This is a genomic window from uncultured Lentibacter sp., from assembly GCF_937123735.1.
Taxonomy (GTDB): Bacteria; Pseudomonadota; Alphaproteobacteria; order Rhodobacterales; family Rhodobacteraceae; genus Lentibacter.
Window position 1 is genome coordinate 54861 of sequence record NZ_CAKZKL010000007.1, and the last position, 103734, is coordinate 158594.

At 61.3% G+C, this 103734-nt stretch carries 97 protein-coding genes, 1 tRNA gene, 2 rRNA genes and 2 pseudogenes (1 of these 102 cut by a window edge); 55 read left to right on the top strand and 47 right to left on the bottom strand.

From position 1 onward, the window contains the following. The 9 genes from Q0478_RS01355 to Q0478_RS01395 all read left to right on the top strand — a co-directional run. On the top strand, nucleotides 1–463 hold the 3' portion of the coding sequence (locus Q0478_RS01355) for an OmpA family protein (protein ID WP_298675589.1). 176 nt of this gene lie to the left of the window's left edge; the window shows 463 of its 639 coding nt (coding positions 177–639); its start codon lies beyond the left edge, outside the window; it ends in the stop codon at nucleotides 461–463. 266 nt (nucleotides 464–729) lie between these two features. Continuing rightward, the gene (locus Q0478_RS01360; protein WP_298675362.1) at nucleotides 730–1965 is read left to right on the top strand and encodes an AAA family ATPase; all 1236 of its coding nucleotides are present in this window, start codon (nucleotides 730–732) and stop codon (nucleotides 1963–1965) included. 14 nt (nucleotides 1966–1979) lie between these two features. Then, a complete protein-coding gene (locus Q0478_RS01365) occupies nucleotides 1980–3452 on the top strand; it encodes a CpaF family protein (RefSeq protein WP_298675364.1) in 1473 nt (490 codons plus the stop codon). Between the two features lie 4 nt (nucleotides 3453–3456). Beyond that, entirely contained in the window at nucleotides 3457–4425 is a 969-nt protein-coding gene (locus tag Q0478_RS01370; RefSeq protein WP_298675366.1) for a type II secretion system F family protein, read from the top strand. Nucleotides 4426–4436: 11 nt separating this feature from the next. After that, nucleotides 4437–5402 carry a type II secretion system F family protein gene (locus Q0478_RS01375; RefSeq protein ID WP_298675369.1) on the top strand — a complete coding sequence of 322 codons (966 nt, stop codon included), beginning with the start codon at nucleotides 4437–4439 and terminating at the stop codon, nucleotides 5400–5402. Nucleotides 5403–5409: 7 nt separating this feature from the next. Beyond that, the gene (locus Q0478_RS01380; protein ID WP_298675372.1) at nucleotides 5410–5982 is read left to right on the top strand and encodes a tetratricopeptide repeat protein; all 573 of its coding nucleotides are present in this window, start codon (nucleotides 5410–5412) and stop codon (nucleotides 5980–5982) included. A 30-nt stretch (nucleotides 5983–6012) separates the two neighbouring features. Continuing rightward, a complete protein-coding gene (locus Q0478_RS01385; protein WP_298675374.1) occupies nucleotides 6013–6870 on the top strand; it encodes a tetratricopeptide repeat protein in 858 nt (285 codons plus the stop codon). Between the two features lie 8 nt (nucleotides 6871–6878). Further along, the gene (locus tag Q0478_RS01390; protein WP_298675377.1) at nucleotides 6879–7373 is read left to right on the top strand and encodes a prepilin peptidase; all 495 of its coding nucleotides are present in this window, start codon (nucleotides 6879–6881) and stop codon (nucleotides 7371–7373) included. 129 nt (nucleotides 7374–7502) lie between these two features. Further along, entirely contained in the window at nucleotides 7503–8810 is a 1308-nt protein-coding gene (locus Q0478_RS01395; protein WP_298675380.1) for an ATPase, read from the top strand. A 27-nt stretch (nucleotides 8811–8837) separates the two neighbouring features. Here the strand turns inward: Q0478_RS01395 and folD are convergent, their stop codons facing one another. The 6 genes from folD to Q0478_RS01425 all read right to left on the bottom strand — a co-directional run bounded on the left by folD (nucleotide 8838) and on the right by Q0478_RS01425 (nucleotide 16089). After that, nucleotides 8838–9728: a bifunctional methylenetetrahydrofolate dehydrogenase/methenyltetrahydrofolate cyclohydrolase FolD gene (gene folD, locus Q0478_RS01400; RefSeq protein WP_298675383.1), complete on the bottom strand. Its 891-nt coding sequence runs from the start codon at nucleotides 9726–9728 to the stop codon at nucleotides 8838–8840. A gap of 140 nt (nucleotides 9729–9868) precedes the next feature. Next, complete coding sequence (locus tag Q0478_RS01405; protein ID WP_298675386.1) at nucleotides 9869–11545, bottom strand: formate--tetrahydrofolate ligase; 1677 nt, start codon at nucleotides 11543–11545, stop codon at nucleotides 9869–9871. A gap of 133 nt (nucleotides 11546–11678) precedes the next feature. Then, the gene (locus Q0478_RS01410; protein WP_298675388.1) at nucleotides 11679–12278 is read right to left on the bottom strand and encodes an MOSC domain-containing protein; all 600 of its coding nucleotides are present in this window, start codon (nucleotides 12276–12278) and stop codon (nucleotides 11679–11681) included. A gap of 187 nt (nucleotides 12279–12465) precedes the next feature. Further along, nucleotides 12466–14184, bottom strand: a complete 1719-nt coding sequence (locus Q0478_RS01415) for a peptidoglycan -binding protein (RefSeq protein ID WP_298675391.1) — start codon at nucleotides 14182–14184, stop codon at nucleotides 12466–12468. Between the two features lie 3 nt (nucleotides 14185–14187). Continuing rightward, nucleotides 14188–15483: a biopolymer transporter ExbB gene (locus Q0478_RS01420; protein WP_298675394.1), complete on the bottom strand. Its 1296-nt coding sequence runs from the start codon at nucleotides 15481–15483 to the stop codon at nucleotides 14188–14190. Nucleotides 15484–15561: 78 nt separating this feature from the next. After that, nucleotides 15562–16089, bottom strand: a complete 528-nt coding sequence (locus Q0478_RS01425; RefSeq protein WP_298675396.1) for a gamma-glutamylcyclotransferase — start codon at nucleotides 16087–16089, stop codon at nucleotides 15562–15564. A gap of 67 nt (nucleotides 16090–16156) precedes the next feature. On the opposite strand from Q0478_RS01425, the gene Q0478_RS01430 reads away from it, so the two are divergent. Next, nucleotides 16157–17140, top strand: a complete 984-nt coding sequence (locus Q0478_RS01430; RefSeq protein WP_298675399.1) for a DUF2125 domain-containing protein — start codon at nucleotides 16157–16159, stop codon at nucleotides 17138–17140. Then, entirely contained in the window at nucleotides 17137–17808 is a 672-nt protein-coding gene (locus Q0478_RS01435; RefSeq protein ID WP_298675402.1) for an HD domain-containing protein, read from the top strand. The genes Q0478_RS01430 and Q0478_RS01435 overlap by 4 nt, the downstream gene beginning before the upstream one ends. Nucleotides 17809–18226: 418 nt before the next feature. On the opposite strand, the gene Q0478_RS01440 is transcribed toward Q0478_RS01435, so the two are convergent. The 4 genes from Q0478_RS01440 to Q0478_RS01455 form a co-directional block, all read right to left on the bottom strand. Then, nucleotides 18227–19144: a prephenate/arogenate dehydrogenase family protein gene (locus Q0478_RS01440; RefSeq protein WP_298675405.1), complete on the bottom strand. Its 918-nt coding sequence runs from the start codon at nucleotides 19142–19144 to the stop codon at nucleotides 18227–18229. Then, on the bottom strand, nucleotides 19141–20223 hold the full coding sequence (gene hisC / locus Q0478_RS01445) for a histidinol-phosphate transaminase (RefSeq protein ID WP_298675408.1): 1083 nt from the start codon (nucleotides 20221–20223) through the stop codon (nucleotides 19141–19143). The genes Q0478_RS01440 and hisC overlap by 4 nt, the downstream gene beginning before the upstream one ends. 120 nt (nucleotides 20224–20343) lie before the next feature. Continuing rightward, nucleotides 20344–20964: a 30S ribosomal protein S4 gene (gene rpsD, locus Q0478_RS01450; protein ID WP_298675412.1), complete on the bottom strand. Its 621-nt coding sequence runs from the start codon at nucleotides 20962–20964 to the stop codon at nucleotides 20344–20346. Between the two features lie 342 nt (nucleotides 20965–21306). Next, a complete protein-coding gene (locus Q0478_RS01455) occupies nucleotides 21307–22476 on the bottom strand; it encodes a Hint domain-containing protein (protein WP_298675415.1) in 1170 nt (389 codons plus the stop codon). Between the two features lie 224 nt (nucleotides 22477–22700). Here Q0478_RS01455 and Q0478_RS01460 point away from each other — a divergent pair, with 224 nt between their 5' ends. From Q0478_RS01460 to Q0478_RS01485, 6 genes are all read left to right on the top strand, one after another. Next, nucleotides 22701–23576, top strand: coding sequence for a LysR family transcriptional regulator (locus Q0478_RS01460; protein ID WP_298675418.1), 876 nt, complete (start codon nucleotides 22701–22703; stop codon nucleotides 23574–23576). A gap of 78 nt (nucleotides 23577–23654) precedes the next feature. Continuing rightward, nucleotides 23655–25106: an aldehyde dehydrogenase family protein gene (locus Q0478_RS01465; protein WP_298675420.1), complete on the top strand. Its 1452-nt coding sequence runs from the start codon at nucleotides 23655–23657 to the stop codon at nucleotides 25104–25106. A gap of 7 nt (nucleotides 25107–25113) precedes the next feature. Then, entirely contained in the window at nucleotides 25114–26091 is a 978-nt protein-coding gene (locus Q0478_RS01470; protein ID WP_298675423.1) for a membrane dipeptidase, read from the top strand. Next, nucleotides 26088–27755 (top strand): hypothetical protein, encoded by a 1668-nt coding sequence (locus Q0478_RS01475; protein WP_298675425.1) that lies wholly within the window; start codon nucleotides 26088–26090, stop codon nucleotides 27753–27755. Before Q0478_RS01470 ends, Q0478_RS01475 begins: the two co-directional genes overlap by 4 nt. Further along, a complete protein-coding gene (locus Q0478_RS01480) occupies nucleotides 27752–28315 on the top strand; it encodes a DUF3726 domain-containing protein (protein ID WP_298675428.1) in 564 nt (187 codons plus the stop codon). Before Q0478_RS01475 ends, Q0478_RS01480 begins: the two co-directional genes overlap by 4 nt. Before the next feature lie 42 nt (nucleotides 28316–28357). Continuing rightward, nucleotides 28358–28888 (top strand): TetR/AcrR family transcriptional regulator, encoded by a 531-nt coding sequence (locus Q0478_RS01485; protein WP_298675431.1) that lies wholly within the window; start codon nucleotides 28358–28360, stop codon nucleotides 28886–28888. 33 nt (nucleotides 28889–28921) lie between these two features. Here Q0478_RS01485 and recO read toward each other — a convergent pair whose 3' ends face one another. Genes recO through Q0478_RS01520 form a run of 7 tightly spaced genes read right to left on the bottom strand, consistent with a single transcriptional unit; the run spans nucleotide 28922 to nucleotide 36378 of the window. After that, on the bottom strand, nucleotides 28922–29656 hold the full coding sequence (gene recO / locus Q0478_RS01490; protein WP_298675433.1) for a DNA repair protein RecO: 735 nt from the start codon (nucleotides 29654–29656) through the stop codon (nucleotides 28922–28924). Nucleotides 29657–29691: 35 nt separating this feature from the next. Further along, nucleotides 29692–30927, bottom strand: a complete 1236-nt coding sequence (locus tag Q0478_RS01495; protein ID WP_298675436.1) for a Tm-1-like ATP-binding domain-containing protein — start codon at nucleotides 30925–30927, stop codon at nucleotides 29692–29694. Nucleotide 30928: 1 nt separating this feature from the next. Further along, nucleotides 30929–31876: a phosphotransferase gene (locus Q0478_RS01500; protein ID WP_298675439.1), complete on the bottom strand. Its 948-nt coding sequence runs from the start codon at nucleotides 31874–31876 to the stop codon at nucleotides 30929–30931. Continuing rightward, nucleotides 31861–33240 (bottom strand): aldehyde dehydrogenase family protein, encoded by a 1380-nt coding sequence (locus tag Q0478_RS01505; protein WP_298675592.1) that lies wholly within the window; start codon nucleotides 33238–33240, stop codon nucleotides 31861–31863. The genes Q0478_RS01500 and Q0478_RS01505 overlap by 16 nt, the downstream gene beginning before the upstream one ends. Next, on the bottom strand, nucleotides 33201–34829 hold the full coding sequence (locus Q0478_RS01510; RefSeq protein ID WP_298675442.1) for a tripartite tricarboxylate transporter permease: 1629 nt from the start codon (nucleotides 34827–34829) through the stop codon (nucleotides 33201–33203). Before Q0478_RS01510 ends, Q0478_RS01505 begins: the two co-directional genes overlap by 40 nt. 7 nt (nucleotides 34830–34836) lie before the next feature. Next, nucleotides 34837–35376 carry a tripartite tricarboxylate transporter TctB family protein gene (locus Q0478_RS01515; protein WP_298675444.1) on the bottom strand — a complete coding sequence of 180 codons (540 nt, stop codon included), beginning with the start codon at nucleotides 35374–35376 and terminating at the stop codon, nucleotides 34837–34839. Between the two features lie 60 nt (nucleotides 35377–35436). Then, entirely contained in the window at nucleotides 35437–36378 is a 942-nt protein-coding gene (locus tag Q0478_RS01520; protein WP_298675447.1) for a tripartite tricarboxylate transporter substrate-binding protein, read from the bottom strand. 157 nt (nucleotides 36379–36535) lie between these two features. Here Q0478_RS01520 and Q0478_RS01525 point away from each other — a divergent pair, with 157 nt between their 5' ends. Genes Q0478_RS01525 through Q0478_RS01535 form a run of 3 tightly spaced genes read left to right on the top strand, consistent with a single transcriptional unit; the run spans nucleotide 36536 to nucleotide 39329 of the window. Next, the gene (locus Q0478_RS01525) at nucleotides 36536–37318 is read left to right on the top strand and encodes an IclR family transcriptional regulator (protein ID WP_298675449.1); all 783 of its coding nucleotides are present in this window, start codon (nucleotides 36536–36538) and stop codon (nucleotides 37316–37318) included. Then, nucleotides 37315–37977: an HAD-IA family hydrolase gene (locus Q0478_RS01530; RefSeq protein ID WP_298675452.1), complete on the top strand. Its 663-nt coding sequence runs from the start codon at nucleotides 37315–37317 to the stop codon at nucleotides 37975–37977. Before Q0478_RS01525 ends, Q0478_RS01530 begins: the two co-directional genes overlap by 4 nt. After that, nucleotides 37974–39329 (top strand): aspartate aminotransferase family protein, encoded by a 1356-nt coding sequence (locus Q0478_RS01535; protein ID WP_298675455.1) that lies wholly within the window; start codon nucleotides 37974–37976, stop codon nucleotides 39327–39329. Before Q0478_RS01530 ends, Q0478_RS01535 begins: the two co-directional genes overlap by 4 nt. Here the strand turns inward: Q0478_RS01535 and Q0478_RS01540 are convergent. Genes Q0478_RS01540 through Q0478_RS01550 form a run of 3 tightly spaced genes read right to left on the bottom strand, consistent with a single transcriptional unit; the run spans nucleotide 39326 to nucleotide 41938 of the window. Then, on the bottom strand, nucleotides 39326–40516 hold the full coding sequence (locus tag Q0478_RS01540) for a lytic murein transglycosylase (RefSeq protein ID WP_298675457.1): 1191 nt from the start codon (nucleotides 40514–40516) through the stop codon (nucleotides 39326–39328). The genes Q0478_RS01535 and Q0478_RS01540 overlap by 4 nt on opposite strands. A gap of 48 nt (nucleotides 40517–40564) precedes the next feature. Continuing rightward, on the bottom strand, nucleotides 40565–41161 hold the full coding sequence (locus Q0478_RS01545) for a phospholipid-binding protein MlaC (protein ID WP_298675595.1): 597 nt from the start codon (nucleotides 41159–41161) through the stop codon (nucleotides 40565–40567). 12 nt (nucleotides 41162–41173) lie between these two features. Beyond that, on the bottom strand, nucleotides 41174–41938 hold the full coding sequence (locus Q0478_RS01550; RefSeq protein WP_298675460.1) for a VacJ family lipoprotein: 765 nt from the start codon (nucleotides 41936–41938) through the stop codon (nucleotides 41174–41176). A 171-nt stretch (nucleotides 41939–42109) separates the two neighbouring features. Here Q0478_RS01550 and Q0478_RS01555 point away from each other — a divergent pair, with 171 nt between their 5' ends. From Q0478_RS01555 to Q0478_RS01580, 6 genes are all read left to right on the top strand, one after another. Next, nucleotides 42110–43852, top strand: a complete 1743-nt coding sequence (locus Q0478_RS01555; RefSeq protein ID WP_298675463.1) for a type I secretion system permease/ATPase — start codon at nucleotides 42110–42112, stop codon at nucleotides 43850–43852. A 77-nt stretch (nucleotides 43853–43929) separates the two neighbouring features. After that, nucleotides 43930–45201, top strand: a complete 1272-nt coding sequence (locus tag Q0478_RS01560; RefSeq protein ID WP_298675597.1) for an HlyD family type I secretion periplasmic adaptor subunit — start codon at nucleotides 43930–43932, stop codon at nucleotides 45199–45201. Nucleotides 45202–45275: 74 nt separating this feature from the next. Next, nucleotides 45276–45740 (top strand): RidA family protein, encoded by a 465-nt coding sequence (locus Q0478_RS01565; protein ID WP_298675466.1) that lies wholly within the window; start codon nucleotides 45276–45278, stop codon nucleotides 45738–45740. After that, entirely contained in the window at nucleotides 45740–46504 is a 765-nt protein-coding gene (locus Q0478_RS01570) for a glycerophosphodiester phosphodiesterase family protein (protein ID WP_298675468.1), read from the top strand. Before Q0478_RS01565 ends, Q0478_RS01570 begins: the two co-directional genes overlap by 1 nt. Nucleotides 46505–46538: 34 nt before the next feature. Further along, nucleotides 46539–47720, top strand: coding sequence for a GNAT family N-acetyltransferase (locus Q0478_RS01575; protein ID WP_298675598.1), 1182 nt, complete (start codon nucleotides 46539–46541; stop codon nucleotides 47718–47720). Next, on the top strand, nucleotides 47717–48007 hold the full coding sequence (locus Q0478_RS01580) for a 4a-hydroxytetrahydrobiopterin dehydratase (protein WP_298675471.1): 291 nt from the start codon (nucleotides 47717–47719) through the stop codon (nucleotides 48005–48007). Before Q0478_RS01575 ends, Q0478_RS01580 begins: the two co-directional genes overlap by 4 nt. A gap of 4 nt (nucleotides 48008–48011) precedes the next feature. On the opposite strand, the gene Q0478_RS01585 is transcribed toward Q0478_RS01580, so the two are convergent. Beyond that, a complete protein-coding gene (locus Q0478_RS01585; RefSeq protein WP_298675474.1) occupies nucleotides 48012–48500 on the bottom strand; it encodes a peroxiredoxin in 489 nt (162 codons plus the stop codon). 83 nt (nucleotides 48501–48583) lie between these two features. On the opposite strand from Q0478_RS01585, the gene Q0478_RS01590 reads away from it, so the two are divergent. Both Q0478_RS01590 and rsmD read left to right on the top strand, forming a co-directional pair. Then, the gene (locus Q0478_RS01590) at nucleotides 48584–49795 is read left to right on the top strand and encodes an FAD-dependent oxidoreductase (RefSeq protein WP_298675476.1); all 1212 of its coding nucleotides are present in this window, start codon (nucleotides 48584–48586) and stop codon (nucleotides 49793–49795) included. Further along, nucleotides 49792–50343, top strand: a complete 552-nt coding sequence (gene rsmD, locus Q0478_RS01595; RefSeq protein ID WP_298675478.1) for a 16S rRNA (guanine(966)-N(2))-methyltransferase RsmD — start codon at nucleotides 49792–49794, stop codon at nucleotides 50341–50343. The genes Q0478_RS01590 and rsmD overlap by 4 nt, the downstream gene beginning before the upstream one ends. On the opposite strand, the gene map is transcribed toward rsmD, so the two are convergent. After that, nucleotides 50340–51149, bottom strand: a complete 810-nt coding sequence (gene map / locus Q0478_RS01600; RefSeq protein WP_298675480.1) for a type I methionyl aminopeptidase — start codon at nucleotides 51147–51149, stop codon at nucleotides 50340–50342. The two genes, rsmD and map, sit on opposite strands and share 4 nt — an antisense overlap. Nucleotides 51150–51356: 207 nt before the next feature. Further along, complete coding sequence (gene sfsA, locus Q0478_RS01605; RefSeq protein WP_298675482.1) at nucleotides 51357–52055, bottom strand: DNA/RNA nuclease SfsA; 699 nt, start codon at nucleotides 52053–52055, stop codon at nucleotides 51357–51359. Between the two features lie 45 nt (nucleotides 52056–52100). Between sfsA and Q0478_RS01610 the strand changes: the two genes are divergently transcribed. From Q0478_RS01610 to arsC, 7 genes are all read left to right on the top strand, one after another. Continuing rightward, nucleotides 52101–52832, top strand: coding sequence for a molybdopterin-binding protein (locus Q0478_RS01610; RefSeq protein WP_298675484.1), 732 nt, complete (start codon nucleotides 52101–52103; stop codon nucleotides 52830–52832). After that, a complete protein-coding gene (locus tag Q0478_RS01615; protein WP_298675486.1) occupies nucleotides 52819–53550 on the top strand; it encodes a GNAT family N-acetyltransferase in 732 nt (243 codons plus the stop codon). The genes Q0478_RS01610 and Q0478_RS01615 overlap by 14 nt, the downstream gene beginning before the upstream one ends. Before the next feature lies 1 nt (nucleotide 53551). Beyond that, entirely contained in the window at nucleotides 53552–54121 is a 570-nt protein-coding gene (locus Q0478_RS01620; protein ID WP_298675488.1) for a peroxidase-related enzyme, read from the top strand. Then, nucleotides 54093–55139, top strand: coding sequence for an OmpA family protein (locus Q0478_RS01625; protein ID WP_298675490.1), 1047 nt, complete (start codon nucleotides 54093–54095; stop codon nucleotides 55137–55139). The genes Q0478_RS01620 and Q0478_RS01625 overlap by 29 nt, the downstream gene beginning before the upstream one ends. A 120-nt stretch (nucleotides 55140–55259) precedes the next feature. Next, on the top strand, nucleotides 55260–55604 hold the full coding sequence (locus tag Q0478_RS01630) for a DUF952 domain-containing protein (RefSeq protein ID WP_298675492.1): 345 nt from the start codon (nucleotides 55260–55262) through the stop codon (nucleotides 55602–55604). After that, on the top strand, nucleotides 55601–56659 hold the full coding sequence (locus tag Q0478_RS01635) for a quinone-dependent dihydroorotate dehydrogenase (RefSeq protein WP_298675494.1): 1059 nt from the start codon (nucleotides 55601–55603) through the stop codon (nucleotides 56657–56659). Before Q0478_RS01630 ends, Q0478_RS01635 begins: the two co-directional genes overlap by 4 nt. After that, entirely contained in the window at nucleotides 56650–56988 is a 339-nt protein-coding gene (gene arsC / locus Q0478_RS01640; RefSeq protein ID WP_298675496.1) for an arsenate reductase (glutaredoxin), read from the top strand. The genes Q0478_RS01635 and arsC overlap by 10 nt, the downstream gene beginning before the upstream one ends. Here the strand turns inward: arsC and Q0478_RS01645 are convergent. The 4 genes from Q0478_RS01645 to Q0478_RS01660 form a co-directional block, all read right to left on the bottom strand. Then, nucleotides 56975–58294 carry an MATE family efflux transporter gene (locus tag Q0478_RS01645; RefSeq protein WP_298675498.1) on the bottom strand — a complete coding sequence of 440 codons (1320 nt, stop codon included), beginning with the start codon at nucleotides 58292–58294 and terminating at the stop codon, nucleotides 56975–56977. The genes arsC and Q0478_RS01645 overlap by 14 nt on opposite strands. Then, on the bottom strand, nucleotides 58287–58796 hold the full coding sequence (locus Q0478_RS01650; RefSeq protein WP_298675500.1) for a PaaI family thioesterase: 510 nt from the start codon (nucleotides 58794–58796) through the stop codon (nucleotides 58287–58289). The genes Q0478_RS01645 and Q0478_RS01650 overlap by 8 nt, the downstream gene beginning before the upstream one ends. Nucleotides 58797–58798: 2 nt before the next feature. Continuing rightward, the gene (locus Q0478_RS01655) at nucleotides 58799–59212 is read right to left on the bottom strand and encodes a PaaI family thioesterase (protein WP_298675502.1); all 414 of its coding nucleotides are present in this window, start codon (nucleotides 59210–59212) and stop codon (nucleotides 58799–58801) included. Nucleotides 59213–59445: 233 nt separating this feature from the next. Continuing rightward, nucleotides 59446–60594, bottom strand: a complete 1149-nt coding sequence (locus Q0478_RS01660) for an SRPBCC family protein (protein ID WP_298675504.1) — start codon at nucleotides 60592–60594, stop codon at nucleotides 59446–59448. Between the two features lie 104 nt (nucleotides 60595–60698). On the opposite strand from Q0478_RS01660, the gene Q0478_RS01665 reads away from it, so the two are divergent. After that, the gene (locus tag Q0478_RS01665; RefSeq protein ID WP_298675506.1) at nucleotides 60699–61289 is read left to right on the top strand and encodes a TetR/AcrR family transcriptional regulator; all 591 of its coding nucleotides are present in this window, start codon (nucleotides 60699–60701) and stop codon (nucleotides 61287–61289) included. Nucleotides 61290–61327: 38 nt separating this feature from the next. Then, nucleotides 61328–61623: pseudogene (locus Q0478_RS01670) on the top strand (integrase); the annotation flags it as partial. A 128-nt stretch (nucleotides 61624–61751) separates the two neighbouring features. Here the strand turns inward: Q0478_RS01670 and Q0478_RS01675 are convergent. From Q0478_RS01675 to Q0478_RS01695, 5 genes are read right to left on the bottom strand one after another with little or no spacing between them, the layout of a single operon-like run. Further along, nucleotides 61752–63050, bottom strand: a complete 1299-nt coding sequence (locus tag Q0478_RS01675) for an amidohydrolase family protein (protein ID WP_298675508.1) — start codon at nucleotides 63048–63050, stop codon at nucleotides 61752–61754. A 22-nt stretch (nucleotides 63051–63072) separates the two neighbouring features. Continuing rightward, entirely contained in the window at nucleotides 63073–64014 is a 942-nt protein-coding gene (locus Q0478_RS01680) for an ABC transporter permease (RefSeq protein WP_298675600.1), read from the bottom strand. After that, nucleotides 64014–65078 carry an ABC transporter permease gene (locus Q0478_RS01685; protein WP_298675602.1) on the bottom strand — a complete coding sequence of 355 codons (1065 nt, stop codon included), beginning with the start codon at nucleotides 65076–65078 and terminating at the stop codon, nucleotides 64014–64016. Before Q0478_RS01685 ends, Q0478_RS01680 begins: the two co-directional genes overlap by 1 nt. Beyond that, complete coding sequence (locus tag Q0478_RS01690) at nucleotides 65078–66628, bottom strand: ABC transporter ATP-binding protein (protein ID WP_298675510.1); 1551 nt, start codon at nucleotides 66626–66628, stop codon at nucleotides 65078–65080. Before Q0478_RS01690 ends, Q0478_RS01685 begins: the two co-directional genes overlap by 1 nt. A gap of 6 nt (nucleotides 66629–66634) precedes the next feature. Beyond that, entirely contained in the window at nucleotides 66635–67624 is a 990-nt protein-coding gene (locus tag Q0478_RS01695; RefSeq protein ID WP_298675512.1) for a BMP family protein, read from the bottom strand. 317 nt (nucleotides 67625–67941) lie between these two features. On the opposite strand from Q0478_RS01695, the gene Q0478_RS01700 reads away from it, so the two are divergent. The 10 genes from Q0478_RS01700 to Q0478_RS01745 all read left to right on the top strand — a co-directional run bounded on the left by Q0478_RS01700 (nucleotide 67942) and on the right by Q0478_RS01745 (nucleotide 78113). Next, nucleotides 67942–68568 (top strand): TetR family transcriptional regulator C-terminal domain-containing protein, encoded by a 627-nt coding sequence (locus Q0478_RS01700; protein ID WP_298675514.1) that lies wholly within the window; start codon nucleotides 67942–67944, stop codon nucleotides 68566–68568. Nucleotides 68569–69182: 614 nt separating this feature from the next. Then, complete coding sequence (locus tag Q0478_RS01705) at nucleotides 69183–69560, top strand: MerR family DNA-binding transcriptional regulator (RefSeq protein WP_298675516.1); 378 nt, start codon at nucleotides 69183–69185, stop codon at nucleotides 69558–69560. A 104-nt stretch (nucleotides 69561–69664) separates the two neighbouring features. Further along, nucleotides 69665–70072 (top strand): MerR family DNA-binding transcriptional regulator, encoded by a 408-nt coding sequence (locus Q0478_RS01710; RefSeq protein WP_298675518.1) that lies wholly within the window; start codon nucleotides 69665–69667, stop codon nucleotides 70070–70072. Nucleotides 70073–70098: 26 nt separating this feature from the next. After that, the gene (locus tag Q0478_RS01715; protein ID WP_298675520.1) at nucleotides 70099–71874 is read left to right on the top strand and encodes an acyl-CoA dehydrogenase C-terminal domain-containing protein; all 1776 of its coding nucleotides are present in this window, start codon (nucleotides 70099–70101) and stop codon (nucleotides 71872–71874) included. 20 nt (nucleotides 71875–71894) lie between these two features. Beyond that, nucleotides 71895–72107 (top strand): hypothetical protein, encoded by a 213-nt coding sequence (locus tag Q0478_RS01720; protein ID WP_298675523.1) that lies wholly within the window; start codon nucleotides 71895–71897, stop codon nucleotides 72105–72107. Nucleotides 72108–72131: 24 nt separating this feature from the next. Further along, on the top strand, nucleotides 72132–73271 hold the full coding sequence (locus tag Q0478_RS01725; protein WP_298675526.1) for an acyl-CoA dehydrogenase family protein: 1140 nt from the start codon (nucleotides 72132–72134) through the stop codon (nucleotides 73269–73271). Nucleotides 73272–73560: 289 nt separating this feature from the next. Beyond that, on the top strand, nucleotides 73561–74193 hold the full coding sequence (locus tag Q0478_RS01730; protein WP_298675529.1) for a glutathione S-transferase family protein: 633 nt from the start codon (nucleotides 73561–73563) through the stop codon (nucleotides 74191–74193). A gap of 30 nt (nucleotides 74194–74223) precedes the next feature. Then, a complete protein-coding gene (locus Q0478_RS01735) occupies nucleotides 74224–75435 on the top strand; it encodes an acetyl-CoA C-acetyltransferase (protein ID WP_298675532.1) in 1212 nt (403 codons plus the stop codon). Nucleotides 75436–75444: 9 nt separating this feature from the next. Next, nucleotides 75445–75918: a hypothetical protein gene (locus tag Q0478_RS01740; RefSeq protein WP_298675535.1), complete on the top strand. Its 474-nt coding sequence runs from the start codon at nucleotides 75445–75447 to the stop codon at nucleotides 75916–75918. Next, on the top strand, nucleotides 75915–78113 hold the full coding sequence (locus Q0478_RS01745; protein WP_298675537.1) for a 3-hydroxyacyl-CoA dehydrogenase NAD-binding domain-containing protein: 2199 nt from the start codon (nucleotides 75915–75917) through the stop codon (nucleotides 78111–78113). Before Q0478_RS01740 ends, Q0478_RS01745 begins: the two co-directional genes overlap by 4 nt. A 235-nt stretch (nucleotides 78114–78348) precedes the next feature. Here the strand turns inward: Q0478_RS01745 and Q0478_RS01750 are convergent. After that, nucleotides 78349–79005 (bottom strand): annotated as a pseudogene (locus Q0478_RS01750) (sulfotransferase family 2 domain-containing protein). A gap of 9 nt (nucleotides 79006–79014) precedes the next feature. Next, nucleotides 79015–79920: a DMT family transporter gene (locus Q0478_RS01755; protein WP_298675539.1), complete on the bottom strand. Its 906-nt coding sequence runs from the start codon at nucleotides 79918–79920 to the stop codon at nucleotides 79015–79017. Between the two features lie 105 nt (nucleotides 79921–80025). Here Q0478_RS01755 and Q0478_RS01760 point away from each other — a divergent pair, with 105 nt between their 5' ends. From Q0478_RS01760 to Q0478_RS01785, 6 genes are all read left to right on the top strand, one after another. Then, entirely contained in the window at nucleotides 80026–81657 is a 1632-nt protein-coding gene (locus Q0478_RS01760; protein ID WP_298675542.1) for an AMP-binding protein, read from the top strand. Nucleotides 81658–81832: 175 nt separating this feature from the next. Then, on the top strand, nucleotides 81833–82858 hold the full coding sequence (locus tag Q0478_RS01765; protein ID WP_298675545.1) for a hypothetical protein: 1026 nt from the start codon (nucleotides 81833–81835) through the stop codon (nucleotides 82856–82858). Between the two features lie 162 nt (nucleotides 82859–83020). Next, entirely contained in the window at nucleotides 83021–83881 is an 861-nt protein-coding gene (locus Q0478_RS01770) for a xanthine dehydrogenase family protein subunit M (protein ID WP_298675547.1), read from the top strand. 3 nt (nucleotides 83882–83884) lie between these two features. Continuing rightward, on the top strand, nucleotides 83885–84364 hold the full coding sequence (locus Q0478_RS01775; RefSeq protein ID WP_298675549.1) for a (2Fe-2S)-binding protein: 480 nt from the start codon (nucleotides 83885–83887) through the stop codon (nucleotides 84362–84364). After that, nucleotides 84364–86610 carry a xanthine dehydrogenase family protein molybdopterin-binding subunit gene (locus Q0478_RS01780; protein ID WP_298675552.1) on the top strand — a complete coding sequence of 749 codons (2247 nt, stop codon included), beginning with the start codon at nucleotides 84364–84366 and terminating at the stop codon, nucleotides 86608–86610. The genes Q0478_RS01775 and Q0478_RS01780 overlap by 1 nt, the downstream gene beginning before the upstream one ends. 1 nt (nucleotide 86611) lies before the next feature. Beyond that, nucleotides 86612–86857, top strand: coding sequence for a MoaD/ThiS family protein (locus Q0478_RS01785; RefSeq protein WP_298675554.1), 246 nt, complete (start codon nucleotides 86612–86614; stop codon nucleotides 86855–86857). 123 nt (nucleotides 86858–86980) lie between these two features. On the opposite strand, the gene Q0478_RS01790 is transcribed toward Q0478_RS01785, so the two are convergent. From Q0478_RS01790 to dapE, 4 genes are all read right to left on the bottom strand, one after another. Further along, complete coding sequence (locus Q0478_RS01790; RefSeq protein WP_298675557.1) at nucleotides 86981–88351, bottom strand: lytic murein transglycosylase; 1371 nt, start codon at nucleotides 88349–88351, stop codon at nucleotides 86981–86983. A gap of 186 nt (nucleotides 88352–88537) precedes the next feature. Beyond that, nucleotides 88538–90793 (bottom strand): ribonuclease R, encoded by a 2256-nt coding sequence (gene rnr / locus Q0478_RS01795; protein ID WP_298675560.1) that lies wholly within the window; start codon nucleotides 90791–90793, stop codon nucleotides 88538–88540. Nucleotides 90794–90984: 191 nt separating this feature from the next. Continuing rightward, a complete protein-coding gene (locus Q0478_RS01800; RefSeq protein WP_298675604.1) occupies nucleotides 90985–91548 on the bottom strand; it encodes a DUF2064 domain-containing protein in 564 nt (187 codons plus the stop codon). A gap of 16 nt (nucleotides 91549–91564) precedes the next feature. Further along, entirely contained in the window at nucleotides 91565–92716 is a 1152-nt protein-coding gene (gene dapE / locus Q0478_RS01805) for a succinyl-diaminopimelate desuccinylase (RefSeq protein ID WP_298675563.1), read from the bottom strand. A gap of 337 nt (nucleotides 92717–93053) precedes the next feature. Between dapE and Q0478_RS01810 the strand changes: the two genes are divergently transcribed. Together Q0478_RS01810 and Q0478_RS01815 are read left to right on the top strand one after the other, a co-directional pair. Then, a complete protein-coding gene (locus tag Q0478_RS01810; RefSeq protein WP_298675566.1) occupies nucleotides 93054–94583 on the top strand; it encodes a Hint domain-containing protein in 1530 nt (509 codons plus the stop codon). A 6-nt stretch (nucleotides 94584–94589) separates the two neighbouring features. After that, nucleotides 94590–95642, top strand: coding sequence for a Hint domain-containing protein (locus tag Q0478_RS01815; protein WP_298675568.1), 1053 nt, complete (start codon nucleotides 94590–94592; stop codon nucleotides 95640–95642). A 9-nt stretch (nucleotides 95643–95651) separates the two neighbouring features. On the opposite strand, the gene Q0478_RS01820 is transcribed toward Q0478_RS01815, so the two are convergent. From Q0478_RS01820 to Q0478_RS01860, 9 genes are all read right to left on the bottom strand, one after another. Next, on the bottom strand, nucleotides 95652–96338 hold the full coding sequence (locus Q0478_RS01820) for an ABC transporter ATP-binding protein (protein ID WP_298675570.1): 687 nt from the start codon (nucleotides 96336–96338) through the stop codon (nucleotides 95652–95654). Further along, nucleotides 96335–97084, bottom strand: coding sequence for an ABC transporter ATP-binding protein (locus Q0478_RS01825; RefSeq protein ID WP_298675573.1), 750 nt, complete (start codon nucleotides 97082–97084; stop codon nucleotides 96335–96337). The genes Q0478_RS01820 and Q0478_RS01825 overlap by 4 nt, the downstream gene beginning before the upstream one ends. Next, entirely contained in the window at nucleotides 97077–98060 is a 984-nt protein-coding gene (locus tag Q0478_RS01830) for a branched-chain amino acid ABC transporter permease (RefSeq protein ID WP_298675576.1), read from the bottom strand. Before Q0478_RS01830 ends, Q0478_RS01825 begins: the two co-directional genes overlap by 8 nt. Then, entirely contained in the window at nucleotides 98057–98977 is a 921-nt protein-coding gene (locus Q0478_RS01835) for a branched-chain amino acid ABC transporter permease (RefSeq protein ID WP_298675579.1), read from the bottom strand. The genes Q0478_RS01830 and Q0478_RS01835 overlap by 4 nt, the downstream gene beginning before the upstream one ends. Before the next feature lie 46 nt (nucleotides 98978–99023). After that, nucleotides 99024–100166, bottom strand: coding sequence for an ABC transporter substrate-binding protein (locus tag Q0478_RS01840; RefSeq protein WP_298675582.1), 1143 nt, complete (start codon nucleotides 100164–100166; stop codon nucleotides 99024–99026). A gap of 319 nt (nucleotides 100167–100485) precedes the next feature. After that, nucleotides 100486–100562, bottom strand: a tRNA-Met gene (locus Q0478_RS01845). Between the two features lie 69 nt (nucleotides 100563–100631). Next, nucleotides 100632–103097 (bottom strand): AMP-binding protein, encoded by a 2466-nt coding sequence (locus Q0478_RS01850; RefSeq protein WP_298675584.1) that lies wholly within the window; start codon nucleotides 103095–103097, stop codon nucleotides 100632–100634. Between the two features lie 156 nt (nucleotides 103098–103253). Then, nucleotides 103254–103368, bottom strand: a 5S ribosomal RNA gene (gene rrf, locus Q0478_RS01855). 80 nt (nucleotides 103369–103448) lie between these two features. Then, nucleotides 103449–103734: ribosomal RNA gene (locus tag Q0478_RS01860) — 23S ribosomal RNA — on the bottom strand; the annotation flags it as partial.

Here is a 103734-nt window from a genome sequence, read left to right on the forward strand (position 1 = left end):
CGCCGAAGTGATCACGACAGTGCATTTCAGCTTCAACTCCGCAGCGCTGGATGCCGGCGCGCGCGATGCCCTGCGTGAGCAGGCCAATTGGATCCGCCAGTTCCCGGAAATCACCTTCCGGGTCTTTGGTCATGCCGATGCCCCCGGCACCAACGCCTACAACAAGGCTCTGGGCCTGCGCCGCGCCCATGCGGTGGTGGCCTTCCTGAGCAGCCAGGGGATCAGCCGCAACCGGCTGGAGGCCGTGTCCTCGCTGGGCGAAACCCAGCCGCTGGTGGCCACAGAGGCCCGCGAGCGGCGCAACCGGCGCGCTGTCACCGAGGTCTCAGGCTTCCTGCGCAGCCATCCTTCGGTTCTGGATGGGAAATACGCCCAGATCATCTTCCGCGATTATGCCAGCTCCGCAGAGGCCGCAATTGGCACCTCCGGCATTGCCGGCTCAGAGCTCGCAACCGACAATTAACCCCTCGCCAAACCCGCCGGGACAGCCTGCAAAGGGCTTTTCCAGCGGGTTTCACGCCGGCTCTGACACGCCATGGGCGCACAGATTTTTCCTGAAAAACCAGTGAAATTCGCAGAAAAGCGGATTTTTGGCCCCAATTCTGCCCCAGTCTCACGCGACAGTCTCTGAAAAGCAGTTGTGAGTCTTGTTGCAAGCAGGGCCACAGGGCTATGGGGGCCAAAACGGCAAAATGCCAGCCCTCTTTGCTCAAAAATGAGGAAAAGGCCATGACACGTTCAAATTCCCCCGCACAGGAGCTCGCCCCGCTCAGGGCCTGCACGGTGAGCCGTGATGTGCAAGAATTTGATCTGCTGATCGAAGATATGGAGCATATTCTCGGCGAGGCCTGGGGCGATATCGGCTTTGGCGAGGCCCGCCATTTCTTTGAGCAGCCCGAGGCGCGCACGCTGGAGTTTGTTGCGCTGGCGCTTGACAGCCAAGACGAGGAGAAGGTCGTCTTTCTCAGCGAGATCGTCAAAGCCGCCAAGCAAAAAAATATCAAGGTCATCGTGATCGCCGAAGATGTGACCCCGGTGGCGCTGCACCAGCTTTTGCGCGACGGAGCCGATGAATTTCTGCCCTATCCGCTGCCCGAAGGCGAGCTGGAGGCCGCAATCGCCCGCCTCAACACCCCCGCGCCGGGCCAGGAGCCCAGCGCAGCCCCCGCCCCTGTGCCCGTGGGGCGCAAAGATGGTGTCGTGCTCGCGGTGCATGGCCTCGCCGGCGGCACAGGCGCCACCACATTGGCCGTGAACCTGGCTTTCGAGCTGGCCACACTCGACAAGAAAGCGCCGCCCAAGGTCTGCCTCATTGACCTTGATTTGCAGTTTGGCTCGGTCGCCACAGCGCTTGATCTGCCGCGCCTTGAGCCGGTTTTTGAGCTTTGGTCCGATACGGAGAGCATGGACGCCGAAATGTTTCATGCGGCCCTTGTGAGTTATGAGGAAAAACTCAGCGTTTTCACCGCGCCCGCCGATATGGTGCCGCTTGATCTGATTTCGCCCACCGATGTCGAACGGCTGCTTGAGATGGCCAGCACCCAGTTTGACTATGTGATCGTGGATATGCCCAAAACCCTGGTGCAATGGAGCGAAACAGTCCTGCGCAAGGCGGCCGTCTATTTCGCGCCGCTCGAACTTGATATGCGCTCGGCGCAAAATACGCTGCGCTTCTTGCGCGCGCTGCAAGCCGAGGAGCTGCCCAGCGCCCAGCTGCGGTATGTGCTCAACCGCGGTCCGCGCTTCACCGATCTCAACGGCAAGGCGCGTATCAAGCGCATGGCCGAGAGCCTTGACATCAAAATCGAGGTGATCCTGTCAGATGGCGGCAAGGCCGTCACCCAGGGCGCTGATCACGGGCTGCCGCTGGCCAGCGCCGCCGCCAAGAACCCGCTGCGCAAGGAAATCTCCAAACTGGCTGCCGAGCTGCACGCTCTGGGCCAGACCCGCGCCGAAGCCGCTTAGGAAAGAGACAGCAGATGTTTTCCCGCTACAAGAAAAACACCACCGCCACCCCCAAGGTGACCACGCTGCCCCCAAAAGGCGCAGCCCCCGCCGCTGCGCCCGCGCACCCGCCTGCACAGGCCGCGCCCGCAGAGCCGCCCAAACCGGTGAGCCTGCGTCGCCCCACCAAGGCCCAGCCCGCAACCGCCGCGCCGATGGACAAGGAAGCCAAACGCCGCGAGCGGATCGGAGAACTCAAACTTGAGCTGCACCGCGAGCTGTTGGACAGCCTCAATCTGGCCGCGCTGGAGAACGCCACGGAAAGCGATCTGCGCGCCGAAATCAACGCCATCACCGATGAGGTTTTGAGCCAGAAAAACGTGGTGCTCAACCGCGATGACCGCAGCACGCTCAACAAGGAGCTGTTTGATGAGGTCAAAGGGCTTGGCCCGCTCGAAACCCTGCTGCAAGACGAAACGGTCAACGATATTCTCGTCAACGGTCCCAAGCAGATTTTTGTGGAACGCGCCGGCAAGCTCCAGCTCACCAATGTGACCTTCAAAGACGAAAAACACCTGATGCGGATCATCGACAAGATCGTCTCCGCCGTGGGCCGCCGTGTGGATGAAAGCAACCCCTATGTTGACGCCCGTTTGCAAGACGGCTCGCGCTTCAACGCCATGGTGCCGCCGATTGCGGTTGATGGCAGCCTTGTCTCCATCCGGAAATTCAAGAAAGACAAGCTCGGCATTGACGATCTGGTGGCCTTTGGCGCCTTCTCCGAGGAGATGGCCGCCTACCTTCAGGCCGCCGTCTCCACCCGTCTCAACGTGATCGTTTCGGGCGGGACAGGCTCGGGCAAAACCACCACTCTCAACGCGCTGTCCAGCTTCATCGCCGATGACGAGCGCATCCTCACCATCGAAGACACCGCCGAACTCCAACTCCAGCAGACCCATGTGGGCCGCATGGAAAGCCGCCCCCCCAATGTGGAAGGCAAGGGCGAGGTTTCCCCCCGCGACTGTCTGAAAAACGCCCTGCGGATGCGCCCGGACCGGATCATCGTCGGCGAAACCCGTGGCGAGGAGGTGATCGACATGCTCCAGGCCATGAACACCGGCCACGACGGCTCCATGACCACCATCCACGCCAACAACCCGCGTGATGGGATCTCACGCCTTGAAAACATGGTCGCCATGGCCGGAATCGAAATGCCGCTCAAAGCGGTGCGCAGCCAGATTTCTTCGGCCGTCAACCTGCTGGTGCAGGCCTCGCGCCTGCAAGACGGCTCGCGCCGCATGACCTCGATCACCGAGATCACCGGCATGGAAGGCGATGTCATCTCGATGCAGGAAATCTTCCGCTTCCAGCGCGTCGGGCTGACCCCGGACAACAAGATCATCGGTCACTTCACAGCCACCGGCGTGCGCAGCCATTTCTCCGAGCGCTTCCGCCTCTGGGGCTATGATCTGCCCACGTCCCTCTTTGAACCTGTCGCAGCGGAGTAGCCCCATGGCCATCAGTGCAGAACCGATCATCTACGGCCTGATCTTTGTCGGCGTGCTTGTGCTCGTGGAAGGGCTCTATCTGACCCTGTTTGGCCGCTCCATCTCGCTCAACAGCCGCGTCAACCGTCGCCTCGAGCTGCTCCAGAAAGGCAGCAAACGCTCTGATGTGATGGACAAGCTGCGCAAGGAGATGAACCAGCATGGCCGCTCCATGGGCATCCCGCTTTATTCCATCCTGGCCACCAAGGCCCAGAAGGCGGCGCTGGCCTTCTCCCCCGGCCAGCTCATCCTGATCATCGCCGGCGTCAGTGTTCTGGCGTTTTTGGGCCTGACCTTCGCAACCGAGTCCGCTTTGGCGGTGCGCGCCGCCCTGGCCCCGATGATGGGCATTGGCGGGGTGTATTTCTGGGTCAATTCAAAAGCCAAGAAGCGCATCTCCATGATCGAGGAGCAGCTTCCAGACGCGGTCGAGCTGATGGTGCGCTCCCTGCGGGTGGGGCATCCCTTTGCCTCTGCCGTGCAAATTGTCTCCAAAGAAATCAAAGATCCGCTGGCCTCGGAATTTGGCATTATCGCCGACGAATGCGCCTATGGGCGCGATGTGGGCGATGCGCTCAAGGATATGGCCGAGCGGATCGGCCTGCAAGACCTGCGCTTTCTTGCCGTCGCCGTCACCATCCAGCAGCAGTCCGGCGGCAACCTCGCCGAAATTCTCGCAGGGCTTGCACAGGTGATCCGGGCGCGCTTCCGGCTGTTTCGCCGCGTCAAAGCCATCACCGCCGAGGCGCAATGGTCGGGCAAGTTCCTGTCCTCCTTTCCCGTCGTGGCGCTGATCGTGATCAATGTGGGCAAACCTGACTATTACGACGAAGTTCTCGACCACCCCTATTTCATTCCCGCCTGTATCTTTGTGGCCGTCTTCCTCACCCTCAATCTCGTGGTGATGCGGATCCTCACAGATATCAAGGTCTAAGGAGCCAGCCGATGGACCCACTTCTCACCGCTCTCACAGAGGCCCTCGGGCCCTTCGGCCCGCTGATCGCTCTGGGTGTGCTCGGGCTGATCCTTGTGTTGGTGGCCCTCTCCTTGATGATTTCCCAAAAGCGCGATCCGCTGGAACGGCTCAAGCAGGACACGCGCCTGCCGTCCAACGCGCGTGAGGTCAAACAGGCCCTGCGTGCATCGCAACACAACGAAAAGCTCGAGCGCTACGCCACCTTTCTGGAGCCGCAAGACGAGGCCGAGCTGGCCGGCATGAAGCTCAAACTGATGCAGGCCGGCTATCGCGGCCGCGATGCTGTGCGCTATTTCCACTTCGCCCAGTTTGCGCTTGGTATTGGCTGCCTTGTGCTCGGAGTCTCCTATTTTGTGCTGTTTGTCCAAAACGACCAGACAACCACCCAGCAGACGGTTCTCTATATTCTGGGGCCGGGGGCGTTTGGCTATATGTTCCCCAAATATTGGGTCACCAAACGCATGGGCAAACGCCAGGAAAACCTCACCAACGGCTTTCCCGATGCGCTCGACATGCTGCTGGTCTGTGTGGAAGCGGGGCAATCCATGGAGCAATCTATCGTGCGCGTGTCCAAGGAAGTGCGCCCCTCCTGCCCGGATCTGGCCGATGAGCTTGAAATCGTCTCTCATGAAATGAAAGCCGGCAAGGACAAGTCCACAGTGCTCAACGATATGTCCGAGCGCTGCGGATCGCAGGATATTTCCAGCTTCGTGACAGTGATGAACCAGAGCCAGTCTTTTGGCACACCTATTTCCGATGCGCTGCGGGTCTATTCCGCCGAAATGCGCGACAAACGGGTGATGCGCGCCGAAGAGGCCGCGAATAAGTTGCCAACCAAGATGACACTTGCCACAATGATGCTGACGGTGCCGCCGTTGCTGATCATCCTGATCGGGCCTTCGGTGCATGGCATCACGCAATTGGGCAATTTGTAGGGTCTTTATGATTAATCGCCGCTTCGGGCTGTTGCTGGCATCCCCCCTTGTTCTGTCGCTTGCGGCCTGTGCGCCCAGCGGGCTGGGCGCCGCCAAGGACAGCCCCTATGCCCCCGGTCGCAAGGCCGGGGCGGCGGCGGTCGATGGCTTGCTGGTGGGCCACCGTCTGATGGCCGCGGGCGAATATGAGCTGGCCTTGCAAGCCTTCACGAGGGCCGCCGGTCAGCAGGGGCTGAGCGTTGATGTGCTGTCGGCTCTGGGCTCGGCCAATATCGGGCTGGGGCGGCTTGGCCAGGCCGAAAAGCTCCTGCGCCGCGCGATCGAGACCGACGAAGCCGTGCCCGAAGCCTGGAACAACCTCGGGGTGGTTCTGATGGAGCGCGGCCAATATGCCGAGGCGGCCCAGATTTTTCAGCGCGCTTTCGCGCTGGATGATGGCAAAAGTGACTCAATTCGCGATAATTTGCGCTTAGCGCTCGCCAAAACCGACAATTCAGACTATGCTGGCCAGCAAGAAGAGCAGATATATAAGTTGGTTCGGCGCGGAAGCAGCGACTTCCTCATAAGATCGATACCATAACGAGTTGTGGCAGTAAGAGGACGCAGGCATATGCGCCATCACAAGTTTATTCCCCTATGCTTTCTGGGCATGGTTGCTCTGGCCGGCTGCCAGACCCCCTCAAACCAAGATGTCGACCGCGCCTTTCAGGATGTGAATGTCGTCGACGAGAGCAATCTCAACGACATCATGCTCACTGTGGCCGACCCCAATGAAGCGGTCAATTATTTCAAGCGGGCCGTGGCCGATGCCCCTGAGCGCCCTGATCTCTTGCGCGGCCTTGGCCAGTCCCTGATCCGCGCCAAACGCGCCAGCGAGGCGGTGCCCGTCTATGCCCGCCTGCTCCAGACGCCAGAGGCCAGCAACGAAGACCGCGTCGACTATGCCGATGCCCTCATCCGCGCCGGCGATTGGGCAGAAGCCGAGAAAACCCTCAACAGCGTGCCGCCCACCTTTGAAACCTTCAAGCGCTACCGCCTGGAGGCCATGGTGGCCGACAGCAACAAGCAATGGCAGAAGTCTGACAGCTTTTACGAAACCGCCGTCGGCCTCACCACCCGCCCCGCCGGGGTGCTCAACAACTGGGGTTACTCCAAGCTGACCCGCGGCGACTACAAGGATGCAGAGCGCCTCTTCGCCGATGCCATCCGCCAGGACAACTCGCTTTTCACCGCCAAGAACAACATGGTGCTCGCGCGGGGCGCCCAGCGCGATTACAATCTCCCGGTGCTGCCCATGACACAGGTGGAGCGCGCGCAGCTTTTGCACACCCTCGGGCTCTCGGCCATCAAGCAAGGCGATGTCGAGACAGGCAAGGGGCTCTTGCGCGAGGCCATCAGCACCCATCCACAGCATTTTGAAGCCGCCGTGCGGGCCCTGCGCGCCCTTGACAGCTCCGTCAGCAACTGAGCCCCGTGATGGCCCTCTCTGCACAGGCGGCCTGGCTCTTCCTGCCCTTTGTGCTGCCCATCTGCCTCTGGGTGGCCTGGAGCGATCTGCGGGCGATGAAAATTCCCAACAAGGCCGTGCTTGCGCTCGTGGCGGTGTTCTTGCTGCTCGGTCTCTGGGTGTTGCCGCTTGAGGCCTATCTTTGGCGGCTGCTCCAGCTGCTCGTGGTGCTGCTCGCCGGGGTGCTGCTCAACGCACTCGGCGCGATCGGCGCAGGGGATGCCAAATTCGCCGCCGCCGCTGCGCCCTTTATCGCCCTGGGCGACATCCGCCTGCTTCTGGCGCTCTATGCCGCCAATCTGGCCGCCGCGTTGCTCACCCACCGCCTCGCCAAACACAGCCCCCTGCGCCACCTCGCGCCCGAGTGGAAAAGCTGGGCCGCCAGTCCCGAATTTCCCATGGGTTTCAGCCTCGGCGGCACGCTCGCACTCTATCTGGCTCTGGGCACGGTCCTGGGCCAATAGGCGCAAAAACCGCGCCCCAAGGCCCGATCACCACAATCTTTCCATATTTTCTGCACTTTGTTCTGCCAATCTGCACACAACGGCCCCCACCCAAGGGCTCCCCTACCCCTATGCAGATTTGAGGCCCGCATGACACTCCAACCCACCGCCATCATGGCGCCACCGCCGCCCAAAACCCTGACGGAAATGCAACTTCCGGTGGTGATGATGCGCGATATTGCCCTCAAAACCATGTTTCGCAAGAACATCACCGAGGTGAGCGCCCTGGCCAGCGCCCTCTGCCTGCCCCGCCAGGTGACCCAGGAGCTGGTCGACCTTGCGCGCGAAAACAAACTGTTGGAGGCCACCGGAACACTCAACGCCGGGTCGGGCAACGAAATGGGCTACCAGCTCACCGAGGCCGGCAAATCGCGCACGCTGGATGCGCTGTCGCAGTCTGAATACTTCGGGGCCATGCCGGTTCCGCTCGATGTCTATCGCGCCCAGATCAAGCGCCAGTCGATCCGCAACATCCAGGTCACGCGCGCGCAGCTTACCGGGGCCATGGGCCATCTCATCCTCCCCGAGGATCTGCTCAACCACCTTGGCCCGGCCGTTTCTGCGGGGCGCTCCATCCTGATGTATGGCCCCCCCGGCAACGGCAAATCCTCCATCTCCAACGGCATCCGCGATGCCATGGGCGATAAGGTCTTTGTGCCGCGCGCCATAGAATATGCCGGCCAGGTGATCACCGTCTATGATCCGATCGTGCACACCGCCGCCCCTGAAGAGGCCGAAGACCCAAACGCCCTGCGCCGGCGGGTGAGCTTTGACACCCGCTATGTCAAATGCGACCGCCCCACAGTGATCACCGGCGGCGAGCTCTCGCTTGATATGCTCGATCTGGTCTACAACCCCACAGCGCGCACCTATCAGGCACCACTCCAGCTCAAATCCACCGGCGGTATCTTCATCGTCGACGATTTGGGCCGCCAGAAGGAATCGCCTCAAGCGCTGATCAACCGCTGGATCGTTCCGCTCGAAGAGGGCAAGGACATCCTCGCGCTGCAATCGGGCGAGAAATTCGAGGTGCCCTTTGACACGCTGGTGATTTTTTCCACCAACTTTCACCCCAACGAGATTTTCGATCAGGCCGCCCTGCGCCGGATCTTCTTCAAAATCAAGATCGACGGCCCCGATCAGGAAAATTTCCTCAAGATCTTCGCCATGGTTGCACGCGCCAAGAAAATGGAACTCAACGAAGCCGCCTTGCTGCACCTGCTCAAGGTCAAATACCCGACGATTGGCAACGTCTACGCCAATTACCAGCCGGGCTTTCTGATTGATCAGATGCGCGCCATCTGTGATTTCGAGGGCATCCCCTACAAGATGTCCCCCGAGCTGATCGACCGCGCCTGGGCCAATATGTTTGTCAAAGACGAAAAGATCGTCTGCTAAACCGCCTGCGCCCGCCGGGCCGCTGTCTCACGCGGTCAGACCCTCCGGCTCGGCCAACCCGTTGGCACGGCACGCCGCTGTCACCGTATTGGCCAGCAAGCAGGCAATGGTCATCGGCCCCACACCGCCCGGCACAGGGGTGATCGCCCCGGCCACGGCGGCGCAGCTTGCAAAGTCCACATCGCCAACAAGCTTGGTCTTGCCGTCGCGCTCGATGCGGTTGATGCCCACATCAATCACCGTCGCCCCCGGCTTGATCCAATCGCCCGGCACCATCTCGGGCCGCCCGACAGCGGCCACAACAATATCCGCACGGCGCACCACATCGGCCAAGTCTTTCGTGCGGCTATGTGCAATCGTCACCGTGCAGCTGTCGCCGAGCAAAAGCTGCGCCATGGGCTTGCCGACGATGTTTGACCGTCCGATGACAACCGCATCCATCCCGCTCAAAGAGCCGTGATGGTCGCGCAGCATCATCAGGCAGCCCAGCGGTGTGCAAGGCACCATGCTCTTCTGCCCCGTGCCAAGCAGGCCGACGTTGGAGATATGAAACCCGTCCACATCCTTGGCCGGGTCAATCGAGTTGATCACAAGGTCTTCGTTCAAATGCTTGGGCAAAGGCAGCTGCACGAGAATACCGTGAATGTCTGGGTCCGCGTTGAGCCGCGCAATCAGCGCCAGCAAATCCGCCTCGGAGGTCTCCACATCCAGCTTGTGCTCGACAGATTTCATCCCGACTTCAACGGTCATCTTGCCTTTGGAGCGCACATAGACCTGGCTCGCAGGGTCTTCGCCCACCAGCACAACAGCCAAACCCGGCGTGATGCCGTGCCCGTCTTTCAGGCGGCTCACATGCCCCGCCACCTTCTCGCGCACTTTGCCCGCAAAGGCCTTCCCGTCAATAATCGTCGCGCTCATGCCGCCCTCTTTTCTTTACAGTTTCGGTGCGCGCAAAGCGCACACCCTACAGCCCTAACCCCTCGGATACACATTCACAGCGCACCCCTTACAACCGCATCCCGTAGGGTGCGCATTCACTGCGCACCCCTTTTTTGGCCTCAGAACAAACCTTCAATCTCGCCCGCGTCATTCAGGCGGATTGTCTCCGCTGCAGGCACCCGTGGCAAGCCCGGCATGGTCATAATCTCACCACAGACCACCACAATGAAACCCGCCCCCGCGCTCAGGCGCACTTCGCGCACCGGCACAGAGTGCCCCGTCGGCGCGCCGCGCAGGTTCGGATCGGTCGAGAAGCTATACTGCGTCTTGGCCATACAGACAGGCAGGTCGCCATAGCCCTGCTCTTCCCAGAGCTTGAGCTGGTCCCGGATCTTCTTATCCGCAATCACCTCGTCCGCACGATAAATCCCCTTGGCAATCCGCTCGATCTTCTCAAAGAGCGGCATGGCGTCCGGATACAGCGGGGCAAACTGGCTCGCGCCACTGTCGGCCACTTCCGCCACTTTCTTGGCCAGCTCCGCACTGCCCTTGGAGCCGAACTCCCAGTGCTGGCTGACAATCGCTTCCGAGCCCTGGCTCTTCACATAGTCTTTCACAGCCTGCACCTCGGCCTCGGTGTCGGTGACAAAATGGTTGATCGCCACGACAACCGGCACACCAAAGCTCTTGAGGTTGCCAATATGGCGGCCAAGGTTGGCGCAGCCCTTCTCCACAGCGGCCACATTCTCGCCGCCCAGATCGGCTTTCGCCACGCCGCCGTTCATCTTCATCGCGCGCACAGTGGCCACAAGCACCACACAGTCAGGCGCAAGCCCGGCTTTGCGGCACTTGATGTTCATGAATTTTTCCGCGCCCAAGTCAGCGCCAAAGCCCGCCTCGGTCACAACATAATCCGCCAGCTTCAACGCCGTCTTGGTTGCAATCACCGAGTTACAGCCATGCGCAATATTGGCAAATGGCCCGCCATGCACAAAGGCCGGGTTGTTTTCCAGCGTCTGCACAAGGTTTGGCTGCATGGCATCCTTGAGCAAGACAGTCATCGCGCCTTCGGCCTTGATATCGCGGGCAAACACAGGGCTGCGGTCGCGGCGATAAGCCACGATCATATTGCCCAAACGCGCCTCAAGGTCCTTCAAGTCATTGGCCAGACAGAGGATCGCCATCACCTCGGAAGCCACGGTGATGTCAAACCCGTCTTCGCGCGCAAAGCCGTTGGAGACGCCACCCAGCGACGAGGTGATCTGGCGCAAGGAGCGGTCGTTCATATCCACCACCCGGCGCCATGTGACACGGCGCGTGTCAATACCCGCCTCATTGCCCCAATAAATGTGGTTGTCCAGCATCGCGCTCAACAGCGAATGCGCTGACGTAATCGCATGAAAATCGCCGGTGAAATGCAGGTTCATATCCTCCATCGGCACAACCTGCGCATAACCGCCGCCCGCGGCCCCGCCCTTCATGCCAAAGTTCGGCCCAAGGCTCGCCTCGCGGATACAAACCATGGCCTTCTTGCCAATCGCATTGAGCCCGTCGCCAAGCCCCACAGTCGTCGTGGTCTTGCCCTCGCCCGCAGGCGTCGGGTTGATCGCCGTCACAAGAATAAGCTTGCCGGTCTTCTTCTCCTGCACCGAGTTGATAAACGCCTGGCTCACCTTGGCCTTGTCGTGGCCGTAAGGCAGCAGATGCTCCGCCGCAATCCCGAGCGTCTCGCCGATCTCCATAATCGGGCGCTTCTTGGCCGCGCGGGCAATTTCAATGTCTGACTTGTAGCTCATAGCGGAGTCCCTTTTCCATCCGGCTTCTCTTAACGCCCTTCTATCGGCCCCGCCCGCGCCGCGGCGCGCGGAATCCGACATTTCCCAAGCTCAGAGCGGCGGGATGTCGCAGCCCGCGTCGCCTATCGGAAACTCATGTGGCCCTTGCGCGGTCCAGATGCGGCCAAACCGGCTGGTCCGGCACATGCAGCACAAGCTCATCGCCCAGCGCAATCTCCCCGCCATGCTCCACCCAGGCGGTCACACCCCGCCGCCCCCTTGCCGCCGGCTTGAAGGCGCGGCCATAACCTTCATGCTCGGCCTCAACCTCCTTGGCAGGGTAAATGCAGGGGCGGTTCTCCATATCAATCACAAGCACAGCCCCCGAGGGCGCCTGCAACCGTGAAGACGGCGGCACATGGGTAAAATCGGGAATCCCTTCAATCACCAGCGAAGCCCCCAAATGCTCCGGCTGAAGCGTCTCAAGCCGCATCTCGGCGGCAATCGCCGCCATCTCCTCAACAGACAGCACCGAAAGCTGGCGCACATTGGCAATCTCGGTGCCGCGCTCATATTGCGTGCTCACACGGCTGCACGCGGGCCGCGTCAGCCCGCCATGGGCCTCGCCCTCAAGCCCCGCAAATGTCAGCATGGCCCGCTCAAGCGCAGCCGAGCGCAGCCCCGCCGCGCGGTCTTCCACACGGCCAATCCATTTGATCACAGCGCTAAACTCTGTCGGTTTCAAAGCAGGCATACCACCCTCCCAAAATATCTGCCGCCAAGCTGCCCCGCCCCAAACACAAAAACAACCCGCTCTTTCTTATTGCTAGAAATATCCCGGGGGCGTGGGGGCTGGCCCCCACATAGTCAGGGTTTGGGGCAGCACCGGCCTGCGTGGCCTGAACGCAATCAAACCTGAGCAGCGCAGCTGCACCACTGGCTCACTTCTCGGTCAGCTTCAGCTCGATGCGCCGGTTCTGCGCGCGCGCCTCAGCCGAGTTGCCGGTCGCTATGGGCTGATACTGCCCAAAACCGTTGGCGCTCAGCCGCTCCGGCGGGATGCCCAGCGCGCTCACCATATGGCGCACCACAGAGAGCGCCCGCGCCTGGCTCAACTCCCAGTTGTCGGCAAATTCGCCGGTGCCTGAAAGCGGCACATTGTCGGTGTGCCCGTCCACACGGATCACCCAGTCCAGCTCGCTCGGAATTTCCCCGGCCACATTGCGCAGGATCTCGGCAATCTTGGCCAGCTCGCCCTGCCCTGCGCGGCTCAGGCTGGCCTGCCCCTGCGCAAACAGCACCTCGGAGGAGAACACAAACCTGTCCCCGACAATCCGCACACCCTCCTGCGCGCCGATCACATCGCGCAAACGCCCGAAAAATTCGCTGCGGTAGCGCTCAAGGTTCTGCTTCTCCGCCTCCAGCCGCGCGCGCTCGGCCTCTTCCAGCTCGCGCCGCTTGCGCTCTTCGGCGGCGGCGCGCGCCAAGGCGGCGTTCAGGTCCTGCCCCAGATTGGTGAGCTGGATCTCGCTCGCCGCGTCGCGCTCCTTGTAGTCGTCAATAATCGCCTGAAGGCTGCCCAGCTGCGCGCGCAGCGCCGCCACCTGCTGGTTGAGCAGGGCCTGCGCACGCAGCGCCTCGGCCGAACGCGCCTCTTCCTGCGCAAGCGCGGCATTGGCCTGCGCCAAAAGCACAGCCCGCGCCTCTGTCTCGCTCAGCGTCTCCCCGAGCGCCCCCTCAAGCGCAAGCTTTTCGGCCAGAGCCTGCGCCAGCCGCGCCCGCAAATCCGCGCTCATCTCGGCCTGCGCCGCAGCATCGGCTTCAGCCTCCAGCACCATCGCTGCAATTCGCTCGCCAAGCGCCTGCTGTGACGCCTCCGCGGCCGCCAAAAGCGTGAGTGTCTCTTCTGCATCCCGGCGCGCCGCCTCCAGCGCCAGGGTCATCGCGGTCAGCTCGGTGTCAGCCGTCGCAAGCTTTGCACGCAAAGCCTCTGCGGCGGCCACCTCCAGCGCGCGGGCCGCCTCTTCTGCGCTCAGTTGGGTCTTGACGCGGTCAAGCGCCGCATCCTGCGCGGCCACCTCGGCTTCGGCAGCGGCAATCACCGCCTCCAAAGCCGCTTTCTGCGTGCTCAAATCCGCCGTTTGCGCCCGCAAGGCCGCAGCCTCGCTTTCTGCGCGGTCGCGCTCGGCCAGAAGGCTCGCCACCTGCGCCTCAAAGCCGGTGATCTCAGCCCGCGCCGCACTCAGGGCCTCCTCTTGCGTGAGCGCCTCGCTGCGCAGCACGGCAATCCGCGCCTCTGCCGCGCTCAAGGCCGCATCCTGCGCAGCCACATCGGCCCGCAGGCTGGCAATCAGCGCCGCTTGCGCGCCCGCGCGGCTGCGCGCGGCGTCGAGCGTTGTGCCCAGCTCGGCCACCCGCGCCTCAAGCCCTGTGCTCTTGCGCTGCTCAAGCCCCAGCGCCTGCGCCAGCTTGGCAATTTCGGAGTTGAGCTGGTTGAGTTCGTTTTCCTGCCCGGTGATGGTTTCACGCAAGACAAATTGCACCACCATGAAAATGGTCAGCACAAACATCAGAACAAGCAAAAGCCCCGTCATCGCATCGACAAACCCGGGCCAGATCGCGGCCTGAAAGCGCTGCCCTGTGCGGCGGGAAAGCGCCATGGCCTAGCTCCCGTCCTCGGGCCGCCGCGCGCGCAGCACCTCAGGCGACTGTGCTGGCTGTGCTGGCTGTGGCTGGTCTGGATGTTCAGGCTGCTGCGGCGCTTGTGGCGCTTGGGGTTGCGGGGCGGCCCGCTCGGGCGCAGGCAGGCGCAAGACCTGCGCCAGCGCGGAAATATCCTGGCGCAGCTCGGCCATCATCTCCTGGCGCCCGGCGCTGATCTCCTCCAGAACCCGCAGCATCTGCACATCAATCGAGCGCAACCGCATCCGGCTTTCCGCGTCAATCCCCGCCTCGGTGCTGCTGCCCTCGCGCTGTTGCAGCGTCTCGATCAGCGCTTCTTGCCCCTCGGCCACACGCATCAGCGCGCTCACGGTCGGGTTCTGATCCCCCAGCCGGAATGTCAGCCGCTCAACCGAGTCCACGAGGCTGCCGAGCTTCTGATCGACAATCGCCCGGCTCACATCGCTGTCAGTAAACATCTGCTGCAAATCTTCCATCTGCCGCGCCATATGCTCCAGAACACCGTCCAGAACGGCCACCTGACCGCCTTCTTCGCCCTCGCCGCTCGAAAAGCCCAGCCGGGTGATCGAGCTGAGCCACTCTTCCAGCTCGCGGTAAAAGCGGTTTTGCGCATGGCCCGCAAACAGCTCAAGCAAGCCCACAACAAGCGAGCCCGCAAGGCCCAGCAGCGAAGAGGCAAAGGCCACGCCCATCCCCGAAAGCTGGCTGTCCAGCCCGCTCATCAGCCGCGAAAACACCTCAACGCCGCTCTCCCCCTCGGCGGGCGCGAGCCCACGAATGGTGTCCACAAGCGCCGGCACGGTGGTGGCAAGCCCATAGAATGTGCCCAAAAGCCCGAGAAAAATCAGCAAGCTCACAATATAACGGGTGATCTCGCGCTCTTCGTCAATCCGCTGGGACACCGAGTCCAGAATAGAGCGCGCCGAGCCAGCGCTGATCTGGCGGCCCTGCGCGCGGGTGCTGAGCAGATTGGCCAAAGGCGTGAGCAAGGAGGGCGGGCGCACCCCCTGCCGCTCGGCCACATCGGCGGCAAAAGCCTCGATCCAGCGCACCGAACGCACCATCTGGAAAATCTGCCAGAAGGTCGCCAAAACCCCCAACCCGAAGACAAACACAATAAACCCGTTGAGATAGGGGTTGGCCTCAAAGACAGGCAAAACCCGTGGCAAGGCCAGCAAGGTCACAAACCCCGCCAAGCCCAACGCCAGCAGCATCAATACAATCGGCCTTATGGGTTGTGAAAAATACAGCTCGCCCTCACGGTCCCTATGCGCCATCTTGCCCGCTCCTGACGCGTCTTTCGATTGTCCAATCATAGGTCCATCTGCCTCTCAAGCCAAGGAAAATGCCACCGCTCACAGCAGCAGCTTCACACGGCCCACCAGCGCATCCAGCTCCGGGTCCGAAATGCCCAACTGGTGCAAATGCGCCGCCGTGTTGAACAGATACTCGCTGTTTGGCCCGCGCCCACCCTCGGCCCGGGCGATGATCTGCGCCTGCTCTTGCAGGTCCAGACCGCCGCAATATTGCACATGCGCCGCGTCAATCACATAGGTCACAGCCTCCACAACCCGCCCGTCGGCCAAAGCAATCGGCAACACCCGCTCAAGATAGGCCGAGGACACAAGCTCGCGCGCGCGCAAATAGGCCAGCACAGCAGCCTCCTGCCCCTCGGGCACAGCAAAGCCAACACCATCGCAGCGCGCCCCGGCCACCTCATCCAAGGCCAACACGAGCCCGGGGGCCGCCTCACTGCCCCGATGATGGATAGAGCGCATACAAAAACTGCGCGCATAGCCCTCCAAAGTGGCCACCCGCATCTGCGAAACCTCAAACCCCGGGTTCCAGATCAGCGACCCATACCCGAATACCCACATCGTCATTGCTCTTGTCCCCCATGACAGCATTGCCCATAAACACCATCACCAACCTCTGGAAAAGGGTGCGCGCGTGAAAAAACTGCTCTTTGTCATCCTCGTGGCGGCAACGCTCTGGTCAGGCTACTGGGTGGTCGGGGCCGCCGGTGTGAAAGCCGGCTTTGAAAACTGGTTTGAAGCCCGCCAGAACGAGGGCTGGCAAGCCGACTATCGCGCCCTGAGCGTGTCAGGCTTTCCCAACCGCTTTGACACCGAGCTTACCGAGCCCGCGCTGGCCGATCCGGCCACCGGACTGGCCTGGTCGGCCCCTTTCCTGCAAATCTTCACCCTAAGCTATCAGCCCAACCATATCATTGCCGCCTTCCCCGCTTGGCAAACCCTTGCCAGCCCCCACAGCCGGCTCTCGCTCAACAGCGAGGCCATGCGCGCCTCGCTTGTGATGGAGCCCGGCCCGGCACTGGCGCTTGCGCGCGCCAATCTCGCCGCAGGCGCGCTCACCCTCACACCGCAGAACGGCCAGCGCACCCGCCTCTCCGGGCTGCAACTGGCCCTGACCCGCGAAGGCGACACAGAATATCGCGCCGCCTTCAACGCCAACGACCTCGCGCCGCCGCTGCCGCGCGCGCTGTCAGGTGAGCTGCCCGAAACCCTCTCGGCCTTTCGCGCCGATGCAACGCTGCGCTTCACCAAAGCCTGGGATCTGAGCGCCCTGCAAGACAACCGCCCCCAGCCCACCGAAATCACCCTGCATCTGGCCGAAGCCGAATGGGGCCCGCTCAAGCTCGCGGCCGCCGGCAAGCTCACGGTTGACAGCACAGGCACCCCCACCGGCACGCTCACCCTCAAAGCGCGCAACTGGCGTGACATCCTCAGCCTGGCCCAAGCGGCCGGGGTGCTGCCAGAAAGCCTTGCGACACAGGCCGAAAGCGCGCTCTCCCTGCTCGCGGGCCTGTCTGGCAACAGCGCAACGCTCGATGTTCCGCTGGGGTTTTCCGGCGGTTACATCAAGCTCGGCCCGCTGCCGCTTGCCAAAGCGCCAAGCCTGCGGTTGCGATGAGCTGCCCCTATGAAACCCAGCTTCTGAGCGCTTGGCAGGCCGCGCCCAACCAAGGCTCACACAGCGCCCCGGATTGCGCCCCAGACAGCGCGCACGACCTCGCCCATATCCGGCGGGTCTGGGCCAATTGCGAGGCCCTCGCACGCGAAAGCACCCCCGCGCCCGACATGGAGCTTCTGCGCGCTGCGGCCGTCCTGCACGATCTGGTGAGCCTGCCCAAAGATGCGCCCGATCGGGCCAGCGCCTCGCGGCTCTCTGCCGAGGCCGCGGCCCCCTTGGCGCTCAAGGCCGGCCTGCCGGCGCAAAAGATCCCCGCGCTCAAACATGCGATCCTGGCCCACAGCTTTTCGGCCAATGTGGCGCCCCAAACCGTGGAAGCCAAAATCCTTCAAGACGCCGACCGCCTCGATGCGCTTGGGGCCATCGGGTTGGCGCGCCTGTTCTTGGTCTCCGGCGCGCTCAACCGTCCGCTTTACGATCCGGATGACCCCGCTGCGCAAACCCGTGCGCCCGATGACAGCCGTTTTGCGCTGGATCATCTTTATACCAAGTTGTTCAAACTGGCGCAGACCATGCAAACCCCAGAGGGGCGCGCGCTGGCCGAGGCGCGCAGCGCCTATATGCGCAGCTTTCTGGCCCAGCTGCTCGCCGAGGCCCGCAGCGTGTGAGGGGGCAGGAGCCGCTCAGAGCGGCTGCAAAGGGCTGTTTAACCTTTTGGTAAGCAAATCAGGGGCGCACGCTGCGTTAACGGCGGGAAACCGGGTTTGGCCGGTGCACGCGTGGTGCACGCCTTGTGCACGCATGTCACCCCCCCCGAATCAGGCCAGTTAACGCCTTTGCCCGCGCGCGGCCCGGAACCTTTGGAGCGCTACAGAGCCCTCGCAAGGGTGACGAGGTGGTGGCTTGGAGTCTGGATTTGTCTATTTATTTCAGAAACTTAAGAAACATCAGCGCGCGCGATGCGCCCCCTGTTAGCCCTTCCTTAACCGATAAGGCGCTAAGCTTGGGGCGTCCAAAACCCGCCGCGCAAACACACAGCCACCCCCCACCCCCAATGCCCCGGCACCGGTTTGGAAGGGGCCGTGTTTACGTTTTGTTAACCCGGCCAAAATCGGGCGCATCGGTGTCCTGGCCGGCTTCGATGATCCCGCGGCGAATGGCCCGCGTCCTTGTAAAATAGGCGTGGAGCATGTCCCCATCGCCTGTGCGGATGGCCCGTTGCAGGGCAAAAAGCTCTTCCGTGAAACGCCCCAGAATTTCCAGTGTCGCCTCTTTGTTGTTCAGAAAAACATCGCGCCACATGGTCGGATCGGAGGCCGCAATGCGGGTAAAATCGCGAAAGCCCGCCGCCGAATATTTGATCACCTCACTGTCCGTCACACGGCGCAAATCATCGGCCACACCCACCATCGTATAGGCGATGAGATGGGGCGCATGGGAGGTCACACCCAGCACGAGATCATGGTGCTCTGCGTCCATTTCCTCGACCTTTGCACCGATTCCCTCCCACAGATCTCGCAGCTTTTGCACCGCCTCCGGCGCCGTTCCCTCCGCCGGAACAAGCAGCGTATAGCGGTTGTCAAACAGCGTCGCAAAGCCTGAGCGCGGGCCGGAATGCTCGGTGCCCGCCAAGGGGTGCGCTGGAATAAAATGCACGTTTTCAGGCAAGTAAGGCCCCACCGCGTCGATAACGGCTTTCTTCACAGAGCCCACATCGCTCACGGTCGCGCCCGCTTTCAAATGCGGCGCGATCTCTTGCGCAACAGCGCCCATCGCGCCCACAGGCACGCAGAGCACCACAAGGTCGGCGTCTTTCACAGCCTCGGCGGCGCTGTCACAGATCACATCACACAGGCCGATCTCGCGCGCCACATCGCGGGTCTCGCCCGAGCGTGCATAACCGCGCACCTCGCCCGCCAGCGCGCCGCGTTTCATCGCCCAAAACATCGAGGAGGCAATCAGCCCCAGCCCGATCAGAGCCACTTTCTCGTAAGCCCGGCTCATGCCTGCCCCTCCCGCCATTTCGTCAGCGCCGCAATCAACCGCCCTGTCTGCGCTTCGTCTCCCACGGTCATCCGCAACCCCTCAGGGAAGCCATATCCCTTCACGCGGCGCACCAATATGCCCTCAGCCTGCAAGGCCAGATCCACCGCCACGGCCTCGGCCTCATCGCCAAAGCGCGCCAGCACAAAATTGGCATGGCTGGCGTCACAGGCCACGCCGAGCTGGCGCAAGGCCCCCGTCAGCCGCGCCCGCTGCGCTGCGTTCAATCTGGTGCAGTTAGGAACCCAATTCGCATCTTCCACAGCCGCCTGCGCCGCCGCAAGCTGCACCGTGGATAGGTTGAAAGGCTGCCTGATCCGCGTCATCACATCTATCATCTCACGGGCGGCGTAGCCCCAGCCAATGCGCAGCCCGCCAAGCCCGTAGACTTTTGAAAAAGTGCGCGTCATCAACACGTTGGGCAGATCACGGGCCAGCTCTGCGCCGCCTGTGTAGCCCTCGGCATATTCCGTGTAGGCCCCGTCAATCACCAAAATAACATGCGCCGGCAAGCCCCGCGCCAGCCGCGCAAGCTCTTCCTCAGGTAGCATCGTGCCCGTCGGATTGGCCGGGTTGGCCAGCATGACAATCCGCGTCGCCTCCGTCACCGCAGCAAGGATGTTGTCAACACTCACAACCCGCTCCGCTTCAGCCACCTGCACCGGGGTCGCCCCGGCCATATGCGCCAAAATCGGATACATCGAAAAGCCATGCTCGGTGTAAACAATCTCGTCCCCCGCGCCCGCAAACGCCTGGCAGACAAATTGCAAAACCTCGTCCGAGCCAACCCCACAAATGATCCGCTCAGCCTCAAGCCCATAGGCCTTTGCAATCGCGGCGCGCAGCTCGGCATGGTCGGTCGAAGGGTAGCGATGCACATCAACCGCCGCCTCAGAGATCGCCTTGATCGCCGCAGGCGGCGGCCCCAAAGGATTCTCGTTTGAGGACAGTTTCAAAACATCCGACCGCCCCGCAATAGAGGACTTTCCGCCCTCATAAAGCGCAATGTTCATAATGCCTGCTTGCGGCGTTAGGCTCATAGTCGTCTCCCTGCTCTCTTCAGGTGATACAAGCTGGCGCAACAGCTCGCCAGCAAAGAAAAAGGGCCGCAGCGGTATCCCGCCACAGCCCTTCCATAAGCTTATGCGAAATACGCGCGCTTAGTTCTGTGCGTAATATTCGATAACGAGATTCGGTTCCATCACAACAGGATATGGCACATCGCCAAGGCCCGGTGCGCGCACAAATGTCGCTGTCATCTTTGAGTGATCCGCATCAATGTAATCAGGCACATCACGCTCTGCGAGCTGTGTGGCTTCCAGAAGGGCAACCATCTGCTTGGAGCGGTCACGCACTTCAATCACGTCGCCTTCTTTTACGCGGTAGGACGGAATGTTCACCTTCTTGCCGTTCACCCGCACATGGCCGTGGTTCACGAACTGGCGCGCCGCAAAGACTGTCGCAACAAATTTCGCACGGTAAACAACCGCATCCAAACGGCGCTCGAGCAGAGCAATCAGGTTCTCGCCTGTATCGCCTTTTACGCGCTCGGCCTCTTTAAAGATGCGGCGGAATTGCTTCTCTGTCAGGTCGCCGTAGTAACCCTTGAGCTTCTGCTTGGCGCGCAGCTGCAAACCGAAGTCAGACAGCTTGCCCTTGCGGCGCTGGCCGTGCTGGCCGGGGCCATATTCGCGGCGGTTGACAGGTGATTTGGGGCGGCCCCAAATGTTTTCGCCCATGCGGCGGTCAATTTTATACTTGGCAGACGTGCGTTTTGTCACGGCTGATCTCCTTCGGTTTTATGAGCCCATCACCTTATCCGAAAACATGTTGCCACGTCTCGGGATGATAAACATATGAAGGGCGTTGTCCTCTGGATTGCTCCCGACAGGCTGCCTCTTGCGAGGGCCACCAACACCAATGAAGCCGCGCTTATAACTGCCCGCCACAGCGAGTCAAGCGCAAACCCCTGCTTCTTCTGGTCAAAAATACCTAAACACCACACCCGCAAACTCCGCAGCACCGGATTTCACGGGGTCGGCCCGTCAAGATGTTCCCTCCCCTTGTGGGGAGGGTCAGGGAGGGGGTCACTTTCGTCTTGCGGCGACAGCCGCGCAATTGGCTCAGGCCGCCTCATGCGCAAGGATAGCAGCATCAGAGGCCGAAAGGTTGCGCCGCGCAAAAGCACCATAGCGTTCAGGTTGCAGCTCAAAATCAGGGCGCATCTGCAAAAGCCGCGCACGATCCTCTGCGCTCAGGCTCGCAAGCGCCGTATTGGCCGGATGAAAACTCTCGGTTTCAACTCCGTTCGCCCAGACAATCTCGTGTTTTGGCAACAAGAGATGCACATAGCTCACCGTTCGCATCTGGCTATCAATCACAATGGTGCGGCCGTTGAGCAGGTCCTTTGCGCGCACCAGCACCTCGCTGGTGTTGAACAGCGCCCGGGCGGCCGCCCCGCGCACAAGCATCCTATGTTCGGGCGAGACAACCAATTCCTGGTCTGGCCGCTCTACTCCAAGCGCGCCAGCCCGAAAGCGGATCGGACGCAAATGGGGCATCGCAAAAAGCCGCGCACCCGACATCTGCCGCTGCCCCACCCATTGGATTTGCTGCGCACCGCTGTCCTTGGTCAGCACATAATCACCCGGCCGCAGCGCTTGCACAGCGCGTGGCCCCTCTGGTGTCTCTATCCGCGTGTCACTGGTGAAACAGATCACCCCGCCCGCCTCATCACCTTGCGGCACAAGGCGGGAAGGCCGCAAACTGTGGTGCACCACCCAAAGGTCGCAGGCTTTGGGCGGAAGCTGGTTGACAAACATCACCAGAGGCTGTGCGCCACCGCCAATCTCGATCAACGTCACCGTGTAGCTCTTGGTCCCATCGGTCACCACAAAACTGTTGTCTCCCGCAAACGCCTCCAGCGCCTCATGTTCATCCCGCTCAGAAGCGCCTTGCGCCAGCGCAGTGTGTTCCAATGCGCCGCGTTGAAAGGCGCTCTCTGTGTTCACACTGTTTTCAGGCCGGTTGACCCTGTGTAAATTGGGGTCATGCCCCGTGTGAGCCATGCCGACCAGGCGCTGCACCATCCGCGCTGCGCGCCGTCTGAGGTTCCCTTCGTCATCCGCTCGCCCAAGCCGCAAAACATGAGAGGGGCCATCCACGCGCACAGCCTCTCCTTCCCAGGACCAGGTGGTTCCAACACCCAGCTCTGTCACCGGCGCATTGGCCAGCCCACCCAGTTTTGTTTGCGGCCAAGAAATAACGAACGTGCCCTGAAAGCCCGTATCCATCCTAGTTGCCTGCCTCATCTTATAATTATTTTTATAATAAAAGTTAACACGCCCCTAGGCGCCTGCATACCCTTGTCTGGGCAGGAAAAATCAGGATTGTGGCAAAAAAGCTGACGCGAAGAGGCGTCAGACCCCTTCAGACATGCCCCCGCAGAGCACCGGTTTGCCAGCACCGTTTCTCCGACACGCTGGACAGCCCTCAAGCCGCCTGCGACACTGCTCAGATGAGCATCAAAATTGATCTTTTGCGCGTCTTTTGCGCCGTTGCCGAGAGCGGTTCCTTGTCAAAGGCCGCGGAAGCCCTCGGGCGCACGCCTTCTGCCGTCTCGATGGCGCTCAAACAACTTGAAGAGCATCTCGGAGCGCCGCTGTTCAGCGCGGCCCGCAAATCCGAGCTGACCCCGCTAGGCCGGGCCGTTCTCAAAGAGGCGCGGCAGGAAGTCTCCCATTACGCCCGCACCATCAGGCGGATCGAGGGGCTCGCCCGTGCAACCCACGGAAGCTTGCGCCTTGCCGTGACCCCGTCTGTCGCGCAAACCGTGCTGCCCCCCGTGATCAAGGCTTACAACGCCCGCTTTCCAAATGTTGCTATTGAGCTGCGCGATCTCGACAGCGCCGGGGTGCTCGAAGAGCTTATGGCCGATCGCGCCGATATCGGCATTGCCTCCCTGCCCGAGCGCGCCGGATTCGAGCGGTTTGCCCTGTTCTCTGATCCCTTCGGCGTGGTCTGCCCGCGCGGTCATCCTCTCGCCAGCAGCTGGGACAGCCTGACATGGGCCGATATTGTCGATGAGCCTCTCATTTCAAACGGTCTTTGCGAGATGATCACAGACCCCTCCTTTGCGGTGATGCGCGCGCGCTCGCGGCTCTTTGTGCGCAACACAGGCTCTCTTCTCGCTTTGGTGCGCGCGGGTGCGGGCATCACGGTTTTGCCCGAGCGCGCCCTTGGCGGCGGGCTGGATGATCTTGTCTTTCTGCCCCTCAAAGACAGCGCCGCGCGGCGCAGCGTTCAAGGGATGCACCGTGCAGAAGACCAGCTTTTGCCGCCGGTTCTGCATTTTGCCGACAGCCTGCGCGCGCTTAAACTTCAGAAAAGTTGAATTTACCTTCAGAGAAATTCGTTTGCCCTGAATCGGCGAAAGCCTCAAAACAGGGCAAACCTTGGCCTAGGAACCCTTATGAGCGATATCAAACCAAATCTCATTGCCGGCACATGGAGCACAGGCTCCGGCGCCATTGAAAATCACAACCCGTCAGATCTGTCCGAGCTTGTCGGCCTCTATGCGCAAGCCAGCTCGCAAGAGCTTGACGCAACCATCTCTGCCGCGCAGACCGCGCAGGCCGAGTGGGCCGCCTACGGGCTTGAGCGCAAGCAGGCTGTGCTCATGGCCATCGGCAACGAGCTTATGGCCCGCGCCGAAGAGCTGGGCACACTTTTGAGCCGCGAAGAAGGCAAGCCGCTTGCCGAAGGCAAGGGCGAGGTTTACCGCGCCGGCCAGTTCTTTACCTATTACGCCGCCGAAGTGCTGCGCCAGCTGGGGCAAAATGCCCAGTCCGTGCGCCCAGGCGTTGATATCGACATCCGCCGCGAGCCTGTCGGCACCATCGCCGTGATCAGCCCGTGGAACTTTCCCACCGCGACAGCAAGCTGGAAGATCGCGCCCGCGCTGGCCTATGGCAACGCCGTTGTCTGGAAGCCCGCCAATGCCACACCCGCCTCCGCCCATGCGCTCACCGAGATCATCGCGCGCCAAGACATACCGAAAGGGCTTTTCAGCCTCGTCATGGGCTCGGGCCGCGACATCGGCCAGAAGCTTGTCGAGCACCGTGGCATCAATGCGATTTCCTTCACAGGTTCCGTGCCTGTCGGGCGTGGCATCGCGCAGGCCGCCGTGGGCAACTTCACCAAGCTGCAAATGGAAATGGGCTCCAAAAACGCGCTCGCCGTGATGGAGGATGGTGACCTTGATCTTGCCGTGGCCGTGGCCCTTGGCGGCGCCTTTGGCGGCACGGGGCAGAAATGCACCGCCTCCTCGCGCCTTGTGGTGCACGCAGCCGTGCATGACGCCTTCGTGGAAAAGCTCGTCGCAGGGGCCAAGGCCATGAAAGTGGGCCACGCGCTCGCCGAAGGCACACAGATCGGCCCTGTGGTCAGCGCAGCCCAGCTCAAGGAGAACCTCGCATGGGTGGCCAAAGGCCGCGCCGAAGGGGCCGAACTGGCCTGTGGTGGCGAACAGATCGAGCAACCCACCCAGGGCTACTACATGACACCCGGTGTCTTTCTTGGCACAACAAACGCCATGGAAATCAACCGCGAAGAGCTGTTTGCCCCGCTCACCGCCGTGATCAAGGTGAGCAGCTTTGACGAGGCTTTGCACACCGTCAACGACACGCGCTTTGGCCTGACTGCGGGCATCGTCACCCGCTCGCTCGCGCGCGCCAGCCACTTCCGCGCCAATGCGCGCTCAGGTTGTGTGATGATCAACCTGCCCACGGCAGGCACCGACTATCATGTGCCCTTCGGCGGGCGCGGGGAAAGCTCTTATGGCCCACGCGAACAAGGTGTAAATGCTGCCGAGTTCTACACCACGGTCAAGACAAGCTACATCGCCGCAGGCACGCCAGAGTAGGGTCACCATGTATCGCATCGACAACCTCCAATACGCAAACTGGTCTGAGAAAATCTTCCGCCAAATGCGCGCGGGGGGGCTTGATGCGGTGCATGTCACCATCGCCTATCATGAGAATTTCCGCGAAACCGTCCTCAATATCGAGCGCTGGAACCGCTGGTTTGAAGAGTTCCCCGAGCTGATCATGAAGGGCCGGTGGGCGGGCGATGTGCGCACAGCGCACGAGTCAGGCCGCACGGCCATTTTCTTCGGCTTTCAAAACCCTTCGCCGATAGAGGACGATATCGGCCTGGTCGAAGTCCTGCACGATCTGGGCGCGCGCTTCATGCAGCTCACCTACAACAACCAGTCCCTGCTGGCCACGGGCTGTTACGAGGCTGAAGACACCGGCCTCACCCGCATGGGCAAGCAAGTTGTGCGCGAGATGAACCGCGTGGGGCTGGTGGTGGATATGTCCCACTCTGCCGATCGCAGCACCATAGAGGCCGCCGAGTACTCCGAGCGCCCCATCGCCATCACCCACGCCAACCCGCACGCCTGGCAACCCGCCCTCCGAAACAAGCGCGACGAGGTCATCCGCGCAGTGACGGAAAATGGCGGTATGATCGGCTTTTCTCTCTATCCGCACCACCTCAAAGGCAAGTCAGACTGCACGCTTGAAAGCTTCTGCCAGATGATCGCTGATACAGCCGAACGCTTTGGCGCAGAACATCTCGGCATCGGCTCTGATTTGTGCCAGGATCAGCCGGACAGCGTGGTGGAGTGGATGCGCGTGGGCCGCTGGAGCAAAGAAATCGACTATGGCGAAGGCTCCGCCGCCGCCCCCGGCTTTCCGCCCATGCCAAGCTGGTATCAAGACAACCGCGACTTTGAAAACATCGCGCAAGGCCTCGCTCAAACAGGCTTTTCCCAAACCGAAATCGACGGAATCATGGGCGACAACTGGTTTCGCTTTTATGAGCAAAACTTCGGGCCCAAGCCATGACAGAACTGTCGCTGCGCCCGCCTGAACAGGTGATGACCCTCTCCCGCCTCGGCAGCCTGCATCAGTGCCGCCTGTCGTTCATGCGCCAGCTCTTGCGCCGCATAGTGCGTGAAAACTGGCGTATCACCCGTGCGCGTTTTGAGATTGATGCGCGCGGTGAAGGGCTCGCCATCTACACCGCCCAAGGCCCCGAGCGCGCCTATTCGCTTGTCGCCTTTGCCCATGATCTGCCCGATGACATGCGCTCTGACCGCGTCATTGCCACCGCATGGGACGCAACCTTTACGCTCTTTGACGGCATTCCGACAGAGCAAGACATTGCCCGCCTGCGCAGCAATGTGCCCCTTCAGGAAGCAGGCCGCATTGGCCCACAAGAGCTGGCCCTGTCGCGCGCCAACCGCTCCGCGAGGCTCTGGGACTATGTGGTGCGCTGCCTTGCCCAAGGCACACAGCCCGATGCCGGCGAAATTGCCAAAGTCGGCTATCTCATGCGCACCACGGCTGTCTATGGCTCGGGCAAATTCGGTGCCTCCGACCGCGCTTTCATAGCCGCGCGCCCCGAGTTTGAAGCGCCCTTTCAGGTCGAGATGCTGTCGGTCTACCTCACCCGCGCTTTTGTGGCCGATCTGGTCGAGCATATGGCCGCGCTCAAAGCGCCCGAAACAGCGGTGGCGCTCGATCCAGAGCTGCGCCGCAGCCTTGGCATCGGCAATTCCACCGGCCTCGGCATGGCCCCTTTTCTGGTCAACCACCCGCGCCTTCTGAACAACTGGATCTTGGCCCGCGAGTATGCGCTCGCCAAGATCCGCGCCTTGCCAGAGGCGCGCGCAACCGAGCTGGCCGCCTTCAAAACCGCCTATGACAAGGCCAAAGCCTCCATCGCGCTCTGGCGCTCGGATCATCCGATCCAGCAAACCAAGCTCGCCGCTCTGGCCGCCGACATCACCGCGCTTGATGTCAAGCTGGCGGCGTTTGACGGATCGGGGCAACAGCCGTGGAACGCGCTCTATCTCTGGGCCGAGACAGCGCTCAGCGAAGAGGGGCAAGAGCTGCTTGTCTCGCTTCTGATGGAGCCGCACGGCAAGCTCCTTGAGGGCCTGGGCGCCTGTATGCAGGCCGATGAAAGCGCACTCTTTCGCATCAACGGCGCGATGACGCTGAGTGACGTCAAAGCTCTCCTTGAAACGCATTACGCTTGGGCCCTGGCGACAGACTGGCAAAGCCGCGACGCCACAGCACGGGTCTGGTATGTGTCTGAGGCCAAGCTTGAGCCGCGCCTTGGCGAGCGCTTTGAAGAGCCGCTGGAGCCCTTTGAGCAGCCCCTCGCCCCGGGCCGTGATGCAGCCGCGCTCTATCTCGCGCTGCAAGATGCGCCCGAACCCACGGTGGCCGCGTTCCTCGCCGCCCACCCCGAGCACAGGCATATCCTTAGGCGTGTGCAGATGGCTCCAAGCCATCCTTACGCCGAAATTCAAGACAACACGATCAGCGCCGAGATGAAGCCTGTCGATATGCTGCGCGCCAAGCTCAGCTTTTTTGGCGCAACCCATTTTGACCCGCGCTCCGACCGTTGGGTGCGCATCAACATGTTTCGCGGCGCGCCCTATCCGCAAGAGCTGCACCACGATCAAAGCGACAGTTGGGTCTACGGAGGCGCGCCATGAGCTACTCTTTGGGAGAGATCGAAGCACATTGCCGCAAAGCCGCGCGCGGAGCAGGCTTCACATGGGGCGAGGCCGAGGAGGCCGGCCATGCGGTGCGCCGGCTCTGTGCCGCCGGCTTGCCGGGGGCGGAGGCCCTTCTGGCCTATCTGACCGCCCGGGAAAGCACATATGTGCCACACACAGCATGTCCTATCAAACGCGGCTGCACGATGCTGGACAGCACAAAAACGCCCACAGGCCCTTGCCATACGCCCCTTTTGCTGCTGCCCTTTGTCAGCTCTCTCGCCCAGGAGCGGGGGCAGGCCTTGGCGCTTACGGGCCAAGGGTTTCAGGCCCTCGCCGGACCAGACGGAGGCCTGCATTTGCTGCGCGCCTCAGAGACCGAACCGCAGATCACAATCGCCCCCGCCACAGCGCCTAACGCCCATTTGGTCTGGCGCGCGGGGTGTTCGCAAGCGACCTACAGTGCGCTGGACAGGTTTTGCGCCCGTCTCTACGCGCCAGAAACCGACAGCCGCCGCCAAGCCGGTGCAGGCGCGGGAGATGATGGCAACGCGTGAACGCCCCTTGCCAGACGCCCTACGCCAGCGTATCTTTTCTTCATGAAAAATGTCAGATTACGTCAGAAAGACTGGATAGAAGCGGGCCTGGATGCGCTTTTGAAAGGCGGACCCATGGCGTTGAAAGCCGAACCTCTGGCGCGCGCACTGGGCACAACCAAAGGCTCATTTTACTGGCATTTCAAAGATATAGCTCACTTTCACAGTCAAGTTATCGCCCATTGGGAGGTCTCGGCTCTGGCCGAAATGATTGATGATATCGAGCAGCAGGACAGCCCGCTCACCGCTCTGCACAAACAGCTGCACCACAATGCTGCAAAGCAGAAATATGAACCTGCCATGCGGGCTTGGGCACGGTCGTTCAAGCCTGCGGCACAAGCCCTGGAGCAAGTTGATACGGCCCGTATCAAATACCTGACGGCGTTGCTCAAACGGTGTGACGTGCGCAACCCGGCGCTCGCCTGTGCGCTCTATGCCGCCTCGATTGGCATGACCGACCTTGCCCAAAGCGACCCTAAAATGCCAGAAGAGGCCCTCGACACCGTTCTCGATCTGATACTCGCCTTACGCTAGGCGCCGGTGTCCGGCTGGCTTGTTCTGCCAGCCTTATGGCAGAGCCAACCGGCGCTCAAAAGCCGTCATGAACCGGGCCCGTGCATCGGGCAGAGGTTTCTGGCCCAACTCAGGCGCAAGGCGCGTGCCCAGAAAATACCCCGTCAGCCGCAAGCCGGCCATGACATCTTCATCGCCACCCGCCCCATGACCCAACAAGACAGGCGGGAGCGGCAAGAGCTTCTGCGCCCAATCCCCCGCCCCTTCGCGGGTCACGGCCCGGCCGGTTTTGGGCGAAACATAGGCCAGCCCCGTGCGCGCGCCGGTGACCGCACAACAGCTCAGATCAAGCCCAAACCCCAACTCCTGCAAGAGCGCCAGCTCCCATTTCAAATAGGCCAGCGGCCAAAGCTCATCTTGCCCAAGAAGGTCCAGCAAGGCTTCGCTGCGCCGATACAGCGGCAAATGCGCTTCCCGCTCCGGCAAGGCATAGCGCAAAAGGGCCGTGACCGTATTCAGCCCTGCCAGCGCCAGCCGGGAGGCCATGACAACAGCCGAACGCGACCGCATCAGCTCCGCCTGAAAACTGCCCAGCTGGTCTTCAAGCCGGGCGCGCCAAACAAGATCAAGCTGCGCGCCGGGTTGCAACATTGGCGCCATCTTACGGCTCGCGCCCCCGCGCACAACACCGGCATGACGCCCGCGCTCCGGTGTGAAAACATCCACAATCGCGCTGGTTTCGCCATGGGGCCGCACGGCCAGCAATATTCCTGTATCACGCCATTCCATGGGGCGACCCTAGCGCCAATCAGAGGCCGGTAAAATCAGCTTTTCACAACGCCCTTGGCAATCCAGCCATCAAAAACCGCAAGCACCGCCTCGGCAAAGGCCGCATCGTTGATATGGCAGTCAAGCTCTGTCAGGCTGGCCGTGGCGGGGGCGTGTTGGCGCATAGCCGCCATGAAAGCCACCAGCCCCTCGGCGTCATGCAGGGGCGCGCCTTCGCGGTCCCATTCGTTGCAGCCTTGCAGCGGCAGGAAAACCTCTGTTGGCCCTGTTGCCGTCGCAAGCTTGGCGCAGATCACCTCGGCCAGTTCCGCGCGGTCCTGTGCCGTGATCATCGCTGAGGTCAGCAGGCGGTTATGGGCATGGGTTTCATAACCTGCGAGGCGTGCAGGCGGTTCCTGCCAACCAACAAAATCAACAAGATCATAACACCCCGGCGCAATCATCTGCGGGATGCCACGCTTGCCCGCATTGGTGAGCCTGTCTGCCCCTGCGGTGATGTTTGAGCCGAAATGGTGGTTTGTCACCTCTTGGGGTGCAAAGTCCATGACCGCCGCAAAAACACCCTCGGCGGCCAGCCCCTCAAAGGCACGGCCACCCATGCCCGTGGCGTGAAACACCGCAACCTCAAAACCGCGCTCTTCAAGCGCAGGCTTGAGCGCCACCATGTAGCGCAGCACTGTTTTGCCAAAGGAGGTCATGCCAATCAGCGGCTTTTGCCACTTGGGTGCTTCCACAGCGCGCGCCGCGCCCAAAACGGCCCCTGCCGCTTGTGAAAGCGAGGATTTACAAACCGAATTGAGCCCGTAAAGCCCACCAGCCCAGAGGATCATCTGGATATCCGGCGCAAGCCGCTCGGGCGGAAGCATGGCCGAGAAAGAGACGGTTGAGACCACATATTTTGGCACCCCCAACGGCAGCGCCGCACAAACATCAAGCGCAAGGTCCGTGCCCATCGAGCCCCCGAGGATGATCACCCCTTCAAACCTGCCCGCGCGATACTCTTTCAGCGCCAGCGCCGAAGCGCCCTCAGCCATGATCTGCATCGCCACGTTCTCATCGCCGCTGTCAATCGCGGCTTTGATGCTACTGCCGCCCGCCTCGGCCACATCGTGCTTGGAATAATCCGTCGACTGCGAAGGCTCGCCCAGCACGCTCACATCCATCGTGCGCACAAGCCCGCCCTGGCCACGGATACATTCGGCCAGATAGCCCAGTTCGTCGTCTTTCGTGTCGTAGGTTCCAACGATCAGGATGGTTTTGTCTTCGCTCATCTCAGCTCTCCATAAACTCTTGCGCCAGCGTCAGCGCCACTCGGTTGGCCCGCGCCGAGCGGGCGGCAGTGTCCGGCTCTCCAAGGCGGTCCTTGAACCAGCCGGGGTAGGTAAAGGCGCGCAGCATCAGGAAGAAATCCAGCTCCTCTTCTGCCACATCTGCCCGCGCGCCATAGCCCTCGCACAGGGCCGCGCGCAGCGCGGGATAGTCGGGCGCATCCCTGAAACGCAACAGGAATGTCGCCAGCTCGAATATGCGAAAGCCATATCCACCATCGTCAAAGTCAATGAGGCCCACACTGGCCCCGTCCCACATCACGTTTTGCCCGACAAGATCGGCATGTATCAACCCATAGTCCAGTTCACGCTCCCGCTCGGCCAGAACGGCATCCGCCCTGGACCGCGCCGCGAGCAAAAGCGCGCGTTCTGTCGCGCTAAAATCTGGGTGCTCCCAGAAGCGCCCCCAAAGCGGCGCAGCGCCCAAGAGCCCTGCACGGTCCCATGCGGGGCGCGTGAAACCGGCAGGGGGCTGCCATGCATCACAAGCCTCATGCAAAGCCGCCATAGCTTCCCCAAGCTTGCAGCAAAAGGCGGGCCGGTCTGTAACAGGCGCGAGCTCCCCCGGGCGCCCCAAAGGCGCACCGTCAAGCCATGTGAGCAGGCTCACAAACTGGCCATCCAGCTCGGCGATGTCGCCCCCGTCAGGCAGGGCCACAGGGCGCGGCACTCTCAGCCCCGCCTCGGCCATCGCGCGCATCCACGCCAGCTCATGGCGCAATTCCACGGCACTGCGATACCCGACACGGTGCAAGCGCAGCGCGTAAACCGCATTGGCCTGCACGCAAAACACCACATTTTCCCGCGCCGCCGCCAGCGATATCCGGGCGCTCTTTAGCCCCCAAAGCTGCGCCGCCTCGGCCGCGCGGGACAGGTTCAGAGCTGTATCCATGCGCTCTTCAGATCGACATATTTTTCAAGCGCATGCAGTGATTTGTCGTGCCCGTTGCCCGACTGTTTCACCCCTCCAAGCGGCACGGTGTTGTCAGAGCCGCCATAGGTGTTCACATGGACAATCCCCGCGCGAATGCCATGCACCATACGGTGCGCGCGGCTGAGGTTACTGGTCCAGACGCCCGCCGAGAGGCCATACTCCGTGCCATTGGCAAGGCTTACCGCCTCTTCTTCTGTGTCAAACGGCGTCACCGCCAGAACAGGGCCAAACACTTCATTCTGGAACACATTATGCGCCCGCTCCACACCTGTGAGGATCGTCGGGGCCATGTAGTAACCGCCTGTCTCCTCAAGGATGCGCCCGCCGCCCGTGGCCGCTTGGGCCCCTTCGGCCAGAGCCTTTTCAACAAAGCCAAGGTTGCCCTCAAGCTGCGGGATAGAGTTCACCGCACCAATCTGGGTGCTCAGATCAAGCGGGTCGCCCACCTTGAGCTTTTCGGCCTCCGCCACCATGAGCGCCACAAATTCGTCATGCACCGCGCGCTCCACCAAGAGCCGCGAGCCGGCAACACAGACCTGCCCCGAGTTGCGGAAAATACCCATCGCCGAGACTTTGGCAGCAAGTGCCAGATCAGGTGCATCCGCAAAGACCACGTTGGGCGATTTGCCACCAAGCTCCAGATAGACACGCTTGAGGTTTGAGCGCGCAGAATACTCCAGCAAGCGCCGGCCCACACCGCCGGAGCCCGTGAACACCAGCACATCCACATCCATGCTCAGTGCCAGCGCCTCACCCGCGACAGAGCCTTGCCCCGTAACCACGTTCAGCACCCCGTCCGGCAAGCCTGCCTCGGCGCAGATTTCTGCCAGCTTGAGAAGCGAAAGCGAGGCGGTTTCCGCAGGCTTGAGCACAACGGAGTTCCCCGTCGCCAGCGCGGGCGCCAGCTTCCAGGCGCCGATCATCAAGGGGAAATTCCAAGGTACAATCGCGCCAACAACCCCCACAGGCGCATGATGCACAAGCCCCAGAACATCAGGGCCGGTGGGGGCGATCTCGCCATAGACTTTGTCCACCGCCTCGGCATAGTAGCGGAAGGTTCCCGCCGCCGAGCCCGCCTCGGCCTTCAACGCCATGTTGAACTCCGTGCCGTTGTCACGCACGCCCAGAACCGTCAGCTCGACAGCATGTTGCTCGATCAGGTCGGCAATCCTGTGCAGCACCTTCTTGCGCCCCGCAGGCGGCATATCGCGCCAGCGCCCGTCCTCAAACGCACGGCGCGCCGCCGCGACAGCACGGTCCACATCGGCCGCGCTGGCACGCTCTATCGTGGTGAGTTTTTGCCCGTCGATCGGGGAGTATATTTCGAGCGCTTCTCCCGAAGCTTCTTGCCACGTTCCGTCAACAAAAAGTCTTTGCGGCGCGACATCTGCGCGGCGAAGCTCGTCGATTTGTGCTTGGCTTGCCATTTGGCCTCCTTAAGCGATTTGCGGTCCCGCCAGACGTAGCGGAAATGAAGGATCAGCACCCCGAGGATCATCAGAAAGAGGATCATCGCAATGGGACGGTCGATAAAATCAAAAGGCGTTTTCACCCGCGCCATGCCCGCGCGCAGCTTCACTTCCATGATCCCGCCCAGAACCATGCCCAGCACAATCGGCACGGCTGGCAAGCTCAAGCGCTTGAGCACGAAGCCGAAGATGCCAAAGCAGGCGGCAATGAGACAGTCCGTAAAGGAATTGCGCAGAGAGTAGACCCCGACAAAGCTCAGCGTCAGGATCGCCGCGCCGAGGAAACGGTTGGGGATCTTGACCACCTTGATGAGCTGGTTGGTGGCGAACAACAGAAAGATCAGCACAAACACATTGAGAATGAGCAGCGCCAGATAGAGCGCGACGACAAAATCCATATCGTTCTGGAAAAGCTGCGGCCCGGGCACAACATTATGCACATAAAACACCGAGAGCATCATCGCCGTGAGCGCCTCTCCCGGAATGCCAAGCGCCAGCAGCGGAACCATCGCGGCCGCAGGCACGGCGTTGTTGGATGTCTCCGCCGCAATAAGCCCCTCGCTCGCTCCGTGGCCAAAATCCTCCGGCCGCTCAGAGCTGCGCTGCGCATAGGTGTAGCTCAGAAACTGCGCCGTAAACTCGCCCACACCGGGGATCATGCCCATGACAACGCCAAGGCTGGCCGAGGCCGAGGCCACACGCGGGTGGCGCGCCAGCTCGCGCATCCCCTGAAACATCCCGCCGCGCAGCTTGGTGAGGCGGATTTTTTCATCTTGCCCCTGCAAGAGAAAAATCGCCTGCGAAATGGCAAAGAGCCCCAGCACAACCACAATGAGATCAACACCGGAGGACAGCCAAGCTTGATCAAAAGTATAGCGTTTGGAGTATTTCACCGGCTCAAGGCCAACGGTGTGCAAGAAGATACCAAAGCACGCCAGCGCCGCCGCAATCAGGCTCTGGCCCCGGTGCGCGATGACCACAAGAATAATCCCGAGCAGCGCGGCAAGAAAGATCTCTCGGCTGCCAAACATCGGCGCAATCTTGGCCAGGACAGGGGCAAAGAGGATCAGACAGATCACCGAGAAAACACCGCCGAAAAAGCTGGAGGAATAGGCAAGGCTCAAGGCCCGCCGCGCCTCGCCCCGCGAGGTCATCGGGAAGCCGTCATAGGTCGTCAGCGCGTTGACGGCCGTGCCCGGCGTGTTGATCAGGATCGCAGGGATAGAGCCGCCATACATGGAGCTGCCATAGATGCCGAGCAGCACGGTCAGCCCCACGATCGGGTCCATGCTGAAGGTTGCAGGCAAAAGAATGGCAATCGCCACAGCGGGGCCAACGCCGGGAATGGCGCCAATGAGCACGCCGCCAATGGAGCCGACAAGCAGCGCCAGCAAAACATCCCATCGGGCGAGAATGTCGAGGCTAGAAAGCAGAAGGTCCATGAGCGCCTCAGAAATTCAGAATGAAAAACGAGCGCACCGCGCCGGGAAGATATTCATAGAGCGCACCACCGGGGATTTTGACACTCAAAAAGCCCTTGAACAGAACCACCACAGCCACCCCGAACAGCGCCGCCACCCAGAGCATGAACCGCCCGCGATAGCCAAGCCGGTAGCTCAAGGACACCATCAGCAACACCGTCATGGGCAGATAGCCAAAGATCGGCACAAGCAGCACATAGCCCAGAAACCAGAGCACATATTCAATGGCAAAGAACCAGAGCTTCCATTCAATCATGTCGACGCGCTGAAAGCCCCGCCGTGGCAGCTTCCACAGATGCAATCCGCCAAAGACAACCATCCCCACCACCGAGACAGCCGGCCAGAAACGCGGCTGGGCAAAGAGTTTTGTGCCCTTGGCCCATTTGGTCTCAGAGGGGAGCTGGCTTAGCAGCAAGACAGCCGCGACCACAAAAACAACCGCAAACAACGCCTGCCCCCGCAGAGGCCCGTTGAAGCGGCGGATTTCTTCACTGCGGTCTTTGCTCATATCCCTGCTCCAGACACAGAAAGGCTGGGCGAAACATGCGCCCAGCCCAGATTTTTGGGGTTACTCCAGAAGACCCTGGATCTTGCCAACAGTCTCGATGTTGCGCGCCACACGGGCTGCCGCATCCTCTGCGCCCTGCCAGTAGACCAGCGCTCCGGTCTCCTTGGCCACAGCCTGCGCCCGCGCACTCATCACAGTTTTCTGCGCCACAGCAATGATCTTTTCACGCACATCTGCCGGCGTGTCTTTGTGCACAAATAAGCCGTTCCAAAGCGCGATGTTCAGATCGGGGTCAACTTCGCCCGCTGTCGGTGCGTCAGGCACAAGGCTGATACGCTCGTCGGTGATGGAGACAAGCACTTTCACATCATCCAGGCAGGGCAGGATGAGCTGCAATGTGGTGTTGATGACATCCGCATCCCCCGAGGCCAGCGTGTTGCAATCCAGCGCATCAAAGGCTGCGTCACTGCCCCAGGAGAAGCCCTTGTTCACAGCCATCGCCTTTGTCACCTGCGTTGGTGTCAGCGGGTCGCCAAAGTGGCCCAGCGCCACATCGTTGTTTTGCGCATAGGCTGCCAACTCGTCCATCGTAGAATAGGGCGCATCCTTGCTCGTCGCGATGACGAAGGGGTAGGTCAGGAAAATACCCAGCGGGTCAAACTTCTCAGGCGTCAGCTCGTCGATGCCAATCTGATGCCCCACAACAGGCACGCCGATCACGAAAGAGCCGATGGTGTAGCCATCCGCAGGCGCTTGGGCCACTTCAATCGCACCGGGGAAAGGCCCGCCGCCGCCGCCGGGCTTGTTCACCACAGCAGCCGAAACACCGTATTCCGCCTGAAAGTCTTCGGCGATCATCCGTGTCAGCACATCCTCAAGGTCACCCGGAGGCCAAGGCACAATAAAGCTCACGGGTTTTTCGGGGTAGTCGGCCAGCGCTGCACCGCCCATCGCCGCCATCGTGAGCGCCAGCGCGCCACCGAGAATCTTGTTTCCAAACATTGTCGTCTCCCTGTTCTTATCGGTTCACTATATGAACCATTGGTTCTAAAACAGATTGACAGAGCCGTGCCGAGTCTGTCAACACCTTTAACAAGTGAATGAAGCGCAGGTCACGTCGCGCGTCCAACAGCCTCTCTTCAGGCTTCAAGAGGAAAACATGGGAACGGTCTCCAAAGCTCTGTCATTGCTCGGTTTTTTCAGCCGTTCGCGCAGCCTGATCGGGCTGAGCGAAATGGCGCGGCTATCGCGAATGAACAAGGCAACGGTGCACCGTATGCTCAACGAGTTGCAGGCCGAAGGATTCGTCGAGCAGAGCGGAACGGGGCGCGAATACCGCCTTGGTCCAGCACTTTTACGGCTTGCGGCGCTGCGCGAAGCGACGGTGCCGCGCCGTGATCTGGCCCAGAGCGTCGTGGATGATCTTGCCGCCCGCACTGGCGAAACAGCACATGCCTCATTCCTGCAAGGAGAGGTGCTCAGCACCATCACCTACGCCTATGCCCACCAACATGGCCTGCAAGTCACGATGGAAGATGCCGAAATCCTGCCGCTCCATGCCACAAGCTCGGGGCATGTTGTGCTCGCCTATTCCGATCCGGCGTTCCAGAAGGCCGCTCTGGCCACTGCGCTCAAAAGCTACACTGACAGCACGATCACCGATGCAAAGCTGCTGCAAGCCAAGCTCGCCGATGTGCGCACCAGCGGGTTTGCCGAAGCGCTCAGCGCCTTTGAAACCGATGTGCACACCCACGCCGCGCCCCTGTTTGATGCCAATCAGGCTTGTATCGGAGCGCTCGCCATCGCGGCCCCCGCCGCAAGGATGACGCCCGAGCTGCGCAGCCTCATTCGCAACGCGCTCCTTGAAGCCGCACCCCGCCTCACGCGGCTCATGGGGGGCTTTCTGCCCACAGACTACGCCCGAAAGGACGCCGCAGAATGAAAGACCGCGCCCTCATCCTCGATTTTGGCGGCGTGATTTCCCGCACGCTTTTTGAGACCCATGATCTGAGCGAGAAGGCCCTCGGCCTGCCCGTTGGCAGCCTCACATGGCAAGGCCCGTTTGCGCCGCAGACAGACCCGCTCTGGCAGGCCATGCAGGCCGACGAAATCACAGAGCGCGCCTATTGGCAGGCCCGCACCAAGGAAGTCGGCCAGCTCATTGGCGAGGACTGGACCGAGATGAGCCAGTTCGTGCGCGCCGCCCGTGGAGCCGAACCTGACGCGGTGATCCGCCCCGAGTTTCGCGACGCCATCGCAGCCTGCAAAGTCGCCGGCATCCGCCTTGCGATCCTCTCCAACGAGCTGGATCTCTTTTATGGCGCAGATTTTCGCAGCAAGCTGCCCTTCCTGGCCGATTTCGAAGTGATCATCGACGCCACCTACACGGGCATCCTCAAACCCGATCCCCGCGCATACGAAGCCGTTCTGGAGGCCCTCGCCCTGCCCGCAAGCGCCTGTGTCTTTGTGGATGACCAGATGCGCAACATTCGCGGGGCCGAAGCCATCGGCCTGCCTGCGGTGGCGTTTGACGTGATGACCCCTGCCCAAAGCTATTCAGAGGCCCTGCGCCTCCTCGATCTTGAAAGGACAGCCCCATGAAAGACAGCAATTTCCTCAAGGAAAAAAACGCCCGCTCGCTCTGGCATCCGATGGCCCACCCCGCCGACAGCCTCGCCAATCCGCCCACAATCGTTACTGGGGCCGCAGGCGTGAGCATCACGGATGTCGATGGTCACAAGGTTGTCGATGGTGTCGGCGGGCTGTGGAACGTCAACCTCGGCTTCTCCTGCCAGCCGATCAAAGACGCCATTTCAGCCCAGCTGGAGCAGCTGCCCTATTACTCCACCTTCCGCGGCACAACAAATGACGCGGTGATCGAGCTGTCCGAAGAGCTGTGCGACTTCTTTGAGCCTGACGGCCTCACCCGTGCGTTCTACACTTCGGGCGGCTCTGACTCCGTTGAAACCGCCCTGCGCCTCGCGCGGCAATACCACAAGGTCAAGGGCGAGCCGGCGCGCACCAAGTTCCTGAGCCTCAAAAAAGGCTATCACGGCACCCATTTCGGCGGCGCTTCCGTGAACGGCAACGCCAATTTCCGCACGGCCTACGAGCCGCTGATGGCGGGCTGTTTTCACATCCCCGCCCCCTACACATACCGCAACCCCTTCAACGAAACCGATCCGGAGAAGCTTGCCCAACTCTGCCTCTCCGCTCTGGAAGACGAGATCGCCTTTCAGGGCGCAGGCACAATCGCTGCCTTTATCATGGAGCCGGTGCTCGGCGCAGGCGGGGTCATTCCGCCGCACGAAAGCTTCATGCCCGGTGTGCGCGAGATCTGCACCCGCAACGGCATCCTGCTCATCGCCGATGAGGTCATCACGGCCTTTGGCCGCACAGGCTCTTGGTCAGGCTCCCGCCACTGGGGCGTGAAGCCTGATTTCATGTGCACCGCCAAAGCCATCACCAATGGCTACTTCCCCTTCGGCGCGGTGATGATCGCCGACGAGGTGGTGCAGGTGTTTGAGCAGGACACGACAGGCAGGGCCGCCATCGGCCACGGCTATACCTACTCGGGCCACCCTGTCGGCGCAGCCGCCGCGCTGGCCTGTCTGGCCGAAACAAAGCGCCTCAAGGTCAATGAAAATGCCGCCGCGCGCGGCGCCGAGCTTTTTGCCGGCCTGCAAGCGCTTCAGGACAAATACGCGCTGATCGGCGATGTGCGCGGCGGCCACGGCCTCATGTGCGCGCTGGAGCTTGTCTCAGACCGCGCGACCAAAACCCCCATCGGCAAAGGCACTATCGGCACCATCCAAGAAGTCACCTATCAAAACGGCGCGATGGTGCGGGTCTCGGGGCCAAACATCATCCTCTCCCCGCCCCTCGTGCTAACAGATGCCGATGTCGCGACACTCCTCACAGCGCTTGACGCAGGCTTTGCCGCCGCAAGCTAAAGCTGGTTGAGAAGCTGGCGCGTGGGCCACGCGTCAGCCGGCAGCCCGAGGCGCTGTTGCATGTCCTGCACAGCCGCACGCGTGCCCGCACCAAGGATGCCGTCAATCTTGCCCACATCATAGCCCTTGCGCGCGAGCTTTGTTTGCAAGGCCTTCATATCGGCCCCCGTCAGGCCCGGCTCCGGATTGCCCGGCGCAAACGCTGGCGCGCCCTCCAAACGGTTGGCAAAATAGGCTGCGGCGAGCACATAGGTAAAGCTCTGGTTCCACTCGAAATAAACGCGAAAATTCGGATAGGCCAAAAAGGCCGGTCCCTTGCGCCCCTGCGGCAAAATGAGCGAGGCAGGCAGGTTCCCCGCCAGCTTGCCGTGGCGTGGCGTCACCCCCAACTTGGCCCAGCTTGACGCTTTCATCTGGGTGCGCAGCCCTGATTTTGACCAATCCATCTCTTCCGGCACAGCCACTTCCTGCAACCAGGGCTCGCCCGCGCGCCAGCCCAGATGCCGCAGCATCTTGGCCCCGCTCAAAAGCGCATCCGCCGCCGATGTCTTGAGCCGCACATGCCCGTCGCCGTCGCCGTCCACCCCGTTGTCCAGAATATCCTGTGGCAGCATCTGCACCATGCCGATCTCACCCGCCCAAGCGCCGGTTGTCTGCCTGGGGCTGAAATCGCCTTGCGTGTAGAGCTTGAGGGCCGCAAAAATTTGTGGCCTGAACAGCGCGGGCCTGCGGCAATCATGTGCCAAGCTCACCAAAGCATTGAGCGTGTTGAAATTGCCCTGAAAGGCACCGAAATCGGTTTCAAACGCCCAGAAGGCCAACAGCACCCCCCGGCTCACCCCAAACTCCCGTTCCATCCGCGCAAAGAGATTATCATAGCGGGTGCTGTTGCGCTGACCGGTTTGCAACCGCCCCTGCGAAATGAGCCTATTTGAAAAACGCGTGAAATCCAGCTGGAACACACCCTGCGCCCGGTCGGCCTGAAGCACTTTCTTGTCACGCTGCACGGACGCAAAAAAGCGCTCTGCTGTCTGGGCAGAATAGCCTTTGCTGCGCGCTTCCTGTTTCAGCCCCCTGACAAAGGCGTCAAACGCGCCGCCACAGCCAGCCTGAGCTGCCAGGGGCGCAGCCCAAAAAGCCGCAACAAGGCTTGCGGCCGCCAACACAGCGCTCAAACTCTTACGCATACCATCCTCAACATCTCGCCGCAGAGCCAAGCCCACGGCATCTGCCCGTCACACCGCTGCCCGCAAATCTGCGATCAGCGCATCAATATCGCCCCGCCGCCTGTCCAGCATCGCGCCGATCTCGGTGCGTTCTGTGAGCAGCATGTTGATCCCCTCGATATAAAGGTTGAAAAACTTGTTGCTGCCCGAGCGGTTTGACACAAGAAAAGTCACATCAAATGGCGCCTGGCCATTGAGATAAGCCACAGCGCTGACCTCAAACCACTTCTTGACCGCCTTCACCCCGCTCACTTCCAGCCGCCCGCCCGCAAACTCGCGAAAGCGGCGGCCGTATTTATGCGCCACATAGGTTTCAAAAGCCGCCGAATAGGCCTTTTTCTGGGCCGCCGTTGCACGACGCCCGTCGTTGCCAAGCGTGTAGGCCGCAATATACGAGCTGTCCGAGTAGCGCGCAAAAATGCGCTCAAACTCCTGATACATCGCGCGTTCTGACTTGCCCGAGCCGATCACCCGGTTGATTTCGGCCACCAGCCTGTCAACCAGCGCGCGGGCCTCGCCATCGGACAGGGCCAAAGAGACCGTCGGCACAGCCCCAGCAACCAGTGCAGCCACGCCCGAAAGCGCTCCAAAGCGGCGGCGAGTCATAGCCAGCATGGGTCAAAATCCTTCTGTATCAAGAGCAAACGGGTCCACGCCGGTGTCCGGTGCGGCTTCTCCCAGCTCAAATCGGCGGTTTTGCAGATAGATCATGCGCAGCTGCGCATAGCTGTCAGCACTGTTATAAAGCACAGAGTCAATCGCATCGGCATAGGCCCCACGATCCCCCAGACGCGAGGCAACAGAGGCCGCCGTGCCATAATATTTCTCCGGGCTTTGCACCATGTAGCTCAGCGGGTTGGTGAACAGATCAACAAGCTTGCCCACCGCGTCACGCTCGGTTGACGGGCCCAAAAGGGGCAGCTCGATATAGGCCCCCTCCTCGGCGCCCCACACAGCCAGCGTTTCGCCAAAATCGGCGTCTGCCTCATACAGGCCGAACTGGCTGGACGCATCAAACAGCCCACCGATCCCGATTGTGCTGTTTAACGCAAAGCGCAGGCTGTTTTGGCCCGCCTCTCCCAAGCGGCCTTGCAACAGGGTATTCGCAATCGCCCCGGGCAAAGCAAGATTGGCCGCAAAATTGCTCACACCCGCCTGCACAGGCTGCGGAATAACCGCCACATAGCCTTTTCCGGCCGGGCGCAGCAGAGCGCGGTCCACAGCACGGTTCAAGGCATGGTTGGCGCGGTTGGTTTTTTCGTAGGGGTCAAACGGTTGGGCCAAATCCTGGGCCGGGCCCGGGCGTGTGCACCCGCCAACAGCCGTCACGACAGCCAGAACAGACAAAGAGATCACAACATTATTTCGCACAGTATTTCGCACAGTATTCTCCAAAACCCTGCGCCGCACATCTATGCCATTGCGGCCACAAGCCCAAGCTTCTATGAGGGTTATTGCGGATATGTGGCCGATTGGAAACAGGGCGACAGGGCAAATCGGCCATATCTCATGCGATTTAACGGTTTAATCAGGTAACAATTTTATGAAGCAGGCATGAAAGCGCCAAATCCACAACAAGGGCTTCAAGAACTGCGACGCGCTCGGCGCGAGTCGCGTGCTCTCTACTGGGCCGCGGGCCTGTTCAGCTTTTTTGTCAACCTGCTGATGCTCACCGGCCCGCTCTACATGTTGCAAGTCTATGACCGTGTGCTCGGGTCGCGCTCGGAGGCCACACTCATCGCCCTGACGGCTCTGGTCGTTTTTCTTTACGCCATGATGGCGCTGTTGGATTATGCCCGCGGGCGGATCATGGCGCGGGTTGGTGCAAGGTTTCAGGCGCGCCTGGACAAGCGGGTGTTTGATGCCGTCATCCGCAAAAACGCCCTTGGCCTGCAAGATGAGACCGCCCTCGCCCTGCGCGATCTGGAAGCCGTCCAGCGGCTGCTGACATCGCCTGCGCTGATGGCCCTGTTTGATTTGCCCTTTACCCCGCTTTTTGTCTTCGGGATCTTCCTGTTTCACCCTTGGCTTGGCGGGCTTGCGCTTGTGGGCGGGGCGATCCTTGTGAGCATCACGCTGATCAACCTCTTTGCCACCCGCCAGCCGCTCAATCATGCCAACCAGGCGGCTTCAGAGGCCGAACTCCTGTCTGAGCAGATGCGCGCCGAAGCCGAAATGATCCAAGCCATGGGGATGCGCGACGCGGCCTTTGAACGCTGGCAGACAGCCCGCGCCAGTGCGCTGCGCGCGCATTTGCACGCCGCAGATATGGGCGGCAGCTTCACCACGGCGGGCAAGGCGTTTCGCTTGCTCTTGCAATCGGCCATGCTGGGGCTTGGGGCCTATCTCGTGCTCCAGGGCGAGCTGACAGCCGGGGCCATGATCGCTGGTTCGATCCTGATGGGGCGCGCCCTTGCACCGGTCGAACTGAGCATCAGCCAATGGCCGCTGTTTGCCCGCGCGCGCAAAGGCTGGCAAACGCTGGCACAGCTGCTCTCCCAGATCCCGCCGGAAACGCCGCGCCTGCCCTTGCCGCGGCCGCAGGCCTTGCTGGAGGTGAGCCAGCTCACCGTTGTCCCGCCCGGCGACTCTCAGGCGGCGCTCAAGATGGTGTCCTTCACGGTGCAGCCCGGTCAGGCTGTCGGGGTGATTGGCAAATCCGGGGCCGGGAAATCCTCGTTGGCGCGCGCCCTCACAGGCGCCTGGCGCCCCGCTGGCGGGAAGATCCGCCTCGACAATGCCGCGCTGGACCAATACGACCCAAGCGTCCTGGGCCAGCTGATCGGCTATCTGCCCCAGCGTGTCGAGCTGTTTGAGGGCACCATCGCCGAAAACATTGCCCGTCTGTCGCCCACACCGGACCCTGCCGCAGTGGTCGCCGCGGCCAAGCGCGCAGATGCCCATACCATGATCGTGAAACTTCCGGAGGGGTATGACACCCGCGTCTCGGCCAATGGCGGGCGGCTGTCAGGCGGGCAGATCCAGCGAATCGGGCTGGCCCGCGCCATGTATGGTGATCCTGTGCTGCTCATTCTGGATGAACCCAACTCCAACCTTGACAATGACGGCAGCCAGGCGCTCAACCGCGCCATCGCCGGGGTCCGCCGCGCGGGAAAATCCGTGCTGATCATGGCCCACCGCCCCGCCGCCATTGAGGAATGCGACAGCTTGCTCATGCTCGAAGAGGGCCGCGTTCTGGCCTATGGCCCCAAGGACGAGGTCCTCAGACAGGTGGTGCAAAACCACACGGCGCTGTCTGACTCCGGCAAGCCGGACACCACGGGCACGCCGCGATGAGCCGCCCCGCCGACACCCCCACAGCCCAGAAAGACCGGGCACAAAGCGCCGCGCTCAGCCGCGACTGGCCGGTGCATATGCCGCTTCTGGTGGGCGCTTTTGCGCTTCTGGTGTTGCTGGGTGGTTTCGGCAGCTGGGCCGTCTTGAGCAATCTCTCCGGAGCAATCGTGGCCTCGGGCCGGGTTGAAGTCGAACAAAACCGACAAGTGGTGCAGCACCCTGATGGCGGGGTGGTGGCCGAAATCAATGTCAGCGAAGGGCAAAGCGTGCGCCTCGGGCAAAAGCTGATCACCCTGGAGAGCAGCGCCCTGACCTCCGAGCGCAGCATCGTGGAGAGCCAGCTCTTTGAGCTTATGGCCCGCCGGGCGCGCCTGCTTGCCGAACGTGACACCCTGCCCGCCCCCGTCTTTGATCAAGAGCTCATAAACCTCGCCAAGGCGCGCCAGGAGGTGGCCGAATTGATCGCCGGACAAGACCGGCTCTTTGACGCCCGCCAGCAGAGCATTCACAGCGAACGCGCCCAGCTGGCCAAACGGCGTGAGCAAATTGACGACCAAATCCACGGCATCACCGCGCAAACGCAAGCCCTCAAAGCCCAGATTGCCCTGATTGCCGAGGAGCTGAGCAACCAACAGGCCCTGCTCGATCGCGGCCTTGCCCAGGCTTCGCGGGTGCTGGCGCTGCGCCGTGAGGAAGCCCGGCTGCGCGGCCAAATCGGAGAATTGCGCGCCCATAAGGCCCAGGCCGAGGGCCGGATCACCGAGCTTGACATCGAGCAGCTCAAACTCACCAGCACGCTGCGTGAGGAGGCGATCACCCAGTTGCGCGACCTGCGTGTGCGTGAGCTCGAACTGCGCGAGCGTCGCAACGCGCTCTCAGAAAAACTGTCCCGCCGCACCATCCAGGCCCCCGCCGCCGGTCTCATCTACGGGTTGAGCGTTACAACCCCGCGCGCCGTGATCCGCGCCGCCGAGCCGGTGCTCTATATCGTGCCGCAAGACCGCCCGCTGATCATCATGGCAGAGGTGCCGATCATCCATATTGACAAGATATACAGGGGCCAAAGCGTCAATCTGCGCTTTTCCGCCCTTGATCAGCGCCGCACACCCGAGCTTTACGGCGAGGTCACCCAGATCTCCGCAGATGCCTTCCGTGACGAGGCCCGCGGCACCGCATACTACCGGGCGGAAATTGCGCTCAAACCCGGCGAGCGCGCCAAATTGCCGGAGGGCACAGCCCTCATTCCCGGAATGCCGGCAGAAGCCTTTATCCTGACATCCGAGCGCAGCCCCTTGGGCTATCTTGTCAAACCGCTCTGGGATTATTTCGAAGCCGCTTTCCGCGAATAAAGCGCGCATTTAGGCGTATCGGCCCGCAGCAATTCGGGCTAGCCTCACGGCGACTCAAACATCAGGAGAGAGCCATGAGCAGCCAGCTTGAAACCCGTCTCAACGATATGGGCATCACCCTGCCCGACGCCCCCGCACCAGCGGCCAACTATGTTCCCTTCGTGATCAGTGGCAAAACAGTCTATGTCTCCGGGCAAATTTCCAATGGCCCCGATGGCCTCATCCTTGGCAAACTCGGCGAGACCATGACCACAGAAGAGGGGGTTGCCGCTGCCCGCAGCTGTGCGCTCAGCCTGCTTGCACAGCTCAAGGCCGCCTGCGAGGGCGATCTGGACCGCCTCGCGCGCGTGGTCAAACTCGTCGGCTTTGTGAACTCAACCGCCGATTACACCGACCAACCCAAGGTCATCAACGGCGCCTCTGATTTCATGGTCGAGGCTCTGGGCGATATCGGCCGCCATGCGCGCTCGGCGGTGTCGGCGGCCTCCCTGCCGCTCGGTGTCGCTGTTGAAATCGAAGGCATCTTCGAGATCAAGTGATGCAGCAAGCGCCCCTGCCCGTAAGCTTTCTTGCAGCCCCGATCGCGCATCGCGGGCTGCATGACCTTGCCGCTGGCATCCCCGAAAACAGCCTCGCCAGCTTTGACGCCGCCATCGCGCGCGGCTACGGCATCGAGCTTGATTTGCAGCTCTCCCAAGATGGTGTCGCGATGGTCTTTCACGACTATTCGCTCGAGAGGCTGACGGGCGAAAAGGGCGCGCTCGCGCAGCGCAGCGCCGCCGAGCTGGGCCAGATCGGCCTCACCGGCGGGGCCGAAGGCATCCCGACACTGGCCGAAACGCTTGCGCGCGTCAGAGGCCGTGCGCCCCTGCTGATCGAACTCAAAGATCAGGACGGCGCGCTTGGCCCCAATGTGGGGGCGCTTGAAGAGGCCACTCTTGCGGCCCTTGCGGGATATTCAGGCGATGTGGCGCTGATGTCGTTCAACCCGCATTGCGTCGCTGCGCTGGCAGCACTTGCACCGCATCTCCCCCGTGGCCTCACCACCTGCGATTATGCGCCCCAAGACTGGCCCACAATCCCCCGCGCGCGGCTCAGCGAGCTTGCCTCGATCCCCGATTTCGCCCGCACCGGCGCAAGCTTCATCAGCCATCAGGCCAGTGACCTCGCCAGCCCGCATGTCGCAGCGCTTAAAGCCCGCAAGGTGCCGGTGCTGTGCTGGACAATCCGCTCAGAACAGGCCGAGGCCCAAGCCCGCCAGCTTGCCGATAACGTCACGTTCGAGGGCTACCTCCCCGCTTGAAAGCGCGGGCGCCCGGCGCAATATGAAAGAGACGATGGACAGCGACGCGCAGATAGAAATACGCCTCAACCCCACGCTGCGCGACATCCCGCCAGCCGCGTGGGACGCCTGCGCGCGCGCCACAGGCTCCCGCCCGCTCGACCCGTTCACAACCCACCGCTTCCTGCTGGCACTGGAAGAGAGCGGCTCTGTCGGCCCCGGCACGGGTTGGCAACCGCTCTATCTCACGGCCCATGAACATGGCCAGATGATCGGCTGCGCCCCGCTCTACGGCAAAAGCCATTCGCAGGGCGAATATATCTTTGATTTCAACTGGGCCGATGCTTTTGCCCGCGCAGGCGGGCAATATTACCCCAAATTCCAGATCGCTGTGCCCTTTACCCCCGCCACAGGCCGCCGCTTTCTCACCCGCGAAGGCGCCGAGAGCCGCGCCCTGCCCGCGCTTGTGCAGGGGGCCATTCAGGCCGCCGCAGAGAACGGCGTCAGCTCGCTGCACGTCACCTTCTGCACCGAGGATGAGGCCATCGCAGGCGAGGCCATGGGCCTTTTGCGCCGCACCACCCAGCAGTTTCACTGGGAAAACCGCGGCTTTCAGAGCTTTGAGGATTTCCTCGCCTCGCTCACCTCGCGCAAGCGCAAGAATATCCGCCGCGAGCGCGCCGAGGCGCAGGGCTTTGGCGGCACAATCCACCGCCTCACGGGCGATCAGATCGCGCCGCATCACTGGGACGCCTTCTGGCAGTTCTACCAAGACACAGGCGCGCGCAAATGGGGCACGCCCTACCTCACCCGCGCTTTCTTTGACATCGCCCATGACACCCTGCGCGACGATATGATCCTCGTGCTCGCAGAGCGTGAGGGCCGCCCCATCGCAGGCGCGCTCAACTTCATCGGCAAAGAGGCGCTTTTCGGCCGCTACTGGGGCTGCGTGGAAGATCACCGCTGCCTGCATTTCGAGCTGTGCTACTATCAGGCCATCGAAGCCGCCATCGATCTGGGCCTGCCCCGTGTCGAAGCCGGGGCGCAGGGCGAGCACAAGCTCGCGCGCGGCTATCTGCCCACGGTCTGCCACTCGCTGCACTGGCTGGCCGACGAGGGCTTTTCCGATGCCGTGGCGCGCTACCTTCAGGCCGAGCGCCGCGCCATTGGCGAGGAAATAGACGTTCTCACAGGCTATGGCCCGTTCAAAAACGCCACCAAGGAGGAACAGGATTGATCGAAGTTCTCAGCGACACAGCCCGCGAACAGCTGCTCGCCCCGCTGTTTGAAAACGGCTGGGTGCAAGACAGCGCTCGCGACGCCATCACCAAAACCTACAGGTTCAAGGATTTTACCGAGGCCTTCGGCTTTATGGCCCAAGCCGCGCTCTGGGCCGAAAAATGGAACCACCACCCCGAGTGGAGCAATGTCTACAACCGCGTGACTGTCACGCTCACAACCCATGATGCGGGCGGCCTCAGCTCTCTGGATGCCAAGCTCGCCCGCAAAATGGACAGCCTTTAACGCCTCAGAGCGCCGCAACCATGGCTTCCCCACCGGAGATATCACATTCCCCGGGGCTGTCCTCGGCGTGCAGCACCTTCACCACACCATCCTCCGCCATCAGCGCGTAGCGGCGCGAGCGGCTGACAAAGCCCACGGGTGGCGCGTCAAAGTCCATGCCAATCGCCTTGGTGAACGCACCCGAGGAATCCGCCAGCATGGTAATCCCTTCGCCCGCCGCGCCCGTGGCCTCGGCCCAGGCGTTCATCACCCAGGGGTCGTTGACCGAAAGGCAGATGATCTCGTCCACACCCTTGGCTTTCAGCGCATCCTTCTGGCGCAGAAAGCTCGGCACATGCGCGCTGTGGCAGGTTGGCGTAAAGGCCCCCGGCACAGCAAAGATCACAACCTTGCGCCCCTTGAGCTTCTCGCCCAGCTCCACAGGCGCAGGGCCATCCGCGCCCAAGGTCATCACCGCCACCTCTGGCAGGCTCTCTCCTACTGAAATCGTCATCTGCGCATCTCTCCCTGATTGCGTTTGTGCTTTCAAAGCATATAGGGTTCTCTACGCCAAGGGCCAGCAGAAGGATCACTCTCATGTCGCATATTGTCGTTGTCGGAGCCGGGCAGGCCGGGGCCTCGCTTGTGGCCAAGCTGCGCAATGAAGGCTTTGACGGGCAGATCACGCTCATTGGCGAAGAGACAGCCCCGCCCTACCAGCGCCCGCCGCTCTCCAAGGCCTATCTTCTGGGCGATATGGAGCTTGAGCGCCTCTATCTGCGCCCGGAAAGTTTTTACGCCGATCAAGACATCACCCTGCGCCTTGGCGCCCATGTTAGCGCGCTTGATCCCGCCGCCAAAACCCTCACGGTTCATGGCGAAACCCTGGCCTATGACCAGCTCGCGCTCACCACCGGCTCAACGCCCCGCCGCTTGCCCGCCGCCATCGGCGGCACGCTCGACGGCGTCTATGTGGTGCGCGGCCTTGCCGATGTCGATGCGATGGAGCCCGAGTTTGCCGAAGGCCGCCATGTGCTCATCATCGGCGGTGGCTACATTGGCCTTGAGGCCGCCGCCGTGGCCGCCAAAAAGGGGCTTAAGGTCACGCTCGTCGAAATGGCCGAGCGCATCCTGCAACGCGTCGCCTCGCCCGAAACATCCGACTATTTCCGCGCCCTGCACGAAGCGCATGGCGTTGAACTCCTCGAAGGCACGGGCCTGAGCCGCCTCACCGGCGAAGGCCGCGTCACAGGCGCCGAGCTCTCCGATGGCACAACACTTGAGATCGATTTCGCCCTTGTCGGCGTCGGCATCGCCCCCGCCACCGCACTGGCCGAGGCCGCCGGCCTCACGCTTGACAACGGCATCATGACAGACGCACAGGGGCGCACCTCCAATCCCGCCATCTGGGCCGCAGGCGATTGCGCCTCCTTCCCCTATCGCGGCCAGCGCATCCGCCTTGAAAGCGTGCCCAACGCGATTGATCAGGCCGAAGTCGTGGCGCAAAATATGCTGGGCAAAGGCATCGACTATGTCGCCAAGCCGTGGTTCTGGTCCGATCAATACGATGTCAAACTCCAGATCGCGGGCCTCAACACGGGCTATGACAGCGTCGTCACCCGCACGGGCGACAAGGCGGGGGCCGTGTCCTTCTGGTATTATCAGGGCGAGACCCTGCTCGCTGTTGATGCCGCCAACGATCCGCGCGCCTATATGATCGGCAAGCGCCTCATAGAGGCGGGCAAATCGCCCGCGCGCGCACTTGTCGCCGACCCTGCAACCGAGCTCAAAGCGCTGATGAGCGCGTGAGGATCATCGCGGGGCGACATCGCGGGCTGGCGCTCGCCACAGTGGGCAAGGGCGACAGCGCCGCGCATCTGCGCCCCACCTCTGATCGTGTGCGCGAAAGCCTGTTCAACATCCTCGCCCATCACGGCCAGCCCCAAGGCGCGCGCGTGCTCGATCTGTTCGCAGGCACAGGCGCGCTCGGCCTTGAGGCGCTCTCGCGCGGCGCGACCCATGTGAGCTATGTCGAAAACGGCCGCACTGGCCAAAAGCTTATCCGTGAAAACCTCGCCAAAGCCCGCCGCACACAAGACGCCACCCTGCTCACCGCCGATGCCACAAGCCTGCCGCCCGCGCCCCTGCCCTGCACGCTGGTGTTTCTCGATCCGCCCTATGGAAAATCGCTGGGCGAACAGGCCCTCACCTCCGCCCGCGCGCAAGGCTGGCTGGCGCCAAATGCGCTCATCGTCTGGGAAGAAAGCGCGCCCATGCTGCCGCCTTCGGGCTTCACGCTGCAAGACCAGCGCAAATACGGCAGCACAGTCATCACGCTTCTGCGGCTTGCGCCTTAATAGGTCGGGTGAAACTTGCCCGCAGGCGAGAGCGTGAATATCTCGCAGCCCGTGGCCGTCACCCCGATAGAGTGCTCAAACTGCGCGCTGAGAGACTTGTCGCGCGTCACAGCCGTCCAGTCATCCGCCAAAACCTTGGTCTCCGGCCGCCCGAGGTTCACCATCGGCTCAATGGTGAAAAACATCCCCTCTTCCAGAACCGGCCCCGTGCCCTCGCGGCCATAATGCAGCACATTGGGCGGCGCATGAAACACCGTGCCCAGCCCGTGGCCGCAAAAATCTCGCACCACGCTCATCCGGTGGCCTTCCACAAAGCTCTGGATCGCATGGCCGATGTCGCCAAAGGTATTGCCCGGCTTCACCGCCGCAATCCCCTTGAACAGCGCCTCATGGGTCACCTCGATAAGCCGCTCCGCCTTGCGCCCCAGCTTTCCGGCCACAAACATGCGCGAGGTGTCGCCAAACCAGCCATCCACAATCACCGTCACATCAATGTTGAGAATGTCGCCGTCCTTGAGCTTCTTGTCTGAAGGAATGCCGTGGCAAACCACATGGTTGATCGAAATACAGCTCGCGTGTTGATACCCGCGATAGCCGATCGTGGCCGAAGTGGCCCCCGCCGCGTTGACCATCGCCTCGATGATCCGGTCAATCTCACCTGTGCTCTGGCCGACAAAAACATGCTCGGCAATCCGGTCCAGAATATCCGCCGCCAAATGCCCCGCCTTGCGCATCCCGGCAAAATCCGCCTCGTTGTGCAGGCGAATGCCGTCTCTGGTCACCGGTCCTTTATATGCATCAACCACGGGGCTGCCTCATCTCTGTCCAATCAATTGACCCTGTTTAATTCGGATCGCAGCCAAGGGCCACCCCGTCCTTTAGTTGCGCGGCCCCATCCTCTTCTTCTGGTCAAAAATACCTCAAGCGCTGCCTTTCAACAGGCACGACAGCCGCGGTGCACGTCGCCTCTCGACACACCGCAATAAGAGCGGCGCGGCAGCGCCTCCGCTGGGTCAGAGCCGCAGGGGCAAAGGCTTGCCAAGGCCGATCTCTTCGGGGCTGATGATACAATCATAGGCCATCACCTCAACACCTGCCGCCATCGCCGCACGCAGGCCCGCCGCATAGGCAGGGTCAATGTCGCCCGCCACGCCCACCGCCTCGGCATCCGTGCGCTGCACGAGGAAAAACAGAACCGCCCTGTGCCCCTGGGCCACCATGGCGGCGAGCTCGTTCAAGTGTTTCAAACCGCGTGCCGTGACAGAATCCGGAAATTCCGCCAGCCCCGCTTGGCGCATCAGCGTGACAGATTTCACCTCAAGATAGATATCCCGCGCCCCGCCTTGCAGCAAAAAGTCCACACGGCTCTTCTCGCCATAGCGCACTTCCGCACGCAGCTGTGCATAGTCCAGCCCGCCAATCTCGCCCGCCTTAAGCGCAGCTTTGAGCGCGCGGTTGGGCACAGCGGTGTCCACGCCTATAAAATGCCCCGCCCCCTGCTCCACCAGCCGCCAGCCGTATTTCAGCTTCTTCTTGGGGTCGTCATTGGGTTCCACCCAGATCCGCATCCCCGCCTCCGCCAGCCCCATCATCGAGCCGGGGTTGGCGCAATGCGCCACCGCCTCGCGCCCGTCCTCAAGGCGGATGTCGGCCAGAAAGCGTTTGTAGCGGCGCAAGAGTGTCGCAGGCTGAAGTGGGGTTTGAAAGCGCATGGGTTACGGCCTATACCCAAGCCAACCCAGCTTCAAGGAAGACCCATGCCAAACCCAACAGCCGCAATGCTCGTCATCGGTGACGAAATCCTCTCAGGCCGCACCCGCGACGCCAATATGCACCACCTCGCAGGCGAGCTCACCAAAGCGGGGATCGACCTGAAGGAAGTCCGCGTCGTCTCCGATGATGCCGCCGCCATTGTCGCTGCCGTGCAGGCACTTTCCGCAAGCTATGACAGCGTCTTCACATCCGGCGGCATCGGCCCGACCCATGATGACATCACCGCCGATTGTATCGCCGAGGCTTTCGGCGCGCATATTGACGTGCGCGACGATGCCCGCGCGCTTCTGGCGGCCTTTTACGCCGAGACAGGCCGCGAGTTCAACGCTGCGCGCATGCGCATGGCGCGCATCCCCGATGGCGCCACGCTGATTGACAACCCTGTCTCCATCGCGCCGGGGTTCACACTTGGCAATGTGCATGTGATGGCCGGTGTGCCATCGGTTTTCAAGGCCATGCTCGCATCGGTGCTGCCCAAGCTCACAGGCGGCGCACCACTTCTGAGCCAGAGCCTGCGCATCAACCGCGGCGAAGGCGATATCGCAGGCCCCTTGGCCGAGCTTGCGGCGCGCTACCCCGCGCTGTCCATCGGCTCCTACCCGTTTCAGGAAAATGGCGTCTACGGTGCCAATATCGTGATGCGCAGCGCCGATGGTCCACTGCTCGACAAAGCCATGTGCGAACTTGCGGAGATCTTCCCCGATGACGCTGCCTGATATCCACACCCTCTATGAGGTGCTCGACAACACATGGCCCGCCTTGCGCAGCTTTGAAACCGGTCCCTGGCGCATCCGAGAAGGCGCTGGCGGTGGCCAGAGGGTGAGCGCCACAACCGCGCGTCAGCCCGCCCGGGCTGACGCGCTGGCGCTGGCCGAAGCGGCCATGGAGGCGCTCGGCCAGCCCAAGCTCTTCATGATCCGCGAAGGCGACGAGGCGCTCGATGCGCTGCTTGCGGCGGCGGGTTATGTGGTGCACGACCCGGTCACAGCCTATGTCGCCCCGGTCTCGCTCTTTGAAGGCAAACACCCTCCACGCGTCTGCGCGCTTCTCGCCTGGGAGCCGCTGGCCATCATGCGCGACATCTGGGCCAAAGGCGGTATTGATGCCGGGCGCATCGCGGTGATGCACCGCGCAAAAGGCCCCAAGACAGGCCTCATCGGGCGGCTCAACGATCACCCCGCTGCCGCCGCCTTCTGCGCCATTCACAAAGGCGTCGCCATGGTCCACGCGCTCGAAGTGCTGCCCCACCAGCGCCAGCAGAACATGGGCAAATACGCCATGTATGAGCTGGCCCATTGGGCCGCGCGCAACGGGGCCAGCCACATCTCGCTGGTGGTGACACAGGCCAATGCGGCCGGCAATGCGCTCTATACTTCCCTCGGCATGACATCTGTGGGACAGTATCACTACCGCCTCAAGAAAGAAGGTTCCTAAGATGCCCCGAAAGCAGCCCACGGCGCTCGACCTGCCCATGGTCGATCCGCTTCCCGACGCCACGCAAAAGTATTTTGACATCTGTCAGGACAAGCTCGGCCTCGTGCCAAATGTGCTGCAAGCCTATGCTTTCGACATCGACAAGCTCAACGCCTTCACGGCGCTCTACAATGACCTGATGCTGGCCCAAAGCGGCCTCAGCAAGCTTGAACGCGAGATGATCGCGGTGGCCGTGTCCTCCATCAACAAGTGCTTTTACTGCCTCACAGCCCACGGCCAGGCCGTGCGCCAGCTCTCGGGCGACCCTGTGCTGGGCGAAATGATGGTGATGAACTGGCGCGCCGCCGATCTCGATGCGCGCCAGAGCGCCATGCTCGCCTTTGCAGAGAAGGTCACGCTGGCCAGCTATACGATCGTGGAGGCCGACCGCGAGGCCCTGCGCGCTGTCGGCTTTTCTGACCGCGACATCTGGGACATCGCCAATGTCGCCGGCTTTTACAACATGACAAACCGGGTGGCCTCCGCCACAGATATGCGCCCCAATGACGAGTATCACGCACAGTCGCGTTAAATCCGGCATCACCGCTCTGGTGTTGTCCTGCCTTGCCGCCGGCCCGCTTCGGGCCGAGGCGCTTGCGCTGCCATCCAACGCCAACCTCACCTTTGAACAGGTGAAAAACCAGGGCAGCTACGCCGCGCCCGTCGCGCCCTATTCCGGCGGGCTGCTGCCGGTGTCTGACGTGACAGGCCGCGTCACCAAACAAGCCTACCGCATCCCGCAACAGGGCGTCACACCGCAACAGATCCTGACCCCTCTGGAAGAAAGCCTCGCTGGCGCGGGCTTTGAAATCCTCTTCAAATGCCAAGACAGGCTGTGCGGCGGGTTTGATTTTCGCTTTGCCACCGATGTGGTGGCCGCGCCCGACATGTTTGTTGATCTGTTTGACTACATCTTTCTCACAGCCCGGCGGGCCCCGCCTCCCGCCAGCGCCCCCAAGGGTGCCAGCGCAGAAGGCCCTGCGCAGGAAACAGCCGAATTTGTCACCCTTCTCGCCAGCCGGGATGCATCGGCGGGCTATGTGCAAATCGTGCAGGTTCTGCCCGACGGGGCAGAACCGCTGCAAACCGCTGCCAGCGCCCCGCTCCTGGCCAGCCCTGAAAGCGCTTTTGGCCCACCACAGGCCGCGCTGAGCGGCGAAGGCCTCAGCGCAGCCCGCTTTGAGAGTGCGTTGGAAAGCCGTGGCCATCTGGTCCTGGGCGATCTCACGTTTGAAACCGGTGCCGCCCAGCTTGGCGCGGGCCCCTTTGAAAGCCTCGCCACGCTCGCCGGTTTCCTGCTGGCAGATGACAACCGCCGGGTTGTCCTTGTCGGTCACACAGATGCCACCGGCGCGCTCGAAGGCAATATTGCCCTCTCCAAACGGCGCGCGGGGGCTGTCATGGAGCGGCTGGCTGCCGCCTATGGCGTCCCGCCGGCACAGATGCAAGCCGAGGGCATGGGCTATCTCTCCCCCGTCACCAGCAATCTCACCGACGCAGGCCGCGAGGCCAACCGGCGGGTGGAAGTGATCCTGCTCAACACCGATTAGGCCACCCCGGGGTGCCACAGGGTGCCCGACGGAGCCATAAGGAGCCACAGGCTTTGACGCGCGTCCGAGAGGGCCGGCCAAAGACTTGACGGGCGGGCTGCGAACAGGCATCTGCCTGTTATGCTAGTCCTCAAGATATTCCGCGCCGCCGAATGGGCGGCCCTGCAAGCCCAAGGCGAGAGTCAGGGCGCGCCCGTCGATATAGCCGATGGCTATGTGCATTTCTCCACCCCCGAACAGGCGCAGGAAACCGCCGCCAAGCATTTTGCGGGCGTCGAGGGCCTCGTGCTTCTGGCGGTCAACGCCGCAACGCTGGGCGATGATCTCAAATGGGAGGTCTCCCGCGGCGGGGCGCTCTTCCCGCATCTTTACCGCAACATCCGCCTGTCTGATGTCACCGCAAGCTACCCCTTGCCGCTGGTGGACGGCGTGCATGTCTTCCCCGCAGAGGTGCTGGCCCAATGAAGACGCTCGAACGCCTCGCCCTAAAAGCCATGCACAAGCTTGACCCTGAGCGCGCGCACGGGCTTGCCATCTCTGCGCTCAAAATGGGCCTCGTGCCGCTCGCAGGCCCCGTCACCTCGCCGCGCCTTGCCACAACCCTTGCGGGGCTTTCGCTGCCCAACCCCGTCGGCCTCGCCGCAGGCTTTGACAAAAACGCCGACGTGCTCGCGCCGCTTTCGCGCGCGGGGTTCGGCTTTGTCGAGGTCGGGGCCATCACACCGCGCGCGCAGCCTGGCAACCCCAAGCCGCGCCTCTTCCGCCTCATGGAAGACCGCGCCGCGATCAACCGCTTCGGCTTTAACAACCGTGGCATGGAAGAGGCCAACACGCGCCTCGCGCAGCGCCCGCAAGAGGCTGTCATCGGCCTCAATCTCGGGGCCAACAAAGACAGCGAGAACCGCGCCGAAGATTTCGCCCGCGTCCTCAGCTACTGCGGCGCGCATCTTGATTTTGCCACCGTCAATGTCTCCTCGCCCAACACGGAAAAGCTGCGCGACCTTCAGGGGGCCGAGGCGCTCACAGCCCTGCTCGCAGGCGTGATGGAGGCCAACAGCTGGCTAAAAAAGCCGCTGCCTGTGTTTCTCAAAGTTGCGCCCGACCTCACCGATACGGAGATCAGCGAAATCGCCGATGTGGCGCTGGCGCAGGGCCTTGCCGGCATCATCGCCACCAACACGACCCTCAGCCGCGAAGGCCTCGCCAGCGCACACCGCGATCAGGCGGGCGGCCTTTCCGGCGCACCGCTGTTCACGCGCTCCACGCAGGTCTTGGCCAAGCTCTCCAAAGCCACTGAGGGCAAGCTGCCGCTCATCGGCGTGGGCGGCATCGCCACCGCCGCGCAGGCGTTTGAGAAAATTCGCGCAGGGGCCAGCGCCGTGCAGCTTTACACAGCGCTTGTCTATCACGGCCTCGGGCTGGCCGCCGAAATCGCCCGCGGGCTTGATACGCTCCTGGAAGAACACGGCTTTGCCACGGTCGCCGAGGCCACAGGCACAGGGAGAGACGCATGGCTCTGATCATCTGGCACAACCCGCGCTGCTCCAAATCACGCCAGACACTGGCGTTGATCGCGGCGCATGACCCGCAAATCCGCCTCTACCTGACAGATGCGCCCAGCGAGGCCGAGCTGCGCGCCGCCGCCGCTGCGCTCGGTGTGAGCGCCATCGAGATGATGCGCACCGGCGAGGCCGAATTTAAAGCCGAGAGCCTGAGCAAAGACAGCCCCGAAGAGGCGCTCTTTGCCGCCATGGCCCGCGTGCCCAAGCTCATCGAGCGGCCCATTGTATTCGCAGGGGATAAAGCCGCCATAGGCCGCCCGCCCGAAGCCGTGCTCAGCCTACTCTAGCCGCCCGCTCCAGCGCCGGATAGCGCAGCATCAGCGTGCCCGCGCGGGCAACAAACGAAATGTGCAAGGCCAGCCAGAGCCCGTGGTTTTGCATCAGGGGCATCAGGCTCCAAGCCGCAATGACATAAATAACAAAAGCCACAGCCATCATATTGCGCATATCCGCCGTGCGCGTCGCGCCGATGAAAATCCCGTCCATCTGCGTGAGGCCAACGATCATTACGGGCGCGGCCACCAGCCATGGCAGATAGCGCCGCGCCTCGGCCTGCACCTCGGGCGCCTTGGTCATGATGTCGATGAGTGCCGGCCCCAAAAGCCAGAAGCTGAGCGCCATCAGCACACCCAGCCCCAGCGCCCAATAGCTCGTGAGCAGCGCCGCACGGCGCAGCCGCGCCACCGCCGCCGCGCCAAAGGCCTTGCCCACAAGCGCCTCGGCGGCAAAGGCAAAGCCATCCAGCGCATAACCGGTGATATGCAAAAACTGCAACAGCACCTGATTGGCCGCCAGCGTCACATCGCCAAAGCGCCCGCCGACCAGAAGGAACGACACGAAAATGCCCTGCAACAGCAACGAGCGGACCAGAATATCACTGTTCACCACCGCCATGCGCCTCAGCTTGATACGGTCAAACACCCGCGCCCAATCGCGCCAGGCGGTGTGGCGAAAGGCCTCGCGGCACATCCACAGCCCAAGGATCAGCCCCGACCATTCGGCAATAAACGTGGCCCAAGCGACCCCCGCCACACCCCAGCCGAAGGAGAGCACAAACAACAGGTCCAGCCCCACGTTGACCCCGTTCATCAAAAGCTGGATCCAGAGCACCTCCCGCGTGCGCTCCTGCGCAATCAGCCAGCCGGTGATCCCATACATCGCAATCGCCGCAGGGGCCGAGAAGATACGGATCTGCATGTAGCTTGCCGCAAGCCCCTCCACCTCCGCGCTCGCGGGCGAAAGGCGGAACGCCCCCCAGAAGAGAAGCGGCTGGATAAGGATGAAGAAAACACCCCCCGCAAAGCCGATCATCAACGCGCGGGTCAGCAGCGCGGCCACCTCGCCCGCCTCGCCACGGCCCGCCGCCTGGCTCGTTAGCCCGGTTGTGCCCATGCGCAAGAAGCCGAAGACCCAGTAAATGGCCGAAAGGATGACAGCCCCCACACCCACCGCCGCTATCGGCGCGGCATCCGGGATCTGGCCCACAACAGCCGTGTCCACCGCCCCCAGAATGGGAATGGTCACATTGGCCAGAAGGATCGGAACGGCAATCTTGAGCACCCTGCGATGGGTGATCGCCTCAGGCTCAGTCATCCCGCCGTGGCATCAGAAAATGCCCCGTGCCTTGGGCAAAAATGCGGGCGCGGTTGTCCTGCCAGGCTTCCACATGCACGCTCGCATAGCGCCGGCCAGAGCGGTTCACCTTGGCGCGCGCATAGGCGTCGCGCGGCAGCCCCGTGCGCAGGTAGTCGATGGTAAAGTCGATGGTCTTGGGCAGGCGTGGCAAATGCCCTCTGACAACTTCGTCGGCGTCCAGCTCGCCGCGCTCGATCTCGTCCCAAAGCACAGACCAGCCCAGCCCGATCACGGCAGCAACCTCCATAAAGCCGGAAATGGCCCCACCATGCAGCGCCGGCAACAGAGGGTTGCCGATGAGCTTGTCGTCATAGGGCAAAATGGCGGTGAGCTCGTCGCCACGGCGGTCAAATTCGATCCCCATAAAGGTGATATAAGGCACACCATGCACCAGCGCGCTCAAGGCCGCATCCCGGCGCTGCTTGATCACCTGCACAGGTTCGGGGCGTTTGTAGGCCATGCTCAGCGCTCCACCGTAAAGGCACCCGTGGCCGTGGCCACAGGGTTGTCCTTGTCATCATCCGTCGCCGTGGCGCGCACAAAAGCCACCGAACGGGTGATGTGATAGCACTGCGCCTCCGTGGCAATGGTCTGGCCCGGCGTGGCGGGGCGCATATAGTCGATGCGCAAATCAATCGTCGCCGTGCCCGCAGGCGAGCTCGGGTGGCTCATCGCCGCCGCCCCGCAGCAGGTGTCCATCAGCGCCGACACCGCGCCGCCATGAATCACCCCTGTCTCCGGGTCGCCCACAAGCTGCGCCGCATAGGGCATCTCGATGCGTGCAAACCCTTCGCCGATGTCAGTCAGCTCCATCCCCAGCGCCCGGCTGTGCGGGATCGCCTTAATAAACTGTTTTGCGATTTTTGCTTTGTCCATTGGGCGCAGGGCCTCCTTTGGCGGCATACTTCCAGAGCCGTGCAGGCGGTGCAAGCCGTATCAGCGCATCACCCTATGCCAGACGTCAGCCGGGTTTGACCTGCTCATCACCAAATGAGCGAAAAACGGAAGCAAAACTTCCTTCACAGTCCAGCAAGGGGTGGGTTTGAGGCCAAACTCACCGATGCCGCAGTGCAATCAAAGGTCGGCTGTTCGGTGCCTCGGTCTTTGGACTAGTTGGCCAACATCTCTTCTATCACAAGGTTAAATCGGTTCAGTGCGCCCTCGAAGCGACCAAAGATGTGCGTAGGGTTACCGCGTGATGCAAAACCAGCTTGGATCTCCTCCCCAAGTTCGAAGTCTTCCTTTAGTGCCGTTAGAGAAATGCGATGATTCAGCTGCCAGTGTTTTTCCATGTCGTCAGTGCGCGGCGCATTGTTTGGCACGACCGTCGCCATTCGGAACCGGGTTTTCGCCTCTGAGATTGGTTCGATATGGAACCACATGAAATGATCCTGCTGCACCAACATCTGGGTATTGGGCTGGACAGTATAGACCATGTTGGCGTCCTTACGCAGTATCCATTGCTCTTCGGGCGTGCCGCCGAGTTCCGGCAAGGCGTTGCGTGGCAATACAGCTCGCATGTGCGGTCCGAACTGCTTGTAGGTCAGAAGGTTGTCGGGGAAGTGCGGGCCGATCGTCTTCTTATGCGCAACGCGGAAATGATACGCTTCCAACCCACCCTCGATGAGCACTTTCCAATTCGCATTGATGTCAAGCGTGTCGATAAGTGCTATGCGGTGGTCGTTTAACCCTAGCCAGGCAAAGTCCGGAGACAAATCGGAAAGCCAGTCGTCTATTCTCGGCATCTCGCCGGCGTCAGGGTTTGCGATGATCCAGATGAATCCATGCGCTTCGGCGACAGGAAGCCGCCGCAAACCGCGCTCTGCCCGAGGCAAGTCGGGAAACCCCTGCGCTTCTTGCGGAACTGCGCGCAGATCGCCACGGTTCGACCAGCTCCATGCGTGATAGGGGCAGGTGAACACGCGCTTGCATCCGGTTGCTTCGCGTTCGACCTTTGCCCCACGATGGCGGCAGACATTCAGGAACGCGTGAACTTCGCTGTTTGCGTCTCTCGTGAGCAAGAGCGGTAAGCCTAGGAAATCTCTGGTAATGAAGGCGTTCTGACCCTCCAGCTCAGAGGAATGCGCTGCAACAACAGGTTTGCGGCGAAAGATCATTGCCATTTCCCGTTCAAACCGTTCAGGACTTGCGTAGCGCGAAATTGGTGAATGTGTGACTTCCCGATCCAAAAAAGATGATTTCTGGTCTGCCAATCCAACGATCTCGCGGATCAGCCCGACTTCTGTTTTGCGATCCATACCTGTCTCCCTTCAGCTCACTTACCAATTGGTAAGTTACTTCACGATTGGTAAGTGATCAATCCCATGATACGCAACGTCGCGAGAGAGGAGTATTAAGCCCAATGACGACAGACCCCCGGAAAAACTATCTGATGCTTGCAACGCGCCGGTTCGCGCAAGATGGCTTTCACGGGACAAGTCTGGCCAGATTGGCCAAGGAAGCAGGCGTTTCAAAACAGGCGATTCTCCACTTCTTCGGGACAAAAGAAAGACTTTATGCCGAAGTGCTGAACGCACTTTGCGAAAGGCTTTGCGCTGACATCAAAATCACCCAAACTTCAGATCCAAAGTCCCATCTAACCGCTTATTACGCTCGCATGGCGGCATCTGCCATGAACGACCAACAAGATGTCCAACTGGTTGTGCGCGCTTTGCTTGATAGTGATCCTGAGGCACAGATCTGGCCACTCAAACCCTATTTGGATCGCCTTACAGGCCTTGTTATGTCTCTTCCAAACTTTGCCGAAACAACCCGAGCATCCGCTTTGGCGGAAGTATATCGCTTTATCGGGTCGGTACAGTATATCGCTTTGTCGCTGCCCACCGTTCAAGGGATCTACGGGGAAGCAACAAGAGCATCTCTTGCTGCGGCAATTGCCAGCAGCGTGGAGCGGGAAATCGAACGCCTCACTCACTGCCGCGCGATTGACTAGGAGTGCGTCGAGTTCACCAGATTGATCGAGTAGACTCAACCAAGCGACCGGTTCAGTTTGAACTGACGGAAGACACACGCGAAACTGTCTTGGCCTGGGTCAAATCCCCCGAGATGTTTGCGTGCCGGTTCATATTCCCGAGCAGAGTCCATGACCGACCAAACCATTCAACACGGCAGTATGGATGGCTCGTTCGTGATTGGGTCGCAGCGATCAAACTAGAACCAAGCCGATATGGTACACAATCGCTCCGCCGCACAAAGGCGGCAGAGATATTTGGAAAAACGGCAATCTTCGGGCAGTCCAACTGTTGCTTGATCACGCGAAAGTCGACGGTGGAACCAACCAAACAGTCGCAAATTAGAGGCTGTCATAAATCGTAGGATGGGCGCTTCGCCCAACCAATCTGTCCGGATAATTTGAAGTATTTTCGGAGCCCGTGTTCGCCCCCGGTAGTGCAAACTAGTTGGTGCTACTTGACCCGCTGACTTGGGATTCATCCACTGTTAAGCTTGGCCTGTCAGGCAGTGCCAAATTGTATTGAATGGGCGCTGATTGCGAGATGAGTTGTCCGTGTCGGAACACGGCAAGCCGATGCGCGCGCAGTCGGATGGCTTCGATCTTGTCTTTTGCCTGTAGGATCACGAAATGCGCATCGCATCCTTTGGACAGGCCATACCCTTCCAGGCCCATGATCCGGGCTGAGTTGCCGGTGACCGCCTCAAAGCACCAGTCCATATCCGCGCGGCTCGACAACTGCCCGACATGCAACCCCATGAAGGCAACGTCTAGCATGTCCGCCTTGCCCAGAGAATACCACGGGTCCATCACACAGTCAGAGCCAAAGCCAACCATGATCCCGGCGTCGCGCAACTCGCGCACGCGGGTTTGGCCACGCCGTTTGGGATATGTGTCGTGACGACCCTGCAACATGATGTTGATCAGCGGGTTGGGGATCGCGTGAACACCGGCTTCAACCATCAGCGGGATCAACTTGGAGACATAGTAGTTGTCCATGGAGTGCATCGAGGTCAAATGTGATCCCGCAACGCGGCCCTTCAGCCCAAGGCGTTGGGTTTCATAGGCCAGCGTTTCGATATGGCGACTGTGGGGGTCATCGCTTTCATCGCAATGCATATCGACCATCAGTCCGCGTTTTTCTGCGATTTCACACAACAGGCGTATGCTTTCAGCGCCATGCGCCATGGTGCGTTCGAAATGCGGGATACCGCCCACCACATCCACGCCCATATCGAGCGCTCGCACCGTATTGTTCATCGCTGTGGAGTCGCGCAGAACGCCGTCTTGCGGAAACGCCACGAGTTGCAGGTCGAGGTAGTTTTTTACCTTTTCGCGCACCTCCAGCAGTGCTTGCACACCCTTCAATTCGTCATCGCAAGTATCCACATGGCTGCGGATCGCGCCGATGCCTTTGGCAACCGCCAGATTGCAGTAGCGCATCGCGCGTTCGACGATATCATCGACGGACTGGATTGGCTTCAACTCGCCCCACAGCGCGATGCCCTCGAGCAAGGTGCCAGACACATTCATGCGTGGCTTGCCAAGTGATAAGGTCGCGTCCATATGAAAATGCGGGTCGACAAAGGGTGGGGACACAAGGTTTCCGCCTGCATCCATTGTGTCTTTTGCCTCGGCTGTGATCCCCGCCTCAACTGCAGCGATTTTGCCATCCTTACAGGCGATATCGACGCCGGATTGTCCGTCACTCGTGGTCGCGTTTTTGACGATCAGATCGAACATGAAATTCCCCTTTTGCAGTGCATCATCGTTGTCCTTTGAACCAAGGGGTCAATAAGGCGCGTGGATAGTCGGCAGATCGCGCGGCGATGACAAGAGCGATGATGGACAGGATATAAGGCGCCATCAGGAAAACTTGCCCAGGCACCAATGCGCCCATTTCAGTTTGCAACCGCACTTGCAGCGCGTCGAAAGCGCCAAACAAAAGCGCACCCAGCAGGGCCTTTCCCGGTCGCCAGCTGGCAAAGATCACTAGCGCAATGCAGACCCAACCGCGCCCGTTGACCATACCAAAGAAGAAGGCGTCAAAAGCGCTCATTGTCAGGAACGCGCCCCCAAGTGCCATCAAGGCGGACCCAGCCAAAATCGCGCCCATGCGCAGACCATAGACGGACAGACCTTGCGCATCCACACTGCCGGGATTGTCACCCACGGCCTTGATTGCCACGCCAAGCGCCGTGCGGTTCATCACATACCAAACCAGCGCAACCATCAACAGCGCTAGCCATGTCAGCGCTGTTTGCTGGAACAGGACCGGGCCGAGAAACGGCAGGTCAGACAGGATAGGGATATCCAGCGCGCGAAACGGCTCGATGCGCGGCGGCGAAGACACGTCGGGCAACGCGGTCCGATAGGTGTAGTAACTGACCGAGGTGGCAAACAGCGTGATTCCAAGGCCCGAGACGTGTTGGGACAGGCCCAAAGGCACCGTTAGGATGGCGTGCAATAGCCCAAAGAACGCGCCAGCCAATGCCGCGACCAAAACACCGCCCCAAAGCCCAGCACCAAGCCAGACGGCCATCCATCCGCACATCGCACCAACGACGAAGATGCCTTCGATCCCGAGGTTCAGGACACCAGCACGCTCGCAAATCAACGCGCCGAGCACACCAAAAATCAGGGGCGTGGCGATGCGCAACGACGCCGCCCAGAAGCTCTCGGTCATCAAAATGTTCAAAAGGTCCATCATGCTGTAGCCCCTTTGGTGCGCAAGATGCGGTACTTGGCCAGAAACCCGCCAACCAGGACGCAGAGCAGCGACATGGAAACCACCAGATCGGCAAGGAAAGACGACACGCCCATGGCGCGGCTCATGCTGTCAGCACCGACGAAGACTGACGCGATGAAGAGGGCCGCGATGACAACACCAACTGGCGACAAGCCCGCCAACATCGCAACGACAATGCCGGTGTAGCCAAACCCGGGGGACAGATCAGCCGTCAGATAGCCCTTTAGCCCGGCCACTTCGGATACCCCGGCGAGCCCGGCCAGCGCGCCAGAAATCGCTGCCACGCCAAACAAGGAGCGGCGCACATTGATGCCTGCGTGCCGGGCAGCAGCGGCGTTTTCTCCGACCGCCCGCAGTTTGAACCCCCAGACGGACCGCGCCAGCATGAACTGCGCAATGGCTGCCAGAACAAGCGCAAGGATCAGACCTGAATGCACCCGCATTCTGTCCATCAGTGGCGGCAGCACGCCCTGGTCCAGCACCGGTGCTGATTGCGGCCAACCCAACCCCATTGGGTCTTGTAGTGGGCCTTCGAGCATCATCTGAAGAAAGATCAGAATGATGAAGTTTAGCAGCAAGGTCGTCACAACCTCATCCGCGCCAAAGCGCACTTTCAGATAGGTTGGGGCCATCATACCTGCTGCTCCGGCGGCTGCGCCCAAGACGATGATCAGCGGTAACAGCAGGATGCCAGAGATGTCGAGCACCCCCGACCCAATAGCGACCGCTGCGATAGCGCCTAGATAAAGCTGTCCCTCGGCCCCGATATTCCAAAGCTTGGCGCGAAACGCCAAAGCCGCGGCAAGCCCGGTGAATATCAACGGCGTTGCGCGCGTCAGCATTTCGGATACGGCAAAGACCGATCCAAAAACACCTTTGATCATCTCGCCATAGGCGGTGATCGGGTTTGCCCCCGCGGCCAGCAATGGAATGGCCGCAAAGGCGAGTGAAATGACAGCCGAAAGGATAGGAATACCAACGGCAAACACGCGGGACGGATTTTCGCGCGGCTCAATGCGGATCATGTCGGTTCTCCTGCCATCATCAGGCCGATTTGCTCACGGTCATGGGTTGCGGCTTCAACAATATTTCCATCCCGGATCACAACGATCCGATCGGCAAGGCCCAGAATTTCGTCAAGATCTTCTGAGATCAGAACAACGCCTGCACCGCGCTCGCGGGCTTCCAACAAGCGCCGACCGACCTCTGCCGCTGCACCCATGTCAAGGCCGCGTGTGGGTTGGTTCGCGAGGATTAGCCGGGGGGAGCGTTCAAAAACACGCGCCAGGATCAGCTTTTGAATATTCCCGCCTGACAACAATCTGGATGCGGCGATGACGCCGGGGCCGCGTACGTCATAGGCTTTGGCAAGCTTTTCGGCATTGGCCTGAATGGCGTCGCGCTTCAGCAATCCTCGTGATTGGATGGCAGGATCATCAAGTCGTTCGATTACCATGTTCTCGGCTACGCTCATCGCTCCCACAATCCCTTCGTGATGACGGTCTTCGGGGATGCGCCCGATACCCGCCTTCACCATAGCACCCGGGCTTGGTTTTGGAATGTCCTGGTCATCCACCGTGATCGTCCCGGCGCTTGGTTGTGCGAGCCCTGAAATCACACTGGCCAGCCCGCTTTGCCCATTACCGGAGATGCCGGCGATGCCCAGAATTTCGTGGGCGTTTACGGTCAGGTTGACGCCTTTTAACGTATCGCGCTTGGCGCGCCCTTCGACCGATATGCTCGACAGCTTCAACACCGGCGCACCGGGCGCCATTTCTGTGCGTGCGACTTTGGGCGTATCCGCCCCGACCATCATGCGCGCGATGACTTTTTCATCGGCATCTGCAGTGGCCATCTCTCCTACTTTCTTGCCGTGGCGCAAGACAGCAATGCGATCCGAAAAGGCGAGAACCTCGCGCAGTTTGTGGCTGATGAAAATCACGGACAAGCCATCTTTTGTCATCGCCTTGATATTGTCGAACAGCGTGTCGGCCTCTTGCGGGGTCAGGACCGCCGTGGGTTCATCAAGCACCAGAATGCGGGCATCGCGATAGAGTGCTTTGAGGATCTCAACCCGCTGACGTTCGCCGACAGACAGCCGCCCCACAGGCACATTCAACGGCGCATTTAATCCACTGCGCTCAATAATGCCGTCGATCTTGGCCTTGGCGCTGTTGCGATTGCGCCGGAAGCCGTGCAGCGGTTCAGACCCGAGAGTGATATTGTCGAGCGCGTTGATGTTTTCAGCCAGTGCGAAATGCTGGTGCACCATGCCAACCCCTGCGGCCAGCGCAGCCTGGGGATGGCCTAACGGCAAGGCATGCAACGTGCCGCTTTCGTCAGCGACTTCAACTGTGCCCGCTTCGGGCAGATAGTGCCCGAACAGCATGTTCATCAGCGTGGTTTTGCCCGCGCCGTTTTCACCCAAAAGGGCCAGCACTTCACCTTTTTCAAGGGTCAGGCTTACATCATCATTTGCAACCACCGAGCCGAAGCGTTTGCTGAGCCCAGTGAGCCTGAGAGCAGTGGATTGTGTCATAAAATGGTCGGGCTGGCGCTGCCGCCAGCCCATGCGTCTTTAATTGTCAGAAACTGGACGGTCATCGTTCACGTTCACACGGAACAGCCCACCCAGAATTTCAGCTTCACGTTCCTTTACGGCCGCTGCTGTTTCCGCCGCAACAAGGCTTTCGTCCATGACAAGCGAACCGCCGCCATACGCCATAAAGCTGTACTGGCCATAGTCCGACGCCTCAAACGTGCCACCTGCAACGTTTGCCACGGCTTTGTCGATGGTCGCCTCCATGTGCCACAGGGCAGAGGCCATGATGGTCCCAGGATAATCACCAGAGGTATCGATCACGTTGCCGATGGCCTTAACGCCACGCTCAACCGCTGCGTCGGACACGCCAAAACGTTCCGCATACATCACGTCTGCGCCTGCATCCATCATCGCAAATGCGCTTTCTTTGGCTTTCGGCGGGTCGTACCAACTGTCGATGAAGTTCACCATGAACTTCACATCCGGGTTCACTTCGCGCGCGCCATCCATGAAGGCATGCATCAAGCGGTTCACTTCAGGGATCGCATATCCGCCAACCATCCCAATCAGGTTAGACTCGGTCGCAGCACCGGCAACCATGCCGGACAGATAGGATGGTTCGTGAATCCAGTTGTCGAATACGGAAAAATTTGGCGCGACCGGCCCAAAGGACGAGCCCATCAGGAACGCCGTCTCGGGGTAATCCGTCGCCACTTTGCGCGCAGCGCGCTCAAGTCCGAACACTTCACCCACTATCAATTGTTGGCCTTGCTCGGCATATTCGCGCATCACCCGCTCATAGTCGGTGTTGGCAACATTTTCCGAAAACACATACTCGATATCGCCCCGCTCTGCGGCCGTGTTCAGTGCAAGGTGAATCCGGCTGATCCATTGCTGTTCGACGGGCAATGTATAAATTGCAGCAACCTTCACCTTTTCTGCGGCAGCAACGCCGGCCGCCAAAAGGGTCGACCCCGCGACCATGGCAGCCAGCAACGCCCTTTTCGTTAGCGATATTCTTGACATGTCATCCTCTCCTGTTCGGTATTTTGAATGTTAATTTTTTCACAGTATTCGTCACCTCGGGTTGCTTGGCGCAGCGCCTTTGCTTCCTGTCAGAGCTCCACAAGCTGGGTAGGTTGTATGTTTGCTGGCAGTGTCTTCGGCCCCCATTCCAATGCCACACGGGTGGATGCTGAGAAGATTTAGGTGTCCGGTCAAGAATTTTCTGCACAATCGTGCGGAAAGCTTCCAAATCTGATCGGATTTGTTAATTTGATAGGCATCAGGTGTTCAAACAGGACGTTTCTCGGCCAACGCACCGTTCAAAGGATTGAAACAGCGTGGAAAAGCAAAGCGGCGGAATACAGATCCGTCATCGCGAAGAAACAAGGGCGCAAATTCAGCGGGCCGCTGAACGTGTCTTTGCGGATTACGGTTTCGTAGGCGCGTCATTTAGCCGGATCGCCGCTGAAGCTGGTCTGCCGAAATCCAACATCGTCTATTACTATCAAACCAAGGAAAAACTATACCGAAATGTGGTCGAGAACATTTTCAATGTCTGGCGTGAAGCTGCGGATGTCCTGTCGCCGGAACGCGATCCGATAAATGCTTTGGGCGACTACATCGAAACCAAGCTGGACCTCGCCCGAACGCGCCCCTATGGCTCCAAGGTCTGGGCAAACGAAGTCATCCAGCGCGCGCCCGTCGTACAGGACTACCTGGAAAACGAACTGCGCCAATGGACCGATGATCGGATAGCAGTGATCGAATACTGGATCGCACAAAAGCAAATCAGGCCTGTCAGTGCACGGCATTTGCTTTATGCAATCTGGGCGACCACGCAGCATTATGCTGACTTTAAACACCAAATCAGAACATTGAACGATGATCTGGAACTGACAAATCAACAATGGGAAGAGACGAAGCACTCGCTTCGAGAGATTTTGCTGGAAGGCGTAAAACTCTGATCTGATCGACATCTTCAAATTTGCGGTACTGTTGATCACGCCTGCGAGGCAGGAGGCTAATCCAGTCCAACGGCAATGTCCCCAATGTTGGCTTGAAAAGAACTCTAGGTCGAGTGTCGCGCGCCAGCATCTTTGCAGCCATTTAAAATTTCCGATTTACGCGCCGAGGGCGCTTCTGTCTTTGGTCTAAAGCCTCCAAGAGGAGACCTTGGTATGGCCACGCTCAACATCGGCTTCGTCCCACGTCTGAGTTTCCGGATCGGACTCTTGCGAAAGTTCAGTTTCGGTTCGAGCCAAATCGAAGCCCTGAATGACTGCTTCGGTGACTTGCACTGTCGTGAAATAACAAACGTTCTGCACGGGCGAGGAAATGCTGCGCTAGCAATAGCCGCGTGAGCAAAAGGCAGGTTCGTCCGCATTGCAGACCCCATCTCCATTCACCGCGCATGTCTGTTCCAGATCCATTCACCCGAGATTTGGGCCGAAACTGCGTGATGTGCTTTGCCTGCCGGTTTCAGACATTCCGTTGCATCATGTCAAAGGGGCGCGGCGTTGCATGGCCCGCCTTGTGTCTTGTGGCGCGGCGCAATAGGTTCTGCGCGAGGAGACCAACGATGAGCGATACACGGCTGACTTTCAAAGAAATGTGCGCCCAGTTTGACGTTACCCCGCGCACGTTGCGCTATTACGAATACATCGAGCTGCTACAGCCCGAGCGCGAAGGGCGCGCGCGCCACTACACCCCCCGCGAAATCGCCCGCATGAAGCTTATCATGCGTGGCCGCCGCTGGGGGTTTCCTTTGGAAGACATCCGCCAGTTTCTGCTCATCTATGAAGAAGAAGGCACCAAAGCCCAGCTGCAACGCTGGATCGACATGGCCTCCAAGCAGCTTCTTGAGCTCGAAAAACAGCGCGACGACATCAACGCCGCAATCCGCGAGCTGGGAGACAGCCGCAGCGAGACGCTCGCGCAGCTCAAATCCAAAAAGTGACGCAACGTCTTCTTTACGTCAACGTCAAGTCATCCTTGAACGACTCATAAATCCTTTGCACCTAAGGCAGCACAAGGCTGTTGCCAAAGCTGTTGGAGGTCCGCATGAGCGACACGGATAAACAAATGACAATTCGCGAGATGTGCGAGACATATGATGTCACGCCGCGCACTCTGCGTTTTTACGAGGCCAAAGAGCTGCTTTCGCCCTTGCGCGAAGGTCAAAAACGCCTCTTCACCCGCCGCGACCGCGCCCGCCTCAAGCTGATCCTGCGCGGCAAGCGCTTTGGCTTCTCGCTGGAGCAAATCCGCCAGCTGCTCGAACTCTATTATATCGGCGATCAGCAACAGACCCAGCTCCAGCGCACCCTGGACATCGCCCGCGAGCGCCTCGCCGGTATGGAGCGCCAGCGCGCCGAGCTTGACGAGGCCATCACCGATCTCAGCCACCAGATATCCGACGTGGCTGTAACCCTCACAGAAATGTCGCAGCCGCGAGACGCTGCCGAATAATCAATACCCAAGGGAGACCCCGAGATATGCCGAGCTATACCGCCCCGCTTAAAGACCTTCAGTTCGTCTTGCATGACGTGCTCAAAACCAGCACCGCCAACACACCGGGCTACACCGAGCTAGACCCCGAGTTTACCTCTGCCGTCTTGCAAGAGGCGGGAAAGATCTGCTCTGACGTGCTTGCGCCGCTCAATGCCGTGGGCGACAAAGAGGGCTGCACATTGGAAAACGGTGTCGTGCGGGTGCCCACTGGCTTTCAGGAAGCCTTCGATCAGGTCCGGGCCGGCGGCTGGACGGGCCTTGACATGCCCGAAGAATTTGGCGGCCAGGGGATGCCCTATGTGCTGGGCACCGCCGTCGGCGAGATGTTCTCGGCGGCCAACCAGGCCTTCACCATGTATCAGGGCCTGACCCATGGTGCCGCCTCGGCCATTCTCGCCCACGGCACAGACGCGCAAAAAGCCACTTATCTGCCCAAAATGGTCAGCTGCGAGTGGACGGGCACAATGAACCTCACAGAGCCGCACTGCGGCACCGATCTGGGCCTGATGCGCACCAAGGCAGAGCCGCAGGCAGATGGCAGCTACAAGCTCACGGGGCAGAAAATCTTCATCTCCTCCGGCGAGCATGAAATGTCGGACAACATCATTCACCTGGTGCTGGCCAAAATCCCCGGTGGCCCCGAAGGCATCAAAGGGGTGTCGCTCTTCATCGTGCCAAAATTCATCGTCAACGAAGATGGCACCCCCGGCCCGCGCAACGGCGTCAGCTGTGGCGCCCTGGAAGAGAAAATGGGCATCCACGGCAACTCCACCTGTGTGATGAATTATGACGCGGCCACCGGCTATCTGCTCGGAACCGAGCACAAAGGGATGCGCGCCATGTTCACCATGATGAACGAAGCCCGTATCGGTGTCGGGATGCAGGGGCTGGCGCAGGCAGACGCCGCCTATCAGAACGCGCTGATCTACGCCAAGGACCGCCTTCAGGGCCGCGATGTCACCGGCGTGAAAAACCCCGATGGCCCCGCCGATCCGCTCATTGTCCACCCCGATGTGCGCCGCATGTTGATGGATCAGAAAAGCTTCATCGAAGCCGCCCGCGCCTTCATCCTCTGGGGCTCCACCCTGATTGATGCGGCCCACCGCTCCGGTGACGAAGCCGCCGATGGCCTCATCTCGCTGATGACCCCGGTCATCAAGGGCTTCCTCACAGATGTCGGCTACGCCATGACTGTTGAGGCCCAACAGGTCTACGGAGGCCACGGCTATATCGAGGAATGGGGCATGTCCCAATTCACCCGCGACGCCCGCATCGCCATGATCTATGAAGGCGCCAACGGCGTTCAGGCGCTCGATCTGGTGGGCCGCAAACTGGCGCAAGACGGCGGCAAACATGTCATGGCCTTCTTTGACATGGTCAAAACCTTCTGCGCCGAGCAAAAAGATGTCGAGGGCATGGAAGCCTTCGTGGAGCCCCTCAAGAAAGCATCCAAAGATCTTCAGGCCGCGGGCATGTTCTTCATGCAGAACGGCATGAAAACCCCCAACGCCGCGCTCGCCGGCTCGACCGACTTCATGCACCTGATGGGCCATGTCTGCCTTGGCCTCATGTGGGCACGCATGGCGCGGGCCAGCCTGGATGCCCTTGCGTCAGGCACCTCTGACGCAGCGTTCTATGAGACGAAGCTCGCGACAGGCCGCTACTATATGGCACGCCGTCTGCCTGCCACGGCCCTGCACCTTGCCCGAATCGAAAGCGGCGCAGACACCGTGATGGCACTCAGCGAGGACCAGTTCTAACGCCAAGGAGCCACGCCTTCATGCCCAAACGCTTCCGCCTCACCCGCCGCTTTCCCGCCGCCATGACGGAAGACGGCTACCGCAAGCTCAAGGCCTTTGCGGCCGAGGCGGGGCTGGATGAAGGCGAGGCCCTGAGTTTTCTGTTTGAGAACTTCGACAGCGTGATGAACCACGAAAATCTGACGGCGCGCCTCAGGCTCTTCAACACCGAGCTTGACGCGCGCAAACGCTAAATTCTTCCGGGGAGGGAAAGATCAATGGCTTCCAGCTGGATGACCGAAGAACATCAAATGATCGCCGATATGACGCAGAAGTTCATCACCGAGGAATGGATGCCTCAGTATGACAAATGGCGCAAGCAAGGCGAAATGGACCGTGAAACATGGCAGCAAGCCGGCGAGCTGGGCCTGCTCTGCCCCTCCATCCCCGAGGAGTACGGCGGCGCCGGCGGCGATTTCGGCCATGAAGCCGCGATCCTGATCGAAGGCAGCCGCGCCAACCTGGCCAGCTGGGGCCATGGCATCCATTCCGGCATCGTGGCCCACTATATCCTGCATTGCGGCACCGAAGAGCAGAAAAAGCGCTGGCTGCCCAAGATGGTGTCCGGCGAAATGGTCGGCGCGCTGGCCATGACAGAGCCCTCCGGTGGCTCGGATGTGCAAGGCATCAAGACCCGCGCCATCAAGGATGGCAACGCCTACCGCCTCTCAGGGCAAAAAACCTTCATCACCAACGGCCAGCACGCCGACCTGATCATCGTCGCCGCCAAGACCGACCCGAAAGAAGGCTCCAAAGGAACCTCGCTGATCGTGGTGGAAACCGACGGCGCGACAGGCTTCTCGCGTGGCCGCAACCTTGAGAAAGTCGGCTGCCACGCCGCCGACACCTCCGAGCTGTTCTTTGACAATGTCGAAATCCCGCCCGAAAACCTGCTCGGCGGCGAAGAGGGCAAGGGCTTTTACCAGATGATGCAGCAGCTCCCGCAAGAGCGCCTGATCATCGGCTGCGGCGCCGTGGGCGCCATGCAAGGCGCTTTGGAGCGCACAATCGCCTACTGCAAAGAGCGCGAGGCCTTCGGCGGCCCGATCATGCAGTTCCAAAACACCCGGTTCAAACTGGCGGAATGCAAAACCAAATATACCGTTGCCCGCGCCTTCCTGGACGAATGCATGAGCGAGCACCTGCGCGGCGAGCTCACGGTCGATAAGGCCGCCATGGCCAAATACTGGCTCACCGACACCCAAGGCGAGGTGCTCGATGACTGCGTGCAGCTCTTTGGCGGCTATGGCTTCATGATCGAGTATCCCGTCGCCGAAATGTGGGCCGACGCCCGCGTGCAGCGCATCTACGGCGGCACCAACGAGATCATGAAAGAACTGATCTCAAGGAACCTCTGATGCCACAAACCGCTGCGCCACTCCTCCAGTGCCGGACGCTCCGCGGGGAGTATTTCAAGCAAGATGAAGCCTCAAAGCTGACCCTGCCTCACCGCGCGGCACGCGTGGCCAGCGCTAAGAGGCAGGGCTTCACCTTGCACGGCCATCGGCTCTCCAGCCTGTTCCGCAGCTCAAACTGTAGCGCAGCTTCATTAACAATCTCTTACGCTGCTTCATCTTGCAGACAATACTCCACGGGGGTGCGGGGGTGTGAAACCCCCGCTGCGCCAGAACACAGAGGAACCACGCTATGACACTCAAACTCCATTGCTTCGGCGAATCCGGCAACGCCTATAAAGCCGCGCTCGCGCTGGAGCTCTCCGGCCTGGACTGGGAGCCCGTCTACGTTGATTTCTTCGGCGGTGCCGCGCGCACGCCCGAGTGGCGCGCCAAGAATGTCATGGGCGAGGCCCCCGTTTTAGAGGACGGCGCCCTGCGGCTCACCCAATCCGGCGTGATCCAGCAGTATATCACCGATAAATCCGGCAAGTTCGGCGGTGCGCCAGAGGACACATACGAGGTGCTCCGCTGGGTGCTTTGGGACAACCACAAAATGTCTTCCCAAGCCGGCGTCACCCGCTTTTTGATGAACTTCCTGCCCGAAGACAAACGCCCCCACGAGGTGATCGCCTTTCTGCAAGGCCGCCTCAAAGGCGCCTACGCCACGCTGGATACCCATCTTGAAGGGCGCGACTATATCGTAGGCGCAGAGCTCACAAACGCAGATCTGTCCAATTGCGGCTACCTGTTTTACCCCGAGCCTTTCGGGTTCACCCGTGCGGACTGGCCCAACATCGACCGCTGGCTCAGCAATATCGAAAACACCGAAGGGTTCAAATACCCTTACGATCTTATGCCCGGCAGCCCCGCTGACCGCGCCTGATTTTTACGTCACACGTTAAGGAGACGAGACATGACCGAAGCTTATATCTACGACGCCGTGCGCACCCCGCGTGGCAAGGGCCGCGCCGATGGCAGCCTGCATGAAGTGTCCGCCGCGCGCCTCTCGGCCGTGGCGCTCAACGCGCTCAAAGAGCGCAACAACCTTGAGGGCCACGCCGTCGAGGATGTGATCTGGGGCAATGTTACCCAGGTTGCCGAGCAGGGCGCCTGCCTTGCGCGCACCGCCGTTCTGGCCTCTGAGCTGGATGAAAGCATCCCCGGCCTTTCCATAAACCGCTTCTGCGCTTCGGGCCTTGAAGCGGTGAATGTTGCCGCCAACCAGGTGCGCGGCGGCGCGGGCAACGGCTATATCGCCGGTGGCGTTGAGGCCATGAGCCGCGTGCCCATGGGCTCTGACGGCGGAGCCATCGCCGTTGATCCGGCCATCGCCATTGACAACTACTTCGTGCCCCAAGGCATCTCCGCCGATATCATCGCCACCAAATACGGCTTCACCCGCGACATGGCCGACGCCATGGCCGTCGAAAGCCAGAAGCGCGCCAAAGCGGCGTGGGATGCGGGCCATTTCTCCCGCTCCGTCGTGCCTGTCTATGATGTCAACGGCCTGCCCATCCTCGCCTATGACGAGTTCATGCGCCCCCAAACCGACATGCAGAGCCTCGGCGCGCTCAACCCCTCCTTCAAGCAGATGGGCGAGGTCATGCCCGGGTTCGACAAGATCGCGATCCTGAAATATCCGGAGCTCGAGCGCGTCAATCACATCCATCACGCGGGCAACAGCTCCGGGATCGTCGATGGCGCAGCCGCCGTGCTCATCGGCAACAAGGAGCTGGGCGAACAGCTCGGCCTCAAGCCGCGCGCGCGCATCCGCTCCACCGCCAAGATCGGCACAGATCCGACCATCATGCTCACAGGCCCCGTGCCCGTGACCGAGAAAATCCTGCGCGAAAGTGGCATGAGCATCAGCGACATCGACCTGTTTGAGGTGAACGAAGCCTTCGCCTCCGTGGTCATGCGCTTTGAGCAGGCGTTCGGGGTCGATCACGCCAAAGTCAATGTCAACGGCGGCTCTATCGCCATGGGCCACCCGCTCGGCGCAACCGGCGCAATGATCCTCGGGACGCTGATGGACGAGCTTGAGCGCTCTGACAAAGAGGTGGGCCTGGCCACGCTCTGCATCGGATCGGGCATGGGCGCAGCCACAATCATCGAGCGCGTCTAAGCCACCATGATGAGCGCCCAGGACATATATCAAGCCCATCTTGATGCCGTTTCCGAAGCCTTGTGGGAGCATGATTTCGAGCGCGTGCTCGATCATATCAGCTTCCCCTCCTTTCTGGAGACGGATGACGCGCTCTTGCGGATCAACAACCGCGAGGCCTATCTCCCCTCGCTCAAGACCTTCCGTAAGACGCTTCAACGCCTTGGTGCCACCGCCTACCACAGGCTCTGCCGCGAAGCCGCCTTCGCGCCAGAGGATCCAAACCGGATTGAAGGCATTCACGAGACCTATGCGCTGGCCGGAACACGACCCGTCTTGCCACCCTATCTCAACCAGATGACGCTGGTGCACAAAGCCGGCCGCTGGCTGGGGGCGGGCCTGCGCTCGGCCACGCAGAATGCCCAATCCATGATTATCACACATCCCGAGCCAGACGCTGGCTTAACAGCCGCAGCGGCTGCGAAACAGGAGCACAGAAAATGACCGATTTCACCATGACAAAAGATGCCGAAGGCATCGCCACCATCCTCTGGGACACCTCAGGCAAGTCGATGAATGTGATGAGCATTCAGGGCTTTGCAGACCTCTCTGACCTTGTTGATGACGCCCTCGCCGATGACGCCGTCAAAGGCATCATCATCACCTCGGGCAAAGCGGGCAGCTTCGCTGGCGGGATGGATCTCAACGTCATCGCCAAGATGAAAGATGACGCCGGCGACGCCCCCGCACAGGGCCTGTTTGACGGTGTGATGAACATGCACGCCGTGCTGCGCAAGATCGAGCGCGCGGGCATGGAGCCCAAGACAAACAAAGGCGGCAAGCCCATCGCCTGCGTTCTGCCCGGCACAGCGCTCGGCATCGGCTTTGAGATTCCGCTCGCCTGCCACCGCATCTTCGCGGCCAACAACCCCAAGGCCAAGATCGGCCTGCCCGAAATCATGGTCGGGATTTTCCCCGGCGCAGGCGGCACAACCCGCCTCGTGCGCAAGCTCGGTGCAATGGCCGCCGCGCCCTTCCTGTTGCAAGGCAAGCTCTCTGACCCCACGCGCGCCAAGCAAGCCGGCCTGATTGACGAGGTCAGCGATGACCCGATGGCAGATGCCCGCGCCTGGGTGCTCTCAGAGCCCAAAATCGTGAAACCCTGGGATGAAAAGGGCTACAAAATGCCCGGCGGCACCCCCTACCACCCCGCAGGTTTCATGACCTTCCTTGGCGCCTCCGTCATGGTGCATTCCGAAACCCAAGGCGCGTTCCCCGCCGCCAAGGCGCTGCTCTCGGCTGTCTACGAAGGCGCGCTCGTGCCCTTTGACACGGCCCTTAAGATCGAGACCCGCTGGTTTGTCCACACATTGATGAACCCAAGTTCTGCTGCCATGATCCGCTCGCTCTTCATCAACAAGGAAGCGCTGGAGAAAGGCGCGGTCCGCCCCGCCGATGTGGCCGATCAAAAGGTCAAGAAGCTCGGCGTCCTCGGCGCAGGCATGATGGGCGCAGGCATCGCGCTGGTGTCCGCTCAGGCCGGTATGGACGTGGTCCTGATCGACCGCGACCAAGCGAGCGCCGACAAGGGCAAAGCCTATACCGCCACCTACATGGACAAAGGCATCGCCCGCAAAAAGGCCACGCCGGAGAAGAAAGAGGAGATGCTCGCGCGCATCACCGCCACCGCCGATTTGGACGCGCTCAAAGACTGTGATCTCATCATCGAGGCAGTGTTTGAAGACCCGGCTGTGAAGGCCGAGATGACCAAAAAGGTCGAAGCCGTGATCCCCGAAGACTGCATCTTCGCCTCCAACACCTCGACCCTGCCGATCACCGATCTGGCCAAGGCCAGCGTGCGCCCCGAACAGTTCATCGGCATCCACTTTTTCTCGCCCGTCGAGAAAATGCTGCTGGTCGAGATCATCAAGGGCCGCGAAACCGGTGATGTCGCCGTGGCCAAGGCGCTCGACTATGTGCGCCAGATCCGCAAGACACCGATCGTTGTCAACGATGCGCGCTTCTTTTATGCCAACCGCTGCATCATCCCCTATATCAACGAGGGCCTGCGGATGCTCACCGAGGGCGTCGCGCCCTCGCTGATTGACAACGCCGCGCGCCAGCTCGGCTTCCCTGTCGGCCCCTTGCAGCTCAATGACGAAACCTCGATTGATCTGGGTGCCAAAATCGCCCGTGCCACCAAGGCCGCCATGGGTGCAGACTACCCCGACAGCCCCGGCGATGATCTCATCTTCTGGATGGAGGCCGAGGGCCGCTTGGGCCGCAAGGCCAACGCCGGCTTCTTTGACTATGACGAGAAGGGCAAGCGCACAGGCTTCTGGCCGGGCCTGCATGAGAAATACCCACGCGCCGAAGAGCAACCCAGCCTCATCGAAGTGCAGGAGCGCCTCATGTTCGCCCAGGTGCTAGAGGCCGTGCGCGCGCTGGAAGACGGTGTGCTCATGGACATCCGCGAAGGCGATGTCGGCGCCATTCTGGCCTGGGGCTTCGCGCCCTGGTCCGGCGGACCGCTCTCCTGGCTTGATATGATCGGCACACCCTATGCCGCCGCACGCACCGCCGAGCTCGCCGCCACCTACGGCGAACGCTTCGCCACGCCTGCGCTGCTCAAGGAAATGGGCGACAAGGGCCAGAGCTTCTACACCCGCTTCGCGGCTCAGTCCGAAAAAGCCGCCTGAAACCACCCCGTCCCGCCCCTTTTTTCTTGCCAGAAATATCCCGGGGGTGCGGGGGCTGGCCCCCGCATCGGGTCGGCGCTTCACAGAGCGAAGCGCCTACACAAAAAAGCGAAAGGCTGCGCCGCAAAGCGTGGCCTTTCGCTTCTCAGGATGCCCGGCGCGGCCCACTGAGTCAGGGATTGCCCGGCAAGCCACGGGCCAGATTTTTACCACCAGCACACAGCTTGCGGTGGCTTCAGCGCACGCCCTCAAACCTGTAATCAAAAGCCTCTATATCTTGCGCACATAGCTCGGCCACAAACGCCGCGTCATCTGCGCTGTAATAGCTGCGGTAGTCGCGCCTGCGCGCACTCTCGTTCTGCCGCGGCAGGCGCAGCTCAAAGCCGAGGTGCTAAAACAAGGGCTGCGCATCGGCCTCAAAATGCTCCAGCCTGATGTAAAGCGCCTCATGCGCCCGCCCGTCACTGGCGCGCATATAGCTTTCGTAGGGGTGCGTTTTCATCGGCCCCGCCACAGCAGGCGCGCGCAGAAACTGAGCAAAGCCAAGCGTCTTGGCCGTGGCCACTGCCGGGTGCTCAAAGCTCTGCGCCTTCAGCCAGTGATAATAGCTCACCATCCGGTCCCAGGGGTTGCGCACCAGCGTAAAGCGCAACATGCCTGCCAGCGCCTCAGCACTCACAAGCCCTTCGATGTCTGCCAGCGTCGCGTGCTTCCAGAGCCGCCCGCGCGCGTCAGCATCCTTGAGCTTGCGCCGCCGCTTCCGCGCCTTGGGCGTGTCGCCCAGCATCATGTCGTCGCGCATGGCCCGCGCCTCCAGCGCCAGCGCCAGAGAGGTCCCCCCCGTCTTGGGAATATGCACAAAAACAAAGCGGCGGCCGCGCGAAATGATCATGCCCCAAGGCTAGCTTTGCCGCGCGCGCAAGGCAATCACAGAACCGGCCAGAATGATCAGCAAAATCCCCGCCATCTGCCCGGCCGCCAGCGTCTGGCCAAACCAGACAAAGGCAAAGAGCGGCCCGAAGATCATGATCGAATATTCAAAGATTGCCACATAAGAGGCCTCGCCAATCTGATAGGCCCGCGTCAGACAGAACACCCCGACAATCGAGGCCAGCACATGCGCTACAAGCAAGAGCCCCACGCCCTCCATCGGCCAGGCCCAGCCACGGGTGACAAAGGCCAGCGGCCCGTCACTCTCCTGCACGCCCCAGAGCCCGATCACGGCAAGCCCGATCAGCCCCAGCGCGCCCTGCATCCCCATCGTGCCCGCCAGCAGCGTGCAGGTGCTCTCCCCGTCACACATCCGCCGCGTGATCACGGCATTGAGCGCATAGAGAATACCGCCAATCAGCGGCACAACCACAAGCGGGCTAAAGCTCGCCGGGCTGATCTGGAGCACAGCCAACGTGCCGGCAAAGCCGACAAGCACCGCGCCAATGCGAAACACCCCGATCGGCTCACGCAGAAAAACTGCCGTGATCACCACAACAATGATCGGCGAGGTGAACAGCCCGGCAAGCGATTGGGCAATCGGCAGAAAGGCCAGCGAGGCAAAGTAGAACAGCATGGCCGAAGCAAAGAAAAAGCTGCGCAACAACACAGGGCCCCAATTGCGGGGCCAAAAGCGCTGCTTCAGCCCGCGCGACAGCAGCCAGATCACCGGCAAGGCAATCATCAGGCGGATCACATACATCTGCCACAGGCTGATCACCTCAGCCATGACAACGATAAAGTTATCAACAACACCCAAAATGAGCATACTCGCCATCATCCAAAGCGCTGCCGCAAGGGGCCTGGTTTCGCTCATGTCATTTCCGCCTTCATATGGTCGCACTTGGGCTTTTCAAACCCGTCGCCTTGGGGATAGTCTCCCCCAAACCCGACATAAGCGGGAAAAAACAGGGAGAAGACAATGGGCCAAATGCGCGATGAAACCGGCTTGGGCAAAACTGCGGCCAATTATGTGCCGCTCACACCGCTTTCACACCTCAAGCGCGCCTCCTATATCTTCCCCGACCGTCTGGCCGTGGCCTATGGCACACAGCACCGCAAAACCTACGCCGAATATCACGCCCGTGTCAGCCAGCTCGCCTCGGCCCTGGCCCGTGCAGGCATCGCGCCCGGAGATGTGGTGACAACCCTTCTGCCCAATATTCCCGCCCATGCCGAGGCCCATTTCGGTGTGCCCGCGGCCGGTGCGGTGCTCAATGCGGTCAACACCCGGCTCGATGTGGCCACCATCACCTATATCCTGGAGCACGGCGAGGCCAAGCTCGTGCTGGTGGATACAGAGTTTCTGCCCCTGCTCGAAGAGGCCGTCGCCGCCCTGAGCACCCCCGCCCCGCAGATCATCGAAGTGGCCGATCCTTCCGCAGGGCACCCCGCCACCGGGCGGCATCTTGAGTATGAAGACTTCCTCACCACAGGCGATGCCCGCTTTGACTGGATCCTGCCCCAGGACGAATGGGAGAGCCTCGCGCTCAACTATACCTCCGGCACAACAGGCCGCCCCAAAGGCGTGGTCTATCACCACCGCGGCGCCTATCTCATGACCATGGGCACGGTGGTCAGCTGGCAGCTCACCCTGCGCCCGGTCTATCTCACCATCGTGCCGCTGTTTCACTGCAACGGATGGAACCATACCTGGATGATGCCGCTTCTCGGCGGCACCGTCGTCTGCTGCCGCAACATCACCGCCAAAGCGATCTATGACGCCATCGCCGAAGAAGGCGTCACCCATTTCGGCGGCGCGCCCATTGTTCTCAACACGCTGGTCAACTGCGAGGATGCCGACAGACGCAGCTTTGATCACACCGTGCAGGTGTTTACCGCCGGAGCGCCGCCCCCCGCCGCCACTCTGGCCGCCATCGAGCCTCTGGGCTTCAACGTCACACAGGTCTACGGCCTGACCGAAACATACGGCCACGTCACAGAATGCCTCTGGCGCGCCCGCTGGGATGACGCCCCCGCCGAAGAGCGCTACGCCATCAAGGCCCGCACCGGTGTTCTGATGCCGATGATGGACGAAGCCGTGGTGCTTGACCCCGAAACAATGGCCCCCGTCCCCCACGACGGGGCGACACAGGGCGAAATCATGATCCGCGGCCACACCGTCATGAAAGGCTATTTGAAAAACCCCGAAGCCACGGCCGAGGCCTTCAAGGGCGGCTTCTTTCACTCGGGGGATCTGGCCATCCAGCATCCCGACACCTACCTGCAAATCATGGACCGCTCTAAAGACATCATCATCTCCGGCGGCGAGAATGTCAGCTCGGTGGAGGTCGAAGGCGTGCTCGCCTCCCACCCCGCCGTGTCGCTCTGCGCCGTGGTCGCCAAGCCCGATGACAAATGGGGCGAGGTCCCCTGCGCCTTTGTCGAGCTCAAGCCCAACTCAACGGCCAGCGAGGAAGAGCTGATCGCCTTTGCCCGCGCAAAGCTCGCCGGCTTCAAAACCCCGAAAAAAGTGGTTTTTCAAGAGCTTCCCAAAACTTCCACAGGCAAGATCCAGAAATTCGAGCTGCGCAAAACCGCCGCCGGGCTTTAAGCGCGTCCAAACACCGCCCTGTCCCTTTCTTATTGCCTCAAATATCCTGGGGGAGCGCGAGGGGGTGAAACCCCCTCGCCCCCCGCGGCGCAGCTTTGCTGCGGCGCAATCCCTCTTTCCCCGTCCCGCCAGCCCATGCTAACCTTGCCAAAAGAGGCAGCAGCAGGCCCACCCCATGACAGCACTCGAAGAATATGACCGGATCGAGGCCACAGGCCTCTGGCGTGCCACGCCCAAGGCCCAGCGCCGCGAGGTCATCGTCTCCATTGGCAACGCCACGCTGAAAATCACCGATCACAACGACACCGCGCTGGCTCATTGGTCCCTCGCGGCCATCCAGCGCGCCAATACCGGCAGCGATCCGGCCATCTTCCACCCTGACGGCGACAAAGGCGAAACCCTCGAGCTGGCCGCCGATGAAGCCCAGATGATTGCCGCCATCGAGAAACTGCGCCAGAAAATCAACCGCACCCGCCCCCACCCGGGGCGCTTCCGGCTCTGGGCCGGGGTCGGTCTTGGCCTGGCCCTGCTGGGGCTGGCGCTCTTCTGGCTGCCTGGTGCCGCGCGTGATCATGCCCTGCGGGTGGTTCCAGCCGTCAAACGCGCCGAGCTGGGTGCAAGCCTTCTGGCGCGCATCACCCGCGTTTCAGGACTGCCCTGCGCCGCTGGTGAGGGCAGCCGCGCCCTGCGCAAACTCGGCGCGCGCCTGCCCTCTCCGCAGGGGGCCGCGCGGCTGGTTGTGCTGCCTGGCGGAGTGCGCGAGGCCAGCCACCTGCCCGGCGGGGTGATCCTGCTCAACCGCGCCCTCATCGAAGATTTCGAAGAGCCCGACGTGGTCGCCGGCTATATCATCGCCGAACACCTCACGGCCGGGCTTCAAGATCCGCTGGCCGATTTCCTCAACCACGCCGGCGTCTTCGCCACGGCCCAGCTGCTCACAACAGGCCACGTCGGGGAAGCCGCACAAGACGCCTATGCGCGCCACCTGCTCACCCGCGCCGCCACGCCGCTGCCCACGGCCACGCTGTTGGCCGGCTTCTCGGCCTGGTCCGTGCGCGCCAGCCCCTATGCCTATGCACGCGACATCACCGGCGAAGAGACCCTGGCGCTGATCGAGGCCGATCCCTTCGCCCACCGCGCCCCCGAACCGCTTCTGAGCGATAACGACTGGCTGCGCCTGCAAGCCATCTGCGGCGGCTAAGCCCCGCCCCCAAGGCCGATCACGGGAAGTTTTCCCACAGCGACACCCTGTGTCGCGCCCCGCCCTTGCCAATCCCCCACGGTTTGGCGAAGGTGGTCAGGATCGGCAGACTCACCGGGCTGAGCGCCAGACACCACCGATGCCAAAGCGGGAGAAACGGGTATGAAATTTGAAACCCCCCAGACAGTTGAGCAAGCCGTTGCGCTGCTTGCCGCCGACAGCGGCGCGCGCGTGCTGGCGGGCGGCACCGACCTGCTCGTGCGCCTGCGCGCAGGCCACATCGCGCCCTCGGCCATTGTCGACATCAAGCATATCGACGGCATGGGCGAAATCACCCAACAGGCCGACGGCGGCTGGCGCATTGGCGCAGGCGTGCCCTGCGCCGCCATGGGCGAACATGCGGGCCTTGTGGCCGATTACCCCGGCGTCGTCGAAGGGGCCGAGCTGATTGGCTCGACACAGGTGCAGGGCCGCTGCACCATGGTCGGCAATCTCTGCAACGCTGGCCCCGCGGGCGACAGCGTGCCCGCGCTGGTGGCCGCAGGCGCCATGGTGCGCGTCGCGGGCCCGAACGGCACGCGCGATGTGCCAGTGCTGCATATTCCCACAGCCCCAGGCAAGACGTCTCTGGCCAAGGGCGAGTTTGTAACCTCGGTCTATCTGCCGCCCCGTGGCGCGCGCGGCGGCGATGCCTACCTGCGCTTCATTCCGCGCACCGAGATGGACATCGCCGTGGTCGGCTGCGCGGTCAACGTGATCCTTGAGGAAGATGGCACAGTCGCCTGCGCAGGGGTTGCGCTTGGCGCGGTTGCGCCCACGGTGCTGCTGGTGGCCGAGGCTGCCGAAGCCCTCATCGGCACAAAATGTGACGATGCGGCCCTTGCAGCCTGCGCCGCCGCCGCCACGGCCGCCGCCACCCCGATTGATGACAAACGCGGCACAGTGGCCTTCCGCAAGGATGTGTCCGGCGTGCTCGCCCGCCGCGCCGCCAAGCTGGCCTACGTGCGCGCCAAAGGAGACTAAACCATGAGCCGTATCCATGTATCCACCACCATCAATGGCGATGATGTCGACTACCTCTGCGAAGCAGGCGACACGCTGCTCGATGTGCTGCGCGACCAGCTCGATCTGACCGGCTCCAAAGAGGGCTGCGCCTCGGGCGACTGCGGCGCTTGCACCGTGCGCCTTGATGGCCGCCTCGTCTGCGCCTGCCTCGTGCTGGGCGCCGAGGCCGAGGGCCGCTCTGTCGAGACAATCGAGGGCATGGCCGAGGGCGAAGAGCTGCACCCGCTCCAGCGCAACTTCATCAACAAGGCCGCGCTGCAATGTGGCATCTGCACACCCGGCATCCTCGTCGCCGCCAAGGATCTGCTGGAGCGCAACCCCGATCCCACCGAGGAAGAAGTCCGCTACTGGCTCGCGGGCAATCTTTGCCGCTGCACGGGCTATGACAAGATCATCCGCACAGTCCTTGAAACTGCCGCCGAAATGAGAGGAGCAGCCTGATGGCCAAAGACGAGTTCCAATCCCGCCAGTTCAAAGTCGTCGGCACGCGCGTTCCGCGCCCCGACGGGCTCGATAAAGTCACAGGCCGCGCCCGCTACGGCGCGGATATGACCGCGCCGGGGATGCTCTTCGGCTTCTGTCTGCGAAGCCCCCACGCCCACGCGCGCATCCGCGCGATTGATACCTCCGCAGCCGAGGCCATGAAAGGCGTCAAGGCCGTGGTCACCCGCGCCGATTTCACCGTGACCCCCCAAGATCAGGGCACGCGCGACATCCTCGACAATGTCATGGCCGGCGCGAAAGCGCTCTATGATGGCCACACCGTCGCCGCCGTCGCCGCCACCTCGCGCTCCGTGGCGCTGGCCGCTCTGAAGGCGATCAAAGTCGATTACGAGGTGCTGCCCCATGTCACCGATGTGGACGAAGCCATGAAGCCCGAGGCCCCCGTGCTCCACGAGGGCCGCCAGCAGGAAAGCGTGCCAGAAGGCTATAGCCAGAACGTGCTGGCGCGCAGCCAGTATGGCCACGGCGATGTGGAAGCGGGCTTTGCCAAGGCCGACCTGATCGTAGAACGCAGCTTCAAAACCGCCGCCACCCACCAAGGCTATATCGAGCCGCACGCCTGCCTCGCCTCCATGGGCAACGACGGTCAGGGCGATCTCTGGTGCTGCACGCAAGGGCATTACATGGTGCGCAACACCTGCTCCGCCATCATGGGCATGGAGGCAGGCCGCCTCAAAGTCACAGCCTCCGAGATCGGCGGCGGCTTCGGCGGCAAGACAACCGTGTTTCTCGAGCCGGTCGCGCTCATGCTGTCCAAAAAGTCGGGCAAACCCGTCAAGATGACCATGGCGCGCGAAGAGGTGCTGCGCGCCTCCGGCCCCACAGCCTCGACCAGCATCGACATCAAGATCGGCATGACAAAAGACGGCAAAATCACCGCCGCCCAGGGCGACTTCCGCTACCAGAACGGCTGCTTTTACGCCATGAACGGCGCGCTCGGCGCCATGTGCGGCTTTGCCCCCTATCATCTGGAAAATGTCGAGACAGTCGGCTGGGAAGTGGTCACAAACCGCCCCAAAGCCGCCGCCTATCGCGCACCCGGCGCGCCCATGGCCGCCTTTGCCGTGGAAAGCGTGATCGACGAAATGGCCAAGGAACTGGGGCTCGACCCGATCGAGCTGCGCCTGAAAAACGCCGCCGACGAAGGCACAAAATCGGCCTATGGCCCGACCTACCCCGCCATCGGCCTCAAAGCTACGCTCGAGGCGGCCAAAGCGCACCCGCATTGGTCCGCGCCGCTGGGTCCAAATCAAGGCCGCGGCGTCGCCTGCGGCTTCTGGTTTAACTTCGGCGGTGATACCTGCGTGTCGCTGATGATCAACCCCGATGGCACCGTCTCGCTGTCTGAGGGCAACCCCGATATCGGCGGCTCCCGTGCGAGCATGTCGATGATGGCCGCCGAAGAGCTGGGCATCCCTTACGAGCAGGTCCGCACCGTCATCGCCGATACGGCCACACTGGGCCAGAACGAGGTCACAGACGGCTCCCGCGTCACCTTCGCAGTGGGTCTGGCCACAATCAAGGCCGCCCGCCACGCCATCGAAATCATGAAGGCCCGCGCTGCGCAGCTCTGGGGCATCGCGCCCGAGGCCGTGGAATGGGTCGATGGCGCGGCCCAACCCGCCGGGCCAAACGCGGGCAAATTTCCGCCCATGACACTCAAGGAAATCGCCGAAACCGCCTCCAACACAGGCGGCCCCATCGCGGGCCACTTTGAAGTCAACGCCGAAGGCGCAGGCGTGAGCTTCGGCACCCATATCGCCGATACAGAGGTCGATCCCGAAACAGGGGCCGTCAAAGTGCTGCGCTACACGGTGTTTCAGGATGCCGGCAAAGCCGTGCACCCCGACTATGTCGAAGGCCAGCTTCAGGGCGGCGCCGTGCAAGGCATCGGCTGGGCGCTCAATGAGGAATATATCTACGGGGAGGACGGCACCCTGCAAAACGCGGGCTACCTTGACTACCGCATCCCCGTGGCCTCCGATTTGCCGATGATCGACCCGGTGATCCTCGAAATCCCCAACCCCGGCCACCCCTACGGCGTGCGCGGCGTGGGCGAAACAGGCATCGTGCCGCCGCTGGCCACACTGGCCAATGCGGTCAGCCGCGCCGCCGGCGTGCGCCTGACAAGCCTGCCCATGTCTCCCCCCAAAGTGCTGGCCGCGATCAAAGCCAAGGGCTGATATGGTCACGGTCACCCTCTGGGGCAGCCTTGCAGAGCTGGCGGGTGGTCAACGCGAACTTGAGGTGGAGGCCACAAACCTGCGCGAGCTGCTCACCGCGCTCGCGCAGGGCCACCCCGCCCTGCGCCCCCAGCTTGATCGCGGCGTCTCGGTCTCCATTGATGGCAAAATCTACAATGACAGCTGGTTCCAGCCGATCCACGAGTCCAGCGAAGTGGTCCTTCTCAACCGGCTCGAAGGTGGCTAGCGGTGCGCAGTGAGTATTTAGAGCAAGATGAAGATCAAGCCCGACTGCGCTTCATCTTGCTCCAAATACTCACTGCACCGGGGCCAAAACCGCAGAGCGCGTTTTGAGATCATAGCACGGTGGTCAGCGGCGCTTGATATGCTCAAGCAAGGCTTCGGAAGCATAGCCATCCGCCGTGAGGCCATTGCGGCTCTGATAGGCCTTGATTTGTGCCTTTGTGTTGGGGCCGATCTTGCCGTCAATCTTCTCCAGCGCGTGACCTTTGTTTTTGAGCAGGCGTTGGAGCTCTTTGATTTCGTCCTCCCGCAAGGGGCGTTCTCCGGGGGCAAAATTGCCAATTAGCGGCGCGGCGCCTTTCAGCCTGTCGGCGAGATGCCCCACGCCAATGACATAGGCGTCCGCCGCATTGTAGCGCTCGATGGCGCGGAAATTCTTCTCGAAAATCATCAGCGCCAGCCCGCGCCCGCCCTCCGGAAAGAGGATCGAAGCCGCGCCGAAATCGCGCACCGCGCGCCCCTGCATGTCGGTCACGCCCAGCTTGGCCCAGTCACTCGGCATTTTCTGAGTCTTGCGGCGCGCCAAGCCGCGGTTGAACCCTGCCGGCAAGCGCACCTCCACCCCCCAGGGCATTCCCTTCTGCCAGCCAGAGCGTGCGAGGTAAGCTGCCGTGGAGGCCAGGGCATCAGACGGGTCGTTGCTCCAGATGTCGCGTTTGCCATCGCCGGTGAAATCCACAGCAAAAAGCTCATAAGAGGTGGGGATAAACTGCGTATGCCCCATCGCCCCCGCCCAGGAGCCTTTCAGCTGTGCGGCCGTTGTATCGCCGCGCTGCAAGATCTTGAGCGCCGCCAGAAGCTGTTTGGCAAAGAATTCACCGCGTCGCCCGTCATAGGCCAATGTGGCCATGGCTTCGATCACATTATAGTCGCCCTTGATGTTGCCATAAAAGCTCTCAAGCCCCCAGACGGCGGTGACAATCTCTTTTTCCACACCATATTTGCGCTCGATCGCCTCCAACTTGCGGCGGTGCTTGCGCAGCATCTGCTGGCCATCGGCGACGCGCTTGTCGGAGGTGGCATTGGCAAGATACTCCCAGATGGTCTTGGTGAACTCGGCCTGATTGCCATCCCGGGCAATCACCTCGCTGTTGTAGCGGATGCCGCGAAAGGCGCGCTCAACCAGCGCGGGGTCAAGCCCGGCCTGCACAGCGCGGGGCTTGAACGCCGCGATCCAGCGCTGGAAACCGGCCTCTGGGCTGCTGGCAAGATGGAGCGGCGCGGCGCGGCCATCCTGCGCCCCGGCCCGGCCCGGGCGCGCCACCGGCCGCAGCGTGGGGGCCAAGGCCGCGATTGGCCGCACCGAGACGACCTCCCCCCCAGCGCCCGAGCCGGGGCGCAACACGGGCCGCAGCGAGAGCTCAACCGTGCTGGCCAGAGCAACTGAGCCGCACAGGGCGGTGATGATGAGTGAAAGTCCAAGCCCCTTTTGAAGCATGTCATGCGCCTTTTTGCTGCCTGTCTCGCCTGTTGCGATGAGCCTAGCGCGAAACAGATTTTTCTGAAAGAGCCGTCTCGATCCAACCACAAGACAGCGCGCATGGCAGGCAGAAGAGCGCCGCTCCCCCAATTCAATAGCCTGCCAGCGCCTGCCCCCTTCCGGACAGTTTTGCACAGAAGACAGCTATTTGCGTTTGCGTTCGACCTTGCGTTTGGTTTTGGCGGCCTTGGCGCGGGCTTTGTGTTGGGCGCGCCTGGGGGGCTTGCCGCGGCCGGACTTGCGCCCCTGGGGGACGGTCTTGCCCTCGATCTCCAGAAGCTCCAGCGCAATGCCGCCGGTGACGGGTGCGGCCTCGGCCAGCTTGACCTTGACCCGCAGACCAAGGGTGATTTCACGGCGGGTTTCCGACCCGATCAGCACGCCACGCTCGGCATCATAGGTGAAATACTCGCGCCCCAGCGCGCGCATCGGCACAAGGCCATCGGCCCCCGTTTCATCGAGCTTCACGAAGATGCCGAAACGCGCAATCCCACTCACCTTGCCCTCAAAGACTTCGCCGACGCGCTTGTTGAGATAGGCCGCAAGGTAGCGATCTGTCGTGTCGCGCTCTGCCAACATGGAGCGCCGCTCCGTGGCGGAGATATGCTGCGCGGTCTCTTCCAGGCGCGCCTCATCCGCCGCTGTCAGCCCGTCTTCGCCCCAGCCATGGGCCGAAACCAGCGCGCGGTGCACCACAAGGTCGGCATAGCGGCGGATCGGCGAGGTGAAATGCGAATAAGCCCTCAGCGCAAGGCCGAAGTGGCTGAAATTGTCCTTGGAGTAATAGGCCTGCGACATCGAACGCAGCGTGCTCATATTGATCAGCTCGGCCTCTTCCAGCCCCTCGGCCTGCTTCAGCAGCCGGTTGAGATGCATTGTCTTGAGCACCTGCCCCTTGGCCAGGGTCAGCCCGCTGGCCTGCGCCACTTCGCGCAGGCTCTCGATCTTCTCGGCACTCGGCTCTTCATGCACACGAAACAGCTGCGCAGACTTGCGCTTGATCAGCTCCTCGGCGGCGCAGACATTGGCCAGCACCATGAACTCCTCGATCATCCGGTGCGCATCGAGCCGCTCGGCATAATCAATCGAGGCCACCTCGCCCGCCTCGGTGAGCACAACTTTGCGCTCGGGCAAATCAAGCTCCAGCGGCTGGCGCAGAGCGCGCGCCGCGCGCAGGGCATAATAGGCCGCATACAAAGGCCCAATCACATCGTCCATCAAGGGCGCGCATGTCTCGTTCGGCGCACCATCCTGTGCCGCCTGCACCTCCTGGTAATTGAGCGAGGCGGGCGACTTCATCAGCCCGCGCACAAAGCTGTGACTGAGCTTCTCGCCCGTCTCCGTCACCTGCATCCGCACCGCAACACAGGCGCGCGGCACGCCCTCGTGCAGCGAGCAAAGATCGCCCGAAAGCCTGTCAGGCAACATCGGCACAACGCGGTCGGGGAAGTAGCTCGAGTTGCCGCGCTTCCTTGCCTCGCGGTCAAGAGCACTGCCGGCGCGCACATAATGCGCCACATCGGCGATGGCGACCCAGATGATATGCCCGCCCTTGTTCTGCGGGTCGGTGTCGGCCTCGGCATAACAGGCGTCGTCATGGTCGCGCGCATCCGAAGGGTCAATCGTGACCAAAGGCATGTCGCGCAAATCCGCGCGCCCCGTCAGCCCCGCAGGCTTCATGCTGTCGGCCTCGGCAATCACCTCATCAGGGAAGCGGTCGGGAATGCCATGCTGATGGATGGCAATCAGGCTCACAGCCCGCGGCTGGCTCGGATCTCCAAGCCGATCGACAATCCGCGCTTTGGGCAGGCCCATGCGCCCGCGTGGCCCGGCCTGCTCGGCTTGCACAAGCTCGCCATCCTTCGCGCCATGGGTCGCGCCGGCGGCCACGGTCCATTCCGTCTGCTCGCCCTTGTCAACCGGCACGATCCGCCCACCCTCGGCCCCCGCACGGAAAATGCCCAACACCCGCGCAGGGTTTGTGCCGATGCGGCGGATGAGGCGGCCCTCATAGGCGTGGCTTTCGCCCGCAACCGCGCTGAGCCGCGCAAGGATCTGATCGCCCTCACCCAAGGCAGGGTCAGAGGCTTTCACAATCATCAAGACAACAGGTGCCGCGCCCTCCCCCTGCCACTCCAGCGGTTCAGCCAGCAGGTCTCCATCAGCCGTAGGCGCAACCATGCGCAAAACCGATACAGGCGGCAGCTTGTCCCTGTCGCGATAGGTCTTTTTGCGCTTTTGCAAATGCCCCTCGGCCTCAAGCTCCTTGAGGATACGCTTGAGATCAATCCGCTGCGCCCCTTTGATGCCAAAAGCCTTGGCAATATCGCGCTTCGCGGTGAGAGTCGGGTTGTCCGAAATCCATGTGAGGATCTCGTCCTTGGTGGGGAGCTTGTTCATGGCTCCAGCGCTATCACGGCCCCGGAAGGAAGGGAATATTTACCTTCTGTTCATCTCTTCGTAAACGCGCCGCGCGCCGTGCGCGGCGTTAACTCATTTTGTGTTAAGTCACGTCGCAATCAGGCGGTGCACGCTGTGTGCACGGGTTGTGCACGCATATCACCCCCCTAATTATGGCAGCGCAGCATTGGTTAACGGCGCGGAACGCTGCTCAAATCGGCGGCGGTGTCCACATCCGAGAGCGCGGCCACAAGCGCATGGCTCTGGCCATTCAGCGTGGCGATACTGTCAGCCAAAGCCTCAGCACTTGACCAGCGCACACCCTCAAAAAGCCGTGGCGGCAAGGGGCGGCTGCGGCGAAAGCCGGTGAGCCAGAAGCCCCCGTCCGTGGCAGGGCCAAACACCGCCTCGCGCGCGCCCAGAGCGGCAAAAGCCTCGGCAATATGGCGCTTTTCCACACCTGGAATATCGCCACCAATGAGGCAAGCCCGCCCCTTGGGCAGCGCCTCAAAAGCTGCGCGCATCCGCTCTCCCAAGCCCCCCGGCCCTTGCGAAATACGCGGCACATGCGCAGGCCAAACTGCGCTGCCCAGCGCCGTGTCAGGCGCAACACTCAGCCAGATTTGCCAGCGCGGATCGTCAAGGCGGCGCAGCAATCGGCGCACCGAATGGCGAAACCACCACGCCGCCGCCACACGGCCAATGTCGCGCGCCAGCCGCGTTTTCACCCGCCCCGCGGCGGGGAATTTCACCATCACGATGAGGTGCTGCCTAGCCTGCAAAATAGTCGCTCAAAATACGTTTGTAGATGTCTTTGAGCTGATGAATCTGCGCCACCTCGACCCGCTCGTCCACCTGATGCATGGTCTTGCCGACAAGGCCAAACTCAACCACAGGGCAATGCTCTTTCATAAAGCGCGCATCCGATGTGCCGCCCGTGGTGGACATTTCGGGCACGCGGCCCGTGACAGCCTCAACGCTTTTGGCCACCAAAGCCGATAAGTCCCCCGGCGGCGTGATAAAGCTCTCACCCGAGATTTTCACTGTCATATCAACGCCTACGCCAAATTCCGCGCGGATTTTGGCGGCCTCGCCCTCCAGCCATTCGCTCAGCGATGCGCCGCTGTGGCTGTCGTTGAAGCGGATGTTCACAGTCGCGCGGCTCTGCGCGGGGATCACATTGGTCGCCCCGTTGCCCGTATCAATTGTCACAACCGCAAGGGTCGAGGCGTCAAAATGCGCCGTGCCTCTGTCAAGCTCGGCGCTGGCAAGCCGGTCCATCAGCCGCGCCATGGCGCTGAGCGGGTTGTTGGCGCGGTGCGGATAGGCCGAATGCCCCTGCACACCTGTCACGGTGAACCAGGCTGTCATGCTCCCGCGCCGGCCGATCTTCATCATCTCGCCCATCTCGTTGGGGCAGGTCGGCTCGCCCACAAGGCAGACATCCATGCGCTCGCCCGCTTTGGCCATATGCTCCAGAAGCGCGGTTGTGCCGTCAATCGCGTCGCCCTCCTCGTCGCCCGTGATCGTCAAAATCACCGCACCGTCTGGAGGTGTATCTTGCACAAATTCGATGGCCGCCGCCACAAAGGCCGCCACGCCCGATTTCATATCGGTCGCGCCGCGCCCCCAGATCATCCCGTCCTTTTCAACAGCGCCAAAGGGTGGCACGCTCCACGCGGCCTCATCGCCCACAGGGACAACATCGGTATGGCCGTTAAAGCCGAAAGACTTGTTCGCGCCTCTCTTGCCCCAGCGCGCAAACAGGTTGCTCACCTCGCCCCGGTCCGCACGGGTGCACTCAAAGCCCGCCGCGCTCAAAAGCGCTTCCAGCAAGGTGAGTGCGCCACCTTCATGAGGCGTTACCGAGGGGCACTTTATAAGGGATTTCGTCAGCTCTGCCGCATCCACATTTGAAGCCATTTTCTCCGCCTTTCACCAACTCGCCGCACAGAACACTACATATCGTGCCAAAAGGCGAGCCGCAAACAAGAGACCGCCGCAAATTTGCCACGTTTCTGCCAAGACCCACCGAAATATCTTAACAGCGCAGACTCTTTAGTGTTAACTTTTCATTAATAAAAACCAGAGGCAAAGCAGGTGCGCAGGGTCTGAAAGATCCTGATCGACCACAGAGCGAAAATCGCCAATGATATCTGTATGTTACAGTATCGCGCCGGCCGCTTTGCCCGAATGAGGCAGTAATACTATGGTGGCAGCGTCAACTTTGCCGATCAATACAAATGCGTCCGCGCTCCAGATGGCCCAGACCATTTTTGGCAACGGAGCAACCGTCTCAGGAGCCTCCTATTCGGGCAGCAGCTATTCCTCCGGAATCTACTCCAACGGCGACAGCGTCGCTCCGGGCGTAACGCCCTCAGATACGGGGGTTATTCTCTCGACGGGCCGCGCCAGCAGCTTCACAAACAGCTCCGGTCAATCCAACCAAAGCACCGCCCGCAGCACCAACACGGGTGGGCAAAACAACCATCCCGATTTCAACGCCGCCGCCGGGGCGCGCACCTATGACGCCTCCTATCTGGATGTTGATTTCGTGCCCACAGGCAGCCTGATGACGCTGCAATTCGTGTTTTCCTCCGAGGAGTATCCCGAGTTTACCAACTCGCTTTATCAGGATTTCATCGGCGTCTGGGTCAACGGAAGCTTCGTTGATCTGAGCGTGGGCAATGGCGATGTGGACCCCGCCAACATCAGCACGACATCCAATGCAAACCTGTTTCACAACAACGCAAATGATGCGTTCAACACAGAAATGGACGGCTTCACTGTCACCATGAGCCTGACCATGCCTGTCAATGCCGGACAAACCAATTCGATCCGGATCGGCATCGCAGATGTGCTGGACAGCAGCTTTGATTCCAACCTGTTGATCGCAGCTGACAGCGTTCAAACCGTGCTGATTGCACAGGATGACAGCTATCACCTCACCGCTCCGGGGCAGATCAAAACCATTGATATTCTGGGCAATGACATCCGGCCAACATCGGCCACGCTCACCATCACCCATATCAATGGCGTGGCCGTCACCGCCGGCAGCTCTGTCGTGCTGACAACAGGCCAGACCATCACACTCAACGCCGATGGCACATTCACCATGCTGGCCGCAAGCACCGTTGAGGACTTCAACTTCACCTACACCATCGACGACGGCACCGACACAGCCACAGGCTTTGTTCTGGTCGATGCTGTGCCCTGCTTCGTGCGCGGCACCCGGATCCTGACGGAGCATGGCTATGTCCCGGTTGAACGGCTCGCCCCCGGCGCGCAAATCAAGACCCGCGACAACGGCTTCCAACCTCTGCGCTGGATCGGAGAGCGCCGCACAGAAGCGCGCGGCAAGCACGCCCCCATCTGCATCCGCGCCAACACCTTTGGCCGCCACAAGGAACTCTGGGTCTCACCGCTGCATCGCATCTTGATCCGCGACAGCCTCGCAGAGCTGCTCTTTGGAGAATATGAGGTGCTGGTCGCCGCCCGCGATCTTGTCAACGACAGCTCGGTAAGGGTCATGCAAGGCGGGGAGGTGAGCTATTTTCACCTCCTGTTTGATCAACATGAAGTGGTTTATTCCGAGGGGCTTCCGAGCGAAAGCTTCTTGCCCGGCCCACAGCTGGCCAACAGCTTTGAAGAAGAGGTCGCCGCAGAAATCTACGGTCTTTTTCCCGAGATAGACCCCGCCACAGGCCATGGCTACAGCCCCGCAGCCCGGCGCACGCTCAAGCCCTATGAGGCCCAGTTGCTGCGCATCCCCGAGTGCAAAGTGGCCTGATCCGCCATGGGCTGGATCGCCATATCCGCAGCAGAGCAGCGCTGGTATGACGGCGCGCCTGACCAGGCGTTTCTCGCGCGCGGCAGCCTGGTTGTCGAAGCGCATCTTTCGCCTGAGGCGCGCCCTCAACGGCTTCTGGCCTATCAGGCGCATCACCCCTGGGAGCGCAGCCTGTCGCTTCAGGCCATACCCGGCGGAGGGGTGGTGCTTGTGCTCAGCCAAAACGGCGAGAGCCACCATGTCACACTGGCGCTTGAGGCCAGCGAACGGGCCGATCTGTTGCGCATCACCTACAGCTGGGATGGGCCCGCCCGCTGGGCAAGGCTGGCCATAGAACAGCCCGAGCGCGGAACGGTGCGCTCGGTGCTGGCCCCGCCGCCCCACCCGCTCTGGCGGGCCGACATCAAAATCATGGCCACCCGCCCCGACGCGGTCCAAACAGACGAGGACCTGGTGTTCTTTGCTGTCAGCGACACCATAGAGCCGCTTGGCCCCACACCCAGCCTCGGCGCCCATGTGCCGCTGCAAACAAGCGCCGGCTACCGCCCCGTGAGCGCGCTCACGCAGGGCGCGTTTGTCGATACGCTTGAGCGCGGGCCAACGCCCGTTCTGGCCCATCTGTCGCGGACTGTGCCGGCCTTTGGCAGCTTCCGCCCCGTGCGGTTGCGCGCGCCCTATTTCGGCTTGCAGCAAGATATCGTCGTCGCCCCTGATCAAAAGCTCGTCGTCAGCCAGCCCATGGTCGAGTATATGTTTGGCTGCGAGGCTGTGCTGGTGCCCGCGCGCCACCTCGTCAACGGCACCTCCGCCATCTGGCAGGACGGTGCTCTCACAGCCACCTACCACCAGCTGGTGCTTCCCAACCATGAGACGCTCCTTGCCGCTGGCACACCGTTGGAGAGCCTGTTTATTGGCCGCCTGCGGCGCAAGCCGGAGCTTCAGGCCCAGAGCCAGTTGAGCGCCTTCAAGCGCGCAGATCTCCCCGAGCATATGCTCTCTGCCCACCCCGTGTTGCGCCCCTTTGATGCGATCACGCTGGTTGAGCAGTGTGCGGCCTGAGCAGGCCCCTCAGACACCCACATATTGACGGGTCAGATCGTCGCTCAACGCCGCCATTTGCCCGCGCCAGACAGAGCGCCCCCGCTCCAACACAACGGCCCGGTCGCAAATGCTGCGCAGCTCTTTCACAGATTTGTCGATCACCAGGATCGCCAAGCCCGTCTGCGCCTTCAGCTCGGCCACCGAAGCCCAGATTTCCTGCCGGATGATCGGCGCCAGCCCTTCTGTGGCCTCATCCAAAATCAGCAAGCGCGGATTTGTCATCAAGGCCCGCCCGATGGCCAACATCTGCTGCTCGCCGCCTGAAAGCGATGCCGCCCGCTGGCTGCGCCGCTCCGCGAGCCTCGGAAACAGCGCCGCCACTTTGGCCATATCCCACTCACCGGCCCGCGCCGCCGCGCGCAGGTTTTCTTCCACGCTCAGTGAGGCAAAGCAACGCCGCCCCTCCGGGACAAGCCCAATGCCGAGCCGCGCCGCAGCATGGCTTTGCAGGCGTGTCAAATCCTGCCCGTCAAAAATAATCTGCCCCTGCGCGGCCATCATCCGGCAAATACATTTGATTGTTGTGCTCTTGCCCATGCCATTGCGGCCCATCAAGGCCAGCACTTCTCCCGCCTTGAGCGACAGTGACACGCCAAACAAGGCCTGGCTCACCCCATAGGAGGCAGACAGTTTGGAGACAGTGAGAAGGTTCATGCGTCCTCTCCCAAATAGGCTGCGCGCACATCTGCATTGGCGCGGATCTGTGCAACCGAGCCCGTCGCAATCACCCGGCCATACACCAAAACACTGATCCGGTCAGCCAGCGCAAAAACGGCATCCATGTCATGCTCCACCAGCAAAATAGGGGCTTGCTGCTTGAGTTTTGCCAGAAAGCCCGTCAGCCGCGCGCTGCCCTCGCTGCCCAGACCGGCCATGGGCTCATCCATGACAAAAGCCTTGGGCCGCAACGTGAGCGCCACAGCCACCTCAAGCTGGCGGCGCTGGCCATGGCTCAGCTCAGCGGTGCGCATGTTGCGAAAGTCTTCCAGTCCCACCCGCGCCAGCGCCTCGTCGGCCCGGGCCACCAGCGCCTTGTCCTTGAGCGCCGGCTGCCAGAAGCGCCAGGGCCGCGCACTGGCCCCAAGCGCACCCAGCGTGGCGTTTTGCAGCACCGTGTCTTCCATCGCCAACGCCGATATCTGAAAAGTCCGCCCCAAGCCGCGCTGCGCCCGCCTGCGCGCCGGCAGGTCTGTGATATCCTCCCCCAAGAGTTCCACCCGCCCCGCATCCGAGGCAAGTGTGCCGCATATCTGGGCAATCAGCGTAGATTTCCCGGCCCCGTTCGGCCCGATGATCGCATGAATTTCTCCGGCTTTCAGATCGAGCGAAATATCTTCCGAAGCCGTCAATGCGCCAAAGGATTTGCGAATCCCATATGTGGCAAGAACCGTGTCAGCCATGGCTTTTCTCCCGCCCTGCCAACATACCAATCAGCCCGCCGCGCCCGAAGAGCACAATCAGCAACAAAAGCAAGCCAAGGTAGATGTGCCAATAATCGCTCAAACCGCCAAGCCAATGCTCCAATCCGACAAAGACAAGCGCCCCCACAACCGGCCCGAACAGGCGTCCAACCCCGCCAATGATGATGAACACCATGATCTCGCCCGAGAGCTGCCAGCTGAACATTGTCGGGCTGACAAACCGGTTGAGATCGGCAAACAAGGCCCCCGCGAGCCCCGTGATGGCGCCGGAAATCACAAAGGCCACAAGCTTGAGGCGCCGCCCGTCCAGCCCAACAGTCTCCACCCGCTGGGGCACCTGCCGCACCGCGCCAAGCGCCAGCCCGAAGGGCGACTTCGCCAGCCGATGTGCGCCGAACAAGGCCGCACTCAGCAGCGCGAGGCAAAGGCCGTAGTATTGAATGGGGTCGAGTGTGTTGAGGCCCGGAAAGCCGTTTCGCACATAGATCGACAGCCCGTCTTCCCCGCCATAGGCCGACCAGCTGATCGCGAAGTAGTAAAACATCTGCCCGAAGGCGAGGGTGATCATGATGAAATAGACGCCCCCCGTGCGCAGCGACAGAACGCCAATGCACCAAGCGGCCAATGTCGAAACAAGCACCGCCACGAGCCAGATGATGGGCATGGACTTTGTGCCCTCAATCAAAAATGGCACCTCGATCAGCGGCGAATAACTCTGGGCGTGATAGGCCAAAATGCCCATGCTATAGCCCCCCAGCCCGAAGAACACCGCATGGCCAAAGCTCACCAGCCCGCCAAGGCCAAGCGCGATATTCAGGCCCACAGCGGCCAGCGCAAAGACAGCCGCGCGAGTCATCAGCGTGATGGTGAAAGGCTCCTGTGCCCAAAGCGCCCAGGCGGGCACGGCGATAAAGATCGCAAAGATCAGCGCATTGAGCGTGCTTTCCCGGATCATGGTTGCGCTCCAAACAGGCCCGTTGGCCGCCAGATCAGAACGGCTCCCATGAGGATATAAATGGCCATGGACGCCAGCGACGAGCCCACCGAATTGGCCGCCGAAGGCTCCAGAAAGAGCCCAAAAAGCCTTGGCAGAAAAACGCCGCCCAAAGTATCGGTCAGCCCGACCAGCAGCGCGCCCACAAGCGCCCCCTTGATCGAGCCGATCCCGCCGATCACGATCACCACAAAGGCAAGGATCAGCACCGGCTCTCCCATCCCCACCTGCACAGACTGGATCGCACCGACAAGCGCGCCCGCCAGCCCTGCAAGGGCCGCGCCGAGCGCAAAAATGAGCGTGTAGAGCTTGGAAATATCCACGCCAAGCGCGGCAATCATTTCGCGGTCGTTCTCGCCCGCGCGGATCTGAATGCCAATCCGCGTGCGGCTGATCATCAGCCCCAGCCCCGCCGCCACAGCAAGGCCAGCGCCGATCAACACCAGCCGGTAGAGCGGATACTCAATGCCCCCCGGCAAGCTCACCGGGCCACTGAGTGCCGCAGGAATGTTGAGAAACAGCGGAAAAGAGCCAAAGAGCCAGCGCGTGCCCTCCGAAAAAATCAGGATCAGCGCAAATGTCGCCAGAACCTGATCAAGATGATCCTTGTCATAAAGCCGGCGTATAACAAGCAGCTCAATCAGCGCACCCGCCGCCGCCGCCGCCGCCATCGCCGCGGCAAGCGCCAGCACAAAAGAGCCTGTCGCCCCCGCCACAGCCGCCGCCGCAAAAGCGCCGACCATGTAAAGCGAGCCGTGGGCGAGGTTGATCAGCCCCATCACCCCAAAAATGAGCGTAAGACCTGCCGCCATAAGAAACAGCATGATGCCAAACTGAAGCCCGTTCAGCACCTGTTCTGCAATAAGGATAAAGGACATGCGCTTGGCAATCTGGCCACGCCCCAAAGAGCGCGGCCAAGATCAATCACATCTTGCAGTCAACGCCATAGGCGTCCATGTGGTTTTCAAGTGCCGGGCCAATGAGCTTATTGGTGTAAACGTCACCCTCTTTCACCACCTCACGCGCATAAATCGTCTGGATCGGATGATGGTTGTCGCCAAACTTGAAAGCGCCTCGCGTGCTGTCAAACTCGGCCGCCTTAAGCGCGGCGCGGAAGGCATCGGCATCGCTGACATCCGCCTTGTTCAAAGCCGAAATCAGCAGGTTCGCCGTGTCAAAGCCCTGGCTGGCATAGAGCGAGGGCAAACGGCCATATTCCGCCTGAAACGTCTCCACAAACGCCGCGTTGGTGGGGTTGTCGAGGTCTTTGTTCCACTGCGAGGTGTTCACAACGCCAAGCGCAGCGTCACCCACGGCTTGCAAAATGCCCTGATCAAAGGAAAAGGCAGGGCCGACAACGGGCAGATCAACGCCTGAATCCGCATATTGCTTGAGGAAGGCAATGCCCATGCCCCCCGGCAGGAAGAAAAAGACAGAATCCGCCCCGCTCGCGCGGATCTGGGCAATTTCGGCGGCATAATCTGTCTGGCCGAGCTTGGTGTAAAGCTCGCCTGCCAGCGCTCCCTTGAAGAAGCGCTTATAGCCTGTCAACGCATCCTGCCCCGCAGGGTAGTTGGGGGCAAGAATAAAGGTTTTGCCATAGCCTGCCGAGGTCGCATAAGCGCCGGCGGCTTCATGCAGGTTGTCATTCTGCCAGGCCACATTGAAATAATTGGGGTGGCAGCCCTTGCCCGCAAGTGCGGAGGGGCCGGCATTGGGCGAGAGGTAGAACTTGCCCTGCGCGGTGACAGAAGGGATCACCGCCATCGCCAGGTTGGACCAGATAATCCCCGTCAGCACATCCACCTTTTCAGATTGCACCATCTTGTCCGCCAGCTGCACAGCCACATCTGGCTTGCGCTGGTCATCCTCGATCACTACCTCGATATCATTGCGCCCGGACTGTTGCACAGCCAGCATAAAGCCGTCGCGCACATCAATCCCAAGGCCAGCACCGCCGCCTGACAGGGTGGTGATCATGCCCACCTTCGTGTCGGCCACCGCCGCGCCCGTCACAGCAAGCGCCGTTGCCAGCGCCGTCCCCAAAGTGAATAGTTTGCGTTTCATTTTCATCTCCCGTGTTCCGCTGCACACTGCTGAAACCGTTTGTAACCACGATTTTCTTACAGGCATTGCTATATATTGCGGCCAAGCTTCCCGTGATTTCCGACAGAATGGAAGCTCTTTTTTGCATTTGCAGGCGCGTGCATGACCCAGCCAAGACTCGGAGGCCCAAATTGGTTTGCATCTCAACAATCTGGGCCCGGCTGGCAATGACCCGTCTCACCGAGCAGGCGTCACACCAAAAGGAAAAGCCCTTCCGTCCCGCCCTTGATTCGCCCCAAAACGCAAAAACGCCGGCCTTTTGGGCCAGCGTTCTTGCATTTGGTTGCGGGGGTAGGATTTGAACCTACGACCTTCAGGTTATGAGCCTGACGAGCTACCGGGCTGCTCCACCCCGCGCCAAGTGAGTGCTTCGAATACGCCCCGTGCGCACGGGTTGCAACCCCAAAAAAGACGTTCCTTTTCACTTTATGCAAAGTTTTCTGAAATCCAGTCTTCCAACCGTTGCACAAGCCTTTCGGCATTGGGATCACGCAGAACATGTGTGTGGTTTCCCGGCGCATCAAGGCATGTTGCCCGGTGATAAAGCCGGTCCTGCCAATAGGCTTCATTGGCCGTTTTGTGGGGGTTTTCCTCAAGACAGGAGATGATCAGCGCTTTGTTGAGCCAAAGGTTCTGGGGCGCGTAGTTTCGAAAGGCCGTTTCATCCGCAATTGGGAGCTCTCGGGCCGGGCGCCGCAAGAAGATATGCCCCGCACGGTTGAGACAGCGTGCAAAATCACGCTGTTTGATCAACGGGCTGAGAATGCGCCGCGCCCACCAATCAAACCGCTCTTTTTGAAGATGGCCCGCCGTTGGTTCAACCAAGATCAACCCGACATCCTCTGCCCCGCGCCGGTTCAATTCCCGCGCAGCCTCAAGTGCCAGCAGACTCCCCGCAGAAAACCCCGCAATAACCATGGGTCCAAGCCCATGCTGGGCCTCGATCGTGTCACAGGCATGGCCCGCAAGCTCGGCAACCGAGAGGCGTTCAAACCCTGTGCGCTCAGCCACATCACGAACATGAACACCAAAATAGCTGCGTCCCTGCCCGAGCGCGTTCATCATATACAACCAATCAGAAAACTCGCCGTTCTCAACGGGCATAACAAACACGGGTGGCCTCAATTCGCCGCGCTTCAGCGTGACAATCGGGGCGCTGTCCGCCTGTTCAATCCGCTGCGCGATCTGGGCAATAGAGGCCCCCTGCATGACAAAGCTCTCATATCCGAGCCGCACCTTGAAGCGCTCCTCCAAGGCCACCAGAACAGCCATGGCTTGCAAGGAATCCCCGCCAATATCAAAGAAGTCATCTTGCGCAGTGTAGTTTCTGTGCCCCAGCACGCGCTGCCAGATATCGCAAATCTCCCGCTCCGGGGCAGAAAACGCAGCAGCGCCCTCTGCGTGCGGCAGGTCCTGCGTGTCTGGGCTTGGCAGCGCCTTCCGGCTGATCTTTCCTGAGTCGGTCTTGGGCAACGCCTGATGCGCAATAAAGTAATTGGGCACCATATATGCCGGCAAACGCCGCAACAGCGCCGCGCGGTAAGCTGGCACATCAAGCGCCCCATCGGCATTCAAGACATAATGACACACAAGCTGGCGCGCCCCAAAGGGGCTCATCCAACTCGTCACCGCAAGTTCGGCGAAATGCCCTTCCTTTGACAGCTCCGCTTCAACTTCCGAATAGCGCACGGAATAGCCGCGAATTTTTACCTGATCATCCACACGGCCAATGAGGTGCAGGCACCCCTTGGAGTCAAAATAGCCAATGTCCCCAGTCAAAAGACACCGCGTGCCGTCAGCTTCCGTCCAATAGACCCCCTCAGATTTCTCCGGATTGTTGAGATAATGCTCCGCAAGATACCGGCTCCGTTTCAGGATCGTGCCCGCAACCCCCTGCGCCACGGGCTGGCCCGCGTCATCCACAACCGACAACTCGCCTGGCACAGGCGGATAGCCGGCAGGCAGGGGGCCCTGTGGGCGTGGCGCACCTGACACAAAATCGTAACAGGCCAACAGGCCGCATTCCGTAGAGCCATAGCTGTTTGTCAGAACCGCATCTTTTGCAAAAACCCGTTCAAACTCGGCCACATCTCGCGGCAAAAGCGCCTCTCCCGCAAGCCGGGCAAACCGCAACGCGGGCAGCCGCTCTTTCGCAGCCCCCACAATCGCGCGAAAGGCAACAGGATAGCTCTGAAACCCGGTGATCTCATGGCTGCGAAGCCAGTCCACAAGCGCGCTCGCGCCCTTGCCACGAAAATCATAGAAAAGCGCATGAGACCCTGCCCAGAAGTTTGAGAAGACCGTGTCAAACCACATCTCTCCAAAGAGCGCGACCCTGTCTTGTGGCCCCAGATTGGCCGCGCTGGCATGTGCATTTATATAATGGTCCAGAACGGCCGCAGAAAGCGGCACGAGTTTGGGCACACCGCTTGAGCCCGATGTCGGCTCAACCGACCAGATCCTATCTTCCGAAGGCCGTGGCAAAATTTGGGTATCTGAGGGCAGCATATCAAGCTTGCCCAGCTCAAAGGCCTCAAAGCCGAGCTCTGCCGCAAGGTTCACAGCGCCTTTGCTTTGTGCGAGCACCTGCTTGACCCGCGCCGTTTCAAAGACATGTGCAATCTTGCTCGCCGTCTCGCGCGCATCCAATGGCGCAATGGCCACTCCAAGGCGAAGCGCCGCCAAGCCTGCCACAACCACAGGTATCATAGAGGTCTTGAGGCAGCCCAGGCAATCGCCCTCGCGAAACCCACGGGCGCGCAACCGCTCTGCAAGCGCGGCACTTTGCGTCACAAGATCTTGGTATGTAAGCCGGATACCATCCCCTGAAAGCGCGGGGGCATCAGGGCGCTCTCTGGCGTGCGCTTCTATTTTCTGGAGCAGGCGGCTCATCTGTTCAGGCTATCCCAAGGTTGCGTCAGCCCCTTGAAAACCAGAAAAAAACGCCGATTTTATGACAGACCCAGCCGAAAGGCGAGGCAAGCTCACATGCGTTGTTATGATATATTTTTGGACGTATTGAGAGTTATCATTGATAGGATTTTTTAGGTTTGGCGGTGACCTACTCTCCCACACCTTAAGATGCAGTACCATCGGCGCGACAGCGCTTAACGGCCGGGTTCGGAATGGATCCGGGTGTTTCGCTTGTGCTATGACCACCAAACCAAAGAAAGCCTATCAAATTCCAAGTCAAGTATTCCTTGATGTATGCTGATGTCCGTAAAAGCCTGGCTTTTACTGGATCAAATCAAGCCTATCGGACCATTAGTACCAGTCAACTGAATGCATTACTGCACTTACATCTCTGGCCTATCGACGAGGTGGTCTACCTCGGTCCTCAGGGATACCTTGTTTTGAGGGGGGCTTCCCGCTTAGATGCCTTCAGCGGTTATCCTGTCCGTTCATAGCTACCCAGCACTGCCGTTGGCACGACAACTGGTCCACCAGTGGAACGTTCACCCCGGTCCTCTCGTACTAGGGGCAACTCCTCTCAAGTATCCTACACCCACGGCAGATAGGGACCGAACTG

What these genes read in the sequence shown, in the direction of transcription:
- Q0478_RS01360 (WP_298675362.1), top strand. Translation starts at nt 730, where the DNA reads ATGACACGTTCAAATTCCCCCGCACAGGAGCTCGCCCCGCTCAGGGCC.
- Q0478_RS01365 (WP_298675364.1), top strand. Translation starts at nt 1,980, where the DNA reads ATGTTTTCCCGCTACAAGAAAAACACCACCGCCACCCCCAAGGTGACC.
- Q0478_RS01370 (WP_298675366.1), top strand. Translation starts at nt 3,457, where the DNA reads ATGGCCATCAGTGCAGAACCGATCATCTACGGCCTGATCTTTGTCGGC.
- Q0478_RS01375 (WP_298675369.1), top strand. Translation starts at nt 4,437, where the DNA reads ATGGACCCACTTCTCACCGCTCTCACAGAGGCCCTCGGGCCCTTCGGC.
- Q0478_RS01380 (WP_298675372.1), top strand. Translation starts at nt 5,410, where the DNA reads ATGATTAATCGCCGCTTCGGGCTGTTGCTGGCATCCCCCCTTGTTCTG.
- Q0478_RS01385 (WP_298675374.1), top strand. Translation starts at nt 6,013, where the DNA reads ATGCGCCATCACAAGTTTATTCCCCTATGCTTTCTGGGCATGGTTGCT.
- Q0478_RS01390 (WP_298675377.1), top strand. Translation starts at nt 6,879, where the DNA reads ATGGCCCTCTCTGCACAGGCGGCCTGGCTCTTCCTGCCCTTTGTGCTG.
- Q0478_RS01395 (WP_298675380.1), top strand. Translation starts at nt 7,503, where the DNA reads ATGACACTCCAACCCACCGCCATCATGGCGCCACCGCCGCCCAAAACC.
- folD (WP_298675383.1), bottom strand. Translation starts at nt 9,728, where the DNA reads ATGAGCGCGACGATTATTGACGGGAAGGCCTTTGCGGGCAAAGTGCGC.
- Q0478_RS01405 (WP_298675386.1), bottom strand. Translation starts at nt 11,545, where the DNA reads ATGAGCTACAAGTCAGACATTGAAATTGCCCGCGCGGCCAAGAAGCGC.
- Q0478_RS01410 (WP_298675388.1), bottom strand. Translation starts at nt 12,278, where the DNA reads ATGCCTGCTTTGAAACCGACAGAGTTTAGCGCTGTGATCAAATGGATT.
- Q0478_RS01415 (WP_298675391.1), bottom strand. Translation starts at nt 14,184, where the DNA reads ATGGCGCTTTCCCGCCGCACAGGGCAGCGCTTTCAGGCCGCGATCTGG.
- Q0478_RS01420 (WP_298675394.1), bottom strand. Translation starts at nt 15,483, where the DNA reads ATGGCGCATAGGGACCGTGAGGGCGAGCTGTATTTTTCACAACCCATA.
- Q0478_RS01425 (WP_298675396.1), bottom strand. Translation starts at nt 16,089, where the DNA reads ATGACGATGTGGGTATTCGGGTATGGGTCGCTGATCTGGAACCCGGGG.
- Q0478_RS01435 (WP_298675402.1), top strand. Translation starts at nt 17,137, where the DNA reads ATGAGCTGCCCCTATGAAACCCAGCTTCTGAGCGCTTGGCAGGCCGCG.
- Q0478_RS01440 (WP_298675405.1), bottom strand. Translation starts at nt 19,144, where the DNA reads ATGAGCCGGGCTTACGAGAAAGTGGCTCTGATCGGGCTGGGGCTGATT.
- hisC (WP_298675408.1), bottom strand. Translation starts at nt 20,223, where the DNA reads ATGAGCCTAACGCCGCAAGCAGGCATTATGAACATTGCGCTTTATGAG.
- Q0478_RS01455 (WP_298675415.1), bottom strand. Translation starts at nt 22,476, where the DNA reads ATGGATACGGGCTTTCAGGGCACGTTCGTTATTTCTTGGCCGCAAACA.
- Q0478_RS01460 (WP_298675418.1), top strand. Translation starts at nt 22,701, where the DNA reads ATGAGCATCAAAATTGATCTTTTGCGCGTCTTTTGCGCCGTTGCCGAG.
- Q0478_RS01465 (WP_298675420.1), top strand. Translation starts at nt 23,655, where the DNA reads ATGAGCGATATCAAACCAAATCTCATTGCCGGCACATGGAGCACAGGC.
- Q0478_RS01470 (WP_298675423.1), top strand. Translation starts at nt 25,114, where the DNA reads ATGTATCGCATCGACAACCTCCAATACGCAAACTGGTCTGAGAAAATC.
- Q0478_RS01475 (WP_298675425.1), top strand. Translation starts at nt 26,088, where the DNA reads ATGACAGAACTGTCGCTGCGCCCGCCTGAACAGGTGATGACCCTCTCC.
- Q0478_RS01480 (WP_298675428.1), top strand. Translation starts at nt 27,752, where the DNA reads ATGAGCTACTCTTTGGGAGAGATCGAAGCACATTGCCGCAAAGCCGCG.
- Q0478_RS01485 (WP_298675431.1), top strand. Translation starts at nt 28,358, where the DNA reads ATGAAAAATGTCAGATTACGTCAGAAAGACTGGATAGAAGCGGGCCTG.
- recO (WP_298675433.1), bottom strand. Translation starts at nt 29,656, where the DNA reads ATGGAATGGCGTGATACAGGAATATTGCTGGCCGTGCGGCCCCATGGC.
- Q0478_RS01495 (WP_298675436.1), bottom strand. Translation starts at nt 30,927, where the DNA reads ATGAGCGAAGACAAAACCATCCTGATCGTTGGAACCTACGACACGAAA.
- Q0478_RS01500 (WP_298675439.1), bottom strand. Translation starts at nt 31,876, where the DNA reads ATGGATACAGCTCTGAACCTGTCCCGCGCGGCCGAGGCGGCGCAGCTT.
- Q0478_RS01510 (WP_298675442.1), bottom strand. Translation starts at nt 34,829, where the DNA reads ATGGACCTTCTGCTTTCTAGCCTCGACATTCTCGCCCGATGGGATGTT.
- Q0478_RS01515 (WP_298675444.1), bottom strand. Translation starts at nt 35,376, where the DNA reads ATGAGCAAAGACCGCAGTGAAGAAATCCGCCGCTTCAACGGGCCTCTG.
- Q0478_RS01520 (WP_298675447.1), bottom strand. Translation starts at nt 36,378, where the DNA reads ATGTTTGGAAACAAGATTCTCGGTGGCGCGCTGGCGCTCACGATGGCG.
- Q0478_RS01525 (WP_298675449.1), top strand. Translation starts at nt 36,536, where the DNA reads ATGGGAACGGTCTCCAAAGCTCTGTCATTGCTCGGTTTTTTCAGCCGT.
- Q0478_RS01530 (WP_298675452.1), top strand. Translation starts at nt 37,315, where the DNA reads ATGAAAGACCGCGCCCTCATCCTCGATTTTGGCGGCGTGATTTCCCGC.
- Q0478_RS01535 (WP_298675455.1), top strand. Translation starts at nt 37,974, where the DNA reads ATGAAAGACAGCAATTTCCTCAAGGAAAAAAACGCCCGCTCGCTCTGG.
- Q0478_RS01540 (WP_298675457.1), bottom strand. Translation starts at nt 40,516, where the DNA reads ATGCGTAAGAGTTTGAGCGCTGTGTTGGCGGCCGCAAGCCTTGTTGCG.
- Q0478_RS01545 (WP_298675595.1), bottom strand. Translation starts at nt 41,161, where the DNA reads ATGACTCGCCGCCGCTTTGGAGCGCTTTCGGGCGTGGCTGCACTGGTT.
- Q0478_RS01555 (WP_298675463.1), top strand. Translation starts at nt 42,110, where the DNA reads ATGAAAGCGCCAAATCCACAACAAGGGCTTCAAGAACTGCGACGCGCT.
- Q0478_RS01560 (WP_298675597.1), top strand. Translation starts at nt 43,930, where the DNA reads ATGCCGCTTCTGGTGGGCGCTTTTGCGCTTCTGGTGTTGCTGGGTGGT.
- Q0478_RS01565 (WP_298675466.1), top strand. Translation starts at nt 45,276, where the DNA reads ATGAGCAGCCAGCTTGAAACCCGTCTCAACGATATGGGCATCACCCTG.
- Q0478_RS01570 (WP_298675468.1), top strand. Translation starts at nt 45,740, where the DNA reads ATGCAGCAAGCGCCCCTGCCCGTAAGCTTTCTTGCAGCCCCGATCGCG.
- Q0478_RS01575 (WP_298675598.1), top strand. Translation starts at nt 46,539, where the DNA reads ATGGACAGCGACGCGCAGATAGAAATACGCCTCAACCCCACGCTGCGC.
- Q0478_RS01585 (WP_298675474.1), bottom strand. Translation starts at nt 48,500, where the DNA reads ATGACGATTTCAGTAGGAGAGAGCCTGCCAGAGGTGGCGGTGATGACC.
- Q0478_RS01590 (WP_298675476.1), top strand. Translation starts at nt 48,584, where the DNA reads ATGTCGCATATTGTCGTTGTCGGAGCCGGGCAGGCCGGGGCCTCGCTT.
- sfsA (WP_298675482.1), bottom strand. Translation starts at nt 52,055, where the DNA reads ATGCGCTTTCAAACCCCACTTCAGCCTGCGACACTCTTGCGCCGCTAC.
- Q0478_RS01610 (WP_298675484.1), top strand. Translation starts at nt 52,101, where the DNA reads ATGCCAAACCCAACAGCCGCAATGCTCGTCATCGGTGACGAAATCCTC.
- Q0478_RS01615 (WP_298675486.1), top strand. Translation starts at nt 52,819, where the DNA reads ATGACGCTGCCTGATATCCACACCCTCTATGAGGTGCTCGACAACACA.
- Q0478_RS01620 (WP_298675488.1), top strand. Translation starts at nt 53,552, where the DNA reads ATGCCCCGAAAGCAGCCCACGGCGCTCGACCTGCCCATGGTCGATCCG.
- Q0478_RS01625 (WP_298675490.1), top strand. Translation starts at nt 54,093, where the DNA reads ATGACGAGTATCACGCACAGTCGCGTTAAATCCGGCATCACCGCTCTG.
- Q0478_RS01630 (WP_298675492.1), top strand. Translation starts at nt 55,260, where the DNA reads ATGCTAGTCCTCAAGATATTCCGCGCCGCCGAATGGGCGGCCCTGCAA.
- Q0478_RS01635 (WP_298675494.1), top strand. Translation starts at nt 55,601, where the DNA reads ATGAAGACGCTCGAACGCCTCGCCCTAAAAGCCATGCACAAGCTTGAC.
- arsC (WP_298675496.1), top strand. Translation starts at nt 56,650, where the DNA reads ATGGCTCTGATCATCTGGCACAACCCGCGCTGCTCCAAATCACGCCAG.
- Q0478_RS01645 (WP_298675498.1), bottom strand. Translation starts at nt 58,294, where the DNA reads ATGACTGAGCCTGAGGCGATCACCCATCGCAGGGTGCTCAAGATTGCC.
- Q0478_RS01650 (WP_298675500.1), bottom strand. Translation starts at nt 58,796, where the DNA reads ATGGCCTACAAACGCCCCGAACCTGTGCAGGTGATCAAGCAGCGCCGG.
- Q0478_RS01655 (WP_298675502.1), bottom strand. Translation starts at nt 59,212, where the DNA reads ATGGACAAAGCAAAAATCGCAAAACAGTTTATTAAGGCGATCCCGCAC.
- Q0478_RS01660 (WP_298675504.1), bottom strand. Translation starts at nt 60,594, where the DNA reads ATGGATCGCAAAACAGAAGTCGGGCTGATCCGCGAGATCGTTGGATTG.
- Q0478_RS01665 (WP_298675506.1), top strand. Translation starts at nt 60,699, where the DNA reads ATGACGACAGACCCCCGGAAAAACTATCTGATGCTTGCAACGCGCCGG.
- Q0478_RS01675 (WP_298675508.1), bottom strand. Translation starts at nt 63,050, where the DNA reads ATGTTCGATCTGATCGTCAAAAACGCGACCACGAGTGACGGACAATCC.
- Q0478_RS01680 (WP_298675600.1), bottom strand. Translation starts at nt 64,014, where the DNA reads ATGGACCTTTTGAACATTTTGATGACCGAGAGCTTCTGGGCGGCGTCG.
- Q0478_RS01690 (WP_298675510.1), bottom strand. Translation starts at nt 66,628, where the DNA reads ATGGGCTGGCGGCAGCGCCAGCCCGACCATTTTATGACACAATCCACT.
- Q0478_RS01695 (WP_298675512.1), bottom strand. Translation starts at nt 67,624, where the DNA reads ATGTCAAGAATATCGCTAACGAAAAGGGCGTTGCTGGCTGCCATGGTC.
- Q0478_RS01705 (WP_298675516.1), top strand. Translation starts at nt 69,183, where the DNA reads ATGAGCGATACACGGCTGACTTTCAAAGAAATGTGCGCCCAGTTTGAC.
- Q0478_RS01710 (WP_298675518.1), top strand. Translation starts at nt 69,665, where the DNA reads ATGAGCGACACGGATAAACAAATGACAATTCGCGAGATGTGCGAGACA.
- Q0478_RS01715 (WP_298675520.1), top strand. Translation starts at nt 70,099, where the DNA reads ATGCCGAGCTATACCGCCCCGCTTAAAGACCTTCAGTTCGTCTTGCAT.
- Q0478_RS01720 (WP_298675523.1), top strand. Translation starts at nt 71,895, where the DNA reads ATGCCCAAACGCTTCCGCCTCACCCGCCGCTTTCCCGCCGCCATGACG.
- Q0478_RS01725 (WP_298675526.1), top strand. Translation starts at nt 72,132, where the DNA reads ATGGCTTCCAGCTGGATGACCGAAGAACATCAAATGATCGCCGATATG.
- Q0478_RS01730 (WP_298675529.1), top strand. Translation starts at nt 73,561, where the DNA reads ATGACACTCAAACTCCATTGCTTCGGCGAATCCGGCAACGCCTATAAA.
- Q0478_RS01735 (WP_298675532.1), top strand. Translation starts at nt 74,224, where the DNA reads ATGACCGAAGCTTATATCTACGACGCCGTGCGCACCCCGCGTGGCAAG.
- Q0478_RS01740 (WP_298675535.1), top strand. Translation starts at nt 75,445, where the DNA reads ATGAGCGCCCAGGACATATATCAAGCCCATCTTGATGCCGTTTCCGAA.
- Q0478_RS01745 (WP_298675537.1), top strand. Translation starts at nt 75,915, where the DNA reads ATGACCGATTTCACCATGACAAAAGATGCCGAAGGCATCGCCACCATC.
- Q0478_RS01755 (WP_298675539.1), bottom strand. Translation starts at nt 79,920, where the DNA reads ATGAGCGAAACCAGGCCCCTTGCGGCAGCGCTTTGGATGATGGCGAGT.
- Q0478_RS01760 (WP_298675542.1), top strand. Translation starts at nt 80,026, where the DNA reads ATGGGCCAAATGCGCGATGAAACCGGCTTGGGCAAAACTGCGGCCAAT.
- Q0478_RS01765 (WP_298675545.1), top strand. Translation starts at nt 81,833, where the DNA reads ATGACAGCACTCGAAGAATATGACCGGATCGAGGCCACAGGCCTCTGG.
- Q0478_RS01770 (WP_298675547.1), top strand. Translation starts at nt 83,021, where the DNA reads ATGAAATTTGAAACCCCCCAGACAGTTGAGCAAGCCGTTGCGCTGCTT.
- Q0478_RS01775 (WP_298675549.1), top strand. Translation starts at nt 83,885, where the DNA reads ATGAGCCGTATCCATGTATCCACCACCATCAATGGCGATGATGTCGAC.
- Q0478_RS01780 (WP_298675552.1), top strand. Translation starts at nt 84,364, where the DNA reads ATGGCCAAAGACGAGTTCCAATCCCGCCAGTTCAAAGTCGTCGGCACG.
- Q0478_RS01785 (WP_298675554.1), top strand. Translation starts at nt 86,612, where the DNA reads ATGGTCACGGTCACCCTCTGGGGCAGCCTTGCAGAGCTGGCGGGTGGT.
- Q0478_RS01790 (WP_298675557.1), bottom strand. Translation starts at nt 88,351, where the DNA reads ATGCTTCAAAAGGGGCTTGGACTTTCACTCATCATCACCGCCCTGTGC.
- rnr (WP_298675560.1), bottom strand. Translation starts at nt 90,793, where the DNA reads ATGAACAAGCTCCCCACCAAGGACGAGATCCTCACATGGATTTCGGAC.
- Q0478_RS01800 (WP_298675604.1), bottom strand. Translation starts at nt 91,548, where the DNA reads ATGGTGAAATTCCCCGCCGCGGGGCGGGTGAAAACGCGGCTGGCGCGC.
- dapE (WP_298675563.1), bottom strand. Translation starts at nt 92,716, where the DNA reads ATGGCTTCAAATGTGGATGCGGCAGAGCTGACGAAATCCCTTATAAAG.
- Q0478_RS01810 (WP_298675566.1), top strand. Translation starts at nt 93,054, where the DNA reads ATGGCCCAGACCATTTTTGGCAACGGAGCAACCGTCTCAGGAGCCTCC.
- Q0478_RS01815 (WP_298675568.1), top strand. Translation starts at nt 94,590, where the DNA reads ATGGGCTGGATCGCCATATCCGCAGCAGAGCAGCGCTGGTATGACGGC.
- Q0478_RS01820 (WP_298675570.1), bottom strand. Translation starts at nt 96,338, where the DNA reads ATGAACCTTCTCACTGTCTCCAAACTGTCTGCCTCCTATGGGGTGAGC.
- Q0478_RS01825 (WP_298675573.1), bottom strand. Translation starts at nt 97,084, where the DNA reads ATGGCTGACACGGTTCTTGCCACATATGGGATTCGCAAATCCTTTGGC.
- Q0478_RS01830 (WP_298675576.1), bottom strand. Translation starts at nt 98,060, where the DNA reads ATGATCCGGGAAAGCACGCTCAATGCGCTGATCTTTGCGATCTTTATC.
- Q0478_RS01835 (WP_298675579.1), bottom strand. Translation starts at nt 98,977, where the DNA reads ATGTCCTTTATCCTTATTGCAGAACAGGTGCTGAACGGGCTTCAGTTT.
- Q0478_RS01840 (WP_298675582.1), bottom strand. Translation starts at nt 100,166, where the DNA reads ATGAAACGCAAACTATTCACTTTGGGGACGGCGCTGGCAACGGCGCTT.
- Q0478_RS01850 (WP_298675584.1), bottom strand. Translation starts at nt 103,097, where the DNA reads ATGAGCCGCCTGCTCCAGAAAATAGAAGCGCACGCCAGAGAGCGCCCT.